The following is a 111,705-nucleotide window of genomic DNA, read 5'->3' on the forward strand; positions in this document are numbered from 1 at the left end:
ACCCCGCCGCGGCCGGCGCCGCGAACATCGAGATGTCGTCGGTGGACTCCCCGTCGAGCGCGAGCTCGGCGAGGATCCGTCCGATGGCCGGGGTGAACTTGAACCCGTGACCTGCGGCGAGCGCGACGATGATGTCGGGGTGATCCTGCAGGGGGCTGAGGATGAATCGCCTGTCCGGCGTCAGCGCGTACTGGCACGTCACGGTACGCAGCTCCGATCCCGCGTCGGGGATCAGTCCGTGCACGAAGTCGCCCAGCTGCGCGGTGAGCTCAGGCGAAGGAGTGAAGGTGCGCTCCTGCGGCGTCATCCGGTTGAACGAGACGTCGCGCGCCGCCTTGATCGTGGGCTCGCCGTAGGTCGGGAAGCCGTAGTAGCACTCCTCGTCCTCCCAGATCCACACCGGGAATCGGTCGCCGCCGTGCTCCTCGGGCCTGGACGACTGGAAGTACGTGACCTGCTCCTGCATGACGTCCAGCGGTATGGCCGCGCCGAGGGGCTCGAGGAGCGCGTTGGCCCAGGCATCCGCCGCGATGATCACCTTGGCCGCCCTGACGTCGCCGTTCGCGGTGCGCACGATCACGCCGTCGCCGTCGGGAACCACGGCATCGACGCGGGTGCGATCACGGATGTCCGCGCCGTGCACGCGGGCACGCATCTGCAGCGTGGCGACCGTGCGGGCGGCGTGCGCGATGCCGGTGTCGGCGGTGTACACGGTCTCGACGCCTTCGGGAACCCGGAACTGCGGCCAACGCTCCTGGACCTCGGCGGGGGTGAGCAGCTCGTGCGGCACATCGCATTCCTCGAGCGCCGAGGTGAAGTCGGATGCCGAGTACGGACCGGCGGTCGGGAGGAAGATCACTCCGCCCGTGATCGTCAGCAGCCGCTCGCCGGACTCGGCTTCGAGGTCGGCCCAGTCCCGGTATGCGGACTGGGCGAGGCGGACGTACTGCGATGCCCCGTAAGAGGTCCGGACGATGCGGGAGGTGTCGTGCGACGCGCCACGGACGTGGCCGAGGTCGTACTGCTCGAAGGCGACGACCTTCGCCCCTCGACGGGCGAGCTGGTACGCGGCTGCACTGCCGAGCGCTCCCATGCCGACGACGGCGACTTCGAATGACTCCATGGCGCTTCACTGCTCCTTCTGCTGTTGGATTCACGCCAGTGTGGGGCAGCGCACCGGCCGTCGGATATGGATCGAAGACCCATGCTGAGTCGGCCCCGATAGGGCGGATGCACTGTCCGGGAGCGAAGATGACGCACGTGGATCCGTGCTGTTTCGTCGAGGTTTCCGATCGCCCGCTGACACCGGGATGCCGCGGCGACGTCTAGTGCACGACCCAGGCGTCCTTGAGGTTGTAACGCGACCCGTACGGGTCGGTGGTGTACCCCTTGAAGGTGTCGTCGTTCCAGATCTCGAACTTCTGCGGAACGGCCATCGGGATGAGGATGAGCATCTGATCGGCGACCTCGGTCGTCAACTGCTCGATCAGGTCGGCCTTGGCCTCGGCATCGGAGGTGGCCTTCGCCTCGGCGAGCAGAGCCTTCGCGGCGTCGGCATCGGCGTTGCCGTTCCAGTGGTTCATCGCCCCTGAGTCGGACAGGAAAGGATCGAAGTAGAAGGTCGGGTCTGCACGGTAGCTCCACGGCAGCGAGACGAGATCGGTGAAGGTCTCCCCCGCGGTGAAGATCGGCGAGAGCTCCGAGGCGGGCGTGGCCTTCAGCTCGAGTGCGATGCCGGCCTCGGCGAGTTGCTGCTGCATCTGCTCGTAGATGGGATGCTGCGACTGCACGGCGTCCGAGAAGTACGACAGCACGATCGTCGGGTTCGGCTGACCGGCATCCTCGAGCAGCTCTTTGGCCGCATCCACGTCGCGGGTGTGGTTCGGGGTGTCCTCGTCGACGCCGGGAGTCGCGGGGTCTCCGGCGGGGACGACGAGAGACACCTCGCCGTGGCCGAGCATGGCGACATCCACCAGCGCCTGCCGATCGAGCGCGAGCGAGACCGCCTGACGGACGCGCACGTCCGAGAGCGGCCCCGACTCCGGGTTGATGAAGATCGGCAGCGTCTGCGTGAAGGCGGGGTCCCCCAGGGTGAAGCCGGCGCTCACCGCCTGGTCCGCGATGCTGCCGTCGCCGAACCATGCGGCATCCGCGGTGCCCTGCTGCAGCGCTGCCAGCCGGGTCGCCTCATCCGCGATGATCGGCATCTCGATCGTGTCGAGGTACGGCTTGCCCTCTTCCCAGTAGTGCTCGTTCTTGGACAGCGTCATCGAGACGCCGTCCTCCCACGCGGTCAGCTGGAACGGGCCTGTGCCGAAGGTGCGGGTCTGGCGTTCCTCCTCCGTCGCGCTGCCGTAGCCCTCGCGTCCGACGATCATGAACGTCTCGCGGTGCGCCACGGCGTTGAGGAAGGTACCGTTCGGCTGGCTGAAGGTGAACGTCACGGTGTGGTCGTCGTCCGCGGTCACCGACGACAGGCCGAGCAGGTAGGACTTCTTGCTCGTGGTCGCCGTCTGGTACGTCTCGAACGTGTACACGACGTCGTCGGCGGTGAAGTCCGAACCGTCCGCGAACTTCACCCCCTCACGGAGGGTGAACACGTAGGTCAATTCATCCGGCTGGTCGTACTCGAGGGCGAGGCCGGGCTGGATCTCCCCGTTCTCGTCCTTCGTGAGCAGACTCTCGTACGCCTGGTCCATGATCGTCTGGGCCGCGAGGGCGGTCGCGACCATGGGGTCGACGCCGCCGCCGAGCGGCTGGATGTCGATCGCATAGGTCGCCGTACCACCGGCGACCGGCTCACCGGCACCGCCGGCTCCGTCCGCAGCCGTTCCGGATGGGCCGCTGCAGGCCGTCGCCGCCAGGGTCAGGGCCAGGGCGATGCCGAGCAGGGGCAGGCGCAGGTGACGTTTCATCGCGATCTCTCCTAGGCGGGGTGGCCACTCTGCCGACCCCTGGTTCCCTGTGAGGTTAGCCGCGGGGAAACGTCCGCAGACATGTCTGAGCGACCACAGTCAGCGCCCGTTCGATGTCACGCGCTCCATAGTCGACGATGTCACGGAGAGCCGGCGGCTCAGCCGCCGGCGGGTTCCCGGATGCTGCGCCTGAGCCGCTCGAGTCGGACGGCCGACTGCAGCCGGAAGCGGAACTCGGGATCGCCCATGTCGCCGTGCAGCAGTGCACGCACGCGCTCCAGGCGCTGCTGCACCGTGTTGGCGTGGATGTGCATCTGATCGGCGACGACGGCCCTGTTCTCACCGCTGTCGAAGTACGACGCGAGCGTGTCGAACAGCGCGGTTCCGCGACGCTCGTCCCACGAGACCACGGGCCCGACGACATCGGTGATGAACCGGGAGACGGTCTGCGGATCGTGCGGGACGAGCGCGTGATACGGGGCGAACGCGTCGGATGACACCGTCGTGCCCTCCACTCCGAGCGCCGGCAGGAAGTCCGCGTCGGCGGTCAATCGCCGCACGATCGTCGGCAGCCCGGTCGGGACGAGATCGCGGACCGCGGCGACGGCGAAGATGCCGGGTTCGCGCACCGCGTCGGCCACGACACGTCGTACGCGCTCGCTGGCCGCCATGACATCCGGCGCGGTCCACGCCACGACGATCCTCCGGTCGAGCTGCGCGACCAGTCCGTCATCACCGACCGCGCGTTCCGCGATCGTGGCCGCCGAGCTCCCGCCGAGACCGCCGAGCTCGATGAGCGTGCACCCGCTCAGCTGCGTCGGCGGTGCGATCAGCACGTCGTCGGCGGCGGCCCGCGCATCTCCGCTGAGGATCGACAGCAGCCACCGCGCCCTGTGCTCTGCACGGATCGCGGCGACGGCATCCTGCTTGAACGACACCAGAGCCGCCACGTGGGCCGCACGTTCGAGCGTGCGCCGCGCGACGTCCTCCGGCAGCCCCTGCGGATCCTCGGCGACGATGGCTCCGAGCACCCGGTCGGCGCCGATGATCGCGGTGACCAGCCATTCGCTGCCCGCCGTGCTCACCTCCGACGCATGACCGCTCTCGTGGCTCCGCCCGATCGCCGCCGTCAGGGCCGACAGCGGCGGCAGGTCGTCGAGCCCGGACGCCATGCCGGTGTCGAGCGGTCGTCCCTGCGCGTCCAGCGCGAGCACCCGACCACCCAGACGCCGGGCGAGCGTCGCGACGATGTCGATCACGGTGCCGCCCGAGATCACCGCGCCCGTCAGCTCCTCGTGCACGGCGCCCGCGAGTTCGGTCGCCGCGAGGTTCCGCTCGAGCTCGCGATTGGCCTGCTCGGTGCGCTCCTTGGCGCTCTCGGCATCGGCGAGCACGCGGGCGCTGTGCAGGACGGATGCCGCGTGGTCGGCGAACGCCGACAGCAGCAGCACCTGCTCGGGCGAGAAGTCATGCGCGAACCGGTTGCAGGCGAACAGGGCGCCGAGCACCTCATCACCGACGGCGAGCGGGACGCCGAGGAACGAGACGAGCCCCTCGGCGCGCACTGCCGCGTCGATCCGCTCATCATGGGGTGCGTCGCTCATCCGCTCGTACTGCGCCACCCAGACCGGTTCCCTGGTGCGCGCCACCAGGGACGCCAGCCCGTAGCCGGCGGGGACCAGCAGGTCGCGGAACTCCGGCGTCGCGGTGCCCTTCGAATGCCGTACGCGCAACTGCCCGGATCCGGTCTCGAACTCGGACAGGTAGGTGACGTCGGTGCCCATCAGCTCGTGCGCGCGCTCGACCAGTCGCTGCAGCACCTCGTCGACGTCCTGCAGGCGCACCAGCTCGCGGGCTGTGGAGAACAGCGCCTCGAGCTCTGCGGCGCGACGCCGCAGTCGAGCCTGCATCAGCTGCGCGTCGCGAAGGCGGCCGAGCAGTGCCCGGCCGTCGCCGTCCGCGAGCATCCGTCGCAGGTCGTCCGGGATCTGCCCGGGCTCCGCGGTCGCCGCCGACAGCACTGCCGCGGCGACCTCGATCGAGTCGCCGGTGATCTGCGCGTCCACGGACTCATCCTCTCCGCCCTCGGCGACCGCGGCGATGCGGGCGCGCTGTTCGGATTCTAGATCGTCGCCGAGGGGAATGCGGGTGTCCGCCGCTGCGCGAACGCCGCCAGCCCCTCGCGCGCATCGTCGCTGTCGAACGCCTGCTGGCCGAGCTCGGCCTCGCGCCGGAACGCCTCCTGGTACGGCAGATCGGCGAGTTCGCGCACCGCGCGCTTCACCGTCGCCATCGCGGCACGGCTCCTGCCGAGCAGTTGTTCGGCGACCGCGTGGGCGGTGCCGGAGAGCGCCGCGGGAGCGACGACGCGGTTGACGAGGCCGTAGCGTTCGGCTGTGGGCGCATCGATCGGTTGGCCGCGCAGCATCAGATCCATCGCGAACGCGTGCGGGATCTGGCGGACGAGCCGCACGAGCGTGCCCCCGGCCGGGACGACGCCGACGCCCGTCTCAGGGAGGGCGAAGGATGCCTCGCTCGAGGCGATGCGGATGTCTGTGGACAGCATGATCTCGAACCCGCCGCCCAGGCACAGGCCGTTGATCGCGGCGATCACCGGCTTGTCCAGCCGGGAGTGTTTCTGATGGGCGGCATCCCATTCGCTGATGTCGAAGCGGCCGTCGGTGAGCGCGGGGATCGACTCCCCCAGGTCCGCACCGACGCAGAAGGCGCGTTCGCCCGCCCCGGTGAGGATTGCCACACCGATCCGCGGATCGTCGCGGACCTCGGCGAAGGCCTCGCCGAGCTGCTCGTACATCGCCAGGGTCAACGCGTTGAGCTTGTCGGGTCGATCGATCGTGATCACGGCGACCGTGCCGTCGCGCTCCAGTGCGATTCGGCCCATCAGATCGTCCCCGCCTCGCGCAGGGCATCGATCTCGGTCTGCGCGAGCCCCACGAAGTCGCGCAGGATCTCGGCGCTGTGCTCGCCCTTGTCCGGTGCGAGACCGCGAGCGCGCGGAGGCGTCCGATCGAGCTTGACCGGGGAGCCGAATGTGCGCAGCATCCCGTAGCCGTCGTATTCGACGTCCACGACCATGTCACGGGCCGCGATCTGAGGATCGGCGACCACCTCACCGATGTCCTTGACGGCACTCAACGGCACCAGGTCTCCCGCGATGGCCTCCAGCTCCGCCTTGGTCCGGTTCGCGAACCAGCGCTGCACCAGGGGTTTGACCTGCTCCTGGTACACGTCCTCCCTGAAGCGCGTACCCATGCTCTGCAGGTCGGGATGCTCGTCGTACTCCCCCTGCTCGCCGAAGATCTCGCAGGAGATCCTCCAGAACTTGTCCGTGTATCCGCCGAAGAAGACGAAGCCGTCCTTGCAGGCGAACAGCTCGTAGGGGCGGACGAACGGATGCTGGTTGCCCAGCGGCTCCGGGATGATGCCCTCTGTCGTGTACGACACGACGGCGTTCTCGGTGAGGGTCAGCACCGAGTCCTGCTGCGAGATGTCCACCAGCTGGCCTTCTCCGGTGCGCTCGGCGTGACGCAGCGCAGCCAGCACGCCGATCACCCCGTAGAGGCTCGCTCCCAGGTCGCCGATGATCGTCCCGATGCGCGTCGGCGCGCCACCGGCCGGGCCGTTCATCGACCACAGCCCACCCGTGGCCTGGGCGCTGTTGTCGTACGCGGGCCTGGTCCGGTACGGCCCGAACTGCCCGTACCCGCTGAGCGCGGCGTACACCAGTCGCGGATTCACCTCGCGCAGGCGCTCGTAGCCGAGTCCGAGGCGGTCCATGGTGCCTGGTCGGAAGTTCTCCACGAGCACATCGGCCTTCGCGACCAGACGCTCCAGCACGCGCTTGCCCTCAGGATGGCGCATGTTGATCGTGAGACCGAGTTTGTTGCGGTTGTACTGGGCGAAGAAGCCGCTGATCGGATCGGCGTCCTCACGCTCCAGCATGGGCGGGAAGGTGCGGGTGTAGTCGGGGTCGTCGGGGTGCTCGACCTTGATCACGGTGGCGCCGAGGTCGGCGAGGATCATCGAGCAGTACGGCCCCGCCACGACGCGGGTCACGTCGACCACGACGATGCCGGACAGCGAGCCCGGTGCCGCATCGAATCGGCCGAGGCTGTTCAGCAGCGTGCGGGTCTCATCGTCGATCATCGAACTCCTCCAGTTGTTCCAGCGATTCCAGCTGTCTCGCCGGCCGCATCCGCATCCGCGCCGACCGGGAGGGCGTCTTCGCCTCTGCGCCGGTTCACCACCCGCAGGAGCGTCGAGGCCGCGAGAGTCACGATGCCGGCGACGACCATGTACAGGGCGATCGCCCATGAGCCGTCGAAGACGTCGAGCAGTTCGAGGTAGATCATCGGGACGAACGCGCTGCCCACGATCGTGCCGATGCCCAGGGCCAGCGACATGCCGGTGTAGCGGATGCGCACATCGAAGGCCTGAGCGTAGAGCACGCCCATCGTGCCGTAGGTGGCGCAGAAGCCCACCGTCGTCGCGATGTATGCGACGTACGCGGCGACGAGGCTGCCGCTGTCGATCAGCCAGAACGCGGGGAACGCCATCACGATCGAGATCACGGTGCCGATCGCGAAGACGCGCCAGACGCCGTGCCTGTCCGCCGACCAGCCGGCGAGAGGAAGGCCGACGAGGGCGAGCACGGAGCACACCGTGGCGATCGCGAGCATCTCGGACTGCTCGTGCCCGATGAACTGCGTGCCGTAGGTGAGGCTGAACGTGAACAGCATGTAGAACACGGCGCCGATCACGGCGAAGCTGAGCGCGGCGAGCACGACCTGCGCCGCGTGCGTCTTCAGCGTCTCCCACAGCGGCACCTTGACCTCGCGGCCCGCACGGCGGACCGCCTCGAACTCGGGGGTCTCGGTTATGCGCAGGCGGATGAACAGGCCGACCAGCACGAGCACGGCGCTGATCAGGAAGGGCACGCGCCATCCCCAGGTCTGGAACGCGTCGCCGGGCAGCGCCACCAGGGGTATGAAGATCAGCGTCGACAGCGTCAGCCCGAGGGCGAGACCGACCTGCGGGAAGCTGCCCAGGAACGCCCGTCGACGCGGCGAGGCGTGCTCGACGACCAGGAGCACCGCGCCGCCCCATTCGCCGCCGAGTGCGAACCCCTGGATGAATCGCAGGAGCATCAGCAGCAACGGCGCTGCGACGCCGAGCACCGCGTAGGTCGGCAGGAGTCCGATGGCGAAGGTCGCGGCCCCCATCGTGACGAGCGAGACGACCAGCATCCGCTTGCGCCCGATCCGATCGCCGAAGTGACCGAACACGATCGACCCGAGGGGCCTGCCGAAGTACCCCACCGCGATCCCGCCGAACGCGAGGATCGTGCCGACGAGCGGATCGAAGTCGGGGAAGAAGAGCGCGTTGAGGATGAGCGCGGCCGCCGTCGAATAGGCGAAGAAGTCGAACCACTCGACGGTCGTGCCGATCACGCTCGAGGCGACGATCGTGCGTATCCCGGGGGCTGGTCTCTCCGCCGTGCTGCCGTGTTCCGCTGGGGTGCTCATCCTGATCCGTTCCGCGTCGTCGACCATGACGACTGCTCGGTCGATACTCGCATCGACGCCCCGCGCCCAGATATGTCGCTGCACACATATCTGACCTATGGCTCGTATGTCTCTGAACCATGGAACGTCGAGCACCTCCTCAGGACACGCGCGTTCGGACCCCCAATGTGTCCCCCGGTTTCGCGTGCGCTTCGCTGCGGCGTGCAGCCGACCTACTGTTACGTGATCACCCCGGAGAGTCAGGAGCTCATCGTGTCCACCCCGCTGCACCGCCGTTCACCCCTCGAGGTGACGGAGCGCGCGGCGTGCATGTGCGACCACGGCGATGTCTGCTCCTCCTTCGCGCCGGGACACGCGCTGCACCTGATCCAGGCGCGCCTCGCTTCGGCGACGCCGAGCGACTGGGTCGACGGGATCGTCGAACAGGCGGATGCCGTCGCCGGCGAACTGCGTGTACGCGGTCTCGACGGCGACCAGCACACGCTCTGGAATGCGTCCGGTGCCGCGCTCGAGGCGCCGGAGGGCACGCCCGTCGCCCTGCACTCGCGCTACGGCGTGCTCGCGGTCGGCCGGGTGCAGTTCAACGTCGCCCTCGGCTGAGCGGCCAGGCGACAGCGACAGACGGTCAGGTCAGGCGGTCGCCATCATCATGTTCTTCACGTCCATGCAGGCGTCCATGCACGCCTTGCAGGACTGAGCGCACATCTTGCAGACCTCACTGTGCGCCGCGTGCTCCATGCACTCCTCCATGCACATCTGGCACATCGCGATGCACGCGTCCAGCATCGCCATCAGCACGGCCGGTGTCATCCCCTGCATCCGCAGCATCGAGCGCATCATCGTGTTGCACATGTCCGCGCAGTTCATGCATGCCGGCGCGCAGTCCATCATCTGCGTGGAGCACACCGTGCATGCCTGCTCGCATGCGGAGCAGGCATCCATACAGGCCTGCATGACCGCCATGTCCATGACCTGCATTCCCGGCATCGCCTTCATGTCCGCCGACATCGCACCCATCATCATCGAATCCATCGCGCACCGCTTTCGTCATGGCTGTCGCCGTCGAGAAGCGGGCAGGAGACCCGCCTGGGGCTCAGCGTAATCCCGTTCGGCGGCGGCGTCGACGGGCGATCGTGCTTCAGTCCGCACACCGCCCCCGCCTCGCCCCCAGGGCGTAGTCTCATCTGCGTGCCATCGTTCTCCGCCGTCCAGCGGCTCGTCATCACCATCGCCGTCCTCGCCTCGTTCGTGACGTTCCTCGACGGCACGGTCGTCACCGTCGCGCTGCCGGCGATCAAGGACGAGCTCGGCGGCGGCATCACGACCCAGCAGTGGGTGGTCGACGCATACCTCATCACGCTCAGCGCCCTCATCCTGCTGGCGGGGTCCCTGTCCGACGCGTACGGTCGGGTGCGCATCATGCGCATCGGGCTCATCGCCTTCGGCATCGCGTCCGTCGCGGTCGCCGCAGCACCGGAGCCGCTCACGCTCATCATCGCCCGCGCTCTTCAGGGCGCTGCAGGCGCGCTGCTCGTACCGAGCTCGCTCGCCCTCATCATGGCGACCATGCGCGGCGAACTGCAGTCGCGGGCGATCGGCGTGTGGACCGCCTTCACGACCGGCGCGCAGATCGCCGGCCCGCTTCTGGGCGGATTGTTCGTCGACCTGCTGTCGTGGCGATTCGTCTTCCTCATCAACGTCATCCCGATCGGCATCACGCTGATCCTGCTCGCTCGACTGCACCTGCCCGATCAGCCGCGTGGTGCCCGCGTGGACTGGTGGAGCGGGATGCTGTGCGCAGTCGGCCTCGGCGCCGTGGTGTTCGCGCTCATCGAGCAGCCGAACCTCGGCTGGGGATCGCCCGCGATCTGGCTGCCCGGCGTGATCGGTGTCGCGATGTTCGTCGCCTTCCTGTTGCGCCAGCCGCGCTCACCCGCACCGCTGATGCCCCTCTCGCTCTTCAACGCGCGCAACTTCGCCTGGGGCAACCTCGCCACCCTGTTCATCTACGCGGCGCTGTCGCTGAACGGCTTCGTCATCGGCGTCTACCTGCAGGAGGGTGCGGGACTCCCCGCCACCGTGGCCGGGCTTGCGAGCCTGCCGATCACGATCCTGATGATCCTGCTCAGCTCGCACGCCGGAGCGTGGGCGGGCAAGCTCGGACCTCGCCTGTTCATGACGGTCGGGCCTCTGCTGATGGCCGTCGGGGCGCTGCTGCTGCTCACCGTGTCGCAGGAGTTCAGCTACTGGTGGCAGGTGCTCCCATCGATGATCATCCTCGGGCTCGGCCTGTCCCTCACCGTCGCGCCACTCACCTCCGCCGTGCTCGGTGCGATCGACGAGAACCGCTCGGGCATCGCATCCGCCGTCAACAACGCGATCTCCCGCGTCGCCGGACTCATCGTCGTCGCCATGCTGTCGACGATCGTCGGCGGAACCCTCGACCTCGACGGATTCCACAACGCCGCCTGGGTGACGGCAGGCCTGATGGCGCTCGGCGGAGTCATCTCGTGGATCGGGATCCGGCGGGTGCCGGCGCAGCACGGCGAACCCGTTGACCAGCCGCGCGCCTGAACTCTCGGATCACCGGCCGAGTGCGCCGAGCAGCTCCACGAAGTGGTCGAGGTCGGCGGGCGACCAGGTGCGCAGGCGCTCACCGATGCGCCCCTCATATCGAGCGCGCGCGATCGCGATGCGCTCCTGCGCGAGATCGGTCGCGACGAGACGACGCGCACGCCGGTCCTCAGGGTCGGGGACGCTCTCGACCAGGCCGAGCTCCTCCAACTGACGCACCTGGCGACTCACGGCCGATTTGTCGGTCTGCAGCCGCTCGATGATCGCGCCCGCGGATGTCGCCTTGCCGCTCGCGATCGAGGTCAGCACCTGGTAGCCGAGTGGCTGCAGGTCGGGATGCACGGTGACGGCCGCCTCCCGCCAGCTCACCCGGATGCGCGCGAAGAGGCGTCCGAGCTCGTGCTCGACCCTGCCCACGGCCTGATCGAGCTCGCTGCCCTCGAGCGCGCCCTCGGGCGCCTCGGGGTCGGATGCTGCGGCGCCGGATGCCACGGGTTCGGGGGACGACGCACTCATGCTCGCCAGTTTACGGCGAGTCCCCGCCGCGGCTGGCGGCGACGGGGACTCGGCTGATCGCACGTCAGATCTCCGCGAGCAGGCGGAAGACCTTCGACGCGGACTGGATCTCCTGCGGCGTGAGGACGGCGAGCGCCTCGCGCATCCGGTTCGCATGATCGGCGCGGAGTTCGACGAGCATGTCGCACGCGGTCGGCGTCGCCGTGAGCACCCGCAGCCGCCCGTCATTGTCATCGGGGCGCGATTCGAGCAGACCCAGCTCCTCCAGCATCCGCACCTGTCGACTGACGACCGACTTGTCCATCTCGAAGCTCTCGGCGAGCTGATGCGCGTTCGCGCTGCCCGCACGAGCGATGAAGCCCAGAAGCTTGTAGCCGGAGGGCTGCAATTCGGGATGCATCCTCGCGGCCGACTCCTTCCAGAGCGATCTGGCGCGCGCGAAGATCAGGTTCAGCTGCCCCTGGAACTCTGCGAGCGCCTCGTCGACGTCACTCGGCACCGCAGTGTCGACCGCGGCCATCTCAGCGCCCGCTCTCGCGATCTTCGCGCTCGAGCACGGTCACCGATCCGGTCGTCGCGGAGGGCTCCCCCGCACCGATACGAATGGTCCCCGTCGACGTGTTCGCCCCCACCTCGGCCTCCGCGACCTCGATCGCCGACTCCTCGGCCTGATCGCGGAGCTGCTCGGCGGCGTTCTTCGTCGACAGCGGCTTGTTCCTGATGAACGCGATCGCGATGATCGACAGCACGGCGAGCGGGATCGCGAGGATGAACGCCTCTGCGATGCCGTGGCCGTACGCGGACTCGACGATGGTGCGGATCGTGTCCGGCATCTCCGACATGTTCGGCACATCGCCCGATGCGAGATGCTTCAGAGCATCCACCTCGTCTGGGGTCGTGGGCGTGAAGCCCTTCAGCCCGCTGGCGATGTACGTGCCGACACTCGTCGACAGCACCGAGCCCATGATGGTGACGCCGATGGTCCCGGCGATCGTGCGGAAGAAGTTGACGTTCGACGACGCGGCACCCAGCTGCGTGGGAGGGGTGTCGTTCTGCACGATCAGGGTGAGGTTCTGCATGACCATGCCGAGGCCGGCGCCGAGCACGAACATGTACGTCGCGACGAGCACGAACGGCGTGTCATAGCGGAGGGTGGCCATCAGCGTGACACCGATGGTCGCGAGCACGGCGCCCGTGATCATCCAGCCCTTCCACTTGCCGAAACGGCTGACTAGCTGGCCGATGATGATCGACGCGCCCATCTGACCGATGATCATCGGGATCGTCATGAGACCCGACTCGGTCGGCGTCGCTCCCCGCGCGAGCTGGAAATACTGCGCGAGGAACACGGACGTGGCGAACATCGAGACGCCGATGGCGATCGAGGCGATGACCGACAGCGTGAATGTGCGATTGCGGAACAGCGACATCGGGACGATGGGTTCCTTCACGAAGAACTCGACCGCGATGAATCCGAGGATGGTGACACCGGAGATGACGGCGAGCATCACGCTCGTCGACGAATCCCACTCGAACTGGCTGCCGCCCATCGACACCCAGATGAGAAGCGTCGAGACGCCGACGGCGAGCAGGACGATGCCGAAGTAGTCGATCGACACCTTGGTGCCGCGCTGAGGCTTGGGCAGGTGCAGGGTGAACTGCAACAGGATGAGGGCGACGATCGCGAAGGGGACGCCGACGAAGAAGTTCGCGCGCCATCCCAGGGTGTCGGTGATGAGCCCGCCCAGGAGCGGTCCGCCGATCGTGCCGAGCGCCATGATGCCGCCCACGACGCCCATGTACTTGCCGCGCTCGCGCGGCGAGATGATGAGCGCGACGGCGATCATCACGAGCGACATCAGCCCGCCGACGCCGATGCCCTGGATGACGCGCACGGCGATGAGCATGTTCGTGTCGGTCGAGAAGCCGGCGATCACAGTGCCTGCGGTGAAGAGGATGAGCGAGACCTGGACGAGGATCTTGCGGTCCATGAGGTCGGCGAGCTTGCCCCAGATCGGGGTGGAGACCGCGGTCGCCAGCAGGCTCGCGGTGATGACCCAGGTGTACTGGGACTGGGTGCCGCCGAGGTCGGCGATGATGACCGGCAGCGACGTCGACACGATGGTGCCGGAGAGCACGGCCACGAACATGCCGACGATGAGGCCGGAGATCGCGGTGAAGACCTCGCGCGCCGAGCGCGCCGTCTCCGAGGATGGTGGCGTGTGGGAAGTCAAAGTGTGGTGCTCCTGCGTCAGAAAGTTGATCTGGGTCAACGATAGACCCTTAGTTGCTCCAAGTCAACTGTAGCGCGATGTCAACTAAGGTCGCACCGGCGAAGCGCGCAGCACTGGATAGGCTGACTCCGTGATCAGGGTGGCGGACGTGGCCGGCGGAATGCGAAGCGCCATCGCCCATGCCTCACGCGCCGCGATCAGTCGGCGCGCGATCCCGGCGTGGGTCGCGGCAGCCGCGCTCACCGTCCTTCTCGTGGTGGTCATCGCATCGGGCGGCCTGGAGACGGACGAGGTCGCGCCGACTCCGCTCGGTGCGGGCGAAGAGGTGCGCATGCCGTTGTATTCGATCACAGTGCTCGACGCGCAGCTGACCGACGAGGTCGAGGACCAGTCGCTGAGCGCGGACAGCGGCGAGACGCTGGTGCTCGTGAGCATGCGGATGGAGAACCTGACCGATCGTCCCATCGGAGTGGGCCGCAGCGCCGACCAGATCGCCTCACGACTCATCCACGTGGACGAATCGCTCCTCAGCCTGTCCGCGGCCCCTTCGGCAGACAGCAACGGCGTGTGGCGGAACGACGGATCCGCCGGATCCGTGATCCTGCAACCCGACGTTCCCAGCGAGGTGACCATCGCGTGGACCGCCCCAGAGGAGGCCTTCGCCGACGGTCTGATCAGCCTCGATGTCTACGACGCCGTCGAGACGCGCGGCCGGATCCTCCTGTCCGCCGACCAGATCAGCTGGCAGCGCGGCGACCTCGCCGCCAGGATCACCGTGGACACGGAGGAGCGCGAATGAGACGACTGCTCCCATGGCTCGTGGGCGGCACGCTCGCGTTGACCGCCGGTATCGTCACGGCCGTCACGCCTGGCGACGAGGTGTACCGCGCGCCGTTCCTGGTTCACGGCACCGGTGAACCCCAGACGGCGAGATCCAGCACGCTGGTCGCCACGGCGCTCGAGGCCACGTTCGCCGAACGTGTGAGCGTGGATGCGGCCGAGTGGCACGCCGATGGCAATTGGCTCGTGGTCACCGTCGCCGCGTCCGCACCGCGGACCGAGGTCGACGCCCGCATCCAGCTCGCGACCCTCCGGATCGGTGATCGCGTCTTCCAGTCGAGCGAACGCCCGGGGAACTCGATCACAGACGCCGATCTCCGCATCGGTATCGACACGGTGGGCACGCTCGCCTTCGAGCTCCCGCCGGATGCGCGCGAGGGCATGGGCGAGTTGCGCCTGACCACGTCGTACGCCACGCCAGTGCTGGGAGACGTCAACGTGCTGCAGGTGCCGCTGGACGGCCTGCCCACCGCCGAGAACATCGATCTCGAGGACCCGACCTTGGGCGCCTCATGAGCTGGTGGCGCAGACAGCGGGTAGCGCTGGCGGCACTCGTCGTCGCCGCCGTCGCGACCGTCGGCGTGCATGCCTGGCTGGATGTCCTGCCGGCGATGCAGACCCAGGCGAAGACGATGACGCAGGTGGCCGACGGCGAGAGCGTCGAGATCGCCGGTCAGACGATGTCGCTGCAGTCGTCACGCTGGGACGAGTTCGAGGCCCCGGCCGGGATGCGCACGATGAGCGTGCGCCTGGATGCCGGCGGCGGCGACGATGCGACGTGGTGCCAGGCCTTCACCCTCACGGAAGCGCAGGGCGGACGGGTGTGGCTGGATGCCCGATCCGAGCTCGACGTGCCGTTCGACGCCGGCGAGTCCTCGTGCCGGGAGGAGCCGTTCTCATACGACATCCTTGCGGTGTTCCTCGTCCCCGAGGATGCCGTCGGCCCCTTCCACTTCGACGTCCCCGGCGAGACCTCCGAAGTGGCGCGCTTCACCATCGAGGAGTGAAGGATGCTCACCGAGCAGCGGCGCTGACGCCTCACGCGAATCCAGTCGTGCCTCGGGACGCGCGATGACAGTGTCGTACGCGGTGGCCACGATCGCGACGCGCAACGGCTCGGCGACCGCGGCCACCGCGATCGTCAGGAGGGGGAGGAACGCCGACCAGAACCAGTTCTCGTGCCCGCCGATGAGCTGCAGCAGGCCGCGCGTGCCCAGTCGCTCCGCCATCGCCCAGAGCGCGTAGGCCAGCACGAAGGCGCCGAAGATCACCGGACCGCCCCTCCAGACGACGGCGATCGCCGCCCACAGGCTCTCGAAGCGCTGAAGCAACGTGCGCGACAGGGTCGCGGCTGTGCCGCGCAACGCGGCGAGTCCTCGTTCCACCGGCTTCGGCGCGGCGTCGAAGGTCGTTCCGTAGATGACTCCGGCCACGGCCAGCCATGCGGCGGGAACGAGCAGCACGGCGGCGAGCAGTCCGGAAAGCCACACCAACGCCTCCCAGACCGCGGCGATCGGGGCGATGTTCACCGCGAACCAGTCGCCGATGCTCTGCAACCAGCCCATGCCGACCGTTCCCTCCAACCACCCCTTGGCGTCCGCCCACCACTGGGCGACGAGCGTGAAGAGCATGAACGTCCAGAGGACCTCGGCGTACGCGGCGAGCGCGAGGGTCCAAGAGGGCAGGCGGTGACTGTACTTCGCGAGCAGCAGCCGAGCCGCGAGGGCGATCACCAGCACGGCGATCGGGAGGGCCCCCACCGCGACGAGGCCGCCACGGTCCGCGAGTCGCTCGGAGTCGAAGTTGGCGTCGAAGAGGGCGATGGAACTGGCGATGTTGAAGAACTCGATCAGATCGGTGTTCAGCATCCCCCACGCCGAGTAGAAGGCGAAGAACGGCAGGATCGACACGAGGATGGCGACGGCGAACTCGCGGTGTCCGTCGACCTCCGGCCGGGGCACATGCGTCAGCGATCGACGGACGGTGAGGTACATCGCGACATATGCGACGAGCTTTGCCGAGACGGCGAGCGGCAGCACCAGCAGGCCGCCGAGCGTCGTGTAGCCGCCCACGAATCCGGCCAGCTGGACGAGCAGTTGGTGCACCGCCTCTCCCCCGAGGTACCACGCGATCAGCGCGGGCCAATGCCGCGCGAGGGTGCGCCCGAACGTGCGGAGGGGCTGAGGCATGAACTCAAGGTATCGGTCGCGAGCAGTCCTTCGTGCAGACCGACTCGCGAGAGCGGCTTCGCAGCGCTGCCTGGCGCGCCCGCGCTGATACTGTGACGGCGGTGGACACTGCGTCCTGGGGCCCTGGTGAGCTGGAGAGAAACTCAAGATGAAGCGAACGTCACGGTGGCGCATCGCGCACCTCGCGATGCTGGCTGCGGTGGCCGTGCTCGTCGGGACGATCACGCCCTCGCTCGCACCCGCTGCCCCTGCGTCGGCGGCGACGGACGGCCAGATGATCTACCCGGCATCCGGCACCGTCCAGTCCAAGATCGGCGACGGCTGCCGGGGCGACTACCGCAACCATGACGGCATCGACATCTCCGGCCAGGGCGGCACCCCCATCCTCGCCGCGTACGACGGAGTCATCAAGACACGAGCCTGGAGCAACGGCTACGGCTACTACGTCGACATCCAGCACACGGCCGGATACGTGACCCGCTACGCGCACATGGTCTCGCAGGGTTCTGTCGCCCCGGGTGCGCAGGTCGTTCGAGGCCAGCAGATCGGCATCGTCGGCAGCACCGGCAACTCGACCGGCGCGCACCTGCACTTCGAGGTGTGGCGGAACGGTTCCGTGTTCACGGCGATCAACCAGGGCTTCGTCTGCCTGTCCACCGTCACGCGGGGTGGAAGGATCCCACTGGTCTTCCCCGGGCTGAGCACGGCTGCACCGGCGCCGGTGCTCTCCGGCGACTACAACGGCGACGGCAAGGCGGATCTCCTCGGGGTCGCCGCCGACAGCGACCTGCATTTCCTCGCGGGCAACGGCAGCGGCGGGTTCCTCAAAGGCTCGACCATCACCAGCGCGTGGGGCGCCCACCGCCACCTGACCCACGCGGATCTCAACGGCGACGGCCGATCCGACATGCTCGTCGCCCGCAGCGACGGAGCGCTCGAGTTCTATGCGGGCAACACCAGCGGCGGATTCGGCGCATTCAGCACGCCCGGCGCCGGGTGGTACGGGATGCTGCACGTGACGTCCGGGGCTGATTTCTCCGGAGACGGCCACCAGGACGTGCTGGGTGCTTCGGCGTCGGGCGTACTCACGCTCTACCGCGGCAACGGCACCGGCGCGCTGCCCGGTCCGCACTCGGTGATCGGCAGCGGTTGGAACTCGATCCGCTACATCGTCGGCGGCGAGTTCAACGGCGATCGACTCGGCGACATCATGGCCGTCGCGAGCGATGGCACCCTCTACTTCTATCCCGGTCTCGGCGGCCGGTTCGGAACCAGAGTCGCGGTCGGCAGCGGTTGGGGCATGATGACGGCGCTCACCGGCGGCGTCGATTACAACGGCGATCGGAAGGCCGACCTGATCGCGCGCACCGCGACGGGCGAGCTCTATCTGTATCCGGGCGACGGCACTGGCCGGTTCAAGGCCCGGATCCTCATCGGCTCCGGCTGGGGCGGGTATCTGCAGATCGAGTGACGCCACGTAGCGGAAGACGGCGTCGATGCTCGCCTTCCCTCACGCACCACTAGCGTTGGTCCCGATGATCACGATCGACGAGCACGGCGCGCGCATCACGACGGGCGCCGCCATCCCTGTCAGGAAGACGCCTGCCACGGCGGCGATCGTGCTCGCCGGCGGTCGATCCGCTCGTCTCGGCGGGGTCGAGAAGGCGACGGTGGAGATCGACGGCATCGAGCTGATCGACCACGTGTACGCCGCGATACGCGGGTGCACGCCGATCATCGCCGTGGGCCCTGAGGGGATCGCTCGGCCCGGCATCCGCGTCGTGCGGGAGTCCCCTCCCTTCGGCGGCCCGGCAGCGGCATTCGCGGCCGGACTCCTCGCGATCGCCGATACGGATGCCGTCGAGACATGGCTGCTCGCCTGCGATCTCCCCCGCGCCCCCGAACTCGTCGCGCTGCTGGCGGCGGTACCGATCCCCGACGGTGCGGACGCCGTCGTCGCCGTGGATGCTGAGGGACGGGTGCAATGGCTCGCCGGCCGCTACCGCCTCTCCGCGTTGAGGGCCGTCGTGGCGCAGCATCCCGAAACCAGCGGAATGTCGATGCGCAAGCTGTTCGATGGGCTCCGGATGCACCCCGTCGACGATGGTGGAGCCGCCGTCGACCTTGATACCTGGTCGGCCATCGAGGACTATCGAAGCACGCGAAAGGACGATCATGCCTGATTCTCCCGAAGACCTGGACGCCTGGGTGCGCACGCTCGCCGAGTCGCTGGGACTCGCTGACGACCAGCATCCGATCGGCCTGCTGCTCGACCTCACCCGTGACGCCGCGCACGGCGTCGTGCGGCCGGCGGGTCCGCTGACGACGTACCTCGTGGGCCTCGCCGTCGCACAGGGCATGACGGTCGAGGATGCCGCGACCCACGTCCGCGCGACGATCGCCGAATGGAAGGCGGCTCCGCCGCGACCTGCCTGAACGGGCCTGGACCTGCCTGAACGGGTAGGGGCAAACGGTTCGAGAGTAGGTATCGCCCTCCGCGCGGCTGGGACAGTCTGGACGTGCGGAGATCCTCCGCCCGAGAGGAAGGACGAAGATGTCTGGAAACAGAGCGGTCGCCTACGAGGGCCCTGGCGTCGTGAAGGTGATCGACACCGAGTACCCCGACTTCGAGCTTCACGACGGTCCGGGAGTGAATCCGGCGAACGTCGGCCGCAAGATCCCGCACGGCGTCATCCTCCGCACCGTCGCGACCAACATCTGCGGGTCGGATCAGCACATGGTGCGCGGGCGCACGACCGCCCCTGCGGGGCTCGTGCTCGGCCACGAGATCACCGGCGAGGTCGTCGAGGCCGGTCCGGATGTCGAGTTCATCAAGGTCGGCGACATCGTCTCCGTGCCGTTCAACATCTCGTGCGGACGCTGCCGCAACTGCAAGGAGGGCAAGACGGGCATCTGCTTGAACGTGAACCCCGATCGGCCCGGCAGCGCCTACGGCTACGTCGACATGGGCGGCTGGGTCGGCGGCCAGGCCGAGTACGTGCTGGTGCCCTACGCGGACTGGAACCTGCTGAAGTTCCCTGACCGTGACCAGGCGCTGGAGAAGATCCTCGATCTGACGATGCTCTCCGACATCTTCCCCACCGGTTTCCACGGCGCCGTCACCGCCGGAGTGGGCGTGGGTTCGACCGTCTACATCGCCGGCGCCGGCCCGGTGGGTCTCGCGGCGGCCGTCGGTGCACAGCTGCTGGGTGCCGCCGTCGTCATCGTGGGCGACATGAACGAGGACCGTCTGGCGCAGGCGCGCAGTTTCGGCTGCGAGACCATCAATGTCGGCGAGGGCGCGGTGCCCGACCAGCTCGACCAGCTGCTGGGTGCGCCGGAGGTGGATGCCGCAGTGGACGCGGTCGGATTCGAGGCGCGGAGCGAGGGCCACGGCGCCAAGGCGAAAGAGGCCCCGGCCACCGTTCTCAACTCGCTCATGGATGTGACCGCCGCTGGCGGAGGCATCGGCATCCCCGGCCTCTACGTCACAGGAGATCCCGGCGCCGTCGACGAGGCGGCCAAGGTCGGCTCGCTCTCGATCAGCCTCGGCACCGGCTGGGCCAAGTCGCTGTCGTTCACCACAGGGCAATGCCCCGTCATGCGCTACAACCGGCAGCTCATGATGGCGATCCTGCATGACAGGGCGCACATCGCCAAGGCCGTCAACGCCAAGCCGATCACGCTGGACGAGGCGCCGCAGGGCTACGCCGAGTTCGATGCCGGCGCCGCCACGAAGTACGTCCTGAACCCCAACGGATACATCGGTTCCTGAGATCTGACCAAGTCCCGGCAGGCGCCGGGCAGAAACAGAAGGAGTAGATCATGACCACCGTGAACCTCGAGGATGCGCGCCGCGTCATCGCCGCCGCAGAGCAGAAGGCCACCGAGATCGGACAGCCCATGAACATCGCGGTCGTCGATTCCGGCGGCAACCTCGTCGCGCATGTGCGGCAGGACGGCGCCTGGATCGGCAGCGTCAACATCTCGATCAACAAGGCTTGGACGTCGAAGGCCTTCGACATCTCGACGAAGGACCTCGGCGACAACTCGCAGCCGACGCAGCAGTTCTTCGGCATCCAGAACACGAACGGCGGCAAGGTCGCGATCTTCGCCGGCGGCATTCCGCTCGTGCGCGACGGCGTGGTCGTGGGCGCCGTGGGTGTCAGCGGCGGTTCGGGCGAGCAGGACCACTCGGTCGCTGAAGCAGGAGTGGCAGGGTTCTAGACATTTCCGAGAGCTCCCCGCCCGGACGGGTGGGGAGCTCTCGGGTAGGTTGGCGTCATGGACGGCGAAGATGCTTCCCCCGGAACACGCAGGCTCCTGGTCGATCTGGATCGCACGGTCGCGGATCAGGCCGATCGCCACGCGCTGGAGCTCGAGTCTCTGCTCGCGATCCTGAGATCGCCGCGGCTCGATGACCGCTCTGCCCGGTCGTCAGCGATCGACACCGCGGCGTCGGCGCTGGTGAGGTTGCGAACCGAGGCCGACGAGCAGCGCAGCTCGATACTCGAACCCGTGGTCGGAGCATTCGCACGACTGCGCAGCGACCTGCGCCCGCTCGAGCGGTTCGGCTCGCTGGAGATCCAGTTCGTCGAGCCGCCGGCCACCGGAAGGGCGCTGCCCAGCGAGGTGGCCCATGCCGCGCGGGCGATCGTGCGCAACACGATCCTCGGCCTGGTCGACGGTGGTGAGGTGAACCGCGTGCGGGTGCAGTGGGACTGCGATGGACTCAACCTCCTCGTCAGCATCCGGGACGACGGGCGCGGCAATCTGAGCGTGCACGACGAGTCGCTGCGTCCGATCGCCGAACGGGTCACATCGCTCGACGGTGTGCTGAGCGTCGACGCCACGCCGGGATGGGGTTCCTCTGTGGATGTGACGCTTCCCCTCGATCCGCGCTCCGACACACGGCCTCTGGCGAGCGGTGCGGTGCTGACCGTGCGAGAGCACGATGTGCTGCGCCTCGTCACCGCCGGCGAGCGCAACCAGGCGATCGCCAGCCAACTCGGGATCAGCGCCAACACCGTGAAGTTCCACGTGTCGAACCTGTTGCGCAAGGTCGGGGCCAGCACGCGGGCCGAGCTGACGGCGCTGGCGCTGGCGCGTTAGGCATACGCTTCCGGCTCTTCCTGAAGGGCACGGACCTCGATGCGGCACTGCAGTGCGGCCGACGCCTTCGTCGCCCATTCGACGGCCGCGTCTGCGTCAGCGGCCTCGATCACCCAGAAACCGCCGACGTAGGAGGGCGCTTCCACGAACGGCTCATCGAGCACCGCGGTCTGCCCCGACGAGACATCGACGGTCTTCGCGGTCGAGGGCGGGTGCAGGCCGCCGGCGAACACGAACGCGCCGGAGTCCTTCAGCGCCGTGTTGAACTCGTCGACTGCCGCCATGACCGCGGCGAGCTCCGCCGGGTCGAAGTCCTGCATCGACTCCATCGTCGGTTCGGTCGCGGAGTCGTGCGGCACGGTCAAGAAGTACTGAGTCATGATTGATCCTCTCGGTTCCGGGCCACAGGGTGTCGCCCTCTCACTACTACGTCGAACGGGTCAGGCCCGGATCGACATCGTGGGAGAAAAAGTTCTCATGGCGATCAGGCTGCGGAGTCGGCTCTCCGCCGGGCATCGAAGCGGCGTCGGTACGCGGACGGAGTCGTCGCGTACGCGGCATGGAAGTTCTGCCGCAGAGTCACCGGACTGGCGAAGCCGCATCTCGACGCGATGGCGTCGATGCCGAGATCGGTGAGCTCGAGCAGCCGTCGCGCCTCGTCCAGCCGGCGCTCCCGCAACCAGGCCGCAGGTGTGCTGCCGGTGTTCTCCTTGAAAGCCCGGATGAAGCTGCGAAGGCTCATCCGGGCGGCGTGCGCGAGGTCGGCAACGCCGATCCGCTCATCGAGATGCTGCGTCGCCCAGTCGAGCGCCTCGGATATCGGACTCAGCGAGTTCACCTCCGGGACGGGGCGGTCGATGTACTGCGCCTGTCCGCCACTGCGGTGGGGTGCGACGACCAGGCTGCGCGCCACCCGATTCGCCGCATCCGACCCGAGACGGGAACGGACGAGATGCAGGCATGCGTCGATGGCCGCCGCGGTACCGGCAGACGTCATCACATCGCCGTGATCGATGTACAGGACGGTGCGATCGACATCTGTTCCCGGGTGACGGGAGCTGAACTCGTCCAGCGAGCGCCAGTGGGTCACTGCGGGCCGGGAATCGAGCAGACCGCTGTCAGCCACAGGGAACGCACCGAGACAGAGCCCCGCGACGGATGCGCCGTCGCCGTGCGCACGCCGCATCATCTCGGCGAGCTGTGCACTCGGCGCCCTCAGGTCGCTGTGCCATGAAGCGATGACGATCACGTCAGCGCCGAGGGTATCCTCGAGGCCATGGATCCCGCCGATCCGATATCCCTCGTCGGTGGTGATGTCCGTACCCTGCTCGTTGAACAGGATGGTGTCCCACACCGCCAGGTGCTGGCGGGTGACCTCGCCGAACACCATCGGCGGGACCGACAGATGGAACATCGTCGCACCGTCGAAGGCGTAGACAGCGATCCGCAACTTCGGCTTTGGCGTGAATTCATCGAAACCATGCATACGTGCCAATTGTCCCACAGGGTCGGCTGAGCGAATCTGGATGACAAGATCCGCTCACAACCCCAGGAGAATCATGCCCGCTCCCCGCCGCGCCCTCGTCGTCATCGACCCCCAGCAGGAGTACTTCACCGGACGCCTTCGCATCCAGCATCCGCCGCGCGAGGAATCGATCCAGCGCATCGCCGACGCGATCGACGCCGCGGAACGCGTGGGAATCCCGGTGGTCATGGTGCAGCACACCGCAGGAGACGACGCCCCCGTGTTCAATCCGACGACGCCGGACTTCCGGCTCCACGCGTCGCTCGAGAACCGCGATTCGACCGGGTGGAAGACGATCGTCAAGCAGTACAGCTCGGTCTTTCCCGGCACCGGCCTGCACGAGTGGCTCGTCGAGAATCAGGTCGACACGATCACCCTCGTCGGATACATGACGAACAACTGCGTGCTCGCCACGGCTGCCGATGCCGAGACCCGCGAACTCACCGTCGAGGTCATCTCGGATGCGACCGGCGCCATCGACATCACCAACGAAGCGGGATCTGCCAGCGCCGAGACAGTGCACACGACGCTGATGACACTGCTGAACTCGAGCTGGGCGGCCGTCGCGCCGACCGACGCCTGGGTCGAAGCCCTCGAGACGGGCGCCGTGCTTCGTCGGGGGAATCTGCCCGAATCGGCCGCGCTGGGTGCGGCCGCGCACGCCTGACGCGCCCTCTTGCGGGCCGCTCAGCCGTTGTCGGCGTCCACCGATCGCAGGTCGTAGGCATCTCGCGCGACGAGCACTTCCTCGATGTGGTGCTCGGCCCACCGCCCGAGGGCGGTGAGCGGCTCGCGAAGAGTGAGGCCGAGCGGTGTGAGTTCGTACTCGACCCGAGGAGGCATCTGGTCGTACGCGGTGCGCGTCAGCAGTCCGTCGCGCTCGAGGTCCCGAAGAGTGTCGGCGAGCACCTTGGCACTGATGCCGCCCACCCGTTCGCGGATGGCGCCGAACCGCGCCGGACCATCGCTCAGCGCGATCACGATCATGGCGGTCCATTTGTTCGCGACCCTCGCCAGAGAGGTGCGCGAAGGGCAGCTGGCCAACATGACGTTCCACACCGGATCGGACATCAGGATCTCTTTTCATAGTTACGTTGAGGTAACAGGTTACCAAATGTAATCATGAAGTCTCACCCACGATGAAGGAGAACCCATGATCAGTCCCACACCCGCGACCGTTGCGGCCACCTACTTCGACGCACTCGGCCGGGGCGATTTCCCCACCGTCATGGCGCAGTTCGGCGAGGACGTGGTCTGGCATCAGCCGGGCGCGCACCGCTTCTCCGGCACGCACACGGGCCCGCACGGCGTCGGCGCCCTCCTCGGCGGAATGACCGAGGCCAGCGAAGGCACCTTCGCGCTCGCCGTCACCGGTCCGGCCATGGTCAACGGTGAGTTGGTCGCCGTACCCGTCCGCTTCTCAGGGAGCCGGGCGGATGCCGCGATGGACATGGCCGGCGTCGATCTGCTCACCGTCCGCGACGGAAAGATCGTCGAGGTGCACCTGTTCTCCGAGGATGCCACGACCGAAGACGCGTTCTGGGGCCAGGGCGCGACCGGCGAAGAGTCCTGAGCGCTCGCCCACAGCGGCTGACAGGCGGCGGGGTTCGAGGGAGGATGGAGTCATGACCGTCCAGCCCCTCGAAGCCCGCCCATGGCTCGATTCCTATCCGGAGGACGTCCCCGCCGAGATCGGGGAGCCGACGCAGACGCTGCCCCAGATGATGGCGGAGAGCGTGAAGTCCTTCGGGAAGCGTCCGGCGCTCGAGTTCTTCGGCGCCGTCACGTCGTATCGCCGGCTCGGCGAGCAGATCGACCGCGCGGCGGAGGGCCTTCGACGGCTCGGCGTCGGCCAGGGCGACCGCGTCGCCCTGGTGCTGCCCAACTCTCCGCAGCACGTCGTCGCCTTCTATGCGGCGCTCCGCCTCGGCGCGATCGTGGTCGAGCACAACCCGCTCTACACGCCGCGCGAGCTCAGGCACCAGTTCGAAGATCATGGTGCCCGCGTCGCGATCGTCTGGGACAAGGCGGTCGACAAAGTTGCCGATTTCCCGGCGGATCTCAGGATCGACCACATCATCAGCGTCGACATCACTGAGGCGATGCCCTTCTCGAAGCGTCTGGCGCTGCGTCTGCCGGTGCCGAAGGCCCGCGCGGCCAGGGCGAAGTTGACCAGTACTCCGAAGGCGCGGCGCGTCGTCGCGTGGAAGAGCCTCGTATCGCACCGGCGGCTCGCACGGCGCACCGCCGGGCCCGCGCTGCACGACACGGCGCTGCTGCAGTACACGAGCGGAACGACAGGCACGCCAAAGGGAGCGATCCTCACGCATTCGAACCTGCGCGCGAACGCGATGCAGGGTCGAGCATGGGTGCCGGGGCTCGTCGACGGCCAGGAGACGTTCTACGCGGTGCTGCCGCTGTTCCATGCCTACGGCATGACGCTCTGCCTCACCTTCGCGATGAGCATCGGGGCGAAGCTGGTGCTCTTCCCGGCGTTCGATCTGGGGCTGGTCACCGAGGCGTCGCGGTCGAGCCCGCCCACCTTCCTCCCCGCCGTGCCGCCGATCTACGACGCACTCGCGCGCGCGGCATCCCGCGGAACCATCGATCTGTCCACGGTCCGGTTCGCGATATCGGGAGCGATGAGCCTTCCTGTCGCCACGGTGCAGCGCTGGGAGGAGGCGACGGGAGGTCTCCTCGTCGAGGGTTACGGGATGACCGAGAGCTCGCCGGTCGCACTCGGCAATCCGATGGGTCCGACCCGCCGTCCCGGCACGGTCGGTGTGCCGTTCCCGAGCACGGAGATCCGCGTCGTGGATCCCGCCGACCCGGCCGTCGACATGCCGACCGGCGAGCGCGGCGAGCTCCTCGTCCGCGGCCCGCAGGTCTTCCAGGGCTACTGGGCGCGACCGAGCGACACCGCCGACGCTCTGCTCCCGGACGGCTGGCTCCGCACGGGAGACATCGTCGAAGTCTCGGCCGACGGGTTCGTGACCATCGTCGACCGACTGAAGGAACTCATCATCACCGGCGGATTCAACGTGTCGCCCAGCGAGGTGGAGAACGCGCTGGAGGCGCATCCGGACATCACCGCTGCCGCAGTCGTGGGGCTTCCGAGATCGAGCGGGGGCGAGGAGGTCGCCGCTGCCGTCGTGCTGCGCGAGGGCGCCGCGCTCGACACGGATGCCCTGCGTGATTTCTGTCGCACCCGCCTCACTCCGTACAAGGTGCCCCGGCGCATCGTCGTCGTGGAGGATCTGCCTCGCTCGCTCATCGGCAAGGTGCTCCGCCGCGAGGTGCGGGAGCGGTTGCTCGCGTAGTCGGTACCGATACCGCTTCAGCCCCTCAGCGGTACGACGTCCATGGATCGTCGCGGACGCGCTCGTCGACGGCGACCGCGTCGTCTCCGACGATGACGCGCCACTCGCCCTGTTCGACGGCGTTCAGGATGGCCTCCGCAGCTGATGCGCTCGAGACCGGTTCGTAGTCGGCGAACAGCGAGCCGAGTGCGCGGCGCCAGCTGCGCGGCGGTGCGGGCATCCCCGTGCGAACGTGACCCGGAAGGACCAGGACAGCCGAGAGGTGCGGAGCATTCCGTTGGAAGTCGACCACGAGGGACTCCGTGAAGCCGCGTACCGCGAACTTCGCCGACGAATACGCCGAGTGCGGCGTCCGCGACCCGAGGCTGGCCCAGAGCGCGTTCACGGACGCCGTGTTCACGACGGCTCCTCGATCGGCGACCATCAGCATCGGGAGGAACGCGCGAGTGCAGTTGTAGGTGCCGTCCCAGGACACCTCGAATGTGCGCTCCCATTCTTCCTCGGGCGAGGTGACGAAGGACATCCCGCCGACGGCGCCGGCGTTGTTGAACAAGAGGTGCACGGCGTCGGTGTCGTGCGCCCCGGCGACCTCGCGCTGCGCCCGGCGTACTGCATCACGATCCGCGACGTCGCAGACATGACCGGTGACACGGATCGCGGGGTCGAGGTGCTGCGCATCACGCACCGCAGCATCCAGTGCAGCACTGTTCAGATCGATCGCGGCGACGTGCACGCCTCTGCGCACCAGTTGATGCACCAGCGCTTGCCCGATACCCGATGCCGCCCCGGTCACGACAGCGAGGCGACCTTCGAACTTCCCGAATGGTGGCATGGGCTCACGTTAGTCGCTGGCGGCTTCAATCCTCAGGCGGATCATCCACCTGCCGGTTGTCTTCCGCGCTTGCTCGCGGGATCACTCGGATCCCTGCGATGCGTCGGCGATCCATGGCGACGACCTGGATCGTCGCTCCAGGAACCTCGATGGCGTCGCCGATACCGGCCAGGCGGCCCAGACGTTCGGTCACATAGCCGGCGATGGTGTCGGAAGACCCGCGTGCCAATGCGAGACCCGTGGCTTCCTCGAAGTCCTGCAGATTGAGCCGCCCGTCCACGACGCCACCGGTCGTGGCGGGGTGCGCGGCGGTGTCGTACTCGTCGAAGATCTCCCCGACGACTTCTTCGACGAGGTCCTCCAGCGTGACGATCCCGTCGGTGCCGCCGTACTCATCGACCACGACCGCGATCTGCTGCCCTTCGGCTCGCATTCGAGTCAGGGTCGGCAGCACCCGCGCGGTCGAGGGCAGGTAGGGGATCGGGCGGATGAGGGGTTCCATGGTCCGACCGGGGTCGTCGGCGACGGCTTCGAAGAGGTCACGGACGTGGATGAAGCCGATGATGTCGTCGATGGACTTGTCGGAGACCGGGTACCGCGAGAACGGCAGCTCTCGGACCTGGTCGACGGCGTCGCCGATGATCCCCGTCGCGTCGAGAGCCACGACCTCCGGACGAGGACGCATGACCTCGCTGATCTGACGATCGCGGAGTGAGAGAACATCGTCGAGAATCCGTCGTTCGTCGTCGGGCAGACCCTGGTGCGAGGCCACGATGTCTCGGAATTCCTCTTCGCTGAGCTCGTCGGCAGTCTTGTGAGGGTCGCCTCCGAGCAGTCTCACGAGCGCGTTCGTGGAGATCGACAGCAGCCAGATCACGGGCCGCATGATCGTCGCGAACACATCGAGGATGGGCGCGACAGCGTAAGCGAACTGCGCGTTGCGCTGAATCGCGAGACGCTTGGGCGCCAGTTCGCCCAGCACAAGCGAGAGGTACGCGATGATCAGCGTGAGGAGTACCGTCGCGAGTGTCATCGCGAGCGGTGCCGGCGCACCCCAGAGCTCGAAGAGGGGCGCGACCGAGGGGGCGATCGAGGTGGCTCCGTATGCGGCCGACGCGAAGCCCGCGACCGTGACGCCGATCTGGACGGCGGAGAGGAACGTGTTGGGGTTGCGTGCCAGGCCGGCGACCTTCATGCCCCGTTTGCCGCGGGCGGCGATCATGTTGACCTGGCTCTCACGAAGCGTGACGAGCGCCATCTCGGTGGCGGCGAACACACCGCCGACGAGAACGAAGATGATGACGAGGGCGATGTTCCAGGCGAGGTCGCCCATCAGCGGGCCGAACCGTCCGGCCTCATGGAGGGTGCGCCCGGGGTCACCCGGGCGCCGGGACAATCGGAGTCAGTTGATCTTTCAGAACGATGGGCAGATCTCACGAGAGTTCCTTCTTTGTCGTGGTCGTGATCGTGGTTGGTTCGTGGGCATGCGAATCGGGTGCGGCGTGCGGTCGGTCGCCCCGTGTCTTGATCAGGCTGGCCACGGTGGCCACGGTGATCGTCAGCGCGATGAACAGCAGAGAGAACCAGATGGGGATCTCCGGCGCCCATTCGAAAGGCCGGCCGCCGTTGATGAACGGCAACTCGTTCACGTGCATGGCGTGCAGGACCAGCTTGACACCGATGAACGCGAGGATGACAGCCAACCCCTGTGCGAGGTACACCAGCCGCTCGAGCAGCCCGCCGATGAGGAAGTACAGCTGGCGCAGCCCCATGAGAGCGAACGCGTTCGCGGTGAAGACGATGTACGCCTGCTCAGTGAGTCCGTAGATGGCGGGGATCGAGTCGACCGCGAAGATCAGATCGACGAAGCCGATCGTGACGATCACCAGGAGCATCGGTGTCACGAAGCGCTTGCCGTCCCTCTTGACGGTCAAGCGGTCACGATCGTAGGTGTCGCTGACCGGAAGATGGCGGCGGATGAATCGCATGAACCTGCCGTCGGCGGGGTTGGAGTCGCTGTGTGCGAACGCCTGTCGATATGCGAGGAAGAGCAGCAGCGCTCCGAAGAGATAGAACACCCACGAGAAGTTCTCGATCAGAGCCGCCCCGACGGCGATGAAGACACCGCGCAGCACGAGGCCGATGATGATGCCGATCATCAGCACCTTCTGCTGGTAGATCCTCGGCACCGCGAAGCCGGTCATGACGATGAGGAACACGAACAGGTTGTCAATCGACAGCGCCTTCTCCGTCAGATAGCCGGCGAAGTACTCGCCCCCGTAGTCCCAACCGGACACCATCCCGATGCCCACGCCGAACACCAGCGCGAGGCCGATGTAGAACGCCGACCAGCGCGCGGACTCACCGATCGTCGGCTCGTGGGGTGTACGGACATGAGCGAAGAATTCGTAGACGAAGAACGCGATCGTGATCGCGATCGTGACGCCCCACACGAGAGGGGTGATTTCCAAGGAGAGCTCCAAACCTGGCGTGACTGATCACAGCCAAGGTCTTCTCCATCTCCTGATCGGAGACCGGCGGCCCGGGATGCGCCCTGCATCCGTAGTGACGAGCCGACCGTGCCGGAGTACTCCCCTTGGACTTCAAAGCCTAAGGGACCTGGCTATCGACTTTCTGAGAAACCGCCGCGCTCTGCGTGCCCGAGTGCTCGTCCGTTGCGCGGACGCCCGGAACACGACGAAACCCCCTCACGAGGAGGGGGTTTCCATGGCGGTGACGGTGGGATTTGAACCCACGGTAGGGGTGAACCTACACAACATTTCGAGTGTTGCACCTTCGGCCGCTCGGACACGTCACCGCGGAAGAGTTTACGCGACGACGGGCCGCCGCGCGAATCGGCGCGTTCGGGGCACGAGACCGAGTCTGCGGCACGAGGCGTGGCGTGCGCGGCTCGGTCTCGTGCCGCAAACTCGGTTTCGCGGAGCGGCCGGCGCTCACCAGGCCGCGGCGACCTCCGCGTGCGTGCGCAGGATCCCCTCGGTGCTGCCCTCCGGAGCCCGCCCGATGCCGCACTCCGTCGCCACGCCGAATGCCGGGGCGACGGCGGATGCCGCGGCGATCCGCCGCTGCGCCCCTTCAGCGCCGTCCTCCCGGTGCACGAGCCCCAGGTACAGCTCCGCGACCGGTGCGAGCGAGGCGAGCGGCGCGAAGTACTCCGCGTCGTCGCGCGCGATCGGCACCGGCAGGTGGAGCCAGCTCAAGTCACGATCCGCTGCTGCGACCACGGCGTTCGCGTAGCGGACGAGGGTCCCGGCATCCTTCGGCTCGAAGAAGTGCTTCTCGCCGGCATCGCCGTAGCAGAGGTGCACGCCCACCTCGACGCCGGCGGGCACGGCGTCGACGAGGGAAGCGAGCCGCGAGACCAGTCCGTCGAACGGGTCGCCCTCCCACCAGCCCTCCATCACCCTGCCGTATCCGGCGGCGCGCTCGATGATGCCCATCTCGCTCGCGACGTCCCACTGCACGGCGAGGTCCTCGTGCGGAACCGCGGCGAGGATCTCGTCCAACTCGCGCAGCATCGCCGCCGTGTACACCGGCTCGAACGCCGCACGGTCATCGCCGGAGAAGTACGACGAGATGACGGCGACCGGTGTCGGCAGCGACACCTGGAAGCGGATGCCGGCGGGCACCGCCCCTTCGTCGCGCAACCGCGTGAACACCGCGTACGACTCGATCGCGGCATCCGCGTAACCCAGCGGAGGCAGCACGATGCCCGCCGCGTCCACGCCGTCCGCGATGCGCAGCGGCCGCGCATCCAGTCCGGCCTTGAACGGGATCGGCTCATCGCCCACGCGCTCGATGCCGTCTGCCCGGCCGAGCACGTCGGGCTGGAACATGATCCAGTGGAACCTCTTGCCGACCTCGCCGTCAGGAATGCGCTTCAGCCGATCGCCCAGCAGCTCGGCGACTGTGCGCATCGTCGTCTCGGCATCGTCGTAGTTCATACTGCCCACGAGAAGGGCGCCCTGCGGCTGATTCATGCTTCAAGGCTATCCGCCGACGCGACCTCGGTCGCGGCATCCTGCGCCTTCGACGCCCGCTGGTTAGGATGGCCTTACGAGCGGACGGAGACGCCGGCCCGGAAAGGTTCACCACATGAGCTTCATCACGTCATCGGCGCTGCAGGAGACGGGTTACGTCGCCCTCGACCGGTACGACCAGGCGGCCGACCCCGCCGAGTGGCTGGACCTCGAGTACGTCGGCTGGCGCTCTTCCGGCATCACCCGCTTCGCGCCCCTCGCGAGCTACGCGGGTGACATCGAGTGCAACGGCTTCTGGAACCACACGCCCCCGCGCACCGACAAGGACGGCGTCTGGATCCCGTCGCAGGTCGAGAAGGCGCCCAACCTCGCCCGACGCGCGCAGGAGCCCGGCGCCAACGTCGGACGCTGCCGCGTGATCGAGCTCCAGCCGAACTCCTACGCCGACGCGATCTACAACCTGCACCAGGACGACAACAACCGCATGAACGAGGACGGCGGCGGCTGGGTCGTGCGCGCCTGGTTCAACCTCACCGACGACCCGGACTCGCTCCTCATCCTGCGCGAAGACCGTTTCGACCCCGGCACCGAAGTGCGACTGCCGCTGCCCGCCGGCAGCCGCATCATCGTCGACACGCAGCGCTTCTGGCACGCCGTCTGGCACCGCGGCCCCGCGCCGAGATACTCGCTCATCACCTCGTGGACGTCCGGTCCGCAGCTCGACGCGTACATCGAGCAGAACCATGGCGATCAGCATCCGCAGAGCGTCGCGCTCGATCCGGAGATGATCGATGCGGCTCAGGTCGAGATGCACCGCCGCATCGAGGAGCGCCGCAAGACGTTCGAGGCGCAGGGCATCGTGATGGAGCCGCCCGCCGACCTGTACAGCTGAGGCCTCCCCTCAGACCGTGCGGCCGCCCTCGATCCGCACGACTCGGTCGACGGTTCCCGCCGGCGGCTCGACGTGGGAGATGAGCAGCACGGACTGCTCCCCTGCCGCGCCCAGCAGATCACGCAGCAGGGCATCGGATGCTTCGGGATCGACCCCTGCGGTCGGCTCATCCAGCACGAGCACGGGGAATCCGCGCAGCAGCGCCCGCGCGAGTGCGATCCGCTGGGCCTGACCGCCCGACACCAGCGCGCCGCGATCGCCGACGCGTGCATCCAGTCCGCCGCGGTCGCGCACCCATGTGCCGAGCCCGACCCGATCGAGCGCGGCGAGCAGCTCATCATCGGTCGCGGTGTCGCGCGCGAAGAGCAGGTTCTGACGGATGTCCTCGTCGAACAGCTGCGGGCTCTGCTCGCACAGCCCGACGATGCGCCGAAGGGCCGGCCCGGACAGCGTCGCGGCGTCCGTCCCGCCGATCGTGTATTCGCCGTCCGCGCGGAGAAAACCGACCAGCACCGAAGCCAGTGAGCTCTTGCCCGCCCCGCTCGGCCCCGACACGAGCACCCGCTCACCGGGGGCGAGATCGAACGTCACGCCGCGCAGCGCCGGCGCGCCACCGGGCCATGACGCGGTCACATCGCGCAGATGCAGCGCAGCACCTGTCGGGGACTCGTCGGTCCCGGCATCCGATCGCAATTCCATCGGCACAGCGGAAGGCAGTACGTCGACGATGCGCTGCGCGCTCGTCCGTACGCTGCGCCACGACGACGCCGCGATCGGCACGGCGCCGAACACCTCGAAGACCACCATCGGCACGAGCACGACGACCGCGAGCCACGGCCCGTCGATCGCGCCGGACGCCAGGCCAGGGGCTGCGACGGCAATCGCCCACACCGATGCCGCCCCGGCGAGCACCGAGACGACGCCGGCCGCCACGGCCTGCGCCAGTGATGCGCGGGTGACGGCGCGACGAAGAGCCGCGTCGGCCCGTGCGACGCGTGAACGGGCCTCGGGCTCAGCCCCGTAGGCGAGCAGCACGTCCAGGCTGCCGAAATAGTCGACGACGGATGCCGAGAGCTCGGCGCGCAGCGACGACAGCTGCTTCTCCGCCCGTGAACCGAACACCCAGCCGAGTCCGATCGCGACCAGAGCCGCCGCAGCGAGGCACGCTGCCAGAGTGAGGGCGGCCGGCGGCGACACGAAGGCGACGAAGGCCACTGCTCCGACGGCGACGACCCCCGTCACCACGAGCGGCTGCACCACGCGCAGCGGCAGGTTCTGCAGGTTCTCGACATCGTCGACGAGCGCGGAGAGCACCTGTCCGCGATCCGTCCTGCCCAGGCCCGCGGGTGACAGCGGGATGAGCCTGCGCACCATGTCGGAACGCGTCGTGGCCAGCTGGCGCAGCGCCGCATCGTGGCCGGAGAGCCGCTCCAGGTAGCGGAACACCGCCCGCGAGACCGCGAAGAACCGCACACCGACCACCGCGACGGACAGCGGCACCAGCGAGTCGACGATCGAGGCGCTGACGATCAGCCAGCCGCTGACCGCGAGCAGGCTCACCGCGGCCGCGGCCGAGAGCACACCCCAGATCACGCCGGGCAGGAAACGGCGCACGGGCGGCTGCGCGAGGGCGAGGATGTCGCGGACGTTCGTCATACCCGCACCCCCAGCGTCACGATCTGATCAGCGATGGCACGAGCCGTGCGGCGGTGCGAGACGAGCAGGATCGTGGCTCCGGCATCCGCCCGGTCGCGCAGCGCTGTCCACAGCCGCGCCTCGGTGTCTGCATCGAGCGCACTCGACGGCTCATCCAGCGCGAGCACTCGCGCGGGGACGGCTGCGTGCCGGTGCAGTGCCCGCGCGACGGCGACGCGCTGCGCCTGCCCGCCTGACAGCCCACTCCCCTGCACGCCGAGTTCCTGGGCCGGGTCGAGATCGGCCGCGCACGCGGCGTCGAGAGCAAGGCGGATGCCGTCGGCATCCGGATCCGCGTCGCCCAGCGCCACGTTCGAGGCGATCGTGCCCTGCATCAGTCCCGGTGCCTGCCCGGCCCATGCGACCCAGTCGGAGGGGGCGAGGGTGCGGATGTCGTCGCCCGCGAACGTGGCAGTGCCCTCGAACTCGGCTGCGCCGCGCAGAGCAGCCAGAAGGCTGGACTTTCCGGAGCCGCTCGGGCCTTCGATCAGTGTGATCGAGCCCGGGTGCGCGGTGAATGAGACTGGTGGGAGGTCGCGGACACGGAGGTCGACCAGGCATAGTTCCGGAGATCCTGCCCCCAAACGGGGTTCCGGCGCCGGCTGAACAGGGACCGGCGAAGAAGCTGCGGAGTTGTGCGGGTCGGTGGTCGTCCACAACTCCTCAGAATCCGGCTCCGACCGTGCCGAACCGGTCGAATCGACCCGATCCGGCGCATTCTTTGAGGAGTTATGAACCGACAACGGGCCGGCACCCGCTGCATCCAGCACCTCGAACACGTCCTCGGTCGCCGCCACCCCCTCGGCGGCGGCGTGGAACTGCACGCCGACCTGCCGGATCGGCAGGAACGCCTCGGGCGCGAGCAGCAGCACGAACAGCCCGATCTCGAGCGGCATGTCCCCCGCGAGCAGCCGGAAGCCCACGGTGACCGCGATGAGGGCGACGGCGAGCGATGCGAGCAGCTCCATCGCGAAGCCGGAGAGGAACGAGAACCGCAGCACCTTCATCGTCTCGCGCCGGTACTGATCCGCCGTCGCCTCGATCCGCGTCGCGGCCCGCCGGTCGCGCCCGAACAGCCGCAGCGTCGCGAGCCCCTGCACGGTGTCTGCGAAGCGCGCGGCGAGATGCTGCAGCGTCTCCCATTGCCTGCGCTGCACCGTGCGCGTCGCGATGCCGATGAGGATGAGGAACAGCGGGATCAATGGCAGAGTGATCGTCGCGATCAGACCGCTGGGCCAATCCCGCCACCACATCACCAGAACGATCACCGGCGTCGCGATCACGGTCAGAACGAGCTGCGGCAGATACCGCGAGAAGTAGGTGTCCAGCGCCTCCAGCCCGTGCCCTGCCGTGACGGCGAGGGAGGCTTGGTTGCGCTGCGCCAGCCAGCCCGGTCCGAGCCGTCCGATGGCTCCGATCAGCGCCGACCTCAACTGCATGCCGGTGCGGGCCGCGGCGGCCGTGCCGGCGGCGTCGGATGCCGCGATCAGCGCGCCGCGCAGCAGCGCGAGTCCGAGCAGCCAGACCAGGGACGCCACGACAGGACGCCCGGCCAGGGCGCCGGTGACGGCATCCGTCAGGAACCACGCGAACGCGATGACGACCGCGGTCTGCAGCACGCCGATCACCGCGGCGAGGACGAAGAACCCTCGTGCGGCGCCGGCGTACCGCAGCAGCCTCGGATCGACGGGTTTCACGCGTGCGCCGGCGCCCCCTCGATCGATGCGCGAGTGACGCGCTTGCGGAACACCCAGTATGTCCAGCCCTGGTACAGCAGCACCAGGGGCAGGGCGACCAGGGCCGTCCAACTCATGATCGTGAGCGTGTACTCGGTGCTCGATGCGTTGGCGATCGTGAGGCTGTACGCCGGGTCGATCGTCGACGGCAGCACGTTCGGGAACAGCGCGGCGAACAGCATGACGACGGCGAACAGCGTGGTGGCCGCACCGAATCCGAATGCCCAGCCCTCCCGTCCGCGCAGGTTCGACACGATCGACAGCACCAGCGACACCGCGGCGAGCGCCGCGAGCACCAGGACCACGAGCGAGAAGTGCGCGGTCACCGTCCACGCCAGGAACACCGCCGCGACCACGAGCGTCACGACACCCGCGCGGAAGGCGAGTCGCCTGGCATCCGCTCGCAGCTGACCGTCGGTCTTGAGCGCGACGAAGGTCACGCCGTGCGTGAAGAACAGCAGCAGCGTCACGAGGCCGCCGAGCAGTCCGTAGGGGTTCAGCAGATCGAACACCGTCCCGATGAACACGTGCCGTTCGGCCAGGGCCACGCCCTGCACGATGTTCGCGAACGCGACGCCCCAGAGGAAAGCGGGCACGGCCGAGCCGATCACGATCATGCGGTCGAAGCGCGCCTTCCAGCGCGCATCGTCTCGCTGGTGCCGGTACTCGAACGAGACGCCGCGCAGGATGAGGGTGAGCAGGATGAGCAGCAGCGGCAGGTAGAAGCCGCTGAACAGCGAGGCATACCACTCGGGGAACGAGGCGAACAGGCAGGCACCCGCCACGATCAGCCAGGTCTCGTTGAGGTCCCAGACCGGGCCGATGGTGTTGATGACCTGCCGCCGCGACACGTCGTCACTGTTCTTGCCGACGCCGCCGAGGAACGGCAGCGACATGCCGACGCCGAAGTCGAATCCGTCGAGGACGAAATAGCCGACGAAGAGGAAGGCGATGATGCCGAACCAGAGTGTGGCGAGATCCATGATGTCCGTCCTTCCTCTCAGTACACGACCGACGCGACTTGAGAAGTCTCGTCATGGGGTTGCTCATCGGTGTCCGGGCCCTTCTGGGCCGCCCGGATGATCAGGCGCACCTCGACCACGGCGAGCGCCGCGTAGATCGCTGTGAAGGCGATCAGCGAGATCAGCACCTCGAGACCCGACGTACCGGGCGAGACGCCGTCGCGGGTGCTCATCAGCCCGAACACGATCCAGGGCTGGCGCCCCATCTCGGTGAAGACCCAGCCGACGATGTTCGCGAGCAGGGCGAGCGGGTACGACCAGATCGCGAGCTTCCACATCCACTTCGCGGGCGGGTTCTTGGCGTTCTTGCGCGTGACCCAGAGGCCGACGAGGGCGATGAACGCGTGCAGCATGCCGAGGCCGATCATCCAGCGGAACGCCCAGTAGGTGATCCACAGCACCGGCGCGAAGTTGTCGATGCCGAGGTCCGCGTACTGCACCGCGTATTCGGCGTTGAGATCGTTGATACCGTGCACGCAGGCGTCGAGAGTGTGCGTCGACAGCAACGACAGCAGATACGGCACGCGGATCGAGAACAGCTCCGAACTGCCGTCCGGCGTGCCGAGCGTGAACAGGCTGAACGAGGCGTCCGCGCCGCAGACCGTGTCGAAGGTCGCCTCGGCCGCCGCCATCTTCATCGGCTGCGCGGCGTACATGGCCAGTCCCAGTTGGTCGCCTGTGAGCGCCACGCCGGCGGTGGAGACCAGCATCCCCCATAGTCCGAACTTCAGCGAGATGCGCATGGTGTCGGCGTGCTGGCCGCGCATGAGGTGCCATGCGGACACCGAGATGATGACTCCGGCGGCGAACATGAACGCGCCGAAGATCGTGTGCGGGAATGCGGCGACTGCGACCGGGTTCGTCAGCAGCGCCCAGATGTCGACGAGCTCTGCACGGTTCGTCACGGGGTTGTACTCGTAGCCGACCGGATTCTGCATGAACGCGTTGGCGGCGATGATGAAGTACGCCGAGAGGACGCTGCCGATCGAGACGCACCAGATGGTGGCCAGGTGCAGCTTCTGCGGCAGCTTGTCCCATCCGAAGATCCACAGACCGATGAAGGTGGCTTCGAAGAAGAACGCCAGCAACCCCTCGAATGCGAGCGGAGCACCGAAGACGTCGCCGACGAAGCGCGAGTAGTCCGACCAGTTCATGCCGAACTGGAACTCCTGCACGATGCCGGTGACGACGCCCATCGCGAAGTTGATGAGGAAGATCTTCCCGAAGAACCGCGTGAGGTGCAGATAGTGGATCTTGCCGGAGCGCACCCACGCCGTCTGGAAGATCGCGGCCGAGGTGGCCATGCCGATCGTGAGGGGCACGAACAGGTAGTGGTAGATGGTCGTCAGACCGAACTGCCATCGGGAAAGAACCAGTGGATCAAGCCACTCCATCAGAGGACTCCTTCTCTCGAAGGTGCATCGCGTGCACCCGGGAGTGGGCCGGAATCGGCCCGCAGACGAGACGTCGTTGGCGTTGATTCCAGTATCCCGTGAGCCCGTTCGGCATGTGAGCGGATCGGGGGTTTGTGCGATAGGGATGTCGGATGCCGTCGATAGCGGCCGGACATCGATGGCGGTGCGGACGATGCTGTCGGATGCCGCGGCTAGCCTGTAGACATGGCAACCCGTCGCCCCGCTCCCCCGGCATTCGTCTGCACCGAATGCGGATGGACGACCTCCAAGTGGGTCGGCCGCTGCGGCGAGTGCCAGCAGTGGGGCACCGTGCAGGAGCAGGCCGCGAAGACCGGCATCCTGCGCCAGATGACCCCGCTCGCTCCGGGAGCGGAGCGCGCTGCGCGCCCCATCACCCAGATCAGCACGATCGACACCCCTCGTCGCTCCAGCGGCGTCGGCGAGTTCGATCGGGTGCTCGGCGGCGGCATCGTGCCAGGGGCGGCGATCCTGCTGAGCGGCGAGCCCGGCGTCGGCAAGTCGACACTGCTGCTCGAGGTCGCCGCGCAAGCTGCGCGCGGCGGTCGTCGGGTGCTGTACGCGAGCGCTGAGGAGTCGCAGGCGCAGGTACGGCTGCGCGCCGACCGCACCGGTGCGCTGCACGACGAGCTGTACCTCGCGAGCGAGACCGATCTCGCCACGATCCTCGGCCACATCGACGCGGTGAAACCCCAGTTGGTGATCATCGACTCGGTGCAGACCGTGGCATCCTCCCTCTCCGACGGCGCTGCGGGCCAGCCCAGCCAGGTGCGCGAGGTCGCTGCCACCCTGATCCGGGTGGCGAAGGAACGGAGCCTCCCGATCATCATCGTCGGTCACGTCACGAAAGACGGGCAGGTCGCGGGTCCTCGCATCCTCGAGCACCTGGTCGACGTCGTCTGTCATTTCGAGGGAGATCGGCAGACCGCGCTCCGGTTCATCCGTGCGCTCAAGAACCGCTTCGGCCCCACCGACGAGGTCGGCTGCTTCGAGATGACCGGCGACGGCATCGCCGAGGTGCCGGACCCCAGCGGGCTGTTCCTCGGCCACGGATCGACCGAGCCCGGCACGTGCGTCGCGATCTCGATGGAGGGCCGTCGCGCTCTGCCCGTCGAGGTGCAGGCGCTGACGGTGGAGTCCACGGCCCCGAATCCGCGACGAGTGGTGTCAGGGCTCGACTCGGCGCGGGTCGCCATGGTGCTGGCGATCCTCGAGAAGCGCGGACGCATCCCCACCGGAAAGCTCGACGTCTACGTGTCCACCGTCGGAGGGGTTCGGTTCACCGAGCCCGCGGCCGATCTCGCGATCGCGATAGCCGTCGCGGGATCCATCCAGCAGTTCTCCGTGCCGCGCACGATCGCAGCGGTGGGAGAGCTCAGTCTTGCCGGCGAGGTGCGCGCGGTGACGCAGGCGGCCCAGCGACGGTCTGAGGCGAAGCGGCTCGGCTACGAGCAGGTCATCGACGAGCGTTCGAAGTCGCTGGATGCTGCGCTCAACGACGTGAGATCGCGCAGCAGGGCGTCGCACCCTGCGAAGCCGCGTCGAGAGTCGGACGCCCCGCCGTTCTGACTGAGCGCGGCAGAGCACGCGGACTGGAGCACGCGGCAGAGCACGCGCTCAGGCGTCGAGGGCGGCCAGCAGCTCGTCCGGCGACGCCTGCATCGGATGCGGTCCGGCGATGTCGAGGAACACCGTGGTGATCGTCTCCCGATGACTCGTCAGGAACGACCGCAGCCACTGGGGCGAGTAGATGCCGACACCGGGAGGCAGATTCGCCGGCTTGTTCTTGGCATCGCTGAACAGCAGGAGAGCCACTTCGCCGGTGGTCGCGTCGCGATACGTCCACACCTCGCCGCCGTCGAGCGGGTTGTCCCGGTCGCCTGACCGCAGCAACGGCACGACCGTCGTCCCGTGGCGCAGGGCGAGAGCCACTGCAGCCATGTCCTGCTTCTCGAGCGCCTGTGCGAGTGCTTCGGAGCGGAACTCCTCGGGCGCCGGCTTCTTGGCCGCACTCTTCGACTTCTTCGCTGCCATGCATCCAGCCTAGAGACTGTTCGCGGCGGACAGATACGGCGCGGTGAAACGATTGGGGCCCTCTCGAATCGTCCATTGGGGACTGGAGTACTCGAAAGGGCCCTCGAACTCTCGAACGGTGAATGTCGAAGCGCTGGGGACGCTGAATACGACGCCACTGGGGATGGCTTGCACCGAATAATCCCGAGAGCAGTTCAATGGTATCCCAAAGGATTCCGTCTGTCAGCACCCGATCGATACGCACCTGTATCGATTCGGCGGCTTCAGACCCTCCCGCCGCATTCAGTACAGCAGGATCTGCCTGGTCTGCGCGCCGTCGAAGCCGCCGATCGAGACGGCGACGTGGTACGACGCTCCACCGCCGGGCGCGCGCGGCCGATTCTCCTGGTCGCAGGTCGCGACGTCCGAGCGCGTGCGGTCCCATTGGACAGGGGTCGCGCTCGTCACGGTCTGACCGGCCGAGAGCGTCACCACCATGCTGCTGGGGTCTTCCTGGCAGTCGGTGGACCTCCACCAGGTGTCGCTGCCGCTGGACACCGTGAACACCTGGGTGGTCGATCCGACGTCGATCGTGCAATCCGTCGCGCCCGTGTTCTTCAGAGAGATCGACAGCTGCGGCAGCGCGCCCGCGGGGTAGGTGTCGGCATCCGTGACCGCTTCGACCGCGACATCACCGGCCTGGCACGGCACCGCCGTGGGTGTCTCCTCCTCGGTCGGCTCGGGTGCCGGCGTCTCGGACGGGGTCGGAGTCGGGCTGTCGGTCGCCGGAGGCGCCGACGAGGTGGGCGCGGGTGCCGGTTCGGCGCCGGCATCCGTCCACGGTTGCGCGATCGCGAGCCAGACGCCGGCGGCGACCGCGAGGATCACCACGATCAGGCCGCCGAAGAAGACGATCCTGCGCCGCCGGTACACGGCCTCTGTCCTGCGACGACGAGCCATCACAGGTTCTTCAGCATGCGCGTGTTGCCGAGCGTGTTCGGCTTCACATGCGCGAGATCGAGGAACTCCGCGACACCCTCGTCGGGGCTGCGCAGCAGCTGCGAATACACGTCGGGGTCGACGACCTGCTCACCGATCGGCGAGAAACCGCGACGCGTGAAGAAGTCGACCTCGAAAGTGAGGCAGAACAGTCGGCGAAGTCCCAGCGCGACGGCGCGCTCCTCCAGTCCCTCCACCAGGGCGCGGCCCACGCCGTGGTGCAGCCAGTCGTCACGCACGATCAGTGTGCGCACCTCTCCGAGGTCCTCCCACATGACGTGCAGTGCACCGCATCCGATGAGTTCGCCGTCGCGCTCCGCCACGACGAACTCCTGCACGGCGCCGTACAGCACCGCGAGGTCCTTGCCGAGCAGGATGCGTCGCTCGACCAGCGGCTCCAGCAGGGTGTGGATGCCGAGGATGTCGGCGCTGCGCGCCGGGCGGACGGTGTACTCGCTCACGTGTCCAGCCTAAACTCGCGGCGCCGCATGCCCTGTATTCGCGCGCTGGGCACGAAGAAGGGCGGATGCCGAAGCATCCGCCCTTCTCACATGCAGGGATTACTCGCCCGAGGCCGCCGCCAGGTCGGGGCTCGAGGTGATCGCTCCGCCGGTGTTGATGCCGACCGAGACCTTCTCTCCGCGGGCGCTGGTCTCGAACTGGAACTTGCCGTCCGCAGCATCCACCTTCACGTGGTCGCCGGGGTTGAGCTCACCGTGGAGGATCTTCTCGGACAGCTGGTCCTCGATCTCGCGCTGCATCGCACGACGCAGTGGGCGGGCACCGAGTGCAGGGTCGAAGCCGATCTCGATCAGACGCTCCTTGGCGGACTGCGACAGCTCCACGGTCATGTCACGGTCGAGCAGACGGTCGCTGAGGCGCTTGACGAACAGATCGACGATCTGCACGAGCTCTTCCTTCGACAGCTGCGGGAACACGATGACGTCGTCGACGCGGTTGAGGAACTCGGGCTTGAAGTGCCGCTTGAGCTCTTCGTCGACCTTGCCCTTCATCCGCTCGTAGCTCGTCTGCGCGTTGCCCTCGATCTGGAAGCCGACAGGTCCTCCGGCGATCGCGGACGAGCCGAGGTTGGTCGTCATGATGATGACCGTGTTCTTGAAGTCCACCACGCGACCCTGACCGTCGGTGAGCCGGCCCTCTTCGAGGATCTGCAGCAGCGAGTTGAAGATGTCGGGGTGCGCCTTCTCGATCTCGTCGAACAGCACGACCGAGAACGGCTTGCGGCGCACCTTCTCGGTGAGCTGGCCGCCCTCTTCGAAGCCGACGAACCCTGGAGGGGCACCGAACAGCCTGGAGACGGTGTGCTTCTCACCGAACTCGCTCATGTCGAGCGAGATCAGTGCGCCCTCGTCGTCGAAGAGGAACTCGGCGAGCGCCTTGGCGAGCTCGGTCTTTCCGACACCGGTCGGGCCGGCGAAGATGAACGAGCCAGAGGGGCGCTTCGGGTCCTTCAGACCGGCGCGCTGGCGACGGATCGTGCGGGAGAGCGCCGCGATGGCCTCTTCCTGCCCGACGACGCGCTGGTGCAGCGCCTTCTCCATGAAGACGAGCCTGCTCGACTCCTCTTCCGTCAGCTTGAACACCGGGATGCCGGTGGCCTGTGCGAGAACCTCGGCGATCAGGCCCTCGTCGACCACTGCTGCGGTCGCGACGTCGCCGGAGCGCCACTGCTTCTCGAGGCGCAGACGCTCGGCGAGGAGGCTCTTCTCCTCATCGCGCAGGGCTGCGGCCTTCTCGAAGTCCTGCTCCTCGGATGCCGCTTCCTTCTGCTCGCGCACGGCGGCGATCTTGTCGTCGAACTCGCGCAGCTCGGGCGGGCTGGACAGGATCGACAGGCGCAGGCGGGCGCCGGCCTCGTCGATCAGGTCGATGGCCTTGTCCGGCAGGAACCGGTCGGCGACGTAGCGGTCGGCGAGGTTGGATGCCGCGACGATCGCGCCGTCGGTGATCTGCACCTTGTGGTGCGCCTCGTACCGATCGCGCAGTCCCTTGAGGATGTTGATCGTGTGCGGCAGGCTCGGCTCGGCGACCTGGATCGACTGGAAGCGGCGCTCGAGCGCAGCATCCTTCTCGAAGTGCTTGCGGTACTCGTCGAGCGTGGTCGCACCGATCGTCTGCAGCTCGCCACGGGCGAGGAGCGGCTTCAGGATGCTGGCCGCGTCGATCGCGCCCTCCGCGGCACCCGCACCCACGAGGGTGTGGATCTCGTCGATGAAGACGATGATGTCGCCGCGCGTGCGGATCTCCTTCGTGACCTTCTTCAGGCGCTCCTCGAAGTCACCGCGGTAGCGGGATCCGGCGATGAGCGAGCCGAGGTCGAGCGAGTAGAGCTGCTTGTCCTTCAGCGTCTCGGGCACGTCGCCCTTGACGATCGCCTGGGCGAGGCCCTCGACGACGGCCGTCTTGCCGACGCCGGGCTCGCCGATCAGGACGGGATTGTTCTTGGAGCGGCGGGAGAGGATCTGCATGACCCGCTCGATCTCCTTCTCGCGCCCGATCACCGGGTCGAGCTTGTTGTCGCGGGCGGCCTGGGTGAGGTTGCGGCCGAACTGGTCGAGCACGGCGGATCCGCCCTGGGCGGCCTGCTGGCTGTCATTCGTGGTCGCGCCGACGGCGGCGGGCTCGCGGCCGGGGGCACCGGAGAGCAGCTGGATGACCTGCTGGCGCACCTTGTTGAGATCTGCACCGAGCTTGACGAGCACCTGGGCGGCGACGCCTTCGCCCTCGCGGATGAGGCCGAGCAGGATGTGCTCGGTGCCGATGTAGTTGTGGCCGAGCTGCAGCGCTTCGCGCAGGCTCAGCTCGAGCACCTTCTTGGCGCGCGGCGTGAACGGGATGTGGCCGGTCGGCTGCTGCTGACCCTGACCGATGATGTCCTGCACCTGCTCGCGCACGGCGTCGAGGGAGATGCCCAGACTCTCGAGAGCCTTGGCGGCGACGCCTTCGCCCTCGTGGATGAGGCCGAGCAGGATGTGCTCGGTGCCGATGTAGTTGTGGTTGAGCATCTTCGCCTCTTCTTGGGCGAGGACGACGACACGACGGGCTCGGTCTGTGAATCTCTCGAACATTGTCAACTCCTTGGTTCGCACGGGGCGAATGCACTGACGCCAGACGGCTCTTCAGCGCCTGTACATCGAGAGTAACGAGCGATCGGGGTCGATAAGCCCGTGTTCGCCGTCGGCATACCCCGCGACGGCGTCTGGCGAGCGGATGCGTCGATGAGGGTTGACGGCATTATCGACAGTCGTTATGTTAACGGAAGTCGATAACAACGATATTCGATATGGAGGTTCACATGGACACGCGCGACGGACGCCCGTCCTTCAGCGAAGCGGTGGCGTTGGGCATGGTCGCCACCGGCGCTGTGAGCATCGGGATCGCGTCGATCTTCGGCGCCGTGGGGGCAGGGATCGAGATCTTCGGATCACCGGTTGCGGTGGCCCTGCCTGTGAACGGCGCGGAGATGACCTCGCTCGCGGATGCGGACGGGGTCGCCGCAGCGGAGTACACGCAGTCGCTCGTGTCGTTCGAGACGCTGGATGCCGGAACCCGCTGGCTGCTGCTCGCAGAGGCCGCGCTTCCTGCTGTGGCGACCGTGATCGTGTGCGCCGCGCTGTGGTGGCTGGGGCTGTCGCTGATCCGGCAGCGGGCTTTCCGGCGGTCTATGGTCCCGATGCTGGCGACAGCCGCGTTCGCTCTCATCGTGACGGGGATGATCGGACCGTTTCTGGGTGCGATCGCTCGTGCTCAGGCAGTCGAGCAGCTCACGGCATCCGGCGCCGACACGGACGGGTTCTGGATGTTCCTGTACGAATTGAATCCCGCGTCGATCGGGTGGGGCATCGCGCTGGCACTCATGGCGACGGCGTTCGAGGTCGGTCGACGGCTGCAGCGCGAGACGGAAGGACTGGTGTGATGATGGCCCGCACTCCTGAACTCCAGGCGCGGCGCGACCGGAGCGACCTCGTGACAGGCGTCATCGTCGGCGCGGTCGTGATCGCGTTCCTGCTGTATCGCGGCGCGAACGCCGTCGCATCCCTCTTCGCGGCGCCGGGTGCCGTCACCGTCGATGCTCCCATTCCCGCCCAGAAGGTCATGACAGGTCTGGGCCAGGGGACGGAGGCGACGGTCACGAGCGGCACCCTCGTCGTCGCGGACGTCAACACGGTCAGCGTGATCTGCCTCGTGCTGGCCATCGTTCTCAGCACACTGGGACTCGTCGCCGCGGCGACGCTCGGTGTGTGCAGTTGCATTCGCATGCTTCGCGGAAGAATCTTCGACCGCGTGAATGTGCGACTGCTGTTCCTGCTCTCGATGAGTTTCCTTCTCGCATGGGCCGGCGAATACTGCTTCCGGACCATGGGACTCAACGGTGTGTTCGCCGCACTGGATGAGTACGGCGGCCGGACCGACCTCGACCTCGCCAGCATCTCGCTCGTGGTCGCCGCAGTCTCCGTCGGCGTGCTGGTGATCGTGTTCCGTCGAGGCGTAGCGCTTCAGAAGGAGACGGAGGGACTGGTGTGAGTCCGGCAGACAGCGACGAGGAGTTCACCGGTATTCACTGCCGCCTCGACGAGCTGCTCGCCGAACGGGGGATGACATTGACCGAGCTGAGCGCACGGGTCGGCGTGAGCATCGTGAACCTGTCGGTGCTCAAGAACGATCGGGCACGGGCGATCCGGTACTCCACGTTGCGAGCGATTTGCGATGCGCTCGGGTGCGAGGTCGGCGAGTTGCTGGTGCTGGCGTAGAAACGGTCACCGGCCGACCGCTCATCACTCCACCGCGACATGTTCATCGCGGCGTCACAGACAACCCAACGACGCGCCAGTTAGTGCACCTGCGACATGGGCATTCCTCCCCATCCTCGCGCGCGTTCCCGGACCGCGCGACTGCGTAGGCTCGAGACCATGAACATCGACCGGAACCTGCGCTCGCGCATCCTCATGACCCTCCCGATCGCGGCCCTGGCCATCTCGCTCGCGGCCTGCGCCGGCGGGCCGGGCGGTTCCGGCGGCTCGGATCGGCCGTCGGCCGAAGAACTCAGCTCCGGCATCACGACCATCCTCGAGGACAGCGGGCAGGGCGACCTGCTCACCGAGGATCAGGTCGACTGCATCGCCGCAGAATTCCTCGACTCCGAGGTCTCCGACCAGGACCTCAAGAACATGGCCGGCGGCGAAGACCTGCAGACTTCGCAGGAGGCGAAGGACCTCGTGACCTCGACCATGCAGGAGGCCGTCAGCGTCTGCGCACCCGCCGAGTGATCTTTCACGCCTGAGGACGGCGCCTACGAATTCCGAGGATGGCGGATGCTTCGGCATCCGTCATCCTTCGTCATCTATGCATGGGAATGAACGAACACTCCTAACGTTGATCCCTAAGGCGCTCATCCCCGCGCCCCTCGACTTGGAGTCTCATGAGCAGCACAACACGCGCCCAGAAAGCGCCTGACACCCGTAGCCCCGCACGGAAGCTTCTGACATCGTTCGGGTTCCAGATCCTCGCGGCCCTGGTCCTCGGCATCGCCGCCGGACTCATCGCCGTGCAGCTCGGTGCCAGCAAGGACAACCCGACTGTCCTGTCGGACACCCTCGGCACGATCGGCAGCTCGTACGTCACGTTGCTGCGCACCGCCGTCGTGCCGCTCGTGTTCGCCGCGATCGTCGCGAGCATCTCGAACCTCCGCCGTGTTCAGAACGCCGCGCGCCTCGCCGGGCAGACCCTGCTGTGGTTCGCGATCACCGCCTTCATCGCCGTGACGATCGGGATCGTACTCGGGCTCGTCATCCAGCCCGGCGCGCGCGCCGGCGAGGGCCTCGAGACCGGTGAGCCGCGCAACGTCGGCTCCTGGTGGAACTTCCTGATCGGTCTCATCCCGCAGAACTTCCTCGGCCTCGAGGTCGGAACGTCTGTGGATCCGGCGACCGGCGCGGCATCCTCCAGCGTCGACTTCAACATCCTCCAGATCATCGTGATCTCCGCCGTCGTCGGCATCGCGGCGCTGAAGGCCGGACGCAAGGCCGAGCCGTTCCTCGCCTTCACCGAGTCGTTCCTCAAGGTCATCCAACGCGTGCTGTGGTGGATCATCCGCATCGCCCCCATCGGCACCTTCGGCCTGATCGGGAACGCCGTCATCCAGTACGGGACCGACAAGCTCGCCTCGCTCATCTGGTTCGTGGCCGCCGTCTACATCGGCCTCGCACTGGTGCTGTTCGTGGTGTACCCGATCCTCGTGAAGACCCACGGACTGTCGATCAAGCAGTACTTCTCCGGCGTGTGGCCGGCAGTGCAGCTGGGCTTCGTCAGCCGTTCCTCCCTGGGCACCCTCCCGCTCACGCAGCGCGTCACCGAGCGCAACCTCGGCGTGCCCAGCTCGTACGCGTCCTTCGCCGTGCCGTTCGGGTCGACCACCAAGATGGACGGCTGCGCCGCCATCTACCCGGCCATCGCCGCGATCTTCGTCGCACAGTTCTTCGGCATCGAGCTGAGCTTCATCCAGTACCTGCTGATCGTCCTGGTCTCGGTCGTCGGCTCCGCCGCCACCGCCGGCACGACCGGCGCGACCGTCATGCTCACGCTCACGCTGTCGACACTCGGCCTGCCGCTCGAGGGCGTCGGTCTGCTGCTCGCGATCGACCCGATCCTCGACATGGGCCGCACCGCGGTCAACGTCGCCGGTCAGGCGCTCGTGCCGGCCATCGTCGCGAAGCGCGAGGGCATCCTCGACGAGGAGCTCTACAACGCTCGTCGCGAGGGCCTGCCGTTCGCGGACGACTCGGACGAGGATGCCGTGGACGAGGACGCATCAAAGACGGAGTCCGCTTCCACCCGCTGACTCCACAGCGAAAGGGACTTCCTGCATGAGACGCGCGTTCCCACGCCCAGTCTCATGCAGGAAGTCCCTTCTCATGCGAGGAACCCCTTCTCGCTCACGCCCGCCCAGGAAGGCGCACGGCCCCTCTCGTGTCGAGCGCCAGTTCCTCAGCATCCATCGCCGTGATCAGCTCGCGCATCACCTCTTCGTCGAGGTTGCCCGCATCGCGCTCCGCCAGGAGCACCTCGCGCCGCACCTGCAGCCAGCCGCGTGACAGCGCCACCAGATCCTCGGTCGAGGGACGAGCAGCCGCCTCTTCCGCCTCCTGCGCCTGATCGGTGTCGGTCTCGACCCTGGTCATCCGATTCGCGAAGGCGTCGAACGTGCGCAGATCGATCTCGCCGTACTTCTGCTCCCACACCTTGCGCTGCTCGGCGAGGAACGCCTTGCCTGCCTGTCTGCTGCGTGCGCGCACAGAGGCGAGCGCCTGCACGTCTGCCTCGTGATCGACGTCGCTCGCCACACCGAGACGACGGATCAGCAGCGGCAGCGTGAGCCCCTGCAGCAGCAGGGTTCCGACTGTGACGATGAACGCGACGATCACGATCGCGTGCGACGGACCGGTGGGGAGCTCGGCGATGTCGGCGGCGGCGATCGCGGTCGCCAGGGTCACGACGCCGCGCATGCCCGCCCAGGAGATCACGGCGTTGTCCTTCCAATCGAGTGCGGGCTCGGTCAGCCTGTCGCGGATCTCGTCGGCCGTCTGCCGTCTGCGTTGCGGCCGCGCCGCCCGATCCGGGTGCGTGGCGGCGAACCGTGCTCGCCGCTCGTCGTCGAGTCGTTCGCGGCGCGCCCATTCCCCCGACGCGATCGCTCGCTCCCAACGCTTCAGCCGCAGTCGCTGCATCCACACCGCGAACGCGTGCGCCGGGTAGATGTACAGCGGGCGCACCACGAGTACCACGAGCAGCACGGCACCCGAGAGCCACATGATGTGCTCGACCGACTCGTCGCCGAGATCATCGAGCACCCGCGGGAACTGCAGGCCGATGTAGGCGAACACGAAGCTCTCCAGCAGAAGGTCGGCCGACAGCCACAGCGGCGTCTCCTGCTGCCGGGTCGTGTAGTCGGTGCGCGGAGCGTTGTATCCGACGTACAGGCCCATCGCGACGACCGCGAGCACGCCTGATCCACCGAGGTGCTCGGCGATGGCGTACGCGCCGAACGGCACCAGCAGCCCGAACGTGCCGATCACGACGGGGTCGGCGACGCGCATGCGCAGCTGATGCAGGAGGATCCCGAAGACGAGCCCGACCACGACGCCCACCACAACGGCGACGATGAACTGCCATACCCCGTCCCACACTCCGATGGTCGCACCAGCGATGATCGCCGCGAACACCCGGTACAGCGTCAGCGAGGTCGCATCGTTGATCAGGCTCTCCCCCGACAGCACCGTCATGACCCGCCGCGGCAGCCCGAGCTTGCGTCCGATCGCAGCGGCGGACACGGCATCCGGCGGCGCGACGATCGCACCGAGCAGCAACGCCCCGGGAAGAGTCAGGGCAGGGAAGATGAGCCAGGCGACCAGTCCGGCGACGAGCGCAGTGAGCAGCACCAGCCAGATACCGAGCCTGCGGATCTGCGGAAGGCTGCGCTTGAACCCGACGAACGACACATCCAGCGCCGCCGAATACAGCAGCGGAGGCAGCACGAGGCTCAGCAGCACGTGCCCGTCGATCGCCATCTCGGGCATGAAGGGGAGGAAGGATGCCGCGAGCGCGACGACCGTGACGAGCAGAGGAGCCGGCCATCCGCGCCAGCGTGCGACCGCCGCCACTGCGACGGCTCCGACAAGCACGTAGAAAACGGTGGCGTCCATGAGTGAATGCTAGCGACGCCGCCAGTGGAGGCGCTCGCGATTCCGGTGCGCTGCGAGAGCCGCCTCGCGATTCACGAAGACGATTCGTCGAGGCGCCCGCGCAGCCGGGCGTTCTCATCCTCCAGCTCGAGGACCCGTGCGATCGCGGCGATGTTCATACCGTCACCGCGCAGCCTGACCGCGCGCTGAAGCCGTTCTATGTCGTCATCGCTGTAACGTCGCGTGCCGCCATCGCTCCGCGACGGAGTCAGCAGACCTCTGCTCTCGAAGAGACGCAGAGTGGCCTCGGGCAGTCCGACCAACTCGGCCGCCACCGCGATGCCGTAGACCGGCATGTGGGACTTTCGTTCCGTCATCCTGAGAGATTCCTTAGATACTTGCATATTTTCGCGATCATGTTCTATAACAAATCTATAGCACGAGGTACAGATAAGTACCCGCGAACCGCCCGCATGGGCCGCATGAAAGGAGACAACTCATGGCACTGTCATTCGATCCGTTCAGTCAGCTCGATCGCTTCGCCGCGAGCGTGCTGGACTCCGTTCGCGCGCCTCGGCTGATGCCGGTGGATCTCTTCCGCGACGGGGAGAGGTACGTCCTGCACGCCGACCTCCCCGGGGTCGATCCCGGTTCGATCGACGTCGACCTGGACGGCGGCCAGCTCACCCTCCGCGCACAGCGCACCGCCGACAACCAGGAAGGCGTGCGCTGGCTCGCACGCGAAAGGGGCTCCGGCTCGTTCCTGCGCCAGTTCACACTCGGTGACGGAGTCGATCTCGATGGGATCAGCGCCTCCTACGAGAGCGGTGTGCTCTCCGTGATCATCCCGGTCAGCGAACGCGCGAAGCCCCGCAAGATCGAGGTCGAATCCAGTGAGCGCCGACAGGCCATCGACGCCTGATCCCGGCTCGTTCAGCACAGGAACTCGTTCACCACAGAGAGGAGTATCAGCATGCGCATCACCCACGAGATGAGTCGGTTCCTCGCAGATATGGAGTATCCCGCGACGAAGGACGACCTTCTGCGCGAGGCGATGAGGGACGGGCTCGGTCCGGCCGACGTCGCCCTGCTCGAAGACCTTCCCGAGCAGAGCTACAGTGCCGGCTGGCACATCAGGTATCGACTCGGATCGCGTGCCCTGTCGGACGCCCTGACGGCGGTCCGGCCGGCGCTCGCCTGACGAGCGTCCCGCAACCGGATGGGAGGGCGGGGAATTCCCCGCCCTCCTCTTCGGTTGCCTTCCGTGATGACTTCCGCAGCCCCCGCCCTGTCCGTACTCGACCTCGTCCCGGTGCGTACCGGCCAGACAAGTGCGGAGGCCATCGCGGCCTCCCTCAGCCTCGCTGAGATCGCCGACCGTCTCGGCTACCGCCGGTACTGGTTCGCCGAACACCACAACATGCCGGCGGTGGCGTCGACCACTCCGCCGGTGCTGATCGCCGCCGCGGCCTCGCGCACCGAGCAGATGCATCTGGGCTCGGGCGGCGTCATGCTCCCGAACCACGCGCCGCTCATCGTCGCCGAGCAGTTCGCCGCCCTCGAGGCCATCGCGCCCGGCCGCATCGACCTCGGCCTCGGCCGCGCACCCGGCAGCGATCCGGTGATCACGCAGCTGCTGCGCACGTCAGGCACCACGAGCGACGTCGAGCAGTTCCCCCGGTACGTGCAGGACATCTCGCTGCTGCTCTCGGGCGAAGGCGCGACCGTGCGGTTCACGTCCGGCGGCGAGTACACCGTGCACTCCACGCCCGCGGCGACTGGAGCGCCCGTCGTCTGGCTGCTCGGCTCGAGCGACTACTCCGCGCAGCTCGCAGCATCCCAGGGCCTGCCCTACGTCTTCGCGAACCACTTCTCCGGCCAGGGCCTCGAACGCGCCCTCGACCTGTACCGCACCGGCTACCAGCCCAGCGAGGCGCACCCCGAGCCGCGCACGTTCCTCACCGTCAACGCCGTCGCCTCGCCCACGGCCGAGGAGGCCGAGGCACGTGCCCTCCCCCAGCTGCGGATGATGTCGCGCCTGCGCCTGAACAAGCCGCTCACCGCTCTCGAGACCGTCGAGGAGGCGATCGCCGCAGGTATCGCCGAGGCGGATGCCGCGACCGAGCAGGTCGTGCAGTCCGCACGGGAGCGTTGGTTCGTCGGCACCGGAGAATCGGTCGCCGCTGAGGTGCGCGCGTTCGCCGAGAAGCATGGCGCCGACGAGGTCATGCTCTCCCCCGTCGCCGGCGCGTACGACGCCGAGGCGATGGACTCCGCGGCGGGCCGGGCGCAGACCCTCGAGCTGGTCGCGGCAGCGCTGTAGTCGCGGCATCCGCCGGGGTATGGCCTTATCCACGCCCCGGGGGTACCGTCGGCAGTGTCGGCAATGTCGGAAGGGAGTTCGATGATGAGCACCACCAAGACCCGGGGTCTCTGGGTCGCATACGGAACGAACGGAGTCGTCGGCAGCATCCGCCATTCGGACGACGGGTACATCGTCGTCATGAGCGGGGCGGATGCCGAGACCGGCACCTACCCGTCACTCGAAGTCGCGAAGGGTGCGCTGTACTCGCACATGATCCCCGGCAGCGGGTGGCCGCGCTACGAGGAGCACTGACTCCTGCTCACTCCTCCGGAGCGCCGGAGAGCAGGTCGCGCAACCAGTCGCGCGCTTCGACGAACACGTCGTCGGCGTAGCGGTCGGGGTAGTGCACGATCTGGCGGTCTGCCCGGGGGTACGAGCCGAGGAACACCACTCGGGGGCTGAAGCGGCGGATGCCGAGCAGGGCATCCGCCATCCGCTCGTCGTGCACGTGGCCGTCGGCATCCAGCACGAACCGGTACCGACCGAGCTCGTCACCGATCGGCCTGGACTCGATCAGCGAGAGGTTGATGCCGCGGGTCGAGAACTGCTCGAGCATCTCGAGCAGGGCGCCGGGGCGGTCGTTGGGGAGTTCGACGATCAGCGACGTCTTGTCCGCCCCCGTGGGCGTCGGAGGTGTGGCCGTGCGCGTCACGAGCACGAAGCGGGTGACGGCGGAGGTGTTGTCGCCGATCTCGGAGGCGAGCACGTCGACGTCGTAGTGCTCGGCGATACCGGGAGGGGCGATGGCCGCCTGCGCGGGCAGCGTGCCGTCGAGCACGCCGATGGCGGATGCCACGTTGCTCGCGGCCGGAACGTGGGAGTGCCGCGGCAGATGCTCACCGAGCCACCCGTGGCACTGCGCGTACGCGACGGGGTGCGCAGCGATCGACGTCACGTCCTCGAGTTTCGTCCCCGGTGCTGCGACGAGCACGAAGTTCACCTTCACCAGGTACTCGCCGATGATGCGCAGTCCCGGCAACGTCGCGAGAGCGTCCTGAGTGGTGGAGACACCGCCCTCGATCGAGTTCTCGATCGCGATCATCGCCGCGTAGCTGCGGCCCTCGAGCACGTCGGCGAGCGCCTCGCCGACGTTGAGCACGGGGCGTCGTTCCTGGCCCCATGCCTCTGCCACCTGGTCGAGTGCGGCTTCCGTGAAGGTTCCTGCGGGTCCGAGGTAGCTGTAGGTGCGCCGTTCAGTCACGCGTTTCACCCTAGCCCTTCCACTGGCTGTGAGACCGGGCCGCGATGATGCGCGCACGACGAGATCGAGGCAGACTGAACTCATGACGAGCCGTGCCGGCCTCCCCGCGGAGGAAAGTGACCTCATCGATGTCGACGAACTGATCGCCGCGTACTACGACCGCGTGCCCGATCCGTCCGTCGCCGCGCAGAGGGTCGTGTTCGGCACCAGCGGCCACCGCGGCTCATCCCTGTCGAAGAGCTTCAACGAGCAGCACATCCTCGCCACCACGCAGGCGATCATCGATTACCGCCGCTCGCAGGGCATCACAGGCCCGCTGTTCCTCGGCCGCGACACGCATGCGCTGTCGCTGCCGGCCGAGCGCAGCGCGATCGAGGTGCTCATCGCGAACGATGTCGACCTGCGCGTCGACTCCCGGGATTCGTACGTCCCGACTCCCGCGCTGAGCCACGCCATCCTCACCCACAACCGCGGCATGGCTGCGGATGCTGCGGGCCGGGCCGACGGCATCGTCGTCACTCCCTCGCACAACCCGCCGCGCGACGGCGGCTTCAAGTACAACCCTCCGCACGGCGGCCCCGCCGACACCGATGCGACCGGCTGGATCGCCGACCGCGCCAACGCGCTGATCGAGGGCGGCCTGGCGGAGGTGAAGCGCAAGAGCTTCGCCGACATCGACTGGGACTCGCTCCCGAATCACGACTTCCGCGATGCGTACGTGCGCGATCTGCCGAGCATCATCGACGTGGATGCGATCAGGAAGGCGGGTGTGCGCATCGGCGCCGACCCGCTGGGCGGGGCATCCGTCGAGTACTGGCAGCTGATCAAGGAGATGCACGACCTCGACCTCACCGTCGTCAATCCCGAGGTCGATCCGACCTGGCGGTTCATGACGCTGGACTGGGACGAGAAGATCCGCATGGATCCGTCTTCCCCGAACGCCATGGCGTCACTGGTCGCGAAGAAGGGCGACTTCGACGTGCTCACCGGCAACGACGCCGACGCCGACCGGCACGGCATCGTCACCCCGGATGCCGGCCTCATGAACCCCAACCACTACCTCGCCGTCGCGATCGACTACCTGTTCTCGCACCGTGCGCAGTGGCCTCGGGATGCCGCGATCGGCAAGACCCTCGTCTCTTCGATGATCATCGATCGCGTGGCGGAGTCGCTGGGCCGACGGCTGCTGGAGGTGCCGGTCGGATTCAAGTGGTTCGTGCCGGGGCTGCTCGACGGCACCGTCGCATTCGGTGGCGAGGAGTCGGCGGGCGCATCGTTCCTGCGGCGTGACGGCAGCGCGTGGTCGACCGACAAGGACGGCATCCTGCTGTGCCTGCTCGCCGCCGAGATCATCGCCGTCACGGGCAAGAGCCCGTCGGAGCGCTACGCCGAACTCGAGCAGGCGTTCGGAGCATCCGCATATCAGCGCGTCGACGCCCCCGCGACCCCCGAGCAGAAGGCGACTCTCGGAAAGCTCGCGCCGGATGCTGTGACGGCGACCGCCATCGCCGGCGAGAAGATCACCGCCAAGCTCGCCCATGCACCGGGCAACGGCGCGGCGATCGGCGGGCTCAAGGTGCAGACAGAGCACGCGTGGTTCGCCGCGCGCCCCTCCGGCACGGAGGACGTCTACAAGCTGTACGCCGAGAGCCTGCTCGGCCCTGAGCACCTCGCCGAGGTGCAGGAAGAGGCACGAGCCGTCGTGGCGGCCGCTCTGGGCGGCTGACACGACGGCCCCGTTCGGCGGTGCTCAGTCCGCGACGGCCGGCGCCCCGAGCAGTTCGCGCACGCGGCTGGAGACGCGGTGGAACTCCGGTGTCTCCAGCACCGTCGCATAGTCGCGCTCGGCGGGCAGGTCGACGCGGTGCTCCTCGAGGATGCGTCCAGGACGCGGGCTCATGACGACGACGCGGGTGGCGAGGTAGACCGCCTCGGCCACCGAGTGCGTCACGAGCAGGACGGTCGTGCCGGTCTGGCTCGTGATCCGGTTCAGCTCGACGTTCATCCGCTCGCGCGTCAGCGCGTCCAGCGCACCGAACGGCTCGTCCATGAGCAGCACGCCGGGCTCGTGCAGCAGCGCGCGGCACAGCGACACCCGCTGCTGCATGCCACCGGACAGCTCATGCGGAAGAGCCTTCTCGAAACCGGAGAGTCCGGTCATCTCGATCAGCTCGTCGGCACGGGCCTGCGCCTTTCGCATGTTCATGCCGCGCATCTCCGCCTGCAGCAGGATGTTGCCGCGCACGCTGCGCCACTCCAGCAGCGCCGCCCGCTGGAACACGAATCCGATGTCTTGCCTCGGGCCCCGCACCTCGTCGCCCTTGAGCTTGATCGAGCCGCCGCTGGGAGTGGTGAGACCGGCGACGGCCTTCAGGAGCGTCGACTTTCCGCACCCCGACGGTCCGGCGATCGTGATGAACTCCCCCGCCTTCACATCGAGATCGACGCCCTCGAGCGCTGTGACCTGTCCGCGCTTGGACGCGAACGTGATCGCGAGGTCCGTGATCTCCAGTACGGAGTCTCCGCTGGGTGTCGCCATCATGTCTGCTCTTTCCTGAATCTGCGTCGTCGGCATCCGATGCCTCGCTACTCGCCGGGCGCGAAGGTCGCGTCGAAGTACGTGTCGACGTCTCCCTCGCCCGAGATGAGGCCGGCTTCCGACAGCACGGCGAGGGTCGATTCCCAGTCCTCGGTGGCGTTGACGCCGGGCGCCTGCCCTTCGGTCGCCTCCGTCGTCAGCAGCTTGATCGTCTCTTCCCACTGATCGAGCAGGACGTCCTTCTCCGGCATCTGCGGGTCCTTGCCGTCCATGGCGGCGACGGCGGCCTCCGGGTCCTCCTGCGCCGCGGTGAACGCCTCGGACGTGGCCGCGACGAGCGCCGACACGAGCTCGGGATCGCTCTCGATCGTCGAGGTCGGGGCGACGAGGCCGTTGCTGAAGAAGTTGAGTCCTGCGTCCGAGTAGCGGAGGTACTCGACGTCCTTGCCGCTCTTCGCGGCGATCGTCGGACCCTGGTCGTGCGCGAAGCCGATCAGTCCGTCGACCTGTCCTGAGAGCATCGCGGCGATCTTTCCCGCGGCATCCAGGTTCTGCTGCGTGACGTCCGACTCGGAGAGCCCCACGGCCTCGAGATAGACCGGGAACGTCGTGGTCGGCGCATCGCCGGCCGAGACGGCGATGGTCTTGCCCTTGAGATCCTCAGGGCTCTCGATGCCGGAGTCGGCGAACACCTGCACGGCCGAAGGAGTCGTCTGCAGGAAGACGCCGACGCTCTTGATCGCGACGCCCTTGTCGATGTTCGCGAGCACGGCCGGGGTGTCGGCCCAACCGAAGTCGACCTGTCCCTGGCCGACGGCCTGCGCGGTCTTGGTGGACCCCTGACCGGCCTTGATCGTCAGGTTGATGCCGTGCTCTTCGAAGATGCCCTGCTCCACGCCGTAGTAGAACGCGGCGTGCTCGCCGTACGGGTACCAGTTGAGCATGACGGTCACGTCGGTCATCTCGCCCGACGCCTCACCTCCGTCTCCGGCCGGTGCCTCGCTCGCTCCGCCGCACCCGGTGAGTGCGAGTGCGGAGGCGGCGATCAGCGCGATCGAGCTGAGGACGGTTCCTGACTTCTTCATCAGTTTCCTGCTTTCCTTGGGGTGCAGTGGATGCTTCTGGGGTGGATACGGTGCGCGGTCAGAGCCGCACGGTGGCCGAGGCGACGTCGCGCTTGGACGCGTGCCACGGGATGAGGAACTTCTCCGCGATCTGGATGATCCCGAAGAGGATGACGCCCATGAGCGACATGATGATGAGTGCGGCGAAGAGCATCGCCGTGTCGAGGTTTCCGTTGGCTTGGAGGATGACGTATCCCAGGCCCTCGTTCGCCCCGACGAACTCGCCGACGACCGCACCGGTGACGGCCAGTGTTGCGGCGACCTTGAGCCCGGAGAGCAGCTCTGGCAGCGATGCGGGCAGTCGCACCTTCAGGAACGTCTTGAACTTGCCCGCACCCATCGTGGAGGCGAGCTGGAGGATCTCCGGGTCGACGGTGCGCAGCCCGGCCAGACCGGAGATGACGACCGGGAAGAACGCCATCAGGACGGCGACGAGGATCTTCGGCTCCGCCCCGAACCCGAGCCATACGACGAACAGCGGGGCGATCGCGATCTTGGGGATGACCTGAGCGAACAGGATCACCGGGTAGAGCGTCTGCTCCAGCCCCTTGGAGTAGACCATGACGACGGCGACGAAGAGTCCGACCGCGACGGCGATGATGAAGCCGATCACGGTCTCGTACGTCGTGACCCAGGTGTGCTGCATCAGGTACGCGAAGTTGTCGGCGAAGGCGTTCCACGTGTCGGAGGGCGACGGGATGATGAACGGCTGCACCCACTTCAGCTCCGTGGCGACCCACCACAGCGCGAGCACGGCGATCACGAAGACCACGGGGTGCCAGTTGCGCGACCACCAGCCGACGATCGCGTTCGGCTCGCGCTGATCACGATCCTTGCCCTGCGCGACGGCGAGCGTCATGGTGGCGTTCTGAGGTGACGACATGGAATCCTCGACATCTTCGTCTGTGGGTGAAGGGAAATGGGAAAGCGTATTCCCAGTGGTCTTGGTGCGAGTTTATGCCGCCGGTACGGCCGTGTCAATCCGCGCGGAAACCGCTCTCCGCGAGAACGACTCCCGCGGCGGTGAGCCAGCGGGCGGGCTCGGCGAGCGCCGCATCCGCGGAGCCCGCCAGCACGGTCAGTGATGCGGATGCGGCGAACAGGGAACGGTCAGCGTCATCGGTGATGCGACCGGCGACGACCAGCGCCGGCACACCCGCAGCGGCTGCGACAGCGGCCACGAACGAGGGGACCTTGCCGTCGCCGGACTGCCCGTCGTAGGACCCTTCGCCGGTGACGACGACATCAGCGGCGCTCACCTCGGCGCTCAGGGAGATCAGCCGCGCGACCTCTTCTGCGCCCGGCACGAGTCGTGCACCCCAGGCGACGAGCGCACCACCGACGCCACCGGCCGCACCCGCGCCGCTGATCGCGGCATCCAACTCGAGCAGTGCGGCGAGGCGCGCGAGGGCGGCATCGACGCCGTCGCGATCTGCGACGTCGGTCAGACCCTTCTGCGGGCCGAATACGTGGGCTGCACCGCGCGGACCGGTGAGCGGGTTGGTCACATCGGAGAGCACCAGGACCTCGGGCGCCGTGCGCAGCCCCGACAGGTCTGCAGACGCGACGCCCAGCAGACCACCTGCGCCGGTCCCGACCTCGGCGCCGTCGCGATCGAGGAAGCGTGCACCCAGCGCCGACAGCATCCCGATGCCGCCGTCGGTCGAGGCGCTCGAACCGATCCCGAGCACGAGGCGCGAGACCCCGTGATCGAGGGCCGCGGCGATGGCCTGGCCGAATCCGCGGGAGTGCGCTTCGAAGGGGCGCAGCTCGTCGAGAAGCTCGATCCCCGATGTCGAGGCGACATCGATCACCGCGGTGCCGTTCGGCGCGTCGTCGGACGCCGGAAGCAGGAGCCAGTCCGTCGCGACCGGCACTCCCGCCGGGCCGTCGACCGTGAGCGGCATCCTCCGAGACCCCTCGACGGCGGCGGCGAACGCCGAGACGGTACCCTCTCCCCCGTCAGCCATCGGCCTGAGCACGATCTCAGCGCCCGGGTCCACCGACAGCCATCCGCGCGCGATCGCCGCCGCGGCATCCGCTGCCGTGATGGTGCCCTTGAAACTGTCCGGCGCGACGACGACGCGGGTCATCGCCCGACTCCGTGCTCGGTGCCGCGCGCCGGCACGGTCGAGACCGCCGGTGTGCTGGCGCGCACGAGCACCTCGAGCGGCGCCTCGGCCTGCTGCCAGTCCTCGTCGACGGTCGCCCTGAACGCCTGATACCCGAACTCGCTCAGCGGCACGCGGACGGTGGTGAGCTGAGGCGTGACGTCGCGACTCGCGGGGGTGTCGTCGAACCCGCACATCGCGATGTCGTCACCCACCGCCCTGCCCGCATCCCGGATCGCGGTCATCGCCCCGATCGCGATCACGTCGCTGAGTGCGAACACAAGCGTGCCCGGTTCCACGCCGTCGGCGAGCGCGGCCGCCATCGAGGAGACACCTGATTCACGCGCGAAGCTGCCCCGGTATTCCCTGAGGATCGTGCCGCCGCCTTCGGCGAAACCGTCCCTGAAGCCGCGGAGACGGTCGTCCGATGTGCGCACGCCCTCCGCCGCCCCGATCGCGATCGCCCGGCGATAGCCGACGCGCGCCATCTCACGACCCAGGCGTTCGGCGCCGCCGCGGTTGTCGATCCGGATGCTGCGATCCCCTCCGGGCCCGAACGTCACTGTGCGGGCGCCCAGCGACCGGAAAGCCGCCAGCTCCTCGGCGGTGGCGCTCTCACCGTCATCGGTGCGAGATGCCGCCAGGATCACGCCGCGAGGATGCTGCCCGCGCAACGCACGGAGGATCTTCCGCTCACGCGCGTCGTCGCGCTCGGTGATGGCCACGGTGACGATCAGCCCCTCCTCGTCGGCGCCGCGGGCGACCCCTGAGGCGATGAGTCCGAAGTACGGGTCGGCGATGTCTGCGACGAGCAGTGCGATCACCGCGGAGGTTCCGCGCGCAGTGGCCTGAGCCGATGCGTTCGCGGTGTAGCCGAGCCGTTCGGCGGCTTCCTCGACGCGTTCGCGGAACGACTCGGCGACCTTGCGCGTCGAGCCGTTCAGCACCCGTGAAGCCGTCGCGAGCGACACCCCTGCCTCACGTGCGACATCGTGCAGCGTCGGCGTATCGGAGCGCGGACGCGATTCACGAGGGGTCATGCGTTGATCCTAACGAGCGGCAGGATCAGCGCAGATGCGGCGACACGGCGGCGGTGAACGCCTCGGCCGTGCGCCTGACCACGTTCTCGGGCGCATCCGCCCAGATGTCGGCGTTGAAGATCTCCACTTCGATGTCGCGGTCGTAACCGGTCGCGATCACGGCCTCGGTGAGCGATGCGAAGTCGATCACACCGTCGCCCGTGTAGTGCCGCCCGAGCAGCACGTCGGCGGGCAGCGGTGTCTTCCAGTCGCACACCTGATACGTCGCGATGCGTCCTTCACGGCCCGCCCTGGCGATCTGGTCGAGCACCTGCGGATCCCACCAGACATGGAACGTGTCGACCGCCGCACCCACCACGGCGGCATCGAAGTCGGCGGCGATGTCGAGCGCCTGTCCGAGCGTCGAGACGACGGCGCGATCCGAGGCGTACATCGGATGCAACGGCTCGATCGCCAGCGTCACCCCCGCCGCCTTCGCGTCGGGTGCGAGCGCGCCGATCGCGTCGCGCACCCGTTCCCGCGCGCCGATGAGGTCACGGTCGCCTTCGGGCAGACCGCCGGCGACGAGCACGAGCACCGCGGTCGAGCCCTCAGCGCCGGATGCGGCGAGCGTCGCGGTCTCCTCGATCGCTCTGCGGTTGTTCTCGAGTGCGGTGGTGCGCTCTGGGCCGTCCGGCAGTGTGATGAACCCGCCGCGGCAGTGCGTGGAGAATCGCAGGCCCGAGTCGGCCAGCATCCGTGCAGCCACGTCGAGGCCGACCTCGTTCACCGGTTCACGCCACAGGCCGATCGCCTGGATGCCGGCGCCTGCCGTCACACGGAGAGCCGTCGCGAGGTCCGCGTGCTTGATGGTCGCCTGGTTGATCGAGAGACGGGGGTCAGGGGACACTTGTCGGTCTGGATCACGGATGTCAGTCGATATCGCGGGATTTCTGCTGACAAGTGTGTTTTCGACTGACAACTGTGTCGGGTCCGGGGTGCTCATGCGTCCGCACTTCCTGTATCGATACCGTTCAGTCGCAGCATCCCGTGCCAACGCTCGCGGGCGAGTTCAGGGTTTTCGAGCGCGAGCGAGGCGTTCGCGAGCTCGACGATGCGGCTGAGGTGCGGCAGGCTCCTGGCCGAGTGCAGCCCCCCGATCATCTGGAATGCGGGCTGATGGCCGTTGAGCCAGGAGAGGAACGCGACACCGGTCTTGTAGTAGAACGTCGGCGCGGCGAACACCTGGCGGCTGAGCTCCTCGGTGGGACCGAGGATGCGTCGGTACGCCTCTGGGTCTCCGGCGTCGAGCGCCTGGATGGCGGCGGATGCCACGGGCGTGATCGCCGCGAACGCACCCAGCAGCGCGTCGGAGTGCCCTTCGCCCTCGCCGATGGTGTCTCCGCCGATCAGGCCGACATAGTTGAAGTCGTCGCCGGTGAACATGCGCACGCCGTGCGGCAGACGTTCGCGCACCGAGATCTCCGACTCGGCGTTCAGAAGGCTCATCTTCACGCCGACGATCTTGTCCTGGTTCTCGGCGATGATCTGCAGAAGGAGTTCGGATGCCGTCTGCCAATCGTTCGCTCCGAAATAGCCTTCCAGCTCAGGGTCGAATGCGGTGCCGAGCCAGTGCAGCACGACCGGTACGGTGGCCGACTGCAGAACCTCGCGGTACACGCGGCGGTAGTCCTCGGCATCCTTCGCCGCCCTGGCGAGGTGACGCGACGCCATGAGGACCGGCCCCGCCCCCTCCTGCTCCTCAGTGAAGTGCAGCTGCTCCTTGTACGCGCCGATCACCTGCTCAAGGGTGATGTGCGTGTCGTCGATGTGATCGGTGTTGACGCCGACCACGACCGATCCGCCCTCTTCCCGGGCGACTTCAGCGCTGCGGGCGATGAGCTCCCGGGTCGCTGCGGCGTCCAGGCCCATGTTGCGCTGTGCGGTGTCCATGGCGTCGGCGACGCCGAGACCCCAGGAGTAGACGTTGCGGCGGAACGCGAGGGTCGCATCCCAGTCGATGTCAGCCGGTCGTCCCGGGGTGTTGTCGGCGTGCACCCGCGGCACGACGTGCGCGGCGGCGTAGGCGACGCGGCTCTTGAGCGGTGTGGTCGGCCGCGTGTAGATGCCGGAGTCGTTCAACGCGGCATCCGAAGTGGTGCCGTCGGGAGCAAGCAGTCTCAGAGTCGGCATCACAGGCTCAGCGGCTCGATCGCGACCTTGCGGCCCTCAGCGCTCGAGGTCAGTCCCGCCTCGGCGAACTGCACGCCCTTCGCGCCGGCGAGCAGATCGAACGGGTAGTCGGTGCCGAGCGCGTACGACGTCAGGTACTCCTCCCACTGCTGGCGGAAGCCGTTGAGGAACACGTCGTTGGCGGGCACGCTCTGCCAGTCGGCGTCGTAGTCGCGGGTGTCCTCCAGATCGGGGTTCCACACCGGCTTGGGCGTGGCATTGCGCGGCTGGATCTTCGCGCCGAACAACCCGACCACGGCCGAGCCGTGCGTCCCGTCGACCTGGAACTCGACGAGCTCGTCGCGGTTGACGCGCACCGTCCAGCTCGAGTTGATCTCGGCGACGATGCCGCCCTCGAGCTCGAAGATGCCGTACGCGGCGTCCTCAGCTGTCGCGACGTACTTCTCGCCCTTCTCGTCCCAGCGCTCGGGGATGTGGATCGCAGCCTGCGCGTAGACGCTCTTGACCTCGCCGAAGAGGTTCTCGAGCACGTAGTTCCAGTGCGGGAACATGTCGGTGATGATGCCGCCGCCGTCTTCGGTGCGGTAGTTCCAGCTCGGGCGCTGCGCCGGCTGCCAGTCGCCCTCGAACACCCAGTAGCCGAACTCTCCGCGCACCGAGAGGATGCGGCCGAAGAATCCGGAATCGATCAGGCGCTTGAGCTTCTGCAGACCTGGGAGGTAGAGCTTGTCGTGCACGACGCCGGTCTTGACCCCGGCATCCTTCGCGAGACGTGCGAGTTCCAGTGCCTCCTCCAGTGATTCGGCGGTCGGCTTCTCGGTGTAGATGGCCTTGCCTGCTGCGATGGCCTTGCGGATGGCGGATGCGCGCGCCTTCGTCACGAGGAAGTCGGCGTAGATCTCCCACTGCGGGTCGGCCAGCGCCGCGTCGAGGTCGGTCGTGTAGTCGTCGATGCCGTGCAGGGCGGCGAGCTCGGCGAGCTTGGCCTCGTTGCGGCCGACGAGGATCGGCTTGACCGTGACCTTCGTGCCGTCTGCGAGCTCGATCCCGCCCTGATCACGGATGGCGAGGATGCTGCGCACCAGGTGCTGCCGGTAGCCCATGCGTCCGGAGACGCCGTTCATGATGATGCCGATCTCGCGGGTCGTCGCCTGTGACATGTGTGGTCCGTTCTGTGAAGTCCGCCGTCTCACGCTGTGGGTAAGCGCTTTCCGACATGATGGCACGTTCGGGTCGATCGACGCAACCACCGCGCACGCATCGTGGCGATGGCCGCGTCAGGCGGCGAGCAGGGACCTCAGGCGCGGACCGCGCTGTCGCGCTCGATCAGAGTCGTGCGAATGATGTCCTGGAGGGCGGCGCCTTGCTCTGTCGCGGCGGCCTCCGCTCCCTCGATCTCGGCGACCAGCGCACCGACCGCCGCATCGGCCAAGGCCGTGAAGTCCTGGCGCACCGTCGTCAGCGGTGGGCGGTAGTTCGCGGCGTCCGGCACATCGTCGAATCCGATCACGCTGACCTGATCTGGCACGGAGCGTCCCCGCTCGGCCAGGCCTCGCATGAGTCCGAGGGCCATCTGATCGTTCGCACTCAAGACCGCCGTCGCCGGCATCAGCACGGCCGACGCGCCGTGGCCCGACTCGGCGGACCAGTCGCCGCGCACCGGCGGAACAGGTGTGATCCCCGCGGACTCGAGCGTCTCGCGCCACCCTCGCTCGCGCTCTGCGGCGGCGAACGAATCCGCGGGGCCGGCGAGGTGCCAGACGGTCTCGTGGCCGAGTTCGAGGAGCCGCCTCGTCGCCGCCGCCGCTCCGCCCGCATGGTCGCTGTGCACCACGCGCAATCCGGACTCCGCGGGGGCGTCCACCACCACGAGCCGCAGCCCGTCCGGACGATCCTCGGCCCTGGTGAGCGCGGACGCCTCGTTCAGCACGATCGCGCCGTCGACGCCCTGCTCGCGCAGGCGCTCGAACGCGTCGGCGACGGCATCGCCCGCGGTGACGAGCAGCAGGGCGTAGCCACGATCCTCGGCCGCTTCGGCGGCGGCCTGCAGCATCCGGGAGTTGCCCACCGTTGCGAGCGTCGTCACGACGAGGCCGATCGTCTGCGTGCGCCCGGTGCGCAGCGCCCGAGCTGCTCGATGCGGGCGGTAGCCGAGCTCGGCCATCGCCTTCTCGACCCGTGCACGTGTGGCTGGGTCCACACGAGGGCTGCCGTTCACGACCCTCGACACGGTCTGCCCCGAGACGCCGGCGCGTCCTGCGACCATGGCCATCGAGACGCGCCCGGACGATGAGCGGCCAGAGCCCGTACGGGATGAGTCCGCACGCCCCGTCGACGCACGGGCTGACGATGCACGGCCCGTGCCGCGCGCCCCGGCCTTCGCGAGGCGATTCAGCTCATCCCACTCGTCCATCTGCCTGCCCCTCCCGGCACCCCGGTGCACAACTCCTCAATGTTGACGTTACCACCGCCGGAGAGGTACCGTGTTTACGTGAACATCGAAGATTCCCCGGAGTTGCGCGCGACCGAGTTGAGTGGCGGCGTCACGAAACGCGCCACCGTGCTTGCCGACGGCCGCGACCTCATCTACTACGACGACCCCGGAACCGCGCTCGGCGCCGAGCGCGCCGTCGACGCACGCGCACTCGACCCGCGCCCCGACACCGCCACGATGCGCCTCGACGTTCTCACCGGCGACTGGATCACGGTCGCCGCGAACCGCCAGAACCGCGTCATGATGCCCAGCCCCGACGCCGACCCGCTCGCTCCGCAGACGCCGACGAATCCGTCAGAGGTTCCTGCGCTCTACGACGTCGCGGTGTTCGAGAACCGCTCGCCCGCCTTCGGCCCCGCGCTCGCCGAGGCGCTCGGCACCGCCCCGGCCGCGGCCAACCCGCCGCGCGGACTCGATGACCTCGACGCGCTCGGCCTCGGCCGCACCCGCACGTCGGTCGGCCGCTGCGAAGTCGTGTGCTTCAGCCCCGACCACGCAGGCTCCTTCGGCACGCAGTCCGTGACGCGCGCGCGCACCGTGATCGAGGCCTGGGCCGATCGCACCGCCGCGCTCTCGCAGCTGCCTGGCGTCCAGCAGATCTTCCCGTTCGAGAACCGCGGAGAGGCGATCGGCGTCACGCTGCCGCATCCGCACGGGCAGATCTACGCCTACCCCTACATCACGCCGCGCACCCAGCGGCTGCTCGAGAGCATCGACCGCACCGCGCCCGATCTGTTCCAGCGCATCCTCGAGTTCGAGCAGGGCTCCGAGCGCATAGTGCTCCAGGGCGAGCACTGGACGGCGTTCGTGCCGTTCGCCGCCCGCTGGCCCGTCGAAGTGCACCTCATGCCCAACCGCCACGTCGCCGATTTCGCCGAGACGAGCGAGGCCGAGCGCGATGAGCTCGCCCCGCTCTACCTGCGCCTGCTGCGCGGCATCGACGCGCTCTACGAGACGCCGACCCCCTACATCGCCGCATGGCACCAGGCTCCCGTGAGCCTCGCACGCGACTCGGTACGCCTGCACCTCGAGCTCACGAGCCCGCGGCGCGGCGCCGACAAGCTGAAGTTCCTCGCCGGATCAGAGGCCGCGATGTGGGCGTGGACCGCCGAGATCCCGCCGGAGCAGTCCGCCGCACGGATCCGCGAGGCGATCGCGCGCGCGGAAGGGGCCGGCGCATGACGGCTCGGGACGACGCGAACGCCCTGTTCGAGCAACTGACCGGTCGTGCCCCAGACGGCGTCTGGTCGGCTCCCGGCCGCGTCAACCTGATCGGCGAGCACACCGACTACAACGACGGCTTCGTGCTGCCCTTCGCGATCCCTCACCGCACATATGCCGCAGCGGGCATGCGCCAAGACGGGCGCATCCGTGTCACCTCCACGTTCGCCGGTGATGAGCCGGTCGAGGTCGCCATCGATGATCTCGCGACCTTGTTCCCGACTCCGAAAGGGGAAGAGCCTGCGGTCGCCGAGTGGGCCGCGTATCCGCTCGGCGTCGCGTGGGCGCTGCAACTCGCCGGCGCGACGGGCCGGGGCGTCGACATCGCGATCGCATCCGATGTCCCCGTCGGCGCCGGCCTGTCGTCGTCCGCCGCGATCGAGGGGGCGACGGCATCCGCGCTCGACGACCTCTGGAACGCCGGACTCGACCGCACGGCGCTCGCCCGCGTCGGCCGCCGTTCTGAGAACGAGGCCGTCGGCGCGCCGACGGGGATCATGGATCAGATGGCGTCGATGCTCGGCGAACCCGACGCCGCGATCTTCCTCGACTGCCGCACGCTCGAGACGAGCCTCGTTCGGGTCGGCGTCGCCGAGGCCGGACTCGCGATCCTCATCATGGACACCAGGGTGCAGCACTCGCACGCCACCGGCGGCTACCGCGAGCGGCGCGAGTCGTGCGAGCGCGGCGCGGCGATCATGGAGGTGCCGTCACTGCGCGATGTGTCGATGGGCGACCTCTCCCGCGCCGAGCAGTTGATGGACGACGTGACCTTCCGGCGGGTGCGTCACATCGTGACCGAGAACCAGAGGGTGCTCGACACCGTCACCACGCTGCGCGAGAGCGGCGCCAGAGCGATCGGCGATCTGCTCGTCGCCTCGCACGCCTCGATGCGCGACGACTTCGAGATCTCGGTTCCCGAACTCGACACGGCGGTCGAGGCCGCGATGGCCGCGGGGGCCATCGGCGCGCGCATGACGGGTGGCGGTTTCGGCGGTGCGGCGATCGCGTTGATCGAGCTGTCCGCGGTCGAGTCGGTGTCGGATGCCGTGACCGCCGCCTTCGCGGAATCCGGTTTCACGCCGCCGCACCTCTTCACCGTGACTCCCGCCGCCGGCGCCCGCCGCGACGCCTGAGCGACGGCAGGCCACGCCGAGGACGCAGCGACACGGCTGCGTCTCGACGTGGCCTGCATCTCGAGAGGGCTACTCGGCGTCGGCCTCAGCCAGGACGCGCCGGATGTCGCTCCGACTGCGGATCTTCCCGGTCTTGATCGCGTCGGTGATCACGACCTCCTGCGAGGCAGTGACCACCGGAACCTCTTCGCCCTCGGCATCCAGGATCTTGCCGTCCTTGATCGTGTCGCCGTCGAACAGGGTCTCGTTCGCGAGCAGGCGAGCGAGATCCTGTTCGCGGATGACCCGACCGGTGCCGGGGATGAACGCCGACCGCTCGGCCGACTTCCCGCCGAGGTGGTTGAAGAGCAGATTCAGCAGCACGGCCATGATCGCGGCCGAGGAGATGCCGGAGTGCAGGATGATCCCCACCCAACTCGGCAGCGCGTCGTAGAACGTCGGCATGACGACCGGGATCACCCCGAAGCCCAGTGAGACGGCGACGATGACCATGTTCATGTTGCCCTCGTAGTTCACCTTCGCGAGCGTGCGGACGCCGGCCGCAGCGACCGACCCGAACAGCACGATCCCCGCGCCGCCGAGGACGGGCGGCGGCACGGCGGCCACCAGCCCGCCGACGATCGGCAGCAGTCCGAGCACGACGAGGATCACACCGCCGGCGCTCACGACGAACCGTGACTTCACGCCGGTGATCGCGACGAGCCCGACGTTCTGCGCGAAGGCGGACTGCGTGAACGAGTTGAACACCGGGGCGATCGCGGACGAGATCATGTCGGCGCGCAGGCCGTTGGCGATGCGCTTGGAGTCGACCTTCGTGCCGACGATCTCACCGACCGCGATGATGTCCGCCGTCGTCTCCGTCATCGTCACGATGATCACGATGAACATCGAGATGATGCTGGCGACGCCGAACGTCGGCAGGCCGAATGCGAACGGCTGCGGAAGGGCGACGATCCCGCCGTCCGCGATGTTCGAGAAGTCCGCCCAGCCGACGATGCCCGCGAACGCCGTGCCGGCGACGATGGAGATGAGGATGGCCAACCGCGAGACGGTGGGGGACGCGACCTTGCTCAGCACGAGCACGATCAGCAGGGTCCCCATCGCGAGGCCGATGTTCTGCAGGCTGCCCCAGTCGGGATCCTCCGGCGAGGTGCCGCCCATCGCCCAGCTCGCCGCCACCGGCATCAGCGTCAGCCCGATCGTGGTGATCACGGTGCCGGTCACGACCGGTGGGAAGAACCGCACGATCATCGCGAAGAACGGCGCCACGATGAGTCCTGCGACGGATGCGGCGATCACGGCCCCGAACACACCCTGCAGCCCCTCCCCTGCGGCGAGGATGGCCGTCATGGTCGCGACGCCCGAGAACGAGACGCCCTGCACCAGCGGGAGCTGCGATCCGAAGAAGGGCACACCCCACGACTGCAGGATCGTTGCGAGGCCGCCGATGAACAGGCACGACGCGATCAGGAGGCCGATCTCGGCCGGCGCGAGCCCGGCGGCGTTTCCGATGATGAGCGGCACGGCGATGATGCCGCCGTACATCGTCAGCACGTGCTGCAGTCCGTAGGCGAAGGTGGGTCCGAGGCGGAGCCTCTCGTCCTCGGGTCGGCGGATTCTGGGCGTTCTCGACATAGATCTCTCCGTTGAGTGCGTCTGTCATGGATTCGCGCATTACTTCCGAATCGTGGAAGACATTTTCCACAATAGCGATAGCGGCGATGCTAGCACCGAATCACGGCGCGTGCTAGCGTACGAGCGCCGGCCCCCCACGGGCCGGTCGGCGGAACAGCAGACGCCGAGAAACCTGAGCTGGCGGCCCGAGCCCCAGCCACGTGTCGCCAGAGGAAAGGCGACACCATGACGAGAATCTGGCTGCGCGACCCGCTCGCGATCCACCTGGGAGCGGATGTCGATCCCGCGACCGCCACGCGGGGCATCGTCGTCGACACGGAGCTCGGCACCATCGTCGAGCTCGTCGGGCACGGAGGGCGACCGCACGTCGACGAGGTCTTCGATGCCGGCGCGCACGTGATCACCCCGGGCCTCATCAACACGCATCACCACTTCTATCAGACGCTCACGAGGGCCTGGGCGCCGGTGGCCGACCTGCCGCTGTTCGGATGGCTGGTGAACCTGTACCCGGTGTGGGCCCGCCTCACCCCTCGCGCCCTGGAACTCGCGACCACCGTGGCGATGGCGGAGCTGCTGCAGTCCGGATGCACGACGGCTGCCGACCACCATTACCTCTTCCCGACCGGCATGGACGATGCGATCGACGTCCAGGTCGACGTCGCCCGCCGACTCGGCATGCGCGCGATGCTCACCCGCGGCTCCATGTCGCTCGGCGAGGACGACGGCGGGCTGCCACCGCAGCACACGGTGCAGGATCCGGACGTCATCCTCGCCGATTCGGAGAGGTTGGTGGCCCGCTACCACGAGCGCGGGGCGGGCGCGAAGGTGCAGATCGGCCTCGCCCCGTGCTCACCGTTCTCGGTGACGACCTCGCTGATGGCGGACTCCGCGGCGCTCGCGGAACGCCTCGACGTGCGGCTGCACACTCACCTCGCCGAGACCCTGGACGAGGAGCAGTTCTGCCGCGACCGCTTCGGCCTGCGCACCGTGGAGTATCTGGAGTCGGTGGGATGGCTGTCCGATCGCACCTGGCTCGCGCACGGCGTGCACTTCAACGACGACGAGATCGCCGCGCTCGGTGCGGCGGGCACCTCGGTGGCGCACTGCCCCACCTCCAACATGCGCCTGGCTAGCGGCATCGCCCGCGCCGTGGAGCTCGAGGATGCCGGCGTGCCTGTGGGGCTCGGGGTCGACGGCTCCGCGTCCAACGACGCCTCCAACATGATCCGCGAAGTGCGCCAGGCCCTGTACCTGCAGCGGCTGCGATACGGCACCGAGCAGGTCACGAGTGCACGCGTGCTGGACTGGGCGACGCGTGGTTCCGCCGCCGCACTCGGTCGCACGGACATCGGCCGGATCGACATCGGAATGCAGGCCGATCTCGCGATGTTCCGGCTCGACGGCCTCGCGTTCTCCGGTTCGCACGACCCGATCGCCGCTCTCGTGCTGTGCGGTGCCGAACGCGCCGACCGCGTCATGGTCGGCGGCGAGTGGCGCGTGCGCGACGGAGAGGTCGTCGGGCTCGACGTGGACGCGCTGATCGCCGAGCACAGCCGCGCCGCCCGCGACCTGGTCTCGGGCCTGAAAGAATGAGAGCTTCGAGGAGAAGGAGCCCCATGTCCTGGATCGTCACCGGCGGAGCCGGCTACATCGGAGCGCACGTCGTGCGTGCACTCGCGGATGCCGGGCTCATCCCGGTCGTGCTGGATGACCTGTCCAGCGGTGTCGCGTCGTTCGTTCCGGAGGGCGTGCCGTTCGTGCAGGGCAGCATCCTCGATCGTGAGCTCGTCGAGACGACGCTTCGCGAGCATCGGGCAGATGGCGTCATCCACGTCGCGGGCTTCAAGTACGCCGGCGTCTCGGTGCAGCGGCCGCTGCACACCTACGCGCACAACGTCGAGGGCACGCGCGTGATCCTCGAGGCGATGGATGCCGCGGGGGTCAGTAACATCGTCTTCTCGTCCTCCGCCGCGGTCTTCGGCACCCCTGACGTGCCGCTCGTGGTCGAGGAGACCGCGAAGAGGCCCGCGAGCCCGTACGGCGAGTCCAAGCTGATCGGCGAGTGGATGCTGCGCGATCAGGCGATCGCGACGGCCGAGTCCGCGCATCCGCTGCGCCACACCTCGCTGCGCTACTTCAACGTCGTCGGCTCGGCAGATGAGACCGTCTACGACGTCAGCCCGCACAACCTCTTCCCGATCGTGTTCGAGGCGCTGCTCGCGGGCAAGACGCCCAAGATCTTCGGCGACGACTACGCCACGGAGGACGGCACGAACGTGCGCGACTACGTGCACGTCGGCGACATCGCGGCCGCGCACGTCGCGGCGGCGAAGCGCCTCGCCGGCGGTGAGAGCATCGAGCCGGCGTACAACCTCGGCTCCGGCGACGGCCTGAGCGTGAAGCAGATCATGGATGCCGTCGTCCGCGTCACCGGCATCGACTTCACGCCGGAGATCGGCCCTCGCCGCGCCGGCGACCCCGATCGCATCGTGGCGACCGGCGAACTCGCCGCCCGCGACCTGGACTGGAAGATGCGCTATACGGTCGACGAGATGGTGCGCACCGGCTGGGAGGCGCGACGCGCAGCCGAGTAGCCGGACGCCGCGCCTCGTAGTGGCCCTCTTCTCCTACTGCTCCTGGGACTTGCGCGGATCGGTGAGGGCCGTCATCGCGTCGACCAGGGTCGAGTGGATGTACTCCAGCTCGGGGCTGGTGAACGACTCCCAACTCGCGCCGTCGTCGACCGCATCCGTCTGCTCCCAGCTCTGTTCATCGGTCGCTGGATCGTGGCGATAGATCCACCACAGGTTCGCCTGCGGGTCCTGGATCCGCGCGAACTCGTCTCCGAAGAAATCCGTCGGTTGCGTGACGACGTTGCCGCCGAGCTGCTCGGCGCGCGCGAGGGTCGCCGGGACGTCGTCGACATAGACCCGGATGAATGCAGGAGTGAAGGGCCAGCCGGGCTTCCGGTCCGCGATCGTGATCATCGAGTCTCCGATCAGTAGCTCGGAGTGCAGGATCAGCCCATCGGTGTCGACGGTGCGCGCCTCCGCGACATCGACGGCGCCGAAGACCTCGATGACGAATTCGATCAACGTACTCGCGTCGTCGGTCATGATGAACGGGTTCACAGTGTTCGACCCGGCGGGCCGAGCGGGAGTGGTGGTCATGGTGGTTCCTTCCGAAGGCGAGGGGATTCCTGCTGACGTGCGCTCTCCACTCTTCCCGGCCTTGTGGCCGATATATGTCCACAAGAAGAAGTACATTGGACGGCATGTCAACCGGAACCAGGGCGCTCGAGCTTCTCGGGCTCCTGCAGTCGCGTCGCCACTGGCCGAGCGACGAGCTCGCTCGGCGTCTCGAGGTGAGTCAGCGCACGCTCCGCCGCGACATCGACGATCTGCAGGAGCTGGGCTACCCGATCGTCTCGACGCGCGGAACCGGCGGCGGGTACCAGCTCGGCCCTGGTGGTTCACTTCCTCCGCTGACCCTCAGCGAGGAGGAAGCGGCTGCGGTCATCATGGGCCTCAAGGAGATCGCCTCTGGTGCATCTGCGACGTCAGGGGATGCGGCGATCAGCGCTATGGCGAAGATCGTCCAGGTGCTTCCCGAGCGCATCCGCCGTCGCATCGACAGCCTGCGGAGCCTGTCGATCGCTCCCGCAGGGGATCCCCGCGCGAGTATCACCGACGTCGTGGCGTTGACGACCGTCGCGCTCGCCTGCAGAGACCACGACGCGTTGAGGTTCACTTACCGAGCGCGCAACGGGGAGGTCACCGAGCGCAACGTCCATCCCCACCGGACGGTCAGCACGGACGCCCTCCTCTACCTCATCGCCTGGGATCTCGACCGAGCCGACTGGCGCACCTTCCGCATCGACCGCATCGACGATCCGACGCGAACCCGCCAGAAGTTCACTCCGCGAACGGTCCCGTTCACCGACCCGGTGGCGTACGTGCGGGATCAGATCAGGTCGACGCCGGCGAGATACGCGATCCATGCGACGGTGCAGGCACCGGCGCAGCGGGTCACGCAGGAGATCGCGCACTACGGTGTCGTCGACCCGATCGACGACGCTTCGTGCGAGGTGCACCTTCCTGCCGACTCACTCGACTGGGCCACGTTCTGCCTCGGAGCCATCGGAGCCCCCTTCGTCGTCCATGGGCCGCCCGAAGCCGTCGATCACATGCGCCAATGGGGTCGACGACTCATCGCCGGCACCCAACGCACTCCTCTCGATCCGGTGCGAAGATGACGGAATGCTGATCCGAGGGGCGACCACCGCCGACGCACACGGCATCGCTGTCGTGCACGTCACATCGTGGCAGGCGGCTTACGCCGGTCTCATGCCGCAGAGCGTTCTCGACGATCTGTCGATCGACGATCGCGCCGAGCGATGGGCGCACATCATCGCAGCGCCCGGGCGCGGATCGCGCACACTCGTCGCGGAGCGTGACGGCGAAGTGGTCGGGTGGGCGAGCTTCGGAGCCGCGCGTGAGAACGACGGCCCTGGCTCCGGCGAGCTCTGGGGCGTATACGTCCTGCCGTCCGCATGGTCGTCCGGTGTCGGGCACGCACTGCTGGAGGCTGTGGAACAGGGCCTCGCGGATGACGGGCACTCCACGGCGTACTTGTGGGTGCTCGCCGGCAATGAGCGCGCGGCGACGTTCTACACGAGGCACGGATGGATCGACGACGGTGGCACGAAGGTCGAGGAACGGCCCGGTCTCATGCTCGACGAGCGACGGCACGTCAAGGCGCTGCGACGAGATCGCGCGCGCGGATCGGGTAGAGGAAGAAGCACACCCACGCCAGGGCTGTGAAGACCATCGGCACGACGGCCAGCATGATCCGGATGCCGCCGTCCACGGCATCCGGCTGCGCGTCGCCGAGAGAAGCGTCGAAGCCGCTCGCGTTCAGCACCCACGCGGCGACGACCGCCTGCAGCACCACCGACCCGCGCACGACGAAGCCGTTCACACCGAAGTACACGCCTTCGCGCCGATGCCCTGTGCGTGCGGCGTCGTCGTCGATGATCTGCGCGAGCATGACCTCGAGCAGTTGCAGCAGTCCCCCGACGCCGACGCCGACCGCGATCCCGACGAGCGCCGCCCCGAGCACGGAGGCCGGCACCAGATATCCGAGCACGGCGACCGCGAACACGCCGACCGCCCACAGCACCGCCGTCCGCGGCGACGTGACCTGCACCACCTTGCTCCACAGCAGGATCGCCGGGATCGCCACCACGAATATCACGCCGAGCAGGATGCTGCTCTCTCCTTCGGTGGCGTGCAGCGAGTACCGCACATAGAACGGGATGGCCGCGAGGATCACCGCGATCGCGGTCTGCACGAACAACGACCCGAGCACGTAGGGCACGAACGCGCGATTGGCGAAGGTGTATCGCAACTGCTCGGTCCACCGCATGGCATCCTCGCCGGCGACGACCTCGCCCCGCCGCTCCAGCATCCCGCCGGCGAACGACCACACGAACAGCACCAGGCACACGAGGCCCAACGCGATCGCCATGCCCGGCCAGCCGATGCTGTCGTACAGCAGCGGCGCACCGGCCGTGCCGAGGATCATCCCGACGATCGCGAACACCTGCCGCGGCACGTTGCCCCTCGAGCGCTCGGCCGTCGTGCGGAAGATCTCAGGGAACAGCGCGGAGATGTTGAGGACGACCACGACGAAGGCGATGTCGTACACGGCGACGACGACGAGGAACCACGCGATCAGACCGCCGGCGGACAGCGCGGGCGGCATCCAGACCAGCGCGAACGCGACCACGAGCGGCACGATGCCGAGCCCGATCCACGGGATCCGCCGGCCCCAGGGTGTGCGGATCCGGTCGGAGAGTGCGCCCACGAGCGGGTTGAGCAGGGCGTTCAGGATGCCGTGGGCGATCATCGCCGCGGCCACCCACTCCGCCGGCACCGCGAGGTGGGCGACGTAGAAGTACACCACGAACGCGGAGAAGGTCTGGGCCATCAATTGGATCGGGAACCCGGAGGCCCCGAAGGCGACGGACTGGGCGCGAGAGGGCGCTGCATCCAGGCGACGATCACGGATACGCGCTGCAAGGCTCATCGCTGTGGCTCCTGTCGGCGCTGCACTTCGCGCAGCGCACGCCAGCTTATCCGGATGAGTCCCTCCTTCTCGATGGTCTCGTGCACGAGAGGATCGGCGAGCAGCCGCCGCTCGTACCCGCGCTTGGCCGCGCCGTAGTCCACGGCCGCCCGCAGCTCGTGCCCGTCGACCATCGGGTGCAGGTAGATCTCAGTCACCCCGGCCGGCACCGCGCGCAGCAGTCCGAGGAAGCCCTCGCGGATCTGCTCGTACGTCTCCTCCCGATCGGTGCCCTCACCGGCCAGCTCGAACGGATGCGTCCAGAGCCGGTCGAGGATGACGATCCCCGCAGCATCCGCGGCCGCCGTGGCCCTGTCGAGCGCCGGCTGCATCGCTTCACCGAGCTGGAGGCCGTCGACGATCCTCGGCAGCCGGAACGGGAGTCCGTGCCGTGCGGCGAGCGCGAACACCGGCTCGAGCAGGTCGCGGCCGGTGTGCAACCCGTATACCGAGCCCATGTGATTGTCGAGATGCGTGACATCGACGCCGGCAGCGAGTGCCGCACCCAACTGCGCCGCGAGTTCGGCCGACACGTCTCCGATCGCCGCATTCTCCTCCACTGCTCGCACATCGGCCGGGAAGAAGCCGGCACGGTCGACGAGGCTCGTCCCCCCACCGGTCAGCGGCCGCCACCGATAGCGGCTCCACTCGCTCGTGAGCACGAGATGCACGCCCACGCTCATCTCAGGATGCGCGGCAGCGAAGGCGAGCGCCTCCGGCGCCCAGGCGCACGGCAGCATGATCGTCGACGAATCGAGGTGCCCGGCCGCGAGGAGGTCGGTGATCGCCTCGTTCGCCGCGTGGCACATGCCGAAGTCGTCCGCGTTGAGGATGATCACACGCGCATCGGATCCGAGCCCCAGGCGAGCGGTGAGGTCCGACGGCGGGGACATCAGGCCGGCATCCCGCCGAGCGAGACGAAGCGGGAGAACGAGCGCTCGCGCAGCGCTGAGGCCGCCTGTCCGATCGCGCCCACCATGGTCGCCTCGCGTCCGAACGCCGAGGTCACGAACTTCAGGGCGAGCAGGTGGGAAAGTGCTTCGGCCGCACGATGCACCGCCGCGACGAAGCACGGGTGCGCGGCGTGGCCGGTCAGGACGAACGCCTCCGGATCGATGACGAGGGTCACGCTGCCGGCGACGACCACGAGGCGCCGCGCCAGCTCGTCCACCATCGCCTTCGCCGCTTCGTCCCCGTCGCCGCACGCATCGAGGTGGACGGGCAGCGGATCGGCAGGGTCACGGCCGTGCAGGAGCGCGAGATCCTCCACGACGTCGTCGTTGATCACCGGCACGCCGATCGGCACGGGAGGCTGGGGTAGATACTGCACCTCGCCCGCGACACCGGAGGCTCCTCGGTGCAGCACGCCGTCGAGCACGGTGCCGGCGCCGAGCCCCTCGTCGATCATCAGCAGCGTGAAGCTCGAGAGCTCACGGCCGACGCCGGACTCCGACTCGGCGAGCGCCGCCAGATTGACGTCGTTCTCGATGTGGACGGGGCATTCGACGTGCGCGGTGAGCGCTGCGAGCAGCGCCCCGCCGTCCGGACCCTGATCGTCTCTGATCTCGCCGCCTGGCGTCACGATCCCCGGCATCGCGACCACGACGTGCTGCAGAGGACCGGGCACCGCCCGACGGCACTCGGCGATCAGCGCGGCGATGTCAGCGGCTCGGTCGTCGACGTGCCCGAGCGGCGCATCGCACTGGGCGCGCACCGCTCCGGTCGGATCGACCAGGGTGGCATGCATCGTGGTGTGGTCGAGGTGCACGGCTGCCGCGAATCCGAGTCCTGGATGAAGGGAGACCCGGGTCGCCGCCGGACCGCGCGTCGCTCGGTCCACCCCAGCGGATGCTACGGCGTCCCCAGCTTCGAGCATCCGAAGGACCTGAGTGACGGCTGTCCGCGACAACCCGGTCTCACCCATCAACTCCGCTCGAGTCAGGGGCCCACGTCGAGCCAAGGCCTCCAGGATCGCTCTCGCGTTCAGGGTTCGCAGCAGGGTCTGCGGACCCGCCAGAGGTTTTGTCACCACGTTTCCTCGTGCATCGTTGGGGGTAAGTATGACACGAAGTGTCCATAAGTGCGACACTTTTCGTCGCACTCGTGCCGATACTCTCTAGTCGTGATCGAATCGCCCATGGTACGCACCGTTTCCGGACCAGTGCGCGGATCATGGCGGGACCATGGAACCCCCGCCGCATCCGCCGCCTTCCTCGGCATCCCGTTCGCCAGGGCGCCCATAGGCGACCTCCGCTATGCGGCGCCAGTGCCTGCGGAGTCGTGGACAGACGTACGAGACGCGACCGAGTACGGGGCCACCGCATTGCGCACGACCGGCACCGACACCCTCATCCCGGAGCCGGCCGTCGCCGGCGACAGCACTCTGAACGTCAACGTGTTCACCCCTTCGCTCCATGCGTCTCTGCCCGTACTGGTCTGGATCCACGGCGGCGGCTACACCGAGGGCTCCCCCGCGAGCCCCTGGTACGACGGCAGCCGCTTCAATCGCGACGGCGTCGTGACGGTGTCGATCTCGTACCGACTCGGCTTCGACGGCTTCGGATACATCGAGGGCGCACCGCATAACCGCGGAGTCCTCGATTGGATCGCCGCCCTCGAATGGGTGCAGCAGAACATCGCGGCGTTCGGCGGCGACCCTGACCGGGTGACGATCGGCGGGCAGTCCGCGGGCGGCGGAGCCGTGCTGGCGCTGCTCGGGATGCCGTCGGTGCAGCACCTGTTCCATCGGGCGCTGTCGATCTCCGGGGCTCTCGCCGGTGTTCCCCTCGACGATGCGCGGGAGCGCTCGGCCCGGCTGGCCACGCTCGCCGGTGTCCCCGCCGATGCGGACGGCTTCCGATCCGTCGATGAGGCGGCCCTGCACTCCCTGCAGAACAAGGCAGCGAGTGCGAAGCACGGACTCGCTGCGCTGACCGATCAGCTCGTGAACGGCCTCGCGTGGGGCCCGATGGTCGACGGCGACCTCATCGCGCAGCCGACCGTGGATGCACTGCGCGGCGGGATCGGCGCGGACAAGCCGCTGCTGCTGGGCGCCGCCGACGACGAGTTCACGATGGTCGCAGAGAGGGAGGAGACCGCGCTGCGCCTGGTGCCGCCTTCGCTGCTGCTGCGCCCCTTCATCAGGGACCGCGATGCGCGCCGCGCGTACCTCGAGGCGAACGAGCCCCAGCGCGCGCGAGGCACCGCCGCGATCGCGGGCCGCTACGTCAGCGATCGCATCTTCCGCATCCTCGTACCCCGCGTCGCGGAGGCACGACTGCGTGCGGATGCCGCGACCTGGGCATACCGGTTCAGCTGGGTCTCCCCCACCAAGGGCTGGGCGTGCCACTGCCTCGACGTGCCGTTCTGGTTCGACGGGCTGGACAGGGAGCGGGTGGACGCCCTCGCGGGCGAGAACCCGCCGCAGTCGCTCGCGGACGAGATGCACGGGGCCGCCGTGCGCTTCATCACGGATGGGGATCCGGGCTGGCCGGCCTGGTCGACAGCGCCCGGCATCGCGCGGGTCTTCGACGGCACGGGTCCGGCCGTCGCCGAGGACGCCTACGACAGCACCCTCGCGCTGGTCTGAGCGTCCGTCGAACGCGCGTCGCCGGAAGGGTTTCCCGGGTTCAGATTGCACCGAACCCGGGAAATCCTTCCGGCATCCACCCGCGGACCGCGGAACGCAGGCGCGTTAGCCGACGACCACCATCTCGTTCGGCACCTCCGGCAGCTCGGCGGAGGCGATGACCTCGCCGGTCGTGGCATCCAGCGTCACGATCGTGCTGTTCGCGGCGTCTGTGACGTAGACCACGTCGCCGAGTGCGGCGATCGCCGGGTGCGGCTGCTGCCATTCGCTCGGACCCTCCCACGCATCGATCGCGTCGTGGGATGCCGTGACGGCACCGGTCGCCGGGTCGATGACGTGCAGCTTCCCGTCGGAGCCGATGAGCACGGCGTCGCCGCTTTCGACGCGGGTCACGCCGCGGAACGTGTAGCTGACGCCCTCAGGAAGAGCGACCTTCTCGAGGGTCTTCGCCTCGGTGTCGACCAGCGCGATGTCGGTCAGGAGGTAACCCTCCATGTCGGGGTCGTCCTTGTAGTCCATGACGACGAGGGGGCTGTTCTCCGAGACGTACGCGTTGCCGATCCGGCCGAACTCGTCGGGCGAGTCGAGCTTGGTGATCGCGCCGTCGTCGAAGACGAGTGCGCCGTTCTCACACCCGAAGACGACCGCCTCGCCCTCAGCGGTTCCCTCACCGTGCACACCGGGGCACTCGGCGCTGGTCGCGATCTCGGCGCCGTCCGCGTCCACCGCACGGATGCCGGAGCGCCCGTTCGCGTCGCCGACGGTGGTGACGAAGGTGCCGTCCTCCAGCACCACCGAGACGCCGTGGTGCGCCTCCACTCCCTCGATGACCTCCGCCTCGGGAAGGCTGCCGTCCGCGTCGGCGAGAGCGTCCGTGTCGAAGATCGTGGTGTCGCTGGTCGCGTCGTCGTACAGCACGGTCTTGCCGCCGTGTCGGACGACATGCCCTGCGGCAGCGGCGTCGACGACCTGGTCGGTGAGCTCTGGCTCGCGCATGTCGAGCAGCTGGAAGCCCGCGGAGGTCGTCACGAAGGCGTGCCGCCCGTCACCGGCGGAGTTGAGCCGGACGAAGTCTTCGGTGGGCAGGTCGTCGATCACCTCGAGGCTCTCGCCGTCGACGATCAGCACGCCGCCGGCGTAGGCCACGGCGACGCGCGGCCCTTCTGCGGCGGCATCCGTGCTCGGCGCGGCGGCATCGGGGGTCTCGGCTGCGGACTGCGCGCCGCATCCGGTCAGCAGCAGTGCCGCGGCTGCGGCGGCAGCCGCCAGACGTGCGGTTCGTTTCAGCTGTGTCATGGGTTTTCCTTTCGTGGCGCCCTCTCGGGCGGGGTCATGGGTCCAGGCCCTTGGCGATGCGTTCGGTGTTGACGCGCATCATGTCGAGGTAGGTGTCGCCGGGTTCGCCCGGCTGCGCGAGCGATTCGGTGATGAGCTCGACGACATCGACGTCGCGGTCCGCCTCCTCGGCGAGCACCTGCACGAGCCGATCGGGCTGCGACGACTCGGCGAAGATCGTGCGGACGCCGGCGGTGTCGATCGCGTCGACCAGCTCCTGGAGATCGGCGGGGCTCGGGGCCGCGAGAGTCGTGCCTCCCGGGATCGCCGCGCCGAGAAGTGTCACGTCGTAGCGATGGGCGAGATAGCCGAAGACGTGGTGGTTGGTGACGAGCGCCCTGTGCTCGGCGGGGATCTTCGACAGCGCGCTCGTCATGTGCTCGTCGAGGGCGACCAGATCTTCCCGATACGCCTCGGCCGCGGCGAGTACATCGTCGCCACCGTCACCTGCGAGCTCCGCCAGTTCGGGAGCGAGCGCATCCACGACGAGGACCATCTGCGACGGATCAGTCCAGAAGTGCGGATCGGGACCGGAGCCCTCGGCGTACTCGATCACCTCGACATGCGCGCCGGCCTCCACCACCGGAACGCCTTCGTCGGCTGCGGCCTCGACGTGCTGGGCCAGCCCCTCTTCGAGTCCGAGCCCGTTGGCGACGATGAGTTCGGCGTCACGCAGCCCGGCGGCCTGCTGCGCGGAGAGCTCGAACGAATGCGGATCGGCACCGGGCGCCATCAGCGTCACCACTTCGAGCTGGTCGCCGGCGAGTTCGGCGACCACGTCACCGAGGATGTTCGTCGTGACGTACACGCTCGGACGCTCGTCCGCTGCGGGCGCGCATCCGGCGAGCGCCCCCGCCGCGACGGCCGCGGTCACCAGAGCCGCAGCGATCCGGCCGCCCCGGCTCATCGGCCCGTCCCCGCAAGGTGCAGCGGTGCGGCCGCTGTCTCGAACGTGCGGGCGATGCGTGCATCGTCGGCCGGATCGATCTCCCACATCGCCTGCTCGGCGGGGCCGTTCAGATATGCCCTGTTCTGATCGACGACGAACGTCACTCGGGCTGCGAGATCGGGATCGGCGAGGGATGCCGCGACGAGCGGCTCGGTCCGCGCGACGATCTCCCCTCCGGCGAGCACGAGCACGGATCCGGTGGCGGTGAGCGCCAGCACGCGATCCGCGTCGTCACCCACGGCGGTGACCCGCACGATCGCCTCGCCGAGATCTTGGAAGGTCCAACTCCGTGCGCGAGTGTCCAGCAGCCAGACGCCGTTCGTCCCCGCGAGCGCGGCCGCGCTCGGACGCCCCTCGCGACCGGCGAAGTCCGTGGCCGGCGCCGACGTGCCGGAGGGGTATGCGATGCGCTCCCACTCCGCCGGGTCGCCGCCGACCGAGAGTGCCGCGCCGTCCGCGCAGCCGATCACGACGCCGACGACCGTGGTGATGGTGCCGGACGCCTGCGCACAGGGGATGGACTCACCCGCGGTGCCGTCCGCTTCCCGCACCCGCAGTGTCTGCGCGACGCCGTCGGAGTCCGGCTCCGTGACGACCGCGCCTTCATTCAACGGCACGACGAGGCCGGCGTGCGGTTCGACCGGGACGCGGAACTGCTCGACGACCTCGCCGTCGGCGAGCGCGGGAGTGTCGAGCAGCACGGCCTCGTCGTCGAACAGGATGCCGGTGCCGGTCTCTCCGGTGACCACCCTCGCGACTCCGCCTCCTTCCACGTCGCCGATCACGCGGGACGGCGCCTCGTAGTAGTGGAAGTGGTCGATGTGGCTCCACGTCCAGACTCCGCTGTCGATCACCGTCACGGAACCGTCCCTGATGCCGAACAGATAGCGCCCGTCAGTGACGAGATCCTCGATCGGTTCGATCTCGTCGAGCACCTCCGACCCTTCGTCGAGCAGGTCGAGGTGGTGCACCGCTCCCTGCTCGTCCACGGTGGTCAGGTGCAGAGCGGGCTCCGCGAGCTCGTGCGCGCCGGCGATCTCGCCGTGCCCGTCGCCGACGGCCTCCCCTGTCGGGGATGCGGGGGCTGACGGGGTCACTGCACAGCCGGACAGCGCGATCAGGAGGATGCCGGACGCAGCGGCAAGACGGGTTCTCATATGGTCCTTTCGGTGAGGGCGTGCCGACGCCCTGAAGCGGAGACGATCGCATGGGCCGCAGCGGACACCGCGGCAGATCCGATCGCGACGAACGCGATCGTCGCGCCTGCAGCCGTTCCCGCGTGCCACGACACGAGAAGGCCGATGGCGACCGAGGCGGTGCCGATGAGCGCCGCGAGGATCATGGTCGAAGGGATGCGCCGCGCCCAGCGACCTGCGGCGACCGCCGGCCCCAGCAGCATCCCGACGACGAGCAGCGATCCGACGGCCTGATAGGCGGCGACCACGGCGAGTGTGATGAGTCCGACCAGCAGGACGTGCGCGATCTGCGGCCGGAGTCCCAGCAGCTGCGCCTGCCGCTGGTCGACGGTGACCGCGACGAATGAACGGTGCCCGAGCACGGCGACGGCGATCGTGACGACGGCGACGACCGTGAGGACGAGCACGTCCTCCGGTGAGGCGGCGAGGATGTCACCGAACAGGATCGCGGTGGCATCCGTCGCGAAGCTGCGCGAGGCGGAGATCACGATCACGCCGAGCGCGAGGCTGGCCACGAACAGCAGTCCGATACTGGTGTCGGCCGAAAGGCGCCCGCGGCGCTGGAGCACGCCGATGCTGAACGACATCCCCGCTGCGCTCACCGCCGCACCGAGCACCGGTGGAATTCCCAGCAGCGTCGCGACGGCGATGCCGGGCAGCATCCCGTGCGCCATGGCCTCGCCGAGGAACGCCATGCCGCGCAGCACGACCCAGGTGCCGACGACGCCGCAGATCACCGCGACGAGGGCACCGGTGAGCAGCGCACGCTGGACGAACACGACGGTGAAGGGATCGAGCAAGGGGGACACAGACAGCGACTGTAGCAGTTATTGAGAACGATTTTCATTTGCAATAATGAGAGGCGTGTCATCTCCGCCGCTGCTTCTGCCCACCACGCGCGTCCTCGCCCTGCGGGACGTCGCCGTCGATCTCGATGGGCATCCCGCGCTCCGCGGCGTCGATGCCGAAGCGCATGCCGGTCGCCTCCTGGCGATCACAGGAGCCAACGGATCAGGCAAGTCGACATTTCTCGCCGTGGCGGCAGGGCTGCTCACCCCGCAGCGAGGGATCGTGGATCTGCGCCCAGGCATCCGCATCGCACTCGTGCCGCAGTCCACGCCGCTGGCCCCGCACCTGCCGTTGAGCGTCACCGACATCGTCACCATGGGCACGTGGGGACGGCTCGGCGCCTGGCGCCCGGCGCGCAGGGCCGATCGAGAGATCGTGCGCGATGCGATCGCCACCGTCGGGCTCGCCGACCTCTCCCGACGCCCGATCGGCACCCTCTCCGGCGGGCAGCGGCAGCGCGCGCTCCTCGCCCAGACCCTCGTGCAGCGCGCCGACCTCGTGCTGCTCGACGAGCCGATGGCCGGGCTCGACGCGCGCTCGCGCGAGATCATCGCGGCCACGATCGACCGGCTCACCGAGACCGGATCCGGCGTCATCGCGGTCACGCACGACGTCGCGGAGTTCGCCTCGGTCGACGACGTCCTGGAGCTTCAGGACGGTCGGGTGCTCAGAGCGTCGTGACCTCGGCGTGCGGCATGCGCTGCGTCATGACGCGCACGGCCTCGGGATTGTCGTCGACCAGCACCGCGTCCCGACCAAGGGCGGATGCCACAGCTCCGGTCGTGCCGCTGCCGGCGAAGAGGTCGAGCACCCGATCGCCAGGCCGGCTGGACGCCTGCACGATCCGGCGGATGATGCCCTCGGGCTTCTGCGTCGGATAGCCGGTCTTCTCCCGCCCTGTGGTCGGGACGATGGTGTGCCACCAGACGTCGGTGGGCAGTTTTCCACGCGCGGCCTTCTCGGCAGTGACGAGCCCCGGGGCCATGTACGGCTCCCGATCGACGTCGTCCGAATTGAAGACGTGCTGCCCCGGCGTCTTCACGTACACCAGGATCGTGTCGTGCTTGGTCGGCCAGCGCCTGCGGGACTTCGCGCCGTAGTCGTACGCCCAGATGAGTTCGTTGAGGAAGCAGTCGCGCCCGAACACGGCGTCGAGCATCACCTTGGCGTAGTGCGCCTCACGGTAGTCGAGGTGCAGGTAGAGCGTGCCGTCGTCGGCGAGGAGACGCCACGCCTGTTCGAGCCTGGGCATCAGGAAGTCGCCGTAGTCGTCGAAGCTGTCGTCGTAGGTGCGCAGCATGCCGCGCACCCGCTCGTACTGATGCCCGTGGAAGCCGTGCCGGATCTCACCTGCCTGCGCATCTTCGCCGGACGCGCGGCGCGCGGTCATCACCTGGCGGTTCTGCGCGCGTCCCGTGTTGAAGGGCGGGTCGAGGTAGACGAGCGTGAAGGATGCCGACGGCAGAGTCTGCGCGACGGCGAGGTTGTCGCCCTGGACGATCGAGACGGAGCCCGGTGCGTCTGTCACGGCACGCGATGCAGCCACGCATCGGTGGCGAACTTCGACTCCACGAGCGCCTCGGCATCGGCGTACTCGTCGGCGGTGATCGCGCCGTCCTCCGCATCGGTCAGCGATCGGAACGTCGCCTTGAAGCTCTCGATGATCTCGGCGCGGCTGAGACCGGTCTGCGTGCGGAGCGGGTCGACTCGTTTCGCCGCAGAAGTCGTGCCCTTGTCGCTGAGCTTCTCGCGCCCGATCCTCAGCACCTCGGTCATGACCTGACCATCGATGTCGTAGGAGATCGTCGCATGATGCAGCACACCGCCGTTCGCGAGACGCTTCTGGGCCGCACCGCCGATCTTGCCGGTGGGGCTCGCGATGTCGTTGAGCGGCTGGTACGTCGCATCGACGCCGACCGACTTCAGCGCCTGCAGCACCCAGTCGTCGAGGAACGCATAGGAATCGGCGAATGTCAGCCCCTGCACGAGGGATGCGGGGACGTACAGCGAGTACGTGATGATCTGGCCGGCGGCCATGAGCATCGCCCCGCCGCCGGAGATGCGACGGACGACGTCGAAGCCGTGCTTGGCGGCGCCCTCGGGGTCGACCTCGTTGCGGTACGACTGGAAGGAGCCGATCACGACGGCCGATTCGTCCCATTCCCAGATCCGCAGGGTGGGGCGCCGACGACCCTCGCCGACGCGCGACGTGAGCACTTCGTCGAGTGCGAGGTTCATGCGCGGCGAGACCGCCTTCTCGTGCACGACCTCCCAGTCGAAGTCGCGCCACCCCGGAGCGGTGACGAGCGCGCGGCGCACGGCGGTGCCGACGGATTCGGGGTTGAACCCCAGCAGCTGCGCCCCCGCGGGCAGCGCCTCGCGGACCGCTGCGGCGATGGCCGTGGCGTCCGTCTCGGCCGGCAGCCCGTTGACCGCGGCGTTGATGTCCTCGAGCGCGCTGTCCGGCTCGAGGAAGAAGTCTCCCGCGAGACGGAAGTCGGTCAGCCGACCCTCTTCGACCTCGAGATCGACGACGACGAGCTTTCCACCGGGGACCTTGTACTCACCATGCACGAATACAGCTTAAGCCGCAGCGCCGTCGGCAGGCGCGGGGATGTGCTTGTCGAGCCAGGCGAGCAGGTCGGCGCGCACCTCCTCCTGCTGCAGTTCGTTGAATATCTCATGCCGCGCATCCGGGTACACCAGTGTCGTCACGTCGGTGAGGCCGGAGCGGCTGCGGTACTCGTCGGCGAGCTTGTGCACGCTGTGCGGGCCGCCGACCGGATCGTCGCGGCCGACCAGCAGCAGCATCGGGATGTCATGGCCCAGCCCCTTCGCCGGACGTCCGTAGAGTTTGAGCGCCTCGATCGGGCCGAACAGCTTCAGCAGCGGCACGTTCGTCGTGAGCGGGTCGTCATCGAACGCCTTCCACACGGCAGGATCACGGCTGAGCCACTCGTAGCCTGTCGCGTCGGCCAGTTCCCACCGCGCGTTCAACGGTGCCGCATTCAGGTCGCGAGGGGTGCGCAGAGCCGAGCCGGAGAGGACGACGGCATCCCACGCCTCCGGATGCTCGTTGACGAGCATCTGCGCCAGGAAGGACCCCCAGGAGTGCCCGAGCAGCACGAGCGGAAGGTCGGGATGCTCGGCGCGGATGATGCCGGTGAGCTGCCAGATCGCCTCCTTCGCGGCGCGGAGCCCGCCTTTGCCGAGCTTTCCGAGTCGCCCCGGCTTTCCGTCGTGCTGGCGGATGCCGGTGCGCCCGTGTCCGCGGTGATCATCGGCGTACACGATGAAGCCGTGGCCGGTGAGCGCGTCGATGAGGGCTCCGTAGCGCCCCGCGTGCTCGCCGACGCCGTGCAGGAGCTGCACGACTCCACGAGCCGCCCCCACCGCCTGATGGACGTCGTAGACGATCGCGACGCCGTGCGCGTCGGTGAACTCCGAAGTCTGGGGCATGCGTCGAGTCTACGGATCGTGCCACGTCGGCGTCAGCGAGTGTCGCGTCGGCCGTCACAATCGCAGACGACCGTCGCCTGCGTCAGATGCCGAGTGCCTCTCGCACGGCGAAGGCGGCGACGCGATCGGTGATCTCGTGACCGCCCACGCCGTCCGAGGCGGACCCCATCCGCACGCCGGCCCCCTCGGCGGCGATGGCGCGTTTGGCGGAGAAGTGCAGCGCATCGACCCCGGTGGCGGCGAGCGCCACGGCCCCGGCCGCCACCACGCCGCTTCCCGCCATGATCTCGATGCGACCGCCGGCTGCGGTGACGAACGCACGCAGCGTGTCCACTCCGTCGATCGCCGTCGAGGCTCCGCCGGAAGTGAGCACGCGACGCAGCCCGAGTTCGATCGCCCGCTCCAGGGTCGACAGCGGGTCGGCGGTCACATCGATCGCGCGGTGCAATGTGACGGAGGCTCCGCCCGCGGCGTCCCGCAGGCGCGCCATCGCATCGAGGTCGAGGGAGCCGGAAGAGTCGAGCGCGCCGACGACCACGCCGTCGGCGCCGTTCGCGACGGCCCATGCCACGTCGCGCACAGACACGGCGATCTCGTCGGCGTCGTAGTGGAACCCGCCGGCACGCGGGCGGATGAGCACGTGGATCTCCGGACCGCTCTCCCCCGCGGCTTCGCGCGCGAGTTCCAGCGTCGCCGGCGAAGGCGTCAGGCCGCCGAGTGCGAGCGCCTGGGTCAGCTCGACCCTGGCCGCACCGACCTCGCGCGCGATGCGCACTCCGGCGGGATCCTGGACGGCGAGCTCGAGTGCGATGTTCACAGCATCCATTCTGCCCTCCCCATTCTCAGGAAATTTAGTTAGACTACCTAAGTAATGACAGAACCTGACGATCTCCTCCACGCCACCGCCACCGATCTCCGCCTCGCCACCTTCCGCCTCGCCCGGCGCCTCCGCCGCGAGCGCGCCGTCGACAGCATCAGCGATGCGCAGTTCGCCGTGCTCGCCTGCCTCCGAGGCAACGGACGACTGCCGGTGGGAGAGCTCGCGCAGCGCGAGCGGGTGAGCGCCCCGACCATGTCGAGCATCGTGGACGGCCTCGCCGAGAGCGGCCACGTCATCCGGGTTCCGAGCGACAGCGATCGACGCCGGGTCTACATCGAGATCACCGACGCCGGCATCGCCGTCGTCGCGGCGACCGTGCAGAAGCGCGATGCCGCGCTCGCCGACGCGCTCGCCGAGTTCGACTTCACCGACGACGAGCTGCGCACGCTCCGAGAAGCGGCGGCCCTGATGCGGAAGGTGGCCGAGCGATGACCGCGATGTTCCGTTCGTTCAGCTCCTTCAACTACCGGATCTGGTTCCTCGGCGCCCTCGTGTCGAACGTCGGCGGCTGGATGCAGGCCACCGCCCAGGACTGGGTCGTGCTCACCGAACTGACCGACAACGACGCCACGGCGATGGGCTTCACCATGGCCCTGCAGTTCGGGCCTCCCCTCGTCCTGGTCAGCCTGACCGGCTGGGTCGCCGACCGGTTCGACAGACGGAAGATCCTGCTGCTCACGCAGACCGTGCTCATGGCGCTCGCGCTCGGCGTCGCGGCGCTGCTGCTGACCGGCGTCATGACGCTGCCGCTGATGTTCTGCTTCGCGCTGGCCTTCGGGATCACGAACGCGTTCGACGCACCGGCCCGCCAGGCCTTCGTCTCCGACATGGTCTCGATCGGTGACGCATCCAATGCCGTCGCGCTGAACTCGGCGTCGTTCAACATGGCACGGCTCATCGGCCCCGCAGTCGGAGGGCTGCTCATCGTCGCCGTCGGCACCGGCTGGGTGTTCGTGATCAACGCCGCCACCTTCCTCGCGATGCTCATCGCCCTCGTGCTGATCCGCTCGCGCGAGCTGCTCCCCCGCATCAACAACACCGGGCGCACGCGTCTCGCCGAGGGCTTCCGGTACGTGTGGGGTCGGAGCGACCTCAAGGTGACCTTCGTCATGGTGTTCCTGATCGGCGCGTTCGGGATGAACTTCCCGATCTACGCCTCGACCATGGCCCTCGAATTCGGCCGGGAGGCCGACGGATACGGCCTCCTCAGCTCGGTGCTGGCGATCGGATCGCTCGTGGGCGCACTGCTCGCCGCGCGCCGCGACAGGGCGCGCATCCGCGTGCTCGTGCTCGCGGCCGGCGGATTCGGTCTGGCATCGATGATCTCGTCCTGGATGCCGAACTACTGGAGCTACGCCACGGTCCTGATCTTCGTGGGATTCTCCACAGTGACGATGCTCACCACTGCGAACGGGTACGTGCAGACGACGACCGATCCGGCGCTGCGCGGGCGCGTGCTGGCTCTGTACATGGCCGTCGTCATGGGGTCGACTCCGATCGGTGCGCCGATCGCCGGCTGGATCACGGATGCCGCCGGCCCCCGCGCGTCGATCATGTTCGGCGGCATCGCCGGCCTCGTCGCCATGGCGGCCGGGGTGACGTGGATGCTGGCCTCGGGCCGCCTGCATAGACGCGAGAACACGCGTTTCCGGTTGACTCTCGACGAGACCCGCCCGATCTCCGTGGTGCGCGCCGACCCGGTCGAGTTCAGCGACGAGGTCGCCGCGGCCACCACGCCGATCCGCACGGTGCGCGCGGACTGACACTCCCGCTCGCCCGCGTATCTGGCTAGCGTGGAGGGATGAGCGCACCGGAGAACAGCGAGAATCAGGGCCCTTCACCCACCGCCGACACCGCCCTGGATCCGGCGCCGAAACGCTCGCTCCCGCCGGTGCAGCGCTGGGTGTTCTGGCCGGCGGCCGTGATCGTCATCGTGTTCGTGGCTTTCACGCTCATCGCTCCCGGCATCGCCGAGAGCATGTTCAAGACGATCCAGACCACGATCGTCAACGCGTTCAACTGGTACTACGTGCTCATCGCCGTGGTGTTCGTGGCGTTCAGCCTGTACCTCGGGTTCAGCCGGTTCGGAGACATCAAGCTCGGCAAGGACGACGACGAGCCGGAGTTCTCGTTGATGAGCTGGTTCTCGCTCCTGTTCGCTGCCGGCATGGGCATCGGGCTGGTGTTCTACGGCGTGTCAGAGCCGCTGACCCACTTCGTCACTCCCCGTCCTGGCGTGACCGGCACTCCGGAGCAACTGGCGCAGGCGGCGCTCGGGCAGACGTATCTGCACTGGGGCGTGCACGCGTGGTCGATCTACGTCGTCATCGGTCTCGCCCTCGCATACGCCATCCACCGCCGCAAGCGTCCGATCTCCATCCGATGGACGCTGGAGCCGCTGCTCGGCAAGCGCGTCGAGGGCGGCTGGGGTCATGCGATCGACATCATCGCACTCGTGGGAACGCTGTTCGGCGTCGCGACATCCCTCGGTCTCGGGGTGCTGCAGATCAGCGCCGGCCTCGATTCGGCGGGCATGGTCAAGCCTGATGCGACCACCCAGGTCATCATCATCCTGGTCATCTCGGTGTTCGTGCTCGCCTCGGTGCTCTCGGGCGTCACCAAGGGCATGAAGTGGCTATCGACCGCGAACCTCGTGCTGGCCGGCATCCTCGTGCTCTACCTCCTCGTCATGGGACCCAGCGAGTTCCTGCTGCGCGACTTCGTGCAGTCGATCGGCTACTACGTCCAGAACTTCGTCGGACTCTCGTTCAACGTGAGCGCCTTCCAGGGCACCGCCGGTGAGGAGTGGCAGGCGCAGTGGACCTCGTTCTACTGGGGCTGGTGGATCTCGTGGGCGCCGTTCGTGGGGATCTTCATCGCCCGGGTGTCCAAGGGGCGCACGGTGCGCGAGTTCGTCGCCGGCGTCATCCTCGTTCCGACGCTGCTCGGCATCCTCTGGTTCTCGGTGCTGGGCGGCTCCGCGCTCGCGATCGAGCTTCAGAACCCCGGCGCGCTGCTCAACGCGGAGGGCGAGGTCGACCTGCAGGGCGCTCTGTTCCAGATGCTCGAGCACGTCCCGGGGGAGCAGATCATCACGATCGGCGTCATCCTGCTCATCGGCATCTTCTTCGTCACGTCCGCTGATTCCGGAGCGCTCGTGATGGGCATGATCGCCACGGGAGGGCAGCAGAACCCGAAGCGCTGGATCCGCACCTTCTTCGTGCTGGTGACAGCCGCACTCGCTATCGCGCTGCTGCTCGCCGGCGGCCTGACGGCGCTGCAGACGGCCGCGATCACGATCGCCCTTCCGTTCAGCGTCGTCATGCTGCTGATCTGCTGGTCGACCGTGGTGGCGTTCACTCGCGAGCGACGCGCGTACGCGAGAGCCGAACGTGCGCAGCTCATCGACAAGATCGGCGACTACTACGGCCTCGAGGTCGAGGCGCGCGACGAGACGGGGCTGCTCGGCGCGCAGCCCCGATGGCTGCGCAACCTCCAGCGCCGCCTCGGTCTGCCGGTCGCGCCGACCACGCCGATCCGCATCCCCGTCGAGCTGCTCAGCGCGGAGGGCCGAGCAGATGCCGGTCCTGCGACGCTCGACGTCGACGATCTCGTGTCTGCGGACGAGCTCTCCGGCTATGACGATCAGGATGTGCCGTCGCACGGAGAGGATCAGGAGCCTCCGGTGCGCTGAGCACTCCGACGCCGATGTGCTGTCTGCGCATACAGTCGTGATGATCGTGTGCGAAACGCACATCGTCGGTTCGTCGCGCCGACTTCTACCGTGGGAAGGACCGCCCACGAAGGAGTGACATGACTGACGTCGCCGCGACCGAGATCGACCGATCCGGACTCGATTCCAAGGACCAGCGCCGCCGCGCCATCATCGGCAGCTCGGTGGGAACGATCATCGAGTGGTACGACTTCACCCTGTACGGCCTGGCGTCGGCCCTGGTGTTCGCACCGCTGTTCTTCCCCGGTGCCGGCAGCCTCGCGGGCACCCTCGGCGCGTTCGCGACGTTCGCGGTCGGCTTCGGGGCCCGTCCGATCGGCGGCCTGATCTTCGCGCACTTCGGTGACCGCATCGGCCGCAAGGCCACTCTGCTCACGACGCTGCTGATGATGGGCCTGGCAACGACCCTCATCGGGCTGCTGCCGACCGGTGAGACGATCGGCATCTGGGCGCCCATCATGCTGATCGTGCTGCGGCTGTTCCAGGGGGCGGGAGCCGGTGCGGAGTTCGCCGGCGCCATGACCATGGCCAGCGAATCGTCGCCCACGAAGAACCGCGCGTTCGTCGCCGGATTCCCCGGCTCGGCCGTGTACGTCGGCATGGCGCTTGCCACCTGCTGCTTCGCCCTCGTGAGCATGATGCCCAGCGAGCTGTTCCTGGCGTGGGGCTGGCGCATCCCCTTCGTCGCGAGCATCGCCATCGTCGCATTCGCGCTGTACTTCCGTCTGCGGGTCAAGGAGACGGCGGCCTTCGAGGCGGCCGAGCGCAAGGGCGAGGTGACCTCGGCGCCGCTCGTCCAAGCCGTCCGCACGCACTGGCGGATCCTGATCCCCGGCATGGCGCTGTTCGTCTTCGCGCTGCCGTGGGTCTACGTCGTGCAGACGTACTCGCTCAACTACACGACGGGCACGCTGTCGGTCGACCCGACGCACGCACTGATCGGTCTCGTCGTCGCAGAACTGCTCACGATCCCCGTCACGCTGCTGTGCGGCCGGCTCGCCGACCGCATCGGCCGCAAGCCGGTGCTGATGGCCGCCGCGATCTTCGGAGTGGTCTTCGCATTCCCGATGTTCTGGCTGTTCAACACCGAGAACTCGTGGCTCGTCGGACTGTCGCTGATCCTCGGCCTCGCCGTGATCCAGGGCGGGACGATCGGCGTCAGCGCCGCGATGCTGGCCGAGCTGTTCCCCACCCGGATGCGCTGGAGCGGGATCGCGATCTCGCGCGAGATCCCGGCCGCGCTGGTCGGCGGCACCGCGCCGCTCGTCGCGACGGCGCTGGTGGCCGCCACCGGCGGGTCACCGTGGCTCGTGGCCGTCTACCTCGTCGTGCTCAGCGTGATCGGCATCGTCGGGATCCGATTCCTTCCGGAGACCCTCCACCGCGGCGTCGAGGCCACGGCCCTTCACGACTGAGCGGAGCCCTCGAGCACCAGCCTCAGCTGCTCCAGCGCCCAGTCGATCTCCGTGCTGCGGATCACGAGCGGCGGAGCGATGCGGATGGTCTGGCCGTGCGTGTCCTTGACGAGCACACCCCGTTGCATGAGCTTCTCGCTGATCTCGCGGCCGGTGCCGTGCGCCGGATCGATGTCGGCCCCGGCCCACAGCCCAGCGACCCGCACCGCAGTGACCCCGTGGCCGACGAGCTTCAGCAGCCCCTCTTCGAGGTGCGCGCCGAGCGTGCGTGCGCGCTCCTGGAACTCGCCCGTCTCCAGCATCTCGACGACCCGCAACCCGACCGCGGCCGCGAGCGGGTTGCCACCGAAGGTCGAACCGTGCTCGCCGGAGCGGATCACGCCGAGCACGTCGCGATCGCCGACCACGGCCGACACCGGAAGGATGCCGCCGCCGAGCGCCTTGCCCAGCAGGTAGAGGTCGGGGACGACGCCTTCGCGATCGCACGCGAACGTCTCGCCCACGCGGCCGAGCCCGGCCTGGATCTCATCCGCGATGAAGAGCACGTTCTTCTCGGTGCAGATCTCACGGATGCGTGCGAGGTAGCCCTCAGGCGGGATGATCACGCCGGCCTCGCCCTGGATCGGCTCGACCAGTACGGCCGCGGTGTCATCCGTGATCGCGGCGGCGACGGCATCCGCATCGCCGAAGGGCACCGCGTCGAATCCCGGCGTGTACGGGCCGAAGTCGTCGCGTGCTGATTCGTCGTCGCTGAAGCTGACGATCGTCGTGGTGCGGCCGTGGAAGTTGCCTGCGGCGACGACGATGCGCGCCTTGCCGGGTGCGATGCCCTTGACGCGGTAGCCCCATGCGCGAGCGACCTTGATGCCGGTCTCGACGGCCTCAGCACCGGTGTTCATCGGCAGCACGATCTCCTTGCCGCACAGGCGGGCGAGCGCATCGGCGAAGGGTTCGAGCCGGTCGCTCATGAATGCGCGGCTCACGAGCGTCACCCGGTCGAGCTGCGCTTTGGCCGTGGCGACGAGCTCGGGATGCCGGTGGCCGAAGTTCACGGCCGAGTACGCCGCGAGCAGGTCGAGGTAGCGCTTGCCCTCCGTGTCGGTGACCCAGGCGCCCTCGGCGGACGCGACGGTGACAGGCAGCGGGCTGTAGTTCTGCGCGACGTGCGTCTCCGCCGGAGCCGTCGAGAGCGTCATGCGGTCTTCTCCTCGTCACCGGATGCACGCAGCTCGAGCGTGCAGCATTTGATGCCGCCGCCGCCGAGCAGCAACTCGGACAGATCGACGGTGATCGGGTTGTAGCCGCGTTCGCGCAGCTGCTTCTCGAAGCCGGTGGCGCGGGGCGAGATGATGACGTTGTACCCGTCGCTCGCCGAGTTCAGCCCGAACACGGCGCCGTCCGCATCGGCGACGAGGATGGCATCGGGGAAGCGCTCCTCGAGGATCGCACGGCTGGCGTCGTCGAAAGCGCCGGGGAGGTACGCGATGTTCGCGCGCTCGGGGCCGCCGTTCGCCGCACCCTCGACCGGGTCGAGCACCGAGATGGCGGTGTCGAGGTGGTAGAAGCGCGGGTCGATGAGGTTCAGCGAGACGACCTCGCGCCCGAAGACCTCACCCACCTCGCGGTGGCTGTCGCCGGTGGATCGGAAGCCGGTGCCGGCGAGGATCGTGTCGCCGACGAGCAGGAAGTCGCCCTCGCCCTCGTTGACCTCTTCCGGCTCGACGGTGTCGAAGCCGTTCGCGCGGAACCAGTCCGCGAACGCGGGCGCCTCACCGGCGCGCTCGACGAAGCGGAACTTCGGCACGTAAGCGCGCCCGTCGATCACGAAGCCTCCGTTGGCCGTGTAGACCATGTCGGGAAAGCCCTCGAGCGGATCGATCAGCTCGACCTCATGACCGAGCTCGAGATAGAGGTCGTGCAGCTTCTGCCACTGCGCCACGGCCTTCGCGGTGTCGGTGGGCTTGGCCGGTTCCATCCACGGGTTGATCTTGTAGCTGACCGTGAAATGCTCCGGACGGCACATCAGGTACCGGCGGTGCTGCGCGGTGCGGGCGGTCGTGGGGGCGGTGACGGTTTCTGGCGTCGACATCTTGCTCCTCGAAGAGATGCGGCGGACGCTGTCCAGGGGCCCGGCGGAAGTTCGACCCGTCGCTCATTGCAGAGACTAGCGGGGAAGATGCGACGCAGGCACGCCGGAGTTCATTCTGGCATCCGAATCTGTGGACGCGCCAGCCGCGCGCCGGTGTCGCACGATCGCGGCTCATCCTTCGACGCTGACGACGACCTTGCCGACCGCGTGACCGGCCTCGACGTGGGCGAGCGCAGCGGATGCCTGCGAGAAGGGGTACGTGCGCTCGATCACAGGGGTGACCCTGCCCGCGCGGGCGAGGTCGATGAGCGCAGCCGTCATCTCCGGCTTCGGCACGGCCATCAGCGGGCGCATGCGTCGACGGGAACCGATCGAGAGGACCGCGGCATGAAGCATCCGCGGCAGAGGGCCGAGCACGCTGCCTGCTCCCCCACCGACCATCACGAGCGTGCCGTGCGGCGCGAGCAGCTCGCGCAGTGCGCGCAGCGGCCGCTCGCCCACGATGTCGATGATCGCGTCGTATCCGCCTGCGGAGGGCGCCGGCGCAGACTCGGTGCGATCGTCGAAGGCACGCGTCGCGCCGAGTCGCTCCAGGAGGGCGCGGTTGCGTTCGCTGCACGTGGCATCGACCTCGGCGCCACGATCCACGGCGAGCTGCACGGCGAAGGTGCCCACCCCGCCAGAACCACCGAGCACAAGCACGCGATCGCCCGCACCGACCCTGGCGAGATCGAGCGCCTGCCGCGCGGTCCCGGCCGAGACCGACAGCGTCGCCGCGACACCGGGATCGACGTCATCAGGACGGGCCGTGAGCCGCGCGACGGGGGCGACCACGTATGCCGCGAGCCCTCCGCCGGCGTTCAGCTCCGCGACGACCTCCTCGCCGATGCGCTCCCGTGCGACGCCTTCGCCGACCTCGACGATCGTGCCGGCGACGTCTATGCCCCTGATCGGCTGCTTCGGACGCCGCAACCCGAAGGCGAGCCGCGCGAGCAGAGGATCCCCGAGCAGCAGGCGCACGTCACCGGCCGCGAGAGCGGTCGCCCGCACCCTCAGCAACACCTCGTCCCTGCCGGGACGCGGTACATCGACCCGCTGCTGCACGGTGCGCGCCGCCGGTCCGTAGTCGGCGCCGACCCAGGCGGTCATCGTCGTCGGGATCGCTGTCGTGGTCATCTCAACCCTCCGGATACTGGAAGAGGTCGTCGATGCCGACCTCGAATGCGCGGGCGATCTGGAAGGCGAGCTCGAGCGTGGGCGAGTATCTGCCCTGCTCGATGGCGATGAGCGTCTGCCGCGTGACGCCGATGCGGCCGGCGAGATCGGCCTGGGTGATCCCGGCCTCCTCCCGCATGGAGCGGATGCTGTTGGTGACGAGTGTGGGCTTGACCATCAGACGAGCCCCCGGCGGTAGGCGACGATCCGCGCGACGCTGCCGATGAAAGTGGAGATCGCGAATCCGAGGAACATGGTGTTCGCGATCCAGAACACGTCGGCCCCCACCGCGCAGAGCGCGATGATACCGAGACCTGCGATCACCAGGAACGCGTGCTCGACGCGACCGCCCATCTGGTCGATGTCACGGTCGCGGACGTCGGTGGTGGTCGCGCCCTTCGGGTCTCGGAGCCCGGCGAAGATTCCCCAGAGGATGCTGAGCACGATCGTGGCGGCGATGCTGATCCCGATCGCCCACAGCATGATCGGGAACCAGTCCACCGATGTGAGAGGGCCGCCGGCCGCCTGCTGGAGGATGACGACGATGTAGCCGGGAACGATGACGGCCGTAGCGATCAGCGTCGACCAGGTGTTGCGTTCCGTGTAGACCATGACACACCTCCAGTGTAAAAGATTCTTGACAACAGTCAATGTACCGCGCCGATGTCGGCAGTGTCAAGAATCCTTTACATTGTGGTCGGTCAGATGACGTCGGCGCTCCAGTCGTCCGGATTGCCGAAACGGTGCGCGGTGATGCTGATCGCCTGCTCGCGCAGGAACGGGAGCAGCTCCAGTCGTCCGGCGGAGGTGACCTCGTCGTCGTACACGGCGACGTCGGGATCGCCGGCGAGCGCCTCCGCGAGCGAGCGGCGCAGGGCGGCGACAGCGCTGCGGCCGCCCACGAGTCGCACGCGGGAGCCGGAGGCGCGGTCGGGTCGGTCGGCGGTGAGGACCTCGTCGGCCGACCCCTCCTCTCGTCGCAGCATCCGCTCGATCCACTCGGCATCGCTCTCCACAGCGATGAGGGCGCCCAGGTCGCCGAGCGCCGCGCGCACTGCCGCCGGGAGCCCGTCGGCGATCGACACGAAGAAACCGGCGCCGGAGCGGATGCCGGCGAGCACGACCCGCAGCACGTCCTGCAACGGCGCATCCGCCGTTGCCCGCACCACGACGGGCGTCGGCCGATAGCGGAAGAGGTTCCGTTCGATGCCGAGCTGCGACACATCGCGCACCTGGCCGAACTCGCGGTCCCAGGCGACCGCATCCGACAACGCCGACTGACGCAGCCATTCGAAGGCCTCGAACTCCAGCGACGACTGCGCGGACTCGATGAGCCCCGAGATGCGGCTGTCGAGGCCACGCAGATGCAGAGTGCTCGATGCCCTGCCCCGAGGCAGGGAACGCCACGACCCCAGGCCGATCAGGTAGTTGGGACCGCCCGCCTTCGCACCGGGCCCGATCGAGGATCGCTTCCAGCCGCCGAACGGCTGTCGCTGCACGATCGCACCGGTGATGCCACGGTTCACGTAGAGATTGCCCGCCTGCACGCGGTCGAGCCAGAGCGCGAGGTCATCCGGGTCCTGCGTGTGCAGTCCGGCGGTCAGCCCGTACGCGACGTCGTTCTGCAGATCGATCGCGGCGGACAGCGTGGGCGCATGCATGATGCCGAGCATCGGACCGAAGAACTCCTCACGGTGCGTGCGCGAGCCCGCCTCGACGCCGACACGGACGCCAGGCCGCCACAACCGCCCGGTGTCATCGCCGCCCACCAGCGACGGCTTGATCAGCCACTTCTCATCGCCCTCGAGCTCGGACAGAGCCCATGCAAGCTTGCCCCGCGGCTCCTCGATGACCGGACCCACCTCTGCGAGCGGGTCGATGGGCCATCCGATGTTGAGCGAGCGCACCGAATCCGCCAGCTGGCGGGCGAAGCGCTTGGAGCGGCCGACCGGGCCGACGAGGATCGCGAGCGATGCGGCGGAGCACTTCTGCCCCGCGTGGCTGAAGGCGCTCTTCACGAGATCGGCGACGGCGAGATCGAGGTCGGCTGACGGCGCGATGACGATGGCGTTCTTGCCGCTGGTCTCGGCGAGCAGCGGCAGATCAGGACGCCACGATCGGAACAGCGCCGCGGTGTCCCACGAACCGGTCAGGATGACGCGATCCACCGCTTCATTCGTGATGAGCTGCTCCCCCAGGTCTCCCTCCTCGATGTCGATCAGGGTGAGCACGTCTCTCGGGATGCCCGCCTGCCACAGCGCTTCGGCGACCACTGCCGCACATCGCCTGGCCTGCGGGGCGGGCTTGAAGAGCACACCGGATCCGGCGGCGAGCGCGGCGAGCACCCCGCCCGCGGGGATCGCGATGGGGAAGTTCCACGGCGGCGTGACGACCGTCACACGCGATGGCTCGAAGGCCGCACCGGCGATGGTGTCCAGCTCCCGCGCCTTCGCACCGTAGTAGCGGGCGAAGTCGACGGCCTCGCTGACCTCGACATCCGCCTCGGCTAACACCTTCCCGGTCTCGGATGCTGCGACCTCGATGAGCTCGCCGCGACGCGACTCCAGGGCGGCCGCAGCGCGCAGGAGTATCTCGGCCCGCTCCGAGGCGGGGCGCGCGCCCCACGCGGGGGCCGCGGCACGCACCCGAGCGATCCTCTGCTCGAGCAGTGCCGCGTCGTCGATCCTCGCGTCGAGCGCCGTCGAGTCGCCGGCGGTCGAGGCCTCGACGCGGGCGCGGATGGCGCTCGCCCACTCCCTGTTCGCCGGAAGGACCGGGTCGCTGTCGGCGGTGTTGGTGAAACCCGGAGCCCCCGCGGAATCGGATTCCGACTCGCGGCGCGAGTACACGGCGGTCTCGACATACGCCTCGCCCTCGGATCCGTCGGAGCCGTCCGATCCCCTCGCGATGTCGAGAACGGCCTTCGTGAGATCGCCCTCGTCGTTCTGAGCCGGAGTCGATGGACGCAGCGATTCGTGCACCGGTGCCTGCCGGTCCTGAATGCGGAACGGTACCTCCCGCATCGTGCGGTCCCCCGACCGCTCCAGTGCCCGCACGAACCGGAGCCGCTCACGTTCGAACAGTGACTCGTCCGTGTGCAGGTGGAAGGCCGCCGAGAGGAAGTTCTCGGATGCCGCGTTCTCCTCCAGCCGCCTGACCAGATAACTGATCGCCACATCGAACTCGTCCGGCTTCACCACTGGCACGTAGAGCAGCACGGGGCCGACGTCACGCGAGACGGCGTCGGCCTGGCCCTGCGCCATGCCGAGCAGCATCTCGAACTCGATGTCGTCCCTGACCCCTCGTTCACCGGCGAGCAGCCAGGCGTACGCGATGCCGAACAGATTATGGCCGGCGACGCCGATCCGCACGGCGGCCGTGTTCTCCGGACGCATGGCCTCATCGAGCAGCCTCAGGTGGTTCGCGTCGGTGTCGAGCTTCGTGTCGTAGGTGGCCAGCGGCCACCCGTGCATCACGGCATCCACCCGCTCCATCGCGAGGTTCGCACCCTTGACGAGCCGGATCTTGATCTTCGCCCCGCCGTGCTCGACGCGTGCCTTCGCCCACGCCGTGAGCTCGCGCAGCGCCTCACGGGCATCGGGCAGGTAGGACTGCAGGACGATGCCCGCCTCGAGTCGCAGAAGGCGGGAGTCCTCGAGGATGCGGGTGAACACCGCGATCGTGAGGTCGAGGTCGCGGTACTCCTCCATGTCGAGATTGATGAAGGTGCCGTTCGACGCCGCGGTCAGATACAGCGGCAGCAGACGGGCCGCGACCGCCTCGACGATCTCATCGAACGCCCACATCGACATGTGGCTGATGACGGACGAGACCTTGACGGAGACGTAGTCGACATCGTCGCGCCGGATCAGCTCGTGGATGCCGTCGAGCCGGCGCTTCGCCTCCGCCTCGCCCAGCACGGCCTCGCCCAGCAGGTTGAGGTTCAGTCGCGCACCGGATTCGCGGAGCTTCTCGATCGTGGCCGCCAGCTTCGCCGGACGCGCGTCGACGACCAGATGCCCGACCATCTCGCGCAGTACACGCCGGGCGATCGGAACGGTAGGTGTGGGGATCACGGGGGCGATACCGCCGCCTATGCGCACCGCGCCGCGCAGGTACCAGGGCAGGAAGTCGGGAACCATCGGGGCGATCCGCTGCAGCCGGGCAGCAGCGGCACTCAGCGATTCGGGCCGCATGACGCCGTCGACGAAGCCGAGGGTGAACGGGAGACCGTTCTTGTCCTGCAGCAGATCGGCGAGGCGTGAGGCGGCCGGATCGACCTCGGCATCCGCCGCTTCGGCGACCCAGCGACGCGCGAGTTCGACCGCCTGATCCGCGAGTTGATCGGCCCCGTGCAGCGACGACTCTGACATGTGATCAGCCTAGGACGGTGCACGCCGTCCCCAGCGGTGACACTGCGGAGCACGTGCATCTGAAGCGTGACGGCCGCGATGGGATGATCTCGGCTTCTCCCCCGCTCGCGGGCACAATATGCTGTTGCCGTGACGCCGTCCCAGGGGGAGAACGGAGCCGCGGCTGAGGGAGACATCGCTGCGGCTCTCGGTGCTACCCAGGCCGCGACGCAGCCGAAAGCATCCCCCGTCTCGGCCGGCCCGGAAATAGCCCGTGCACAGGACGGTTCGGCGCCACTCGGTACGCCCGTCGTCACCGCTGCGACGTCCAACCCGCTGACGGCGCCGCCGTCAGCACGCCGCACGCTCGCCCAGCGTGCGATCGACCGCGTTCCGGTGAAATGGCTCGGCACGGGCCTGACAGTGATCTTCCTCGCGACGACTGCGGCGTTCGGCGGCCTGGCGGAGGTGCCGAAGCCGAAGACCCCCTTGCTCGAGCTCGGCCAGACGTTCGTGGGGGCGGAGGTTGAGATGACTCCGGTGAGCCTCACCGTCGTCGACGAGCTCAGGGGCTCCGGTGTGTTCCCCGAGCCCGGCGAGCGTGTGCTCTCCCTCGTGATGGATGTACGCAATCTCAGCGAGTTCGCACGGTCATCGGCCGTGGACGATACGCTGGGCGGTCTTCGCATCGAGGGGCTGGAGGATGTGAAGCCCTCTATCGCGCGTCTGGACGATGACACCGGTTCTCCATGGCTGCAGCCGGGCATTCCGGTGCGGGTGGTGGCCTCGTGGCCCGTGCCCGCTCCGTCATACACCGACGGTGCACGAGCCCGCCTGCTGCTGTCGACGGCGACTCGCGGGGTCGGCCAGTTCGTCCTCTACGGCGTCACATGGGATGACGTACGCGTCGGCGGGCACATGGACCTCGCCGTCGAAGATCTCGGCACCGCTGAGGAGTCCGAATGAGCCGCGTCATGACCTGGATCGCCACGATCGTGCTGCTGATCGCAGCCGGCATCGTCTCGGCATCGGCACCCGCCGAAGACGCCGAGGCGGATCCGTTCTTCGTCACAGGAAAGATCGGCGAACCGGTCACCGGGCGCGACATCGTGGCCACAGTGACCGACGCGCGCACGACAACGCTCCTCACAGCCGCGGACGGCTGGCGGAGCGAGGCGAACTGGCTGGTGGTCGATCTCGAGGCCGCGAGTGTCACCGGGCCCTTGCTCGCCGACATCACCGGTGCGGTGTCGCTGCACGGAGCCGTCTTCGTGCTCGATGGACGAGAGTTCCGAGCGAGCGAGCGGATGGATTCGCTGTTCGGCCAGCGGCTCAACCCCGGTGTGCCGTACGCGGGTGCACTGGCGTTCGAGCTGAGCGAGCTCGCCGGCACGGGCGTGCTGCAGCTCTCGCTCACCTCTGACCGCCGAGTGGACTCGGTGCTGGAGGTGCCGATCGATCTCGATGAGCGCGAACCTGCGGATGAGCTCGCCATGCCCGAGACGGCGTGGGCGCGATGACGGGGTGGTGGCGCAGGAACGCCGTCGCGCTCGGAGCGATCGCGGTGCTCACGCCCGTGACATTCGGTGCGATCGCATGGGAGGGCTGGCAGGGTTACTTCCTCTATCAGAATTCGATTCCCGTGGACGTGGCAGAGGATGACAGCATCGACCTGGCCGACACGACGTGGGGGCCGATCCGCGCATCGGAGATCACCGACACCACGGGTTTCACTGTGCCGAGCGACGCCCGAGTGATCGCCGCGGCGATCCCTGTCGATCCGCACGGTGAACTGCCTGGATGCTTCGCCCCGACGCTCGTGCAGCAGAGCACCGGCATCCGCTGGCCCGAATCCCGCTTCCAGCTCGGCCTGCTCTCATCTTCAGAGGAGCCGACCAGTTGCGTGACCGGCGACGATGTCCCCTCCGGTCCCTACGAACTGATCGTGCCGTTCATCGTCCCGGATGATGCAGAGGGTCCGTTCTGGGTCGAGGTCGCGCCCGCCCCCGCAGTGCCGTCCGTCATCCGCTTCGCCATCGATCCCTGAGCGGCGCTTCCGCGGAGGCGACCGAGCGTGCGATCGTACGCACCGCTGACCACCGCGATGCGGATGGGCTCGAGCACGAGCGGAACGATCAGGAACAGCGCGTCTGAGAACACCCGCCAGAAGGTGCTGAGATCGTGGGGACCGATTACACGGCTGAGCAGCCACCGCAGCGTCGGGTCGAGCGCCAGCACGACGGTGTAGACGAGCACGTATGAGGCGATCAGCACCGGTCCCGCGCGCCACATCAGCACGATCGCGTCGACGATGGGACGAAAGCGCGAGGTGAATTCCTTCGCGAGCTCACCAAGCCATCGCGAGACAGTGGCCGGCAGGTTCTTCATCCGCTTCTGCGCCGTCTCGGTGAGTCGCTTCTGCAGCCCCGGTTGCTCGGCTTCGACCGCCTGACCGTAGATGACGCCGGCGATGGCCAGCCAGGCGAGCGGCTGCACGAGCAGTCCGGTGAGCGTGCCGATCGTCGCGGCCACGCCATCCCAGATCCACGCCACCGGCACCAGCTGCTCGCCGATCCAACTGCGTACATCCGTGACCCATTGGATCGCGACCCGCGAGTCGACCCACGCCGCGAGCGAATCGAAGCCGTCGCTGATCAGGAAGAGCGAGAAGAACACCCAGACGGCTTCGAAGTACACCGCCAGCAGCGCGGTCCACTTCGGCAGCTTCTGATTGAAACGCTTGAAAGCCCACCGTGCGGAGAAAGCCGCGACGATGGTGAAGATCGTCAGCACATTCAGACTGAGTGCGGTCGCAGCCTCGCCCTGCACGGGCTCTGTGCCCTCAGCCAACGCCGTCCACATAAGTCCGCTGCGCACGGCCAGCGCGCGAAGCGAGTAGGCCTGGACGTCGTCTCGAAGAAATCCCCACGCCGTATAGATCGCGAAGAACGGCAGAATACTCGTGAGCAGGGTGATCATGAACGTACGTCTGCGTTCTGCGGCGGCATCCGGCAGCGGAGCGATCATCTGCAGCTCGCGCAGGCCGTCACGCACGACGAGGAACATGGCGACGAAGGCGATCAGCCGTGCGAGGATCGCCAGCGGCAGGATGAGGAAACCCAACGCCGAGTTCACGCCGCCGACGTATCCAGCGACGACGATGCCGAAGTGGTGCAGCAGCGATCCGCCGAGATACCACGCCAGCAGCGACGGCCACCTGGCGAGCAGCACGCGTCCGATGGTGGCGAGAAGCGGGATCACCAGACCAAGTTAGCGTCGGTAGGGCGTGTGGCGCATCACCATTGGCTCGGAGCTTCGGCACGTGTCGAGGGAAGAGCGGATGCCGTCGCCCACTCGTGCACCCATGCCTCGACGTCTGGCAGGCCCTCCGGCCGCCCAACGGCCGCGAAGAGCTCCTGGTGCGACAGCGTGCCGCCGCTGCGCTTGAGCATCCGTGCACGGATGATCGCTCGCGCGTAGATCTCACCGTCGACCACGGCGCGGTGCTCGAGATAGATGGCCCTGTCATCATGACCGAGCAGGCGCGACTCGATGTCGAAGCGCTGCCACAGCTGCAACGACTTGCGGAATGTGACCGTCTCGGCCGAGACGACGGCGTACCAGCCGTTGCTCTTCATCGCGTCGGCCATACCCGTGCGCACGAGCAGATCCCAGCGGCCGAGGTCGAACAGCGACAGATACCGTCCGTTGTTCATGTGGCGCAGCACGTCTATGTCTGTGGGGAGGGTGCTCACTCTGATCCGCCCGACATCGCCGGGCGCGATCCGTCCGTCGCGCCGCAGTCGCCGGCGCGCACGCCACATCACGAGAAGAGTCCGCCAGATCACGTTCACGAGGATCGATAGTAGCCAGCGACGCATGATCGTCGAACTCCTTTGTGGGAATCGAACAGCGGCACCGCTCGATTTCATCTTCGCCCGAGGCGCGCGTAGAGTCACGGGCATGAGCGCCGAAGCCCAGCCTGAAGTCATCATCCGTCCGGTCCGCGATGTGGATGCGGAAGCTCTGGGACGCGTGCACGCGCAGTGCTGGCACGAGACCTACGACCACCTCGTCAGCAAGGCTGCGCTGGAGCGCGTGTCGCCACGCCGCATGGCGGAGCTGTGGACCCACTGGGCCGCACAGGGCGAAGACTTCAGCATGAGCGCCGCGCTGGTCGACGGCGAGATCGTCGGCTTCGTCGGCTCAGGGCCCGCCCGCGACAAGGACGCGCCGGCATTCCGCGAGCTGTACTTCATCTACCTGCTCGACAAGTGGCACTCCACCGGCCTCGGCCAGAAGCTCTTCGATGCCGCGGTCAAGAAGGACGAGCCGCTGTACCTCTGGGTGGCCGAGGACAACCCGCGCGCCCACCGCTTCTACGCACGCAACGGCTTCACGCTCGACGGCGCCACGCACACCGAGCCGTTCCTCGGCGAGACGCTGACCGAAGTCCGCTTCGTGCGCTGAGCTCGCCGCACAACTCCGGAGAAACGGCCGCCCCCGACACGTGGGGCGGCCGTTTCTCGCGGTTTGCGCAGATTCCTCCGGAGTCATGCGGAAACCATGGGGATCAGCGCGCTGATACGTTCCCGAACAGCTTCGCGATGGGGGCGAGCACGAGGGGCCTGGCGGCGACCCATGCTGCGGCGATGACGACGAGGGATGCGACGAAGAACCAGAACCCGGTCCAGTTGTCTGCGTAGGCGTTCGGATCCGTCGAGCCCTGCGCGGCGTACATGTGGTTGAGGTTGCGCAGCGCGCCGGTCGCGAACACGAGGAACACGTGGATCGCGATGAACACCACGAAGTACAGCATCACAGGGAAGTGCAGGGCGCGTGCCCACTCGACCGGGTACGCCTTGTTGAGCTTCGCGGCGTTCTTCGGCCAGATGCCGCTCATGCGCGCACCCGTGATGGCGGCGAGGGGCGCGGCGATGAAGATGGTCGTTCCGTAGGCGAGCTGCTGCAGCGAGTTGTAGTTGACCCACCCGTTCTCGGTCGGCCAGTCCAGCGACACGTACTGCAACGCAGCGGACAGGGCGTTCGGGAAGACCTCCCAACTGGTGGGGATCACGCGCATCCACTGGCCTGTCACGAACAACAGCACGACGAAGATGATGCCGTTGACGAGCCAGAGGATGTCGAGCGCCTGGTGGAACCACAGCGTCAGACTGATCTTGCTCTTCTTGTTGCCGCGCGCGGTCCAGAACGCGGTGGGACGCTTGTCGTTGCGGACGCTCAGGCCCGAACGAATGATGAGCACCATCAGGAACACGTTGAAGAAGTGCTGCCATCCGAGCCAGCCGGGGAAACCGACCGGAGCGCCCTCGGGCAGGTGGTACTCGCCGGGGTAGGTCTGCAGGAAGTCCTGCATGCCCGACAGGCTCAGCAGCCATCGCACGAAGAACACGGCCATCGCGGCGGCACCGAGAAGACCGATGCCGCCGACGATGACGGCCCCTGCCCATTGCGCCTTCGTGAACGGGCCGATGCGCGTGGGCTCCGGCTTCGGCGCCGGGCGGATGAAAGCGTTCTTGCCCGGGAACACCGTGCGCTGGAACGGCAACGGCGAGCTGACATCGACCGTCGCCAGCGCGGTCGACGGCGTCGCATCGCCGGTCCCTGCCGTCTGGTCGACCGCTGCCGCCTCGCCGACTCGAGCGCCTTCGGAAGGGGTCGGTGCCTGCGCGGCGATCTCGATCGCGTCGGTGGGCTCAGCGGTCGCTGCGACGACTGCGGTCGTGCCGGCGGGGGGCCACGGCTCGCCACCCGGCGTTCGCGGGAGTCCGCGGCGGAGGGCGTCGCCGGAGCCGGTCGCCCCGGTGGCCGGCACGGCAGCTGCGGTTGTGGCCGGAGCCTCATCAGCGGTCGGAACCGACTCGGTCGACGCTTCCGCTACAGAATCCGGCACGCGCGCCATCGATCGATGCAGCGCCTGCTCAGACGTATCGCGGAGAGGTGGTGCGGTCGCTGCGGCGGTCACGGCCGGCCAAGGCTCGCCACCGGGCGTGCGCGGCAAGCCACGGCGCAACGCCGTGTGTGAGCCAGAGGCGGATGCCGCCGCATCCGCATCCGCATCCGCATCCGCATCCGCATCCGCATCCGCATCCGCTACAGATTCTGGCATCCGCGCCATCGATCGATGTAGCGCTTGCTGAGAAGTGTCGCGGCTGGGTGAAGACGCGGCCTCGACGGGCGCAGCGATGTCGGTGACGGCCTCGACGTCACCTGCGGGAGGCCAGGGCTCGCCACCGGCCACCCGCGGCAGGCCGCGCCTGAGCATCCGCGTCGCCATGGTTACTTCTTCCGTGCTTCGAGGGCCTCGACCACCTGCGGCACGATCTTGAACAGGTCACCGACGATGCCGAAGTCGGCGACGTCGAAGATGGGGGCCTCGGGATCCTTGTTGATGGCGACGATGTTCTTCGCCGTCTGCATGCCTGCACGGTGCTGGATCGCACCGGAGATGCCGACCGCGACATACAGCTGCGGCGACACCGACACACCGGTCTGACCGACCTGATGCGCGTAGGGGATGTATCCGGCGTCGACCGCGGCACGCGAGGCGCCGATCGCCGCGCCGAGCGCGTCGGCGAGCTGCTCGACGAGCACGAACTGCTCCTTCGACCCCAGGCCACGGCCACCGGAGACGACCTTCGTCGCGCCACGAAGCTCGGGCCGGGACGACTCCGCCTCGACGACCTCGACCGCCCCCGCCTGCGCCGCGGCGGCACCGGATGCCGTCACCTCGAGCGCCTCGACGGTCGGGGATGCGGCGGCTTCGGCACGAGCATCGACAGCCCCCTGACGCACCGTGATGACCGGCGCGCCGAAGGTCGGCGCGGAGTCCACGAGGTAGGCACCGCCGTAAACGGAATGGTGTGCGACGATGCCCTCGTCGTCGCGTGAGACCCCGATCGCGTCCACGGACAGCGCGAGCTTCTCGCGCACCGCCAGACGACCGGCGACATCACGACCGGCGATCGAGTTCGACACGAGCACGGCATCCGGCTGCACCTGCCGGTACGCCGCCTGCAGGGCGTCGACCAATGGAACCGTGAGCGATCCGGCATCCGCATCCGCCGTCAGAACGACTGCTGCGCCCGCGGCTGCCGCGGTATCCACAGCGCTCTGGGATCCACCGGGCACCAGCGCGACCGGAGACCCGATCGTCGACGCCGCACCGATGAGCGCAGCCGTCGAACTGGCCGCGTCGCCCGCAGGGGTCACGTCGACGAGCACGAGGATCGCGTTGTCGGGGTAGCTCATCATCACACCAGCCTGTTCTGCACGAGGTACTCGACCAGCTTCGCGCCGGCGTCGCCCTCATCGGTGATCTTCACGCCCGCCGCGCGCGGGGGCTTCTCGGAGACCGTGGTCATGATCGTGCGCGGCGCAGCGCCAGGGTCGGCCGAGACGCCGAGGTCGTCGAGGGAGAGCACCTCGAGCGGCTTCTTCTTCGCCGCCATGATGCCCTTGAAGTTGGGGAATCGCGCATCCGGCAGCGCCTCGGTGATCGAGATCACCGCAGGGAACTTCACCGTCACCGACTGGTTGCCATCATCCGCAGCACGCGTACCAGTGACACCATCAGCCGTGATCTCCACCGCATTCAGCGCGGTCGCCTGCGTGAATCCGAGATGCTCGGCGAGCATGGCAGGGATCACGCCTCCCGAGCCGTCGGTCGAGAGGTTGCCCGTGATCACCAGATCGGGCTCGCCACGACGAACGGCCGCAGCCAGCGCCTCCGCCGTCAACCCGAGGTCGGCGCCGGCGAGCTGCTCGTCGACGACATGCACAGCGGATGCCGCGCCGATCGCGAGCGCGCGACGGATCGACGCGGTCGAGGACTCCGGAGCCATCGCGAGGGCGACCACCTCGGTGCCGTCGTTCTTGTCGGCGTACGACAGCGCGACTTCCAGCGCACGCTCGGTGATCTCATCCAGGACCACATCCCCGGCCGCACGATCGGCCAAGCCGGTCTCGAGATTCAGCTTGCGATCGCCATAGGTGTCCGGCACCTCTTTGACCAAGACGAAGATCTTCATCGAACGCTCCTCACGACAAGACCGATTCTAGTCAGCGTGGCCGATGGAATCGAGTTTCAATGTTTATGATACCCAGATTCACGCCGGAGATCACGGCTGATCGCCGGTTCTGCCGATACGGTGGAACCGTGGCCCTCCCCCGTCCCCTTCCCACCGATCCGCTCGCCGAGGCGAAGCGGCAGTGGCTGGCGCACGGGTGGACGGATGCCGCCGACGGCATGACCGTGGTCACCTCGGTGATGCGGGCGCAGCAGCTGCTGCTCTCGCGCGTCGATGCCGCGTTGAAGCCGTTCGGCCTCTCGTTCGCACGCTTCGAAGTCCTGCGACTGCTCGCCTTCAGCCGCGCGGGCAGACTGCCTCTCTCCAGCGTCGTCGCCCGCCTTCAGGTGCATGCCACGACGGTGACGAGCACGGCGGAGCGGCTCGTGCGCGACGGCCTGGTCCAGCGCGAACCGCACCCGTATGACGGACGCGCGGCGATGCTGGCCCTCACCGACGACGGTCGTGCACTCGTCGAACGCGCCACCACTGCGCTCAACGACGAGGTGTTCAGCCGCCCGGGGATGAGCTCGGCCGATGCCGCGGATCTCGTCGCGATCGTCGCACGCCTGCGCAAGAACGCGGGCGACTTCACCGAGCCGCGTCCGCAGCCGGATCCGCTGTGACGACGCACGCCTGATGGCGCGGTTCACGCTCGAGCGCGTCATCCGCGCGACGCCGGGCGAGGTCTTCGCCGCCGCGATCGATCCCGCGCTGCACGTGGAGTCCATGGCCCGGTACGGCGAGACCATGGTCAGCGGTCCAGAGGGCGGGACGTTCACCGAAGGCTCCGAAGTGACCTGGCGTGCGCGCCACTTCGGAGTGCCGTTCCACCTCACCTCGATCGTGTTCGACATCGCACCGCCGCACCGGTTCCGCGATCGGCAGACCAAGGGGCCCTTCGCCGAGTTCCACCACGAGCACGTCTTCGAGGAGCACCCCGATGGCACGCTCATGCGCGACACGATCGACTTCCGTTCACCGTTCGGCCCGATCGGCGCGCTCGTCGACCGACTTTTCATGCGCGAGTACATGCGCCGCCTCATCGACGAGCGCAACCAGATGCTGGCGCACACTCTCGAAAGAGGACGTCCTCAGTTGTAGCCTGTCGCCATGACCGAGTTGCATCTGAAGACCGTGCTCGAAGGTCACGGACCCGCCGCAGCCATCGTGCTCACCGACGAACAGGTCGCATCCCTGGGCGCGGGTAAGGCGTTCCCCGTCGTGGTCGACTTCGGCGATCGCAGCATCCGCCTTCGCCTGTCCCGAATGGGTGGGCAGAACTTCATCGGATTCAGCAAGGCGGCGCGCGCCGAGGCCGGCGTCGAGATCGACGAGGAGATCGAGGTGACAATCAGCCCTGATACCGAGGAACGCGTCATCGAGATCCCCCCGGCTCTCGCCCTGGCACTGGATGCCGACCCCGCCATCAGGGCGGCATTCGAGAACCTGCCGCCATCCAAGCGCAAGGAGATGGCGCGTCAGATCGAGGAGGCGAAGGCCGAGGAGACCCGCAGCCGCCGCCTGCAGAAGATCATCGACGCGCTCGGTGAGTGACTCCACCTGCGAACCGCCTCTGCGGCACGAGACCGACCGTGGCCATGTCGGTCTCACGCCGCTGACTCGGTCTCAGCGGTTCTGGAAGTTCGGCGCCCGCTTCTCCCGGAAGGCCGACATGCCCTCCTTCTGATCCGCGGTGTCGAACAGCGCGGCGAACGCCTGCTTCTCGTGCGCGAGGCCGTCGGCGAGCGTCGTCTCCATCGCGGCATCCAGCGCGGCTTTCGCCGCGTACAGCGAAGGCAGCCCCTTCGACGCGATCGTCTCTGCGAGCGTCGTCGCCTCGGCGAGCAGATCGGATGCCGGCACCACCCGTGACACGAGACCCGCACGCTCTGCTTCCTCTGCACCCATCATGCGTCCGGAGAGGATGAGCTCGGCGGCCTTGTAGTAGCCCACCGCGCGGATCAGCCGCTGCGTTCCGCCCATGCCGGGCATCACCCCGAGGTTGATCTCCGGCTGACCGAACTTCGCATTGTCGGAGGCGAGGATGATGTCGCACATCATCGCGAGCTCGCATCCGCCGCCGAGGGCGAAACCGCTCACGGCGGCGATCACTGGAGTGCGGACGGCCGCGAAGTCGCTCCACTCGCCGAAGTGATCGGTCGCGCGCATGTCGGCGGCCGACATCGACTCCATCTCCTTGATGTCGGCGCCGGCAGCGAACGCCTTCTCCGAGCCGGTGACGACGATCGCACCGACGCCCTCATCCCCGTCGAACGCCACGGCGGCGGCAGTGACCTCCTGCGACAGTCGAGAGTTCAATGCGTTCAGCGCCTGCGGACGGTTCAGGGTGATCCACCCCACGCGCCCGCGCTGCTCGACCAGGATCGTCTCGTACTCGGTCATCGATGGCTCCTCAGTGGTGGGACGACGTCACTGACGATCATCACACCTGCCCGTCGCGGATGTCGGTGATGATGCCGGAGAAGTCCCGTCCTCCCCCGGAGCCCGCGGCGAACGCGGCATAGATCTCCTGTGCAAGGCGCCCCATCCGCGCATCCGTCGAGGTCTGTTCGATCGCCTGCAGGGCGAGCCCGAGATCCTTCGCCATGAGAGCACCGGCGAACCCCGGCTGGTAGTCCCGGTTCGCCGGGCTCGTCGGAACCGGCCCCGGCACGGGGCAGTTGGTCGTGAGCGCCCAGCACTGCCCCGAGGCGTTCGCCGCCACGTCGTACAGGGCATCGTGCGAGAGCCCGAGCCGCTCCCCCAGCACGAACGCCTCTCCCACGACGATCTGCGAGACGGCGAGGATCATGTTGTTGCAGACCTTGGCCGCCTGCCCGAGCCCCGGCCCGCCGCAGTGCACGATGCGCTTGCCCATCGCCTCGAGCAGCGGACGGGCCGCGGCGAAGTCGTCATCGGATGCTCCGACCATGAACGCGAGCGTCGCGTTCTCGGCTCCGACCACTCCACCGGATACCGGCGCATCGACGTTGCGGTGGCCGGCGGCGATCGCCAGCGCGTGGGCGGCCTGCGCCTCGTCCACCGCGATCGTGGACGACTCGATGAACAGCGTTCCCGGTCGCGCCGCGGCCAGCAGCCCGCCCTCGTACGCCTCGATCACATGCTTGCCGGCCGGGAACATCGTGATGACGACGTCCGCATCGGTCGCGGCATCCGGCCCCGACTCGGCGAGCGGCACACCGGCCGCCACCGCGGCCTCTCGCGCGGCCGGCATCACGTCGAATCCGGCGATTTCATTGCCCGCGGCCTGCAGGTTGCGGGCCATCGGCA

Annotated in this window: 109 protein-coding genes and 1 tRNA gene (2 of these 110 running past the window's edge); 45 read left to right on the forward strand and 65 right to left on the reverse strand. The window is 68.2% G+C overall.

All coding sequences use genetic code 11. The annotated features are described in order from the left end of the window. From solA to ACYVG2_RS10660, 6 genes are all read right to left on the reverse strand, one after another. Window positions 1-1,123, reverse strand: partial view of an N-methyl-L-tryptophan oxidase gene (gene solA / locus ACYVG2_RS10635; RefSeq protein WP_460780940.1) — the 5' portion only. The gene continues 2 nt to the left of window position 1, outside the view; the window shows 1,123 of its 1,125 coding nt (coding positions 1-1,123); its start codon is at window positions 1,121-1,123; its stop codon straddles the left edge of the window (only 1 of its three bases is visible, at window position 1). A gap of 202 nt (window positions 1,124-1,325) precedes the next feature. Next, window positions 1,326-2,915 (reverse strand): ABC transporter substrate-binding protein, encoded by a 1,590-nt coding sequence (locus ACYVG2_RS10640; RefSeq protein WP_460780941.1) that lies wholly within the window; start codon window positions 2,913-2,915, stop codon window positions 1,326-1,328. Window positions 2,916-3,073: 158 nt separating this feature from the next. Further along, window positions 3,074-4,981, reverse strand: a complete 1,908-nt coding sequence (locus tag ACYVG2_RS10645; RefSeq protein WP_460780943.1) for a helix-turn-helix domain-containing protein — start codon at window positions 4,979-4,981, stop codon at window positions 3,074-3,076. 56 nt (window positions 4,982-5,037) lie between these two features. Beyond that, the gene (locus ACYVG2_RS10650) at window positions 5,038-5,817 is read right to left on the reverse strand and encodes an enoyl-CoA hydratase/isomerase family protein (RefSeq protein ID WP_460780944.1); all 780 of its coding nucleotides are present in this window, start codon (window positions 5,815-5,817) and stop codon (window positions 5,038-5,040) included. Continuing rightward, entirely contained in the window at window positions 5,817-7,082 is a 1,266-nt protein-coding gene (locus ACYVG2_RS10655) for a CaiB/BaiF CoA transferase family protein (RefSeq protein ID WP_460780945.1), read from the reverse strand. The genes ACYVG2_RS10650 and ACYVG2_RS10655 overlap by 1 nt, the downstream gene beginning before the upstream one ends. After that, window positions 7,079-8,461, reverse strand: coding sequence for an MFS transporter (locus tag ACYVG2_RS10660; protein WP_460780946.1), 1,383 nt, complete (start codon window positions 8,459-8,461; stop codon window positions 7,079-7,081). Before ACYVG2_RS10660 ends, ACYVG2_RS10655 begins: the two co-directional genes overlap by 4 nt. Before the next feature lie 252 nt (window positions 8,462-8,713). Here ACYVG2_RS10660 and ACYVG2_RS10665 point away from each other — a divergent pair, with 252 nt between their 5' ends. Further along, window positions 8,714-9,061: a hypothetical protein gene (locus ACYVG2_RS10665; RefSeq protein WP_460780947.1), complete on the forward strand. Its 348-nt coding sequence runs from the start codon at window positions 8,714-8,716 to the stop codon at window positions 9,059-9,061. A gap of 30 nt (window positions 9,062-9,091) precedes the next feature. On the opposite strand, the gene ACYVG2_RS10670 is transcribed toward ACYVG2_RS10665, so the two are convergent. Then, window positions 9,092-9,481, reverse strand: coding sequence for a hypothetical protein (locus tag ACYVG2_RS10670; protein WP_460780948.1), 390 nt, complete (start codon window positions 9,479-9,481; stop codon window positions 9,092-9,094). A 168-nt stretch (window positions 9,482-9,649) separates the two neighbouring features. Here ACYVG2_RS10670 and ACYVG2_RS10675 point away from each other — a divergent pair, with 168 nt between their 5' ends. Next, window positions 9,650-11,035 carry an MFS transporter gene (locus ACYVG2_RS10675; protein ID WP_460780949.1) on the forward strand — a complete coding sequence of 462 codons (1,386 nt, stop codon included), beginning with the start codon at window positions 9,650-9,652 and terminating at the stop codon, window positions 11,033-11,035. Window positions 11,036-11,044: 9 nt separating this feature from the next. On the opposite strand, the gene ACYVG2_RS10680 is transcribed toward ACYVG2_RS10675, so the two are convergent. From ACYVG2_RS10680 to ACYVG2_RS10690, 3 genes are all read right to left on the reverse strand, one after another. After that, a complete protein-coding gene (locus ACYVG2_RS10680) occupies window positions 11,045-11,551 on the reverse strand; it encodes a MarR family winged helix-turn-helix transcriptional regulator (protein WP_448967365.1) in 507 nt (168 codons plus the stop codon). A 64-nt stretch (window positions 11,552-11,615) separates the two neighbouring features. Further along, window positions 11,616-12,071 (reverse strand): MarR family winged helix-turn-helix transcriptional regulator, encoded by a 456-nt coding sequence (locus ACYVG2_RS10685; protein ID WP_448967366.1) that lies wholly within the window; start codon window positions 12,069-12,071, stop codon window positions 11,616-11,618. Window position 12,072: 1 nt separating this feature from the next. Then, on the reverse strand, window positions 12,073-13,701 hold the full coding sequence (locus ACYVG2_RS10690; protein WP_460781453.1) for an MFS transporter: 1,629 nt from the start codon (window positions 13,699-13,701) through the stop codon (window positions 12,073-12,075). A gap of 214 nt (window positions 13,702-13,915) precedes the next feature. Here ACYVG2_RS10690 and ACYVG2_RS10695 point away from each other — a divergent pair, with 214 nt between their 5' ends. Genes ACYVG2_RS10695 through ACYVG2_RS10705 form a run of 3 tightly spaced genes read left to right on the forward strand, consistent with a single transcriptional unit; the run spans window position 13,916 to window position 15,632 of the window. Next, the gene (locus tag ACYVG2_RS10695) at window positions 13,916-14,584 is read left to right on the forward strand and encodes a hypothetical protein (RefSeq protein ID WP_460780950.1); all 669 of its coding nucleotides are present in this window, start codon (window positions 13,916-13,918) and stop codon (window positions 14,582-14,584) included. Beyond that, window positions 14,581-15,141, forward strand: a complete 561-nt coding sequence (locus tag ACYVG2_RS10700) for a hypothetical protein (protein WP_460780951.1) — start codon at window positions 14,581-14,583, stop codon at window positions 15,139-15,141. Before ACYVG2_RS10695 ends, ACYVG2_RS10700 begins: the two co-directional genes overlap by 4 nt. Continuing rightward, window positions 15,138-15,632 carry a hypothetical protein gene (locus tag ACYVG2_RS10705; protein WP_460780952.1) on the forward strand — a complete coding sequence of 165 codons (495 nt, stop codon included), beginning with the start codon at window positions 15,138-15,140 and terminating at the stop codon, window positions 15,630-15,632. The genes ACYVG2_RS10700 and ACYVG2_RS10705 overlap by 4 nt, the downstream gene beginning before the upstream one ends. On the opposite strand, the gene ACYVG2_RS10710 is transcribed toward ACYVG2_RS10705, so the two are convergent. Next, window positions 15,522-16,814, reverse strand: coding sequence for a hypothetical protein (locus ACYVG2_RS10710; protein ID WP_460780953.1), 1,293 nt, complete (start codon window positions 16,812-16,814; stop codon window positions 15,522-15,524). The genes ACYVG2_RS10705 and ACYVG2_RS10710 overlap by 111 nt on opposite strands. 148 nt (window positions 16,815-16,962) lie before the next feature. On the opposite strand from ACYVG2_RS10710, the gene ACYVG2_RS10715 reads away from it, so the two are divergent. The 6 genes from ACYVG2_RS10715 (at window position 16,963) to ACYVG2_RS10740 (ending at window position 21,926) form a co-directional block, all read left to right on the forward strand. Continuing rightward, a complete protein-coding gene (locus tag ACYVG2_RS10715; RefSeq protein ID WP_460780954.1) occupies window positions 16,963-18,285 on the forward strand; it encodes a peptidoglycan DD-metalloendopeptidase family protein in 1,323 nt (440 codons plus the stop codon). A 64-nt stretch (window positions 18,286-18,349) separates the two neighbouring features. Then, the gene (mobA, locus tag ACYVG2_RS10720; RefSeq protein WP_460780955.1) at window positions 18,350-18,997 is read left to right on the forward strand and encodes a molybdenum cofactor guanylyltransferase; all 648 of its coding nucleotides are present in this window, start codon (window positions 18,350-18,352) and stop codon (window positions 18,995-18,997) included. Then, window positions 18,990-19,250 carry a DUF6457 domain-containing protein gene (locus ACYVG2_RS10725; RefSeq protein WP_460780956.1) on the forward strand — a complete coding sequence of 87 codons (261 nt, stop codon included), beginning with the start codon at window positions 18,990-18,992 and terminating at the stop codon, window positions 19,248-19,250. The genes mobA and ACYVG2_RS10725 overlap by 8 nt, the downstream gene beginning before the upstream one ends. Before the next feature lie 118 nt (window positions 19,251-19,368). Then, on the forward strand, window positions 19,369-20,589 hold the full coding sequence (fdhA, locus tag ACYVG2_RS10730) for a formaldehyde dehydrogenase, glutathione-independent (RefSeq protein WP_460780957.1): 1,221 nt from the start codon (window positions 19,369-19,371) through the stop codon (window positions 20,587-20,589). Window positions 20,590-20,639: 50 nt separating this feature from the next. Then, the gene (locus tag ACYVG2_RS10735; protein WP_448967375.1) at window positions 20,640-21,041 is read left to right on the forward strand and encodes a GlcG/HbpS family heme-binding protein; all 402 of its coding nucleotides are present in this window, start codon (window positions 20,640-20,642) and stop codon (window positions 21,039-21,041) included. Between the two features lie 57 nt (window positions 21,042-21,098). After that, window positions 21,099-21,926, forward strand: a complete 828-nt coding sequence (locus ACYVG2_RS10740; protein WP_448967376.1) for a helix-turn-helix transcriptional regulator — start codon at window positions 21,099-21,101, stop codon at window positions 21,924-21,926. Here ACYVG2_RS10740 and ACYVG2_RS10745 read toward each other — a convergent pair. Both ACYVG2_RS10745 and ACYVG2_RS10750 read right to left on the reverse strand, forming a co-directional pair. Continuing rightward, window positions 21,923-22,306, reverse strand: a complete 384-nt coding sequence (locus tag ACYVG2_RS10745) for a YciI family protein (RefSeq protein WP_460780958.1) — start codon at window positions 22,304-22,306, stop codon at window positions 21,923-21,925. The two genes, ACYVG2_RS10740 and ACYVG2_RS10745, sit on opposite strands and share 4 nt — an antisense overlap. A 104-nt stretch (window positions 22,307-22,410) precedes the next feature. Next, window positions 22,411-23,412, reverse strand: coding sequence for a GlxA family transcriptional regulator (locus tag ACYVG2_RS10750; RefSeq protein WP_460780959.1), 1,002 nt, complete (start codon window positions 23,410-23,412; stop codon window positions 22,411-22,413). 73 nt (window positions 23,413-23,485) lie between these two features. Here ACYVG2_RS10750 and ACYVG2_RS10755 point away from each other — a divergent pair, with 73 nt between their 5' ends. Further along, on the forward strand, window positions 23,486-24,118 hold the full coding sequence (locus ACYVG2_RS10755) for an isochorismatase family protein (RefSeq protein WP_460780960.1): 633 nt from the start codon (window positions 23,486-23,488) through the stop codon (window positions 24,116-24,118). 20 nt (window positions 24,119-24,138) lie between these two features. Here ACYVG2_RS10755 and ACYVG2_RS10760 read toward each other — a convergent pair whose 3' ends face one another. Continuing rightward, window positions 24,139-24,522 (reverse strand): winged helix-turn-helix transcriptional regulator, encoded by a 384-nt coding sequence (locus ACYVG2_RS10760; protein WP_460780961.1) that lies wholly within the window; start codon window positions 24,520-24,522, stop codon window positions 24,139-24,141. A gap of 82 nt (window positions 24,523-24,604) precedes the next feature. On the opposite strand from ACYVG2_RS10760, the gene ACYVG2_RS10765 reads away from it, so the two are divergent. Both ACYVG2_RS10765 and ACYVG2_RS10770 read left to right on the forward strand, forming a co-directional pair. Continuing rightward, entirely contained in the window at window positions 24,605-25,024 is a 420-nt protein-coding gene (locus tag ACYVG2_RS10765; RefSeq protein WP_460780962.1) for a nuclear transport factor 2 family protein, read from the forward strand. Window positions 25,025-25,076: 52 nt separating this feature from the next. Next, complete coding sequence (locus tag ACYVG2_RS10770; RefSeq protein WP_460780963.1) at window positions 25,077-26,771, forward strand: long-chain-fatty-acid--CoA ligase; 1,695 nt, start codon at window positions 25,077-25,079, stop codon at window positions 26,769-26,771. Between the two features lie 25 nt (window positions 26,772-26,796). On the opposite strand, the gene ACYVG2_RS10775 is transcribed toward ACYVG2_RS10770, so the two are convergent. The 5 genes from ACYVG2_RS10775 to ACYVG2_RS10795 form a co-directional block, all read right to left on the reverse strand. Further along, a complete protein-coding gene (locus tag ACYVG2_RS10775) occupies window positions 26,797-27,603 on the reverse strand; it encodes an SDR family NAD(P)-dependent oxidoreductase (protein ID WP_460780964.1) in 807 nt (268 codons plus the stop codon). Between the two features lie 25 nt (window positions 27,604-27,628). Beyond that, window positions 27,629-28,936, reverse strand: coding sequence for a hemolysin family protein (locus ACYVG2_RS10780; protein WP_460780965.1), 1,308 nt, complete (start codon window positions 28,934-28,936; stop codon window positions 27,629-27,631). A 100-nt stretch (window positions 28,937-29,036) separates the two neighbouring features. Continuing rightward, a complete protein-coding gene (locus tag ACYVG2_RS10785; RefSeq protein WP_460780966.1) occupies window positions 29,037-30,074 on the reverse strand; it encodes a TerC family protein in 1,038 nt (345 codons plus the stop codon). Window positions 30,075-30,331: 257 nt separating this feature from the next. Beyond that, window positions 30,332-30,421 (reverse strand) — tRNA-Ser (locus tag ACYVG2_RS10790). Between the two features lie 136 nt (window positions 30,422-30,557). Continuing rightward, window positions 30,558-31,604, reverse strand: coding sequence for a hypothetical protein (locus ACYVG2_RS10795; protein ID WP_460780967.1), 1,047 nt, complete (start codon window positions 31,602-31,604; stop codon window positions 30,558-30,560). Window positions 31,605-31,719: 115 nt separating this feature from the next. Here ACYVG2_RS10795 and ACYVG2_RS10800 point away from each other — a divergent pair, with 115 nt between their 5' ends. Then, on the forward strand, window positions 31,720-32,496 hold the full coding sequence (locus ACYVG2_RS10800; RefSeq protein ID WP_460780968.1) for a hypothetical protein: 777 nt from the start codon (window positions 31,720-31,722) through the stop codon (window positions 32,494-32,496). A gap of 9 nt (window positions 32,497-32,505) precedes the next feature. On the opposite strand, the gene cydC is transcribed toward ACYVG2_RS10800, so the two are convergent. From cydC to ACYVG2_RS10820, 4 genes are read right to left on the reverse strand one after another with little or no spacing between them, the layout of a single operon-like run. Further along, window positions 32,506-34,152, reverse strand: coding sequence for a thiol reductant ABC exporter subunit CydC (gene cydC, locus ACYVG2_RS10805; protein ID WP_460780969.1), 1,647 nt, complete (start codon window positions 34,150-34,152; stop codon window positions 32,506-32,508). Then, a complete protein-coding gene (gene cydD / locus ACYVG2_RS10810; RefSeq protein ID WP_460780970.1) occupies window positions 34,149-35,888 on the reverse strand; it encodes a thiol reductant ABC exporter subunit CydD in 1,740 nt (579 codons plus the stop codon). The genes cydC and cydD overlap by 4 nt, the downstream gene beginning before the upstream one ends. Continuing rightward, the gene (cydB, locus tag ACYVG2_RS10815; RefSeq protein ID WP_460780971.1) at window positions 35,885-36,910 is read right to left on the reverse strand and encodes a cytochrome d ubiquinol oxidase subunit II; all 1,026 of its coding nucleotides are present in this window, start codon (window positions 36,908-36,910) and stop codon (window positions 35,885-35,887) included. Before cydB ends, cydD begins: the two co-directional genes overlap by 4 nt. A 17-nt stretch (window positions 36,911-36,927) precedes the next feature. Next, a complete protein-coding gene (locus ACYVG2_RS10820) occupies window positions 36,928-38,343 on the reverse strand; it encodes a cytochrome ubiquinol oxidase subunit I (protein ID WP_460780972.1) in 1,416 nt (471 codons plus the stop codon). A 225-nt stretch (window positions 38,344-38,568) separates the two neighbouring features. Between ACYVG2_RS10820 and radA the strand changes: the two genes are divergently transcribed. Further along, window positions 38,569-39,951 carry a DNA repair protein RadA gene (radA, locus tag ACYVG2_RS10825; RefSeq protein WP_460780973.1) on the forward strand — a complete coding sequence of 461 codons (1,383 nt, stop codon included), beginning with the start codon at window positions 38,569-38,571 and terminating at the stop codon, window positions 39,949-39,951. Window positions 39,952-39,999: 48 nt separating this feature from the next. Here radA and ACYVG2_RS10830 read toward each other — a convergent pair whose 3' ends face one another. From ACYVG2_RS10830 to ACYVG2_RS10845, 4 genes are all read right to left on the reverse strand, one after another. Beyond that, the gene (locus tag ACYVG2_RS10830) at window positions 40,000-40,416 is read right to left on the reverse strand and encodes a dehydrogenase (RefSeq protein WP_448967393.1); all 417 of its coding nucleotides are present in this window, start codon (window positions 40,414-40,416) and stop codon (window positions 40,000-40,002) included. Between the two features lie 282 nt (window positions 40,417-40,698). Continuing rightward, entirely contained in the window at window positions 40,699-41,355 is a 657-nt protein-coding gene (locus tag ACYVG2_RS10835; protein WP_460780974.1) for a hypothetical protein, read from the reverse strand. After that, complete coding sequence (locus tag ACYVG2_RS10840; RefSeq protein WP_448967395.1) at window positions 41,355-41,855, reverse strand: amino-acid N-acetyltransferase; 501 nt, start codon at window positions 41,853-41,855, stop codon at window positions 41,355-41,357. The genes ACYVG2_RS10835 and ACYVG2_RS10840 overlap by 1 nt, the downstream gene beginning before the upstream one ends. A gap of 99 nt (window positions 41,856-41,954) precedes the next feature. After that, window positions 41,955-44,483, reverse strand: coding sequence for an ATP-dependent Clp protease ATP-binding subunit (locus ACYVG2_RS10845; RefSeq protein WP_460780975.1), 2,529 nt, complete (start codon window positions 44,481-44,483; stop codon window positions 41,955-41,957). Between the two features lie 227 nt (window positions 44,484-44,710). Between ACYVG2_RS10845 and ACYVG2_RS10850 the strand changes: the two genes are divergently transcribed. The 5 genes from ACYVG2_RS10850 (at window position 44,711) to ACYVG2_RS10870 (ending at window position 48,253) form a co-directional block, all read left to right on the forward strand. Then, window positions 44,711-45,331: a hypothetical protein gene (locus tag ACYVG2_RS10850; protein WP_460780976.1), complete on the forward strand. Its 621-nt coding sequence runs from the start codon at window positions 44,711-44,713 to the stop codon at window positions 45,329-45,331. Further along, window positions 45,331-45,939, forward strand: coding sequence for a hypothetical protein (locus ACYVG2_RS10855; protein ID WP_460780977.1), 609 nt, complete (start codon window positions 45,331-45,333; stop codon window positions 45,937-45,939). Before ACYVG2_RS10850 ends, ACYVG2_RS10855 begins: the two co-directional genes overlap by 1 nt. Next, window positions 45,936-46,166, forward strand: coding sequence for a helix-turn-helix domain-containing protein (locus ACYVG2_RS10860; RefSeq protein WP_460780978.1), 231 nt, complete (start codon window positions 45,936-45,938; stop codon window positions 46,164-46,166). Before ACYVG2_RS10855 ends, ACYVG2_RS10860 begins: the two co-directional genes overlap by 4 nt. Before the next feature lie 159 nt (window positions 46,167-46,325). Beyond that, window positions 46,326-46,682 (forward strand): hypothetical protein, encoded by a 357-nt coding sequence (locus tag ACYVG2_RS10865; RefSeq protein ID WP_460780980.1) that lies wholly within the window; start codon window positions 46,326-46,328, stop codon window positions 46,680-46,682. Between the two features lie 152 nt (window positions 46,683-46,834). Then, window positions 46,835-48,253 carry a dicarboxylate/amino acid:cation symporter gene (locus tag ACYVG2_RS10870; RefSeq protein WP_460780981.1) on the forward strand — a complete coding sequence of 473 codons (1,419 nt, stop codon included), beginning with the start codon at window positions 46,835-46,837 and terminating at the stop codon, window positions 48,251-48,253. A gap of 94 nt (window positions 48,254-48,347) precedes the next feature. On the opposite strand, the gene ACYVG2_RS10875 is transcribed toward ACYVG2_RS10870, so the two are convergent. Together ACYVG2_RS10875 and ACYVG2_RS10880 are read right to left on the reverse strand one after the other, a co-directional pair. Next, complete coding sequence (locus ACYVG2_RS10875) at window positions 48,348-50,114, reverse strand: cation:proton antiporter (RefSeq protein ID WP_460780982.1); 1,767 nt, start codon at window positions 50,112-50,114, stop codon at window positions 48,348-48,350. A gap of 71 nt (window positions 50,115-50,185) precedes the next feature. Continuing rightward, entirely contained in the window at window positions 50,186-50,470 is a 285-nt protein-coding gene (locus tag ACYVG2_RS10880) for a MerR family transcriptional regulator (protein WP_448964490.1), read from the reverse strand. 122 nt (window positions 50,471-50,592) lie between these two features. Here ACYVG2_RS10880 and ACYVG2_RS10885 point away from each other — a divergent pair, with 122 nt between their 5' ends. From ACYVG2_RS10885 to ACYVG2_RS10900, 4 genes are all read left to right on the forward strand, one after another. Next, complete coding sequence (locus ACYVG2_RS10885; protein WP_448964489.1) at window positions 50,593-51,015, forward strand: Hsp20/alpha crystallin family protein; 423 nt, start codon at window positions 50,593-50,595, stop codon at window positions 51,013-51,015. Between the two features lie 51 nt (window positions 51,016-51,066). Further along, window positions 51,067-51,294, forward strand: a complete 228-nt coding sequence (locus ACYVG2_RS10890) for a DUF2795 domain-containing protein (RefSeq protein ID WP_448964488.1) — start codon at window positions 51,067-51,069, stop codon at window positions 51,292-51,294. A gap of 66 nt (window positions 51,295-51,360) precedes the next feature. After that, window positions 51,361-52,416: an LLM class flavin-dependent oxidoreductase gene (locus tag ACYVG2_RS10895; RefSeq protein WP_460780984.1), complete on the forward strand. Its 1,056-nt coding sequence runs from the start codon at window positions 51,361-51,363 to the stop codon at window positions 52,414-52,416. A gap of 84 nt (window positions 52,417-52,500) precedes the next feature. Continuing rightward, a complete protein-coding gene (locus ACYVG2_RS10900) occupies window positions 52,501-52,710 on the forward strand; it encodes a methyltransferase (protein WP_448964486.1) in 210 nt (69 codons plus the stop codon). Window positions 52,711-52,717: 7 nt separating this feature from the next. Here ACYVG2_RS10900 and pheA read toward each other — a convergent pair whose 3' ends face one another. Beyond that, entirely contained in the window at window positions 52,718-53,668 is a 951-nt protein-coding gene (pheA, locus tag ACYVG2_RS10905) for a prephenate dehydratase (protein WP_448964485.1), read from the reverse strand. Between the two features lie 73 nt (window positions 53,669-53,741). Here pheA and pgm point away from each other — a divergent pair, with 73 nt between their 5' ends. Beyond that, a complete protein-coding gene (gene pgm, locus ACYVG2_RS10910) occupies window positions 53,742-55,385 on the forward strand; it encodes a phosphoglucomutase (alpha-D-glucose-1,6-bisphosphate-dependent) (RefSeq protein ID WP_460780985.1) in 1,644 nt (547 codons plus the stop codon). Window positions 55,386-55,409: 24 nt separating this feature from the next. Here the strand turns inward: pgm and ACYVG2_RS10915 are convergent, their stop codons facing one another. From ACYVG2_RS10915 to ACYVG2_RS10955, 9 genes are all read right to left on the reverse strand, one after another. Continuing rightward, window positions 55,410-56,201, reverse strand: coding sequence for an ABC transporter ATP-binding protein (locus tag ACYVG2_RS10915; protein ID WP_460780986.1), 792 nt, complete (start codon window positions 56,199-56,201; stop codon window positions 55,410-55,412). Window positions 56,202-56,245: 44 nt separating this feature from the next. Further along, the gene (locus ACYVG2_RS10920; RefSeq protein WP_460780987.1) at window positions 56,246-57,283 is read right to left on the reverse strand and encodes an ABC transporter substrate-binding protein; all 1,038 of its coding nucleotides are present in this window, start codon (window positions 57,281-57,283) and stop codon (window positions 56,246-56,248) included. 58 nt (window positions 57,284-57,341) lie between these two features. Continuing rightward, window positions 57,342-58,205 (reverse strand): ABC transporter permease, encoded by an 864-nt coding sequence (locus ACYVG2_RS10925; RefSeq protein WP_460780988.1) that lies wholly within the window; start codon window positions 58,203-58,205, stop codon window positions 57,342-57,344. 94 nt (window positions 58,206-58,299) lie between these two features. Continuing rightward, window positions 58,300-59,415: a glycerate kinase gene (locus ACYVG2_RS10930; RefSeq protein WP_460780989.1), complete on the reverse strand. Its 1,116-nt coding sequence runs from the start codon at window positions 59,413-59,415 to the stop codon at window positions 58,300-58,302. Continuing rightward, the gene (locus ACYVG2_RS10935; RefSeq protein WP_460780990.1) at window positions 59,412-60,473 is read right to left on the reverse strand and encodes a LacI family DNA-binding transcriptional regulator; all 1,062 of its coding nucleotides are present in this window, start codon (window positions 60,471-60,473) and stop codon (window positions 59,412-59,414) included. The genes ACYVG2_RS10930 and ACYVG2_RS10935 overlap by 4 nt, the downstream gene beginning before the upstream one ends. A 25-nt stretch (window positions 60,474-60,498) precedes the next feature. Then, on the reverse strand, window positions 60,499-61,362 hold the full coding sequence (locus tag ACYVG2_RS10940) for a sugar phosphate isomerase/epimerase family protein (RefSeq protein ID WP_460780991.1): 864 nt from the start codon (window positions 61,360-61,362) through the stop codon (window positions 60,499-60,501). A 92-nt stretch (window positions 61,363-61,454) separates the two neighbouring features. After that, entirely contained in the window at window positions 61,455-62,645 is a 1,191-nt protein-coding gene (locus ACYVG2_RS10945) for a dihydrodipicolinate synthase family protein (protein ID WP_460780992.1), read from the reverse strand. Further along, window positions 62,645-63,805, reverse strand: coding sequence for a Gfo/Idh/MocA family protein (locus ACYVG2_RS10950; RefSeq protein ID WP_460780993.1), 1,161 nt, complete (start codon window positions 63,803-63,805; stop codon window positions 62,645-62,647). Before ACYVG2_RS10950 ends, ACYVG2_RS10945 begins: the two co-directional genes overlap by 1 nt. 137 nt (window positions 63,806-63,942) lie before the next feature. Then, a complete protein-coding gene (locus ACYVG2_RS10955; RefSeq protein WP_460781454.1) occupies window positions 63,943-64,917 on the reverse strand; it encodes a LacI family DNA-binding transcriptional regulator in 975 nt (324 codons plus the stop codon). A gap of 183 nt (window positions 64,918-65,100) precedes the next feature. On the opposite strand from ACYVG2_RS10955, the gene galT reads away from it, so the two are divergent. Both galT and galK read left to right on the forward strand, forming a co-directional pair. Beyond that, window positions 65,101-66,321, forward strand: coding sequence for a galactose-1-phosphate uridylyltransferase (gene galT / locus ACYVG2_RS10960; RefSeq protein WP_460781455.1), 1,221 nt, complete (start codon window positions 65,101-65,103; stop codon window positions 66,319-66,321). Continuing rightward, on the forward strand, window positions 66,318-67,496 hold the full coding sequence (gene galK, locus ACYVG2_RS10965; RefSeq protein ID WP_460780994.1) for a galactokinase: 1,179 nt from the start codon (window positions 66,318-66,320) through the stop codon (window positions 67,494-67,496). The genes galT and galK overlap by 4 nt, the downstream gene beginning before the upstream one ends. A 69-nt stretch (window positions 67,497-67,565) precedes the next feature. Here galK and ACYVG2_RS10970 read toward each other — a convergent pair whose 3' ends face one another. Then, window positions 67,566-69,131: a nucleobase:cation symporter-2 family protein gene (locus tag ACYVG2_RS10970; protein WP_460780996.1), complete on the reverse strand. Its 1,566-nt coding sequence runs from the start codon at window positions 69,129-69,131 to the stop codon at window positions 67,566-67,568. Window positions 69,132-69,356: 225 nt separating this feature from the next. On the opposite strand from ACYVG2_RS10970, the gene ACYVG2_RS10975 reads away from it, so the two are divergent. Both ACYVG2_RS10975 and galE read left to right on the forward strand, forming a co-directional pair. Further along, window positions 69,357-70,724 (forward strand): 8-oxoguanine deaminase, encoded by a 1,368-nt coding sequence (locus ACYVG2_RS10975; RefSeq protein WP_460780997.1) that lies wholly within the window; start codon window positions 69,357-69,359, stop codon window positions 70,722-70,724. Between the two features lie 23 nt (window positions 70,725-70,747). Beyond that, window positions 70,748-71,725 (forward strand): UDP-glucose 4-epimerase GalE, encoded by a 978-nt coding sequence (gene galE / locus ACYVG2_RS10980; protein WP_460780999.1) that lies wholly within the window; start codon window positions 70,748-70,750, stop codon window positions 71,723-71,725. A 33-nt stretch (window positions 71,726-71,758) separates the two neighbouring features. Here galE and ACYVG2_RS10985 read toward each other — a convergent pair whose 3' ends face one another. Further along, a complete protein-coding gene (locus ACYVG2_RS10985) occupies window positions 71,759-72,301 on the reverse strand; it encodes a VOC family protein (protein ID WP_460781001.1) in 543 nt (180 codons plus the stop codon). A 104-nt stretch (window positions 72,302-72,405) separates the two neighbouring features. Between ACYVG2_RS10985 and ACYVG2_RS10990 the strand changes: the two genes are divergently transcribed. Beyond that, window positions 72,406-73,386 (forward strand): helix-turn-helix transcriptional regulator, encoded by a 981-nt coding sequence (locus ACYVG2_RS10990; protein ID WP_460781003.1) that lies wholly within the window; start codon window positions 72,406-72,408, stop codon window positions 73,384-73,386. A gap of 4 nt (window positions 73,387-73,390) precedes the next feature. Beyond that, window positions 73,391-73,954: a GNAT family N-acetyltransferase gene (locus ACYVG2_RS10995; RefSeq protein WP_460781004.1), complete on the forward strand. Its 564-nt coding sequence runs from the start codon at window positions 73,391-73,393 to the stop codon at window positions 73,952-73,954. On the opposite strand, the gene ACYVG2_RS11000 is transcribed toward ACYVG2_RS10995, so the two are convergent. From ACYVG2_RS11000 to ACYVG2_RS11010, 3 genes are read right to left on the reverse strand one after another with little or no spacing between them, the layout of a single operon-like run. Continuing rightward, a complete protein-coding gene (locus tag ACYVG2_RS11000; protein WP_460781005.1) occupies window positions 73,884-75,221 on the reverse strand; it encodes an MFS transporter in 1,338 nt (445 codons plus the stop codon). The genes ACYVG2_RS10995 and ACYVG2_RS11000 overlap by 71 nt on opposite strands. Next, window positions 75,218-76,153 (reverse strand): ChbG/HpnK family deacetylase, encoded by a 936-nt coding sequence (locus ACYVG2_RS11005; RefSeq protein WP_460781006.1) that lies wholly within the window; start codon window positions 76,151-76,153, stop codon window positions 75,218-75,220. The genes ACYVG2_RS11000 and ACYVG2_RS11005 overlap by 4 nt, the downstream gene beginning before the upstream one ends. Then, a complete protein-coding gene (locus ACYVG2_RS11010; RefSeq protein ID WP_460781007.1) occupies window positions 76,153-77,349 on the reverse strand; it encodes an ROK family transcriptional regulator in 1,197 nt (398 codons plus the stop codon). Before ACYVG2_RS11010 ends, ACYVG2_RS11005 begins: the two co-directional genes overlap by 1 nt. Before the next feature lie 48 nt (window positions 77,350-77,397). Here ACYVG2_RS11010 and ACYVG2_RS11015 point away from each other — a divergent pair, with 48 nt between their 5' ends. Next, window positions 77,398-78,849: a carboxylesterase/lipase family protein gene (locus ACYVG2_RS11015; protein ID WP_460781008.1), complete on the forward strand. Its 1,452-nt coding sequence runs from the start codon at window positions 77,398-77,400 to the stop codon at window positions 78,847-78,849. Between the two features lie 105 nt (window positions 78,850-78,954). Here ACYVG2_RS11015 and aztD read toward each other — a convergent pair whose 3' ends face one another. Genes aztD through aztB form a run of 4 tightly spaced genes read right to left on the reverse strand, consistent with a single transcriptional unit; the run spans window position 78,955 to window position 83,138 of the window. Further along, window positions 78,955-80,145: a zinc metallochaperone AztD gene (aztD, locus tag ACYVG2_RS11020; protein ID WP_460781009.1), complete on the reverse strand. Its 1,191-nt coding sequence runs from the start codon at window positions 80,143-80,145 to the stop codon at window positions 78,955-78,957. Window positions 80,146-80,179: 34 nt separating this feature from the next. Next, the gene (locus ACYVG2_RS11025) at window positions 80,180-81,091 is read right to left on the reverse strand and encodes a metal ABC transporter solute-binding protein, Zn/Mn family (RefSeq protein ID WP_460781010.1); all 912 of its coding nucleotides are present in this window, start codon (window positions 81,089-81,091) and stop codon (window positions 80,180-80,182) included. After that, the gene (locus ACYVG2_RS11030; protein WP_460781011.1) at window positions 81,088-82,290 is read right to left on the reverse strand and encodes a hypothetical protein; all 1,203 of its coding nucleotides are present in this window, start codon (window positions 82,288-82,290) and stop codon (window positions 81,088-81,090) included. Before ACYVG2_RS11030 ends, ACYVG2_RS11025 begins: the two co-directional genes overlap by 4 nt. After that, window positions 82,287-83,138, reverse strand: coding sequence for a zinc ABC transporter permease AztB (gene aztB, locus ACYVG2_RS11035; RefSeq protein ID WP_448964461.1), 852 nt, complete (start codon window positions 83,136-83,138; stop codon window positions 82,287-82,289). The genes ACYVG2_RS11030 and aztB overlap by 4 nt, the downstream gene beginning before the upstream one ends. Before the next feature lie 55 nt (window positions 83,139-83,193). Here aztB and aztA point away from each other — a divergent pair, with 55 nt between their 5' ends. Then, entirely contained in the window at window positions 83,194-83,859 is a 666-nt protein-coding gene (gene aztA, locus ACYVG2_RS11040; protein ID WP_460781012.1) for a zinc ABC transporter ATP-binding protein AztA, read from the forward strand. Here aztA and ACYVG2_RS11045 read toward each other — a convergent pair. The 4 genes from ACYVG2_RS11045 to ACYVG2_RS11060 all read right to left on the reverse strand — a co-directional run bounded on the left by ACYVG2_RS11045 (window position 83,846) and on the right by ACYVG2_RS11060 (window position 87,463). Then, entirely contained in the window at window positions 83,846-84,724 is an 879-nt protein-coding gene (locus ACYVG2_RS11045; protein ID WP_460781013.1) for a DNA-methyltransferase, read from the reverse strand. The genes aztA and ACYVG2_RS11045 overlap by 14 nt on opposite strands. Beyond that, complete coding sequence (locus ACYVG2_RS11050; RefSeq protein ID WP_460781014.1) at window positions 84,703-85,752, reverse strand: lipoate--protein ligase family protein; 1,050 nt, start codon at window positions 85,750-85,752, stop codon at window positions 84,703-84,705. Before ACYVG2_RS11050 ends, ACYVG2_RS11045 begins: the two co-directional genes overlap by 22 nt. Before the next feature lie 9 nt (window positions 85,753-85,761). Beyond that, the gene (locus ACYVG2_RS11055; protein WP_460781015.1) at window positions 85,762-86,637 is read right to left on the reverse strand and encodes an alpha/beta fold hydrolase; all 876 of its coding nucleotides are present in this window, start codon (window positions 86,635-86,637) and stop codon (window positions 85,762-85,764) included. Window positions 86,638-86,719: 82 nt separating this feature from the next. Continuing rightward, entirely contained in the window at window positions 86,720-87,463 is a 744-nt protein-coding gene (locus tag ACYVG2_RS11060) for a copper homeostasis protein CutC (protein ID WP_460781016.1), read from the reverse strand. Window positions 87,464-87,508: 45 nt separating this feature from the next. Here ACYVG2_RS11060 and ACYVG2_RS11065 point away from each other — a divergent pair, with 45 nt between their 5' ends. The 4 genes from ACYVG2_RS11065 (at window position 87,509) to ACYVG2_RS11080 (ending at window position 92,665) form a co-directional block, all read left to right on the forward strand. Then, window positions 87,509-87,949: a MarR family winged helix-turn-helix transcriptional regulator gene (locus ACYVG2_RS11065; RefSeq protein WP_460781017.1), complete on the forward strand. Its 441-nt coding sequence runs from the start codon at window positions 87,509-87,511 to the stop codon at window positions 87,947-87,949. Between the two features lie 5 nt (window positions 87,950-87,954). Next, window positions 87,955-89,280, forward strand: coding sequence for an MFS transporter (locus ACYVG2_RS11070; protein WP_460781456.1), 1,326 nt, complete (start codon window positions 87,955-87,957; stop codon window positions 89,278-89,280). Between the two features lie 38 nt (window positions 89,281-89,318). Then, window positions 89,319-91,211: a BCCT family transporter gene (locus ACYVG2_RS11075; protein ID WP_460781018.1), complete on the forward strand. Its 1,893-nt coding sequence runs from the start codon at window positions 89,319-89,321 to the stop codon at window positions 91,209-91,211. A gap of 119 nt (window positions 91,212-91,330) precedes the next feature. Further along, a complete protein-coding gene (locus tag ACYVG2_RS11080; protein ID WP_460781019.1) occupies window positions 91,331-92,665 on the forward strand; it encodes an MFS transporter in 1,335 nt (444 codons plus the stop codon). Here the strand turns inward: ACYVG2_RS11080 and rocD are convergent. The 6 genes from rocD to ACYVG2_RS11110 form a co-directional block, all read right to left on the reverse strand. Continuing rightward, window positions 92,656-93,861: an ornithine--oxo-acid transaminase gene (gene rocD / locus ACYVG2_RS11085; protein WP_460781020.1), complete on the reverse strand. Its 1,206-nt coding sequence runs from the start codon at window positions 93,859-93,861 to the stop codon at window positions 92,656-92,658. The genes ACYVG2_RS11080 and rocD overlap by 10 nt on opposite strands. Then, window positions 93,858-94,754 (reverse strand): dimethylargininase, encoded by an 897-nt coding sequence (ddaH, locus tag ACYVG2_RS11090; RefSeq protein ID WP_460781021.1) that lies wholly within the window; start codon window positions 94,752-94,754, stop codon window positions 93,858-93,860. The genes rocD and ddaH overlap by 4 nt, the downstream gene beginning before the upstream one ends. Before the next feature lie 171 nt (window positions 94,755-94,925). Continuing rightward, the gene (locus ACYVG2_RS11095; RefSeq protein ID WP_460781022.1) at window positions 94,926-95,930 is read right to left on the reverse strand and encodes an NAD(P)-dependent alcohol dehydrogenase; all 1,005 of its coding nucleotides are present in this window, start codon (window positions 95,928-95,930) and stop codon (window positions 94,926-94,928) included. 1 nt (window position 95,931) lies between these two features. Continuing rightward, a complete protein-coding gene (locus ACYVG2_RS11100) occupies window positions 95,932-96,147 on the reverse strand; it encodes a helix-turn-helix transcriptional regulator (RefSeq protein WP_448964449.1) in 216 nt (71 codons plus the stop codon). Continuing rightward, entirely contained in the window at window positions 96,147-96,581 is a 435-nt protein-coding gene (locus ACYVG2_RS11105) for a hypothetical protein (RefSeq protein WP_460781023.1), read from the reverse strand. Before ACYVG2_RS11105 ends, ACYVG2_RS11100 begins: the two co-directional genes overlap by 1 nt. An 89-nt stretch (window positions 96,582-96,670) precedes the next feature. Next, a complete protein-coding gene (locus ACYVG2_RS11110; RefSeq protein ID WP_460781024.1) occupies window positions 96,671-100,342 on the reverse strand; it encodes a proline dehydrogenase family protein in 3,672 nt (1,223 codons plus the stop codon). Window positions 100,343-100,471: 129 nt separating this feature from the next. Between ACYVG2_RS11110 and ACYVG2_RS11115 the strand changes: the two genes are divergently transcribed. Genes ACYVG2_RS11115 through ACYVG2_RS11125 form a run of 3 tightly spaced genes read left to right on the forward strand, consistent with a single transcriptional unit; the run spans window position 100,472 to window position 102,368 of the window. Continuing rightward, window positions 100,472-101,287: a hypothetical protein gene (locus tag ACYVG2_RS11115; protein ID WP_460781025.1), complete on the forward strand. Its 816-nt coding sequence runs from the start codon at window positions 100,472-100,474 to the stop codon at window positions 101,285-101,287. After that, a complete protein-coding gene (locus ACYVG2_RS11120; RefSeq protein ID WP_460781026.1) occupies window positions 101,284-101,841 on the forward strand; it encodes a hypothetical protein in 558 nt (185 codons plus the stop codon). The genes ACYVG2_RS11115 and ACYVG2_RS11120 overlap by 4 nt, the downstream gene beginning before the upstream one ends. Beyond that, complete coding sequence (locus ACYVG2_RS11125) at window positions 101,829-102,368, forward strand: hypothetical protein (RefSeq protein WP_460781027.1); 540 nt, start codon at window positions 101,829-101,831, stop codon at window positions 102,366-102,368. The genes ACYVG2_RS11120 and ACYVG2_RS11125 overlap by 13 nt, the downstream gene beginning before the upstream one ends. Here ACYVG2_RS11125 and ACYVG2_RS11130 read toward each other — a convergent pair. Then, window positions 102,254-103,582 (reverse strand): hypothetical protein, encoded by a 1,329-nt coding sequence (locus ACYVG2_RS11130; RefSeq protein ID WP_460781028.1) that lies wholly within the window; start codon window positions 103,580-103,582, stop codon window positions 102,254-102,256. The genes ACYVG2_RS11125 and ACYVG2_RS11130 overlap by 115 nt on opposite strands. A gap of 35 nt (window positions 103,583-103,617) precedes the next feature. Then, window positions 103,618-104,175, reverse strand: coding sequence for a thioesterase family protein (locus ACYVG2_RS11135; RefSeq protein WP_460781457.1), 558 nt, complete (start codon window positions 104,173-104,175; stop codon window positions 103,618-103,620). Window positions 104,176-104,284: 109 nt separating this feature from the next. Here ACYVG2_RS11135 and ACYVG2_RS11140 point away from each other — a divergent pair, with 109 nt between their 5' ends. Continuing rightward, window positions 104,285-104,791: a GNAT family N-acetyltransferase gene (locus ACYVG2_RS11140; protein WP_460781029.1), complete on the forward strand. Its 507-nt coding sequence runs from the start codon at window positions 104,285-104,287 to the stop codon at window positions 104,789-104,791. A 103-nt stretch (window positions 104,792-104,894) separates the two neighbouring features. Here the strand turns inward: ACYVG2_RS11140 and ACYVG2_RS11145 are convergent, their stop codons facing one another. Genes ACYVG2_RS11145 through ACYVG2_RS11155 form a run of 3 tightly spaced genes read right to left on the reverse strand, consistent with a single transcriptional unit; the run spans window position 104,895 to window position 108,372 of the window. Then, the gene (locus ACYVG2_RS11145) at window positions 104,895-106,619 is read right to left on the reverse strand and encodes a cytochrome b/b6 domain-containing protein (protein ID WP_460781030.1); all 1,725 of its coding nucleotides are present in this window, start codon (window positions 106,617-106,619) and stop codon (window positions 104,895-104,897) included. 2 nt (window positions 106,620-106,621) lie between these two features. Next, window positions 106,622-107,596, reverse strand: a complete 975-nt coding sequence (locus tag ACYVG2_RS11150) for an electron transfer flavoprotein subunit alpha/FixB family protein (protein ID WP_460781031.1) — start codon at window positions 107,594-107,596, stop codon at window positions 106,622-106,624. After that, window positions 107,596-108,372, reverse strand: a complete 777-nt coding sequence (locus ACYVG2_RS11155) for an electron transfer flavoprotein subunit beta/FixA family protein (RefSeq protein ID WP_460781032.1) — start codon at window positions 108,370-108,372, stop codon at window positions 107,596-107,598. The genes ACYVG2_RS11150 and ACYVG2_RS11155 overlap by 1 nt, the downstream gene beginning before the upstream one ends. Before the next feature lie 128 nt (window positions 108,373-108,500). On the opposite strand from ACYVG2_RS11155, the gene ACYVG2_RS11160 reads away from it, so the two are divergent. From ACYVG2_RS11160 to ACYVG2_RS11170, 3 genes are read left to right on the forward strand one after another with little or no spacing between them, the layout of a single operon-like run. Continuing rightward, on the forward strand, window positions 108,501-109,037 hold the full coding sequence (locus ACYVG2_RS11160; protein WP_460781033.1) for a MarR family winged helix-turn-helix transcriptional regulator: 537 nt from the start codon (window positions 108,501-108,503) through the stop codon (window positions 109,035-109,037). 13 nt (window positions 109,038-109,050) lie between these two features. Beyond that, window positions 109,051-109,515 (forward strand): SRPBCC family protein, encoded by a 465-nt coding sequence (locus ACYVG2_RS11165; RefSeq protein ID WP_460781034.1) that lies wholly within the window; start codon window positions 109,051-109,053, stop codon window positions 109,513-109,515. 9 nt (window positions 109,516-109,524) lie between these two features. Continuing rightward, window positions 109,525-109,968, forward strand: a complete 444-nt coding sequence (locus ACYVG2_RS11170) for a YdeI/OmpD-associated family protein (RefSeq protein ID WP_460781035.1) — start codon at window positions 109,525-109,527, stop codon at window positions 109,966-109,968. Between the two features lie 72 nt (window positions 109,969-110,040). Here ACYVG2_RS11170 and ACYVG2_RS11175 read toward each other — a convergent pair whose 3' ends face one another. Then, complete coding sequence (locus ACYVG2_RS11175) at window positions 110,041-110,817, reverse strand: enoyl-CoA hydratase-related protein (RefSeq protein ID WP_460781036.1); 777 nt, start codon at window positions 110,815-110,817, stop codon at window positions 110,041-110,043. Window positions 110,818-110,857: 40 nt separating this feature from the next. Further along, window positions 110,858-111,705 carry the 3' portion of a 3-hydroxyisobutyrate dehydrogenase gene (mmsB, locus tag ACYVG2_RS11180; RefSeq protein WP_460781037.1) on the reverse strand. It continues 37 nt past the right edge of the window, so only the last 848 of its 885 coding nucleotides appear in the window; its start codon lies off the right edge, out of view; the stop codon is at window positions 110,858-110,860.

The sequence above is a fragment of the Microbacterium shaanxiense genome, assembly GCF_054779995.1.

What these genes read in the sequence shown, in the direction of transcription:
- cydB (WP_460780971.1), bottom strand. Translation starts at nt 36,910, where the DNA reads ATGGATCTCGCCACACTCTGGTTCGGCATCATCGCCTTCCTCTTCGTC.
- ACYVG2_RS11165 (WP_460781034.1), top strand. Translation starts at nt 109,051, where the DNA reads ATGGCGCGGTTCACGCTCGAGCGCGTCATCCGCGCGACGCCGGGCGAG.
- ACYVG2_RS10820 (WP_460780972.1), bottom strand. Translation starts at nt 38,343, where the DNA reads ATGGAGTGGCTTGATCCACTGGTTCTTTCCCGATGGCAGTTCGGTCTG.
- ACYVG2_RS10945 (WP_460780992.1), bottom strand. Translation starts at nt 62,645, where the DNA reads ATGCCGACTCTGAGACTGCTTGCTCCCGACGGCACCACTTCGGATGCC.
- galE (WP_460780999.1), top strand. Translation starts at nt 70,748, where the DNA reads ATGTCCTGGATCGTCACCGGCGGAGCCGGCTACATCGGAGCGCACGTC.
- ACYVG2_RS11055 (WP_460781015.1), bottom strand. Translation starts at nt 86,637, where the DNA reads ATGCCCCAGACTTCGGAGTTCACCGACGCGCACGGCGTCGCGATCGTC.
- ACYVG2_RS10920 (WP_460780987.1), bottom strand. Translation starts at nt 57,283, where the DNA reads ATGAAGAAGTCAGGAACCGTCCTCAGCTCGATCGCGCTGATCGCCGCC.
- ACYVG2_RS10755 (WP_460780960.1), top strand. Translation starts at nt 23,486, where the DNA reads ATGCCCGCTCCCCGCCGCGCCCTCGTCGTCATCGACCCCCAGCAGGAG.
- ACYVG2_RS10780 (WP_460780965.1), bottom strand. Translation starts at nt 28,936, where the DNA reads ATGGGCGACCTCGCCTGGAACATCGCCCTCGTCATCATCTTCGTTCTC.
- ACYVG2_RS11120 (WP_460781026.1), top strand. Translation starts at nt 101,284, where the DNA reads ATGAGCCGCGTCATGACCTGGATCGCCACGATCGTGCTGCTGATCGCA.
- fdhA (WP_460780957.1), top strand. Translation starts at nt 19,369, where the DNA reads ATGTCTGGAAACAGAGCGGTCGCCTACGAGGGCCCTGGCGTCGTGAAG.
- ACYVG2_RS11025 (WP_460781010.1), bottom strand. Translation starts at nt 81,091, where the DNA reads ATGAGCCGGGGCGGCCGGATCGCTGCGGCTCTGGTGACCGCGGCCGTC.
- ACYVG2_RS10655 (WP_460780945.1), bottom strand. Translation starts at nt 7,082, where the DNA reads ATGATCGACGATGAGACCCGCACGCTGCTGAACAGCCTCGGCCGATTC.
- ACYVG2_RS11150 (WP_460781031.1), bottom strand. Translation starts at nt 107,596, where the DNA reads ATGATGAGCTACCCCGACAACGCGATCCTCGTGCTCGTCGACGTGACC.
- ACYVG2_RS10765 (WP_460780962.1), top strand. Translation starts at nt 24,605, where the DNA reads ATGATCAGTCCCACACCCGCGACCGTTGCGGCCACCTACTTCGACGCA.
- ACYVG2_RS10800 (WP_460780968.1), top strand. Translation starts at nt 31,720, where the DNA reads ATGAGCTTCATCACGTCATCGGCGCTGCAGGAGACGGGTTACGTCGCC.
- ACYVG2_RS10685 (WP_448967366.1), bottom strand. Translation starts at nt 12,071, where the DNA reads ATGGCCGCGGTCGACACTGCGGTGCCGAGTGACGTCGACGAGGCGCTC.
- ACYVG2_RS10680 (WP_448967365.1), bottom strand. Translation starts at nt 11,551, where the DNA reads ATGAGTGCGTCGTCCCCCGAACCCGTGGCATCCGGCGCCGCAGCATCC.
- ACYVG2_RS10875 (WP_460780982.1), bottom strand. Translation starts at nt 50,114, where the DNA reads ATGGACGCCACCGTTTTCTACGTGCTTGTCGGAGCCGTCGCAGTGGCG.
- mobA (WP_460780955.1), top strand. Translation starts at nt 18,350, where the DNA reads ATGATCACGATCGACGAGCACGGCGCGCGCATCACGACGGGCGCCGCC.
- ACYVG2_RS10855 (WP_460780977.1), top strand. Translation starts at nt 45,331, where the DNA reads ATGATGGCCCGCACTCCTGAACTCCAGGCGCGGCGCGACCGGAGCGAC.
- ACYVG2_RS10775 (WP_460780964.1), bottom strand. Translation starts at nt 27,603, where the DNA reads ATGCCACCATTCGGGAAGTTCGAAGGTCGCCTCGCTGTCGTGACCGGG.
- ACYVG2_RS10995 (WP_460781004.1), top strand. Translation starts at nt 73,391, where the DNA reads ATGCTGATCCGAGGGGCGACCACCGCCGACGCACACGGCATCGCTGTC.
- ACYVG2_RS11170 (WP_460781035.1), top strand. Translation starts at nt 109,525, where the DNA reads ATGACCGAGTTGCATCTGAAGACCGTGCTCGAAGGTCACGGACCCGCC.
- ACYVG2_RS11075 (WP_460781018.1), top strand. Translation starts at nt 89,319, where the DNA reads ATGAGCGCACCGGAGAACAGCGAGAATCAGGGCCCTTCACCCACCGCC.
- pgm (WP_460780985.1), top strand. Translation starts at nt 53,742, where the DNA reads ATGACGAGCCGTGCCGGCCTCCCCGCGGAGGAAAGTGACCTCATCGAT.
- ACYVG2_RS10900 (WP_448964486.1), top strand. Translation starts at nt 52,501, where the DNA reads ATGAGCACCACCAAGACCCGGGGTCTCTGGGTCGCATACGGAACGAAC.
- ACYVG2_RS10870 (WP_460780981.1), top strand. Translation starts at nt 46,835, where the DNA reads ATGAGCAGCACAACACGCGCCCAGAAAGCGCCTGACACCCGTAGCCCC.
- ACYVG2_RS10690 (WP_460781453.1), bottom strand. Translation starts at nt 13,701, where the DNA reads ATGTTCGTGGCCGTGCTCTCCGGCACCATCGTGTCGACGTCGCTGCCG.
- ACYVG2_RS10845 (WP_460780975.1), bottom strand. Translation starts at nt 44,483, where the DNA reads ATGTTCGAGAGATTCACAGACCGAGCCCGTCGTGTCGTCGTCCTCGCC.
- ACYVG2_RS10830 (WP_448967393.1), bottom strand. Translation starts at nt 40,416, where the DNA reads ATGGCAGCGAAGAAGTCGAAGAGTGCGGCCAAGAAGCCGGCGCCCGAG.
- ACYVG2_RS10835 (WP_460780974.1), bottom strand. Translation starts at nt 41,355, where the DNA reads ATGGCTCGTCGTCGCAGGACAGAGGCCGTGTACCGGCGGCGCAGGATC.
- ACYVG2_RS11015 (WP_460781008.1), top strand. Translation starts at nt 77,398, where the DNA reads ATGGTACGCACCGTTTCCGGACCAGTGCGCGGATCATGGCGGGACCAT.
- ACYVG2_RS10950 (WP_460780993.1), bottom strand. Translation starts at nt 63,805, where the DNA reads ATGTCACAGGCGACGACCCGCGAGATCGGCATCATCATGAACGGCGTC.
- ACYVG2_RS10735 (WP_448967375.1), top strand. Translation starts at nt 20,640, where the DNA reads ATGACCACCGTGAACCTCGAGGATGCGCGCCGCGTCATCGCCGCCGCA.
- ACYVG2_RS11140 (WP_460781029.1), top strand. Translation starts at nt 104,285, where the DNA reads ATGAGCGCCGAAGCCCAGCCTGAAGTCATCATCCGTCCGGTCCGCGAT.
- ACYVG2_RS10670 (WP_460780948.1), bottom strand. Translation starts at nt 9,481, where the DNA reads ATGATGGGTGCGATGTCGGCGGACATGAAGGCGATGCCGGGAATGCAG.
- ACYVG2_RS10745 (WP_460780958.1), bottom strand. Translation starts at nt 22,306, where the DNA reads ATGACTCAGTACTTCTTGACCGTGCCGCACGACTCCGCGACCGAACCG.
- radA (WP_460780973.1), top strand. Translation starts at nt 38,569, where the DNA reads ATGGCAACCCGTCGCCCCGCTCCCCCGGCATTCGTCTGCACCGAATGC.
- ACYVG2_RS10640 (WP_460780941.1), bottom strand. Translation starts at nt 2,915, where the DNA reads ATGAAACGTCACCTGCGCCTGCCCCTGCTCGGCATCGCCCTGGCCCTG.
- ACYVG2_RS10935 (WP_460780990.1), bottom strand. Translation starts at nt 60,473, where the DNA reads ATGACCCCTCGTGAATCGCGTCCGCGCTCCGATACGCCGACGCTGCAC.
- ACYVG2_RS10970 (WP_460780996.1), bottom strand. Translation starts at nt 69,131, where the DNA reads ATGTCGAGAACGCCCAGAATCCGCCGACCCGAGGACGAGAGGCTCCGC.
- ACYVG2_RS10770 (WP_460780963.1), top strand. Translation starts at nt 25,077, where the DNA reads ATGACCGTCCAGCCCCTCGAAGCCCGCCCATGGCTCGATTCCTATCCG.
- ACYVG2_RS10740 (WP_448967376.1), top strand. Translation starts at nt 21,099, where the DNA reads ATGGACGGCGAAGATGCTTCCCCCGGAACACGCAGGCTCCTGGTCGAT.
- ACYVG2_RS10880 (WP_448964490.1), bottom strand. Translation starts at nt 50,470, where the DNA reads ATGACGGAACGAAAGTCCCACATGCCGGTCTACGGCATCGCGGTGGCG.
- ACYVG2_RS11065 (WP_460781017.1), top strand. Translation starts at nt 87,509, where the DNA reads ATGACAGAACCTGACGATCTCCTCCACGCCACCGCCACCGATCTCCGC.
- ACYVG2_RS11145 (WP_460781030.1), bottom strand. Translation starts at nt 106,619, where the DNA reads ATGGCGACGCGGATGCTCAGGCGCGGCCTGCCGCGGGTGGCCGGTGGC.
- ACYVG2_RS11070 (WP_460781456.1), top strand. Translation starts at nt 87,955, where the DNA reads ATGTTCCGTTCGTTCAGCTCCTTCAACTACCGGATCTGGTTCCTCGGC.
- ACYVG2_RS11005 (WP_460781006.1), bottom strand. Translation starts at nt 76,153, where the DNA reads ATGTCCCCGCCGTCGGACCTCACCGCTCGCCTGGGGCTCGGATCCGAT.
- aztD (WP_460781009.1), bottom strand. Translation starts at nt 80,145, where the DNA reads ATGACACAGCTGAAACGAACCGCACGTCTGGCGGCTGCCGCCGCAGCC.
- ACYVG2_RS10865 (WP_460780980.1), top strand. Translation starts at nt 46,326, where the DNA reads ATGAACATCGACCGGAACCTGCGCTCGCGCATCCTCATGACCCTCCCG.
- ACYVG2_RS10925 (WP_460780988.1), bottom strand. Translation starts at nt 58,205, where the DNA reads ATGTCGTCACCTCAGAACGCCACCATGACGCTCGCCGTCGCGCAGGGC.
- ACYVG2_RS11080 (WP_460781019.1), top strand. Translation starts at nt 91,331, where the DNA reads ATGACTGACGTCGCCGCGACCGAGATCGACCGATCCGGACTCGATTCC.
- cydC (WP_460780969.1), bottom strand. Translation starts at nt 34,152, where the DNA reads ATGACGAACGTCCGCGACATCCTCGCCCTCGCGCAGCCGCCCGTGCGC.
- ACYVG2_RS10760 (WP_460780961.1), bottom strand. Translation starts at nt 24,522, where the DNA reads ATGTCCGATCCGGTGTGGAACGTCATGTTGGCCAGCTGCCCTTCGCGC.
- galK (WP_460780994.1), top strand. Translation starts at nt 66,318, where the DNA reads ATGACGGCTCGGGACGACGCGAACGCCCTGTTCGAGCAACTGACCGGT.
- ACYVG2_RS10710 (WP_460780953.1), bottom strand. Translation starts at nt 16,814, where the DNA reads ATGCCTCAGCCCCTCCGCACGTTCGGGCGCACCCTCGCGCGGCATTGG.
- ACYVG2_RS10705 (WP_460780952.1), top strand. Translation starts at nt 15,138, where the DNA reads ATGAGCTGGTGGCGCAGACAGCGGGTAGCGCTGGCGGCACTCGTCGTC.
- ACYVG2_RS11175 (WP_460781036.1), bottom strand. Translation starts at nt 110,817, where the DNA reads ATGACCGAGTACGAGACGATCCTGGTCGAGCAGCGCGGGCGCGTGGGG.
- ACYVG2_RS10990 (WP_460781003.1), top strand. Translation starts at nt 72,406, where the DNA reads ATGTCAACCGGAACCAGGGCGCTCGAGCTTCTCGGGCTCCTGCAGTCG.
- ACYVG2_RS10890 (WP_448964488.1), top strand. Translation starts at nt 51,067, where the DNA reads ATGCGCATCACCCACGAGATGAGTCGGTTCCTCGCAGATATGGAGTAT.
- ACYVG2_RS10850 (WP_460780976.1), top strand. Translation starts at nt 44,711, where the DNA reads ATGGACACGCGCGACGGACGCCCGTCCTTCAGCGAAGCGGTGGCGTTG.
- ACYVG2_RS10750 (WP_460780959.1), bottom strand. Translation starts at nt 23,412, where the DNA reads ATGCATGGTTTCGATGAATTCACGCCAAAGCCGAAGTTGCGGATCGCT.
- ACYVG2_RS10725 (WP_460780956.1), top strand. Translation starts at nt 18,990, where the DNA reads ATGCCTGATTCTCCCGAAGACCTGGACGCCTGGGTGCGCACGCTCGCC.
- ACYVG2_RS10915 (WP_460780986.1), bottom strand. Translation starts at nt 56,201, where the DNA reads ATGATGGCGACACCCAGCGGAGACTCCGTACTGGAGATCACGGACCTC.
- rocD (WP_460781020.1), bottom strand. Translation starts at nt 93,861, where the DNA reads ATGACGCTCTCGACGGCTCCGGCGGAGACGCACGTCGCGCAGAACTAC.
- ACYVG2_RS10885 (WP_448964489.1), top strand. Translation starts at nt 50,593, where the DNA reads ATGGCACTGTCATTCGATCCGTTCAGTCAGCTCGATCGCTTCGCCGCG.
- ACYVG2_RS10930 (WP_460780989.1), bottom strand. Translation starts at nt 59,415, where the DNA reads ATGACCCGCGTCGTCGTCGCGCCGGACAGTTTCAAGGGCACCATCACG.
- ACYVG2_RS10650 (WP_460780944.1), bottom strand. Translation starts at nt 5,817, where the DNA reads ATGGGCCGAATCGCACTGGAGCGCGACGGCACGGTCGCCGTGATCACG.
- ACYVG2_RS11030 (WP_460781011.1), bottom strand. Translation starts at nt 82,290, where the DNA reads ATGAGAACCCGTCTTGCCGCTGCGTCCGGCATCCTCCTGATCGCGCTG.
- ACYVG2_RS11060 (WP_460781016.1), bottom strand. Translation starts at nt 87,463, where the DNA reads ATGGATGCTGTGAACATCGCACTCGAGCTCGCCGTCCAGGATCCCGCC.
- ACYVG2_RS11105 (WP_460781023.1), bottom strand. Translation starts at nt 96,581, where the DNA reads ATGGTCTACACGGAACGCAACACCTGGTCGACGCTGATCGCTACGGCC.
- ACYVG2_RS10975 (WP_460780997.1), top strand. Translation starts at nt 69,357, where the DNA reads ATGACGAGAATCTGGCTGCGCGACCCGCTCGCGATCCACCTGGGAGCG.
- ACYVG2_RS10955 (WP_460781454.1), bottom strand. Translation starts at nt 64,917, where the DNA reads ATGGCCATGGTCGCAGGACGCGCCGGCGTCTCGGGGCAGACCGTGTCG.
- ACYVG2_RS10795 (WP_460780967.1), bottom strand. Translation starts at nt 31,604, where the DNA reads ATGAATCAGCCGCAGGGCGCCCTTCTCGTGGGCAGTATGAACTACGAC.
- ACYVG2_RS11095 (WP_460781022.1), bottom strand. Translation starts at nt 95,930, where the DNA reads ATGACCACGACAGCGATCCCGACGACGATGACCGCCTGGGTCGGCGCC.
- ACYVG2_RS10895 (WP_460780984.1), top strand. Translation starts at nt 51,361, where the DNA reads ATGACTTCCGCAGCCCCCGCCCTGTCCGTACTCGACCTCGTCCCGGTG.
- ACYVG2_RS11000 (WP_460781005.1), bottom strand. Translation starts at nt 75,221, where the DNA reads ATGAGCCTTGCAGCGCGTATCCGTGATCGTCGCCTGGATGCAGCGCCC.
- ddaH (WP_460781021.1), bottom strand. Translation starts at nt 94,754, where the DNA reads ATGTCGACGCCAGAAACCGTCACCGCCCCCACGACCGCCCGCACCGCG.
- ACYVG2_RS11155 (WP_460781032.1), bottom strand. Translation starts at nt 108,372, where the DNA reads ATGAAGATCTTCGTCTTGGTCAAAGAGGTGCCGGACACCTATGGCGAT.
- ACYVG2_RS11110 (WP_460781024.1), bottom strand. Translation starts at nt 100,342, where the DNA reads ATGTCAGAGTCGTCGCTGCACGGGGCCGATCAACTCGCGGATCAGGCG.
- ACYVG2_RS10715 (WP_460780954.1), top strand. Translation starts at nt 16,963, where the DNA reads ATGAAGCGAACGTCACGGTGGCGCATCGCGCACCTCGCGATGCTGGCT.
- ACYVG2_RS10660 (WP_460780946.1), bottom strand. Translation starts at nt 8,461, where the DNA reads ATGAGCACCCCAGCGGAACACGGCAGCACGGCGGAGAGACCAGCCCCC.
- ACYVG2_RS10700 (WP_460780951.1), top strand. Translation starts at nt 14,581, where the DNA reads ATGAGACGACTGCTCCCATGGCTCGTGGGCGGCACGCTCGCGTTGACC.
- ACYVG2_RS10985 (WP_460781001.1), bottom strand. Translation starts at nt 72,301, where the DNA reads ATGACCACCACTCCCGCTCGGCCCGCCGGGTCGAACACTGTGAACCCG.
- ACYVG2_RS11100 (WP_448964449.1), bottom strand. Translation starts at nt 96,147, where the DNA reads ATGGTCAAGCCCACACTCGTCACCAACAGCATCCGCTCCATGCGGGAG.